This window comes from Synechococcus sp. A15-44 (assembly GCF_014280115.1).
Lineage (GTDB): Bacteria > Cyanobacteriota > Cyanobacteriia > PCC-6307 > Cyanobiaceae > Parasynechococcus.
The window spans coordinates 1,309,589-1,412,488 of record NZ_CP047938.1; the positions used below are offsets into that span (position 1 = coordinate 1,309,589).

A 102,900-nucleotide genomic window follows, 5' to 3' on the forward strand; every position below is an offset into this window, starting at 1 on the left:
GGGGACCCCAGGGGTCGTCGTCCCAGTCATCGGCAAACAGCTCATCCTTGAGGGAGCCCAGGGTGTTGCGGATTCCCTGAAGCGGGCTGCCATCGGCCTGACGTTCCGCCGACAGCCGACGGTTCAACCCAAACAAGGCCTCTTCAAGACCACTCACGCAGAGATCAAGCTCCTGAAGGTCGTCGTTGGCGAGGCAGTCCTGCACGTCACGCATGGCCATTTCAACAGCCCGTTGCTGCCGTTCAGCGCCATAGGGCCCCAGCTCAAGCGAGGCATCCCGCAGCCGCCGTTCCGCCTGAGCGAGCAAGGTCTGAGCCCGGTTGCGGCGCTCGATCTGGTTGCGTTTGCGCCTGTCCTCATCAGCCCTCGCCTCCGCTTCCGCCAGCAGAGCGGTCACATCCTCCTCATTGAGGTTCGAGCCGCCCTGAATCGACACCGACTGCTTGCGGCCGGTGGTGCGGTCGGTGGCACTGACCTGCAGCAGGCCATTGGCATCGATGTCGAAGGCCACCTGCACCTGGGGCACCCCCCGCGGGGCGGGTGGAATCCCGGAGAGCCGGAAACGTCCGAGGGATTTGTTGTCCGTCGCCATCTGGCGCTCCCCTTGCCAGACGTGAATTTCCACGGACGACTGATTGGCTTCCGAGGTGCTGAACACATCGGACTGACGCACGGGGATCGGCGTGTTGCGGGGAATCAGCACCTTCATCAATCCGCCGATGGTCTCCAGTCCCAACGACAGGGGGGTGACGTCGTTGAGCAACAGATCCCTGAGCTCACCGGTGAGGATCCCCGCCTGAACGGCGGCACCGATCGCCACCACCTCGTCGGGGTTCACCGATTGGCAGGGATCGATCGGCACGAGGGTGCGCACCAGTTGCTGAACCATCGGCATCCGCGTGGCACCACCCACCAGCACGACGTCATCGATGTCGTCAGCTGACCAACCGGAGTCGCGCAGTGCTGCCTGGACCGGACTCAGCAGACGATCCAGCAGATCGGGGCAGAGCCCTTCGAAGGTGGCGCGGTCCAGGCGGGTTTCGATGTGCAGCGGACCATCGCTGCCGGTGGCAATGAAGGGAAGCGAAATCGGGGTGCTCAGCACGCCGGAGAGTTCCTGCTTCGCCTTCTCAGCCGCTTCCGTCAACCGCTGCAGGGCCTGGCGATCGCGGCGCAGATCAACCTTGTGCTCCTCTTCAAAGGCATCGGCAAGCCAGTTGACGATGCGTTGATCGAAATCGTTGCCGCCGAGTTGCGTGTCACCGTTCGTCGCCTTGACGTCAAAAACGCCGTTGGCGATGCGCAGCAGCGACACGTCAAAGGTGCCGCCACCAAGGTCGAAGACCAGGACCCGTTTGACGGCGCTGCGGTCAAAGCCATAGGCCAGAGCAGCTGCGGTGGGCTCATTGAGGATGCGCTCCACCGAGATGCCCGCCAGCCGTCCGGCGTCGCGGGTGGCCTGGCGCTGTGCGTCGTTGAAGTAAGCGGGCACGGTCACCACCGCCGCTTCCACCGGTTCACCCAGATAAGTGGATGCGTCATCGACAAGCTTGCGAATGATGCTGGCCACCAGTTCTTCGGGCGCGTATTCCCGCTCGGTCACCGGACAGGGAACCCGAACCTGCCCCTGGTCGTTGGCACGCACCGTGTAGGGAACCGAGAGGCTGCTGTCGTCCAGTTCGTCCCAGTCCCGGCCGACGAACCGCTTCAGGTTCGAGAAGGTGTTGCGGGGGCTGAGCACCAGCTGGCGCCTTGCCAGCTGACCCACCAACAGTTCCTGATCCTTGGTGTATCCGACGACGGATGGGGTGGTTCGGCCGCCCTCGGCATTGGCGATCACGTGGGGGCGACCTGCCTCCAGCACAGCGACAACCGAATTGGTGGTCCCCAGATCGATTCCGACGATCCGCCCCATATCCATGAAAACTTGATCCCCACGCTAACGGCAGGTTCAAACCGGCTCCAGCCCCCCCGCTTAAGCCGTTCTTAATGACCTCAAGCAATTTGGGTCATACGTTGTTAAGGCACGCCTGTGGATGCATGTCCAACGCGGACAGTCGTTACCTGCTCCGGACTCGTCCACCAGCGGAAAAACTGGTGGACATCGGCTTCAAAAATCTCGCCATCGCCATGGCTTCCGTCGTGGCGATTGTTCTGTTCTCAATTCTCGTGGTGGTTTTCCACGGGAGCCTGGATTCCATGGCCCGTTACGGCTGGCAGTTCCTGGTCACCTCAGACTGGAATCCGGTGGACGACCAGTACGGGGCGGGGGCCGCGATCTACGGCACCCTGATTACATCGCTGCTGGCCTTGCTGATCGCGGTGCCCCTCGGGGTTGGCACAGCCATTTTCATCACCGAAAACATCATTCCCAAGCAGATCAGGGACGTGATCGGCCTGATGGTGGAGCTGCTCGCGGCGATTCCATCGGTGGTGCTTGGCCTCTGGGCCATTTTCGTGTTGGAACCGTTCATCAGACCTGGGCTTGAACTTCTCTATCAGCTGTTCAATTGGTTCCCCCTGTTCAGCACTCCACCGATGGGTCCTGGCACCATTCCTGCGGTGTTGATCCTGGTTGTGATGGTCTTGCCGATCATCACAGCCATTTCTCGTGATTGCCTGAATCAGGTTCCGCCGCAACTGCGCCAGGCGGCCTATGGGGTGGGCACAACCCGCTGGGGGGCCATCATCAATGTGATCCTCCCGGCAGCGATTTCAGGGATCATTGGTGGTGTGATGTTGGCCTTGGGCCGCGCCATGGGAGAGACCATGGCCGTGACCATGATCATCGGCAATTCCAACAACTTCAGTATTTCGCTGCTGGCGCCGGGCAACACGATTGCAGCAATGCTGGCCAATCAGTTTGGTGAGGCCGACGGCTCCCAGGTGTCGTCACTGATGTATGCAGCCTTCGTGTTGATCGTTCTGACACTGGCGGTGAACATTTTTGCCCAGTGGATCGTGAAGCGTTTGAGCCTGAAGTACTGACATGACACAGACACTTAGCCAAAATCTCCCCGGCTCGGGCCCTGATCTCAGCTACAGGCCTTTTCTGCGCAGGAACATCGGCAGCGGAGTTCTTTCACTCATCGCCGCGATCTTCGCCGTGATTGCTGTGCTGCCCCTGGTTCTGGTGCTGGGTTACGTGATCGTGCAGGGGGGCAGCAAGATCAGCCTGGCCCTGCTGACGCAACTTCCACCACCGCCAGGCCTCGAAGACGGCGGCATTGCCAATGCGATCGTTGGAACGCTGGTGGTGACGGCCATCGCAGGTTTGATCGCCATACCGGTCGGCGTCGGCGGCGGCGTGTTTTTGGCTGAATACTCCCGCTCGGGGTGGTTCGCTCAGTTCATCCGCTTCGGCACCAATGTGCTGGCCGGGGTTCCTTCGATCATCGCTGGCGTTTTCATCTACGGCACGATCGTCACCAGTCGAATTCTGTTCGGGAACGCCTACAGCGCCGTGGCCGGAGGCATGGCACTGGCGGTGCTGATGCTTCCCACAGTGATCAAAACCACCGACGAAGGCCTGAAGCTGGTGCCCGACGATCTCCGGCGTGGTGCCCTCGGCGTGGGGGCATCCCGGTTCGTCACCGTAGTTCGAATCACCCTCCCCGCCGCATTAACCCCGATAGCCACAGGGGTTGTGCTGGGCATTGCCCGAGCAGCAGGCGAAACAGCTCCCTTGATCTTCACCGCTCTGTTCTCACCGTTCTGGTCGGATCTGCTCACACCGGATGGCATTTTCGCTCCAATCGCGACCCTCTCGGTGATGATCTACAACTTCGCGATCATGCCCTACGAATTTCACAACGAGCTGGCGTGGGCCGCGTCTTTTGTGCTCGTGGTGATGATCCTGGCCCTGAACCTCTTTTCCCGCTGGCTGGCGCGATTTGCTGCCAAATAAACCACTTTCTCTTTAAAACAATGACGACTCTTCAACAGCCCCAAGCCACCCAATCCCACAACGCAGACGTCGCCCTTTCCCTGCAGAACGTCACGATCAGCTACGGCGCTTTCGAAGCCGTCAAAAACGTCTACTGCGAGATACCCCGGGGCAAGGTGACAGCCTTCATTGGCCCATCTGGTTGCGGAAAGTCCACAGTGCTTCGTGCGCTGAATCGGATGAATGATCTGATCGAAGGCTGCTCACTGAAGGGAAGCATCCTGTTTGGAGGAGTTGACCTCTACGGAGCAAAGATTGATCCGGTGGAGGTGCGCCGCCGGATCGGGATGGTGTTCCAACAACCCAACCCATTTCCGAAAAGCATCTACGAAAACATCGCCTTCGGCGCTCGCATCAATGGCTACACAGGAGACATGGATGAGCTGGTTGAGCGTTCCCTCCGCCAGGCGGCGGTTTGGGATGAGTGCAAAGACAAGCTGAATGAGAGCGGCTATTCGCTGTCCGGCGGACAGCAGCAGCGCCTCTGCATCGCGCGCACGATCGCGATCCAGCCAGAGGTCATCCTCATGGATGAGCCCTGCTCAGCCCTTGATCCCATCTCAACGCTGAAGATCGAGGAGACGATGCATGAGCTCAAGAAGAGCTTCACCATCGTGATCGTCACCCACAACATGCAGCAGGCCGTTCGCGTCAGCGACATGACCGCCTTCTACAACGCAGAGGCCGTTGAAGGCGGAACCGGAAAGGTCGGTTACCTCGTGGAATTCAACGAGACCGACAAGATCTTCAACGCCCCCCAACAGCAGGCCACCCAGGACTACGTTTCCGGTCGTTTCGGCTGATCGCCGAGCCAGCCCCAGGCAAGGCCGTGATTGGGCCTTCAGGCCTCGAAAAGGGCAAAAAAAATCCGGTCCTGAAGGACCGGAGAAGCGGAGAGCGAGGGATTCGAACCCTCGATAGAGTTGCCCCTATACAGCATTTCCAGTGCTGCGCCTTCGACCACTCGGCCAGCTCTCCACCGGCTAAATGGGGCAGGTGAGAATGTAGCAGGGCACTGCCAGCAGACCTTCATGCGTCCCAGCCACAGGATCACGATTCACTGGCGCCAAGAGGGTCGCACCATCACCCACGACGTCCCTGAGGGGGACTACATCCTTCACAGCTTCGAAGAGCAGGGTGACCCACTTCCTTTCTCCTGCAGAAACGGATGCTGCACGGAGTGCGCCGTTCGCGTGCAGAGCGGCAACCTCGACCAGCGCGAAGCCATGGGTCTGTCGCGGGAGCTGAGGGACAAGGGCTACGGCCTGCTCTGCGTGGCCCGCGCCATCGGCCCCCTGGAGGCTGAAACCCAGGATGAGGATGAGGTGTACGAGCTCCAGTTCGGTCGCCACTTCGGCAAAGGGCGCGTCACAGCTCGCATTCCCCTCGAGGAGGAGTGAACATGCCGAAATCGATCTGCACCCGTGCCGCCCACGAAGCCGGTCTCACCCCAAGCGATCTGGAGCGTCTTGTCGGCGTGGCCCGATCTGCGGCCGATGCCGGTGGCCAGGAACTGATGCGCCACTACGGGCGCCTGTCGTCCATCGAAAGCAAAGGCCGCATCGGCGACCTGGTCACCAATGCCGACCTTGCTGCCGAACGCATCGTCTTGGAGCTGCTGGCGGAGCAAACCCCTGAGATTGCCGTGCTGGCGGAGGAAAGCGGGGCAGCCGGTCAGCAGGACGGCCTGAGGTGGTGTGTTGACCCCCTCGATGGGACCACAAACTTCGCCCACGGCTACCCCTTTTTTGCCACCTCGATCGGACTTACCCTGGGCCAGCAGCCCATCCTCGGGGCCATCGCTGTGCCCTTTCTGAAGGAGATGTACTGGGGGGCACCGGGGGTCGGAGCGTTCTGCAACGACAGACCACTGCAGGTGAGCAGTTGTGATCGGCTCGAAGACTCCCTGCTGGTCACCGGGTTCGCCTACGACCGGCACACCCGACTCGACAACAACTACGCCGAGTTCTGCTGGTTCACCCATCGCACCCACGGCGTGCGCCGGGGCGGTGCTGCAGCGGTGGACCTGGCCTTCGTGGCCGCTGGCCGCCAGGACGGCTATTGGGAACGGGGCCTGTCTCCCTGGGATCTGGCCGCTGGCGTGGCGTTGGTGGATCTGGCCGGTGGAACCGTCACCGGCTATGGCAATCGACCCTTCGATCTCTCCAGTGGCCGGGTCGTTGCCGCTGGCGCCAGCCTGCATGCGGCGATCACCGAGGGGCTGTCTCTGGTGCAACCACTGCCTGGAGCCGCCTTCGGAGCGCCCGAGGTCACGGCCATGGGATCCTGAGGCGTGGCCGAGAGGACGTGAGATGGCGCTGCAACCTGCAGCTGGCGCAAAGGATCTGAATCCACGTCAGGTGGAGACCAACCGACAGCTGACGGAACGTCTGGCGTCGGTGTACCGCCTCTGGGGCTACGACGAGGTCTCGCCACCCCGGGTGGAACGCCTGGCCACCCTGATGGCCGGCGGTGCCATCGACAGCTCAGACATTGTTCGTCTGGTGGCTGATGACCCCCTCGGGCTGCGCCCGGAGATGACGGCATCCATCGCCAGAGCCGCCTGCACCCGATTTGCAGATCGCCAGAGACCGCTGCGGCTCTGGGCCTCTGGCACGGTGTTTCGCACCCGTTCCGCCGATGAGGGTGGTCAGTGCATTGAGGAAAACCTTCAGAGCGGCGTTGAACTGTTCGGCGTCAGTGGCAGCGAGGCGGAGATGGAGCTGCTCAGCCTGCTGATGGCCTCCGTTCAGACCCTGGGGCTGCAGGCCAGCCAAAAACCAAGGCTGTTGCTGGGTCACACCGCTCTGATGGATCTGGTGCTGCGTCCGTTCAGCGGTGCGTTGCGTGATCAGATCCGCACGGCATTGATCGATTTCGACCGGTTGGCCATCGAGGGCTTCGATCTGGCCGACGCTGAGAAGACCAGGCTGCTCTCCTTGCTGGACTGCCGTGGCACCCCCGACCAGGTGCTGACGCAGCTCGGCAGTCTCTGCGGGGAACAGCCGGTCTTCGATGAGCTGCGGCGCCTCTGTGCGCATCTCGCCTCGGCAGCTCAGGCTCAGGCGGTGACGATCCAGCTGGATCCAACCTTTCAACCCCATTTCGAGCTCTACACCGGCCTGGTGTTCCAGCTGGTCTGTGATGGCCGCAGTTCACCGGTGGTGATTGCCCGCGGCGGCCGCTACGACGATCTGGTGCGCCGTTGCGGCGCAACGGATGACCGGGCTTTTGGCGCAGGGTTCAGCCTCGCGATCGATCCGATCCGCGAACTGATTTCAGACCTGGATGCTGCCGAACAGGAGCAGTCCGATGTTCTCGTTGCCTTTTCAACGGCCTCGAATCTGGAATCCGCCATGGAGCGTCAGCGCGGCTGGCACGAGCAGGGACGCACCGCCGTGATGGCCCTGGAACCCCTGGCGTCCAAGCAGGAGGCTGAGCAGCAGGCGAAGGCCCAGGGTGGTCTGCAGCTGGATTGGGTCGATCCTTAGGATCCCGCTGTGAAGCAGGACCTCCATGGCTCATTCCATCGTCACTGACGTTTGCGAGGGCATCGCTGACTGCGTTGATGCCTGCCCTGTGGCCTGTATCGACCAAGGCAAAGGAAAGAACAAGAAGGGCACTGACTTCTACTGGATCAATTTCGACACCTGCATCGATTGCGGTATCTGCCTGCAGGTGTGTCCCGTTGAGGGAGCCATCGTTGCTGAAGAGCGCCCTGACCTGCAGAAGACGCCCTGAGCTGGACCAAGGGACGTAGGTAAAAGGTACGGAGAACCCCCTGAAACAGCCGTTGAGCCCGGGTAAAACCTGTCTCTAGTGTCTGGTTTTTCACAGCAAAGAAATGGCGGTGCTGGAAGAACAGGGTCAGATTCAGATCCACACCGAAAACATTTTCCCGATCATCAAGAAGGCCGTTTATTCCGGCCATGAGGTGTTTCTGCGGGAGCTGGTGAGCAATGGCGTCGACGCCATCAGCAAGCGCCGCATGGCGGCGATGGCCGGCGACTGCAGTGAAGGGGATGACGGGGCCATTCGGATCAGTGTGGATCGCGAAGCCAAAACGCTCACCATCAGCGACAACGGCATCGGCATGACCGCCGATGAGGTGAAGCGCTACATCAACCAGGTGGCCTTCTCCAGCGCCGAGGATTTCCTGGAGAAGTACAAGCAGGAAAACGACGCCATCATTGGCCACTTCGGCCTTGGCTTCTATTCCAGCTTCATGGTGGCCGAGCGGGTTGAGCTGCTGACCCGTTCAGCCCGGCCCGAGGCTGAGGCCGTGCGCTGGAGCTGTGATGGCTCCCCGAACTTCAGCCTCACTGCCGCCGAGAAAGACCAGCCCGGCACTGACGTGATCCTTCATTTGATGGAGGACGAGCTCGAATATCTCGAACCGGCTCGGATCCGCACCCTGATCAACACCTACTGCGACTTCATGGCAGTACCGGTGCAGCTGGAAGGGGAAACCATCAACAAGATGGATGCCCCCTGGCGCAAAAGCGCCAGAGACCTGAGTGATCAGGACTACATCGACCTGTACCACTACCTCTATCCCTTCCAGGGCGATCCCCTGCTCTGGGTTCACCTCAATACCGACTATCCCTACAACCTCCAGGGCATTCTTTTCTTCCCCAAGCAGACCGGACGTGCCGACTGGGAGAAGGGGGAAATCAAGCTGTACTGCAACCAGGTGTTCGTCAGCGATTCGATCAAGGAGGTCGTTCCGCGCTACCTGTTGCCCCTGCGGGGGGTGATCGATTCACCCGATATCCCCCTGAACGTGAGCCGCAGTGCTCTGCAAACCGACCGACGCGTTCGCTCCATCGGCAACTTCGTCGCCAAGAAAGTCTCCGACCGGCTGCGGAACCTGAAAAAGGAGGATCCCAAGGGTTACGCCGAAGCCTGGGATGCCCTGGCACCCTTCGTGAAGATCGGCGCCATGGAGGACGAGAAGTTCGCCGAACAGGTGTCTGAACTGATCCTGTTCGCCACCACTGCTGCAGCAGGAGAAGGGGACGACGCTGACCCGATCGCCTGCGATGGCCGTGCCTTCACCACCCTGGAGGCGTACCGCAGCCGACTGGCCGCGGATCAGAACAAGCGTGTGCTCTACAGCACCGATGACGTTGCCCAGGCCGGTGCGCTCAACCTCTGGACCTCCCAGGGCGCGGAAGTGCTGAAGCTGGAGACGGTGATCGACACCCAATTCATCCCCTGGCTGGAACATCGCCATGAGGAACTCACCTTCCAGCGCGTCGACTCGGAACTGGACGAAAGCCTGAAGGACAACGATGCCGAACTCACCGATCAGGACGGCACCACCGAGTCAGACCGACTGCGTGATCTGATCAAAGCGGCCCTCGCCAACGACAAGGTGACCGTTCAGGTGCAGGCCCTGAAAGCCGAGGGGGCACCGCCGGCCATGATTCTTCTGCCGGAACAGATGCGCCGGCTGAACGACATGGGCGCCTTGATGGAACAACGCCTGCCGGGCCTTCCGGAGCATCACGTGCTGCTGGTCAACCGGCGCCACCCCCTTGTGGAGGGGATGCTGAAGTTGCGTGCCGGTGGCGTGCTGGTGGGAGCGGCGGAAACATCGCCGACCGCAAGCCTGTCCGAGGATGTGGCCCGCCATCTGTATGACATGGCGCGCCTGGGCGTCGGGGGGCTGGAGCCCAATGAGCTGGCCGGTTTCCAGACCCGCAGCGCTGAATTGATGGGTGCCTTGATGCAGAGAGGACTTTGACCTGAACACCTTTTGCTAAATTGGTTGTTTGGAACTGGTTTTTCAGCTCCAACAACCTCTCAGCAGAAGGACATCGTCATGTCACGGGTGTGTCAGCTCACCGGTACTCGCGCCAACAACGGCATGGCCGTGAGCCATTCCCACATCCGCACCAAGAAGCTGCAGCAGGCCAACCTGCAGCAGCGTCGTCTCTGGTGGGCGGAAGGCAACCGCTGGGTGAAGCTGCGTGTCACCACCCGCGCCCTCAAAACCATCCAGAAGAAAGGTCTGGGCGCCTACGCCAAGTCTCTGGGCATTAACCTGGCCAAGATCTGAGATCTTGAACGGGTGAATCGGCGGGAATTACTAGTCAAGTCCGGCCTTTTCCTCGCAGCTCTGACGCTCACACCCTCGCGGGCCTCGGCCCTCGGGGGTGTTGTTTTGGAAACGGGTACAACCGTGCCTGATTTCGATCTGCCTGGATCCAGCCAGTCCGAACCCGATCGGAAGCAATGGAGCAGCCGTGATCTGCGCGGCCGCTGGGTCGCGGTTTACTTCTATCCAAGGGATTTCACCGGCGGATGCACGATCGAAGCCAGGGGCTTCGAAAGCCTTCACAACGACTTCCTTCAGGCCGGTGCGGACGTGGTCGGCATCAGCGCCGACAGCGTTGACGACCATGAATCCTTCTGTGAGAGCGAAGGATTGAGCTTCCCCCTTTTGTCTGATCCCGACGGGACCGTGAGCAAGGCCTACGGGTCGTGGATGGCGCCGTACTCGCTGCGCCACACCTTTCTGATCGATCCGGACGGGGTCTTGCGTGAACGCTGGGTGGCGGTTCGACCCAACGGTCACGCCCGCGAGGTGCTGGATTCGTTGCTGTCTTTTCAGACCAAAGCCGCCGTTTGACAAAAGAGGGCTTTTGCTGAATGGTGGAACGAACGAAGCGTTGATCGAATAAATGGGTGCGGGTCAGAGTTCATTTGTAATCCTCTATCACCGCACGCCGTTCGACGAATCAAAAGACAAGAACGGGAAAAGAATATGGGTCGATCAGAAAAGCCCTAACGGAATTATTCCAACCCTTCGCAACCTCTTCCGTAGCTGCGAAAAAGGCACGTGGATTGCCTGGAGACGGGTCGACGACCAGTCGAATGAGGGTACTGAAAGGTTTGAGATGGAACACCCTTCACCGTTCACTCTCTGCCGAATCCCCCTGGAAGATGAACAGATCTCCAGTTTTTATCACATCACATCCAAAGAATGCTTCTGGCCAATTCTTCATACGTTTCCAACGTATTTCAATGTCAACAACGCGAACTGGAAGATCTTTGAAGAGGTCAACAAACGTTTCGCCATGGCGGCATGCGCCGAAGCCGCCGAAGGTGCAACGGTGTGGGTGCATGACTACAACCTCTGGCTGGCTCCCGGATACATCCGAGCCGAACGTCCAGACCTGAAGATCGCCTTTTTCCATCACACTCCTTTCCCGGGGAATGATGTTTTCGCCATCCTTCCCTGGCGTGAGCAGATCCTGGAAAGTTTGCTCTGTTGTGATGTCGTCGGCTTCCATATTCCCCGCTACACCGAAAACTTTGCCCGCGCCGCCACAACCCTGGTGGGCGCCAAACGAGGGCCCAAAGTGCCGGTGGACAAGAAATTCATTGAGGTGGGAACCGCCCTTTCGGAAGGCACGGTCACCAGTCACCTCGAGCACAACGGTCGCACCATTCAGCTGCTCAGCTCTCCGGTGGGCACCTCACCGGATCTGATTCAGGAATTGTGCTGGAGCCCGTCGGTTGAAAGTCATGGCGAATTGATCGTTCAAGACACCAAAAAAGGCCGAAAACTGATCCTCTCTGCCAGTCGGGTGGATTACACCAAGGGCAACGAAGAGTTGCTGCTGGCGTTTGAACGGCTGTTGGAACGACGCAAGGATCTGCACGGCCAGGTGGTGCTGATGCTGGCCTGTGTGGCCGCTGCCAGTGGAATGAAGATCTACGAAGACACCCAACGCTCAATCGAGGAGATGGCCGGACGCATCAACGGCCGCTTCAGCCAGATCGATTGGGTGCCCATCCGCTTTTCCACCCGCCGGATCCCCTACGACGAAATGATCGCCTGGTTCTGCCATGCCGATGTCTGCTGGATCACTCCGCTGCGGGATGGCCTGAATCTGGTGGCCAAGGAGTACGCCGCTGCTCGACGCAACCGTGGCGGCGTTCTTGTGCTCTCGGAATTCACCGGAGCCTCGGTTGTGCTTGATGGTGCCGTGCTCACCAATCCCTATTCCAACCGCCGCATGGATGAGGCCATCGAATCGGCACTGGAAATGGATGAAGACGAGCAGCGCGATCGCATGAGCCGCATGACCGATGCCGTGGAGAGCTACACGGTGAGCGACTGGGCCGAGGAGCAGATGTCTGGCCTGTCGCCCTCCACCCCGCAATGAAACTGCGCCGCTGGCTCGCAGGCGGTGCCTTGGCGCTGTTAATGGCCCTTGGTGTTCTGGTTGGATCAGCCTCCTCGCGCGCGGAGGAAGTGAGCATCCTCATGCCCTCCTCCTTCACCGATGCCAGTGCCGATCTGGTGAAAACCTTCAACCGCGAGCACCGCGGCCGGATTCATCTCAGCTTGATTCGCGGTCCGTTGAACACGGAATCGATTTCAGACCTGGCGATCAGCAGTCTTCTGCTCGGTGATGCGCCGTTCGACGCGCTGTTGATGGATGTCACCTGGTTGCCGAAATATGCCGCCGCCGGCTGGCTGGAAGCCCTGGATCCCTGGTTTGGTCAGGGCGACCAGGAGCAGCTGGTGCAAGGTGCACGGCTCGGCAATGACTACGACGGCCATCTCTACCGCTGGCCGCTGGTGGCCGATGTGGGACTGCTCTACTGGCGCACGGATCTGATGGAACAGCCACCAGCAACGCCCGATGCGCTGGTGGAGGTTGCCGGACGCCTCGTTGAAAGCCAGGCCGTTGCCAACGGTTTTGTCTGGCAGGGGCGTCAGTACGAAGGATTGAGCTGCGACTTCCTTGAAGTGCTGCAGGGCTTCGGCGGTGACTGGATGGACACCTCAACCAACGCCATGGAGCTCGATACGCCTGAGGCAACGGCGGCAGCAGCCTGGTTGAACGGTCTGATCAGCGAAGGCGTCAGCCCCTACGCCGTGACCAATTACGCCGAGGCGGAGTCGCTTCAGGCCTTCAAGGCCGGTGATGCCGCTCTGATGCGCAACTGGCCCTACGCCTGGGCTGAACTCCAGAAAGACGACAGCGCGGTGAAGGGCAACGTCGGCATCAGCCTGATGGTGGCGCAACCGGGTGAACGTCCCGGAGCCACCCTCGGCAGCTGGGGGCTGAGTCTGATGCACCAATCGCCGCACAAGGAAGCAGCGGTGGAAGCGATTCGCTACCTCACCAGCGAAGACGCCCAGCGGCAGCGGTTTCTCAACAACGGCTACACCCCCATTCAGGCGGATCTGTTTAACGACCCCGAGATGCTGAAGGCCTCTCCCGTGCTGCCGGATCTGCTGGTGGCCTTGAACCATGCAGTGGGTCGTCCGCCTACCCCGCTGTATGCCCAACTGAGCGATGTGGTGCAGCGGGAACTCAACGGCTTGTTCACCGCGGCCGGGTCCGCCGATGAGGCCATGGCCACCAGTCAGCAGCGGAGCCAGACTCTGCTGCGCGCTGCGGGAGCCACGCCATGACGATGCTCCTGGCTGCACCTGCGCTGCTGTTGATCGCGGTGGTGTTCGGCTGGCCGATGCTTCGCTACGCCTGGCTGAGCTTCCACGCTGATTCCGTTCTCACCGGCCTTGAACCGGTGGCCAACGGCGGTGCCAATTGGTGGCGACTGGCGGCTGATCAGCGCTTCTGGCTGGATGCCGGACAAACCGCGCGATTCGCCCTGATCTCAGTGGGTTTGGAGTTGCTGTTGGCCCTGGCCATTGCGCTGCTGCTGCATCAACGCTGGCGCGGCAGGGGAGCTGTTCGCGCCCTGACCCTGCTGCCCTGGGCACTGCCCACAACAATGATGGCCCTGGGCTGGCGCTGGATCTTCAACACCCCCTACGGCCCGATCGAGGTGCTGGCACGAAGCCTTGGCCTCAACTCCCTGGATCTGCTGTCCACCCCATCGATCACCTGGCTGGTGACCGTGTTTGCAGATGTCTGGAAAACAACGCCCTTCATCACGCTGATTCTTCTGGCGGGACTCCAGAGCATTCCCGACGACCTCTACAGCGCCTTTCGCCTGGAAGGGGGAACGCCCCTTCAGGCGCTTCGCAGGGTCACCCTGCCGCTGCTGCTCCCGTACATCCTGCTGAGCCTCCTGTTCCGCCTGGCCCAGGCCTTCGGGGTGTTTGATCTGGTGCAGGTGCTGACTGGTGGTGGTCCCGCCGGCAGCACCGAAAGCATCGCCCTCTATGCCTACCTCAACGGCATGCGCTTCCTCGATTTCGGCTACAGCGCCACGGTGATGCTCGCGGGATTCCTGCTGCTCACCGCGCTGATTCTTGCGGGCACGTTGCTGCTGAGGAGCTTCGGTCTGTTGAGACCCCTCGACCGATGACCCATGAATCGATGACACGAGGACGGATAACACCTGGATTGATGACACGACGTTCGCTCTGGATTGCTCTGCTGCTGGTCTGGTCCCTCGCTCCGATGCTGTGGCAGCTGCTGAGTTCCTTCACCACCGCCGATGCTCTGGTCAATGACCAATTGAGCTTCTGGAGCCGTTGGACGCTCAACAACTACCGGGATCTGCTCAGCACCGATCCACCCTTCTGGCGTTACCTGCTCAACAGCAGCTTGGTGGCTTCCCTCACCACACTGCTCACCTTGATGCTGGCCATCCCCGCCGCCTACGGACTGGCAAAGCTGCCTCAGCGGTTGAAAGGAATCCTCCGCACTGCCGTGGTGGGCGCCGCTCTTTTCCCTTATGTGCTGCTGTTTCTGGCACTGCTCGAACTGGCCCGCACCTTTTCCCTCGGCAACAACCTGATCGCCATCGCCATTCCCTACAGCGCTTTGTCGATGCCTCTGGCCCTGCTGCTGCTCACCGCGGCCTTTGAAGCCCTGCCCAACGACCTCGAAGACGCAGCAAAGCTTGAGGGACTGTCCTTGTGGCAGCGGCTGCGCTGGGTGCTGCTCCCCTTGATTGCACCGGCCTCCGCCAGCACGGCAATCCTGGTGTTCCTGTTCGCCTGGAACGAATATCCCGTGGCGCTCACCTGGCTGAGCCGCAGCGATCTGCTCACATTGCCGGTGGCGATGGCCCGAATTGCGGGATCATCCACCTATTCCGTCCCCTACGGCACCTACGCGGCAGCCACCGTGCTCGGTGCCATTCCTCTTCTGGTGCTGGTGCTGGTGTTTCAGCGCCAGATCGTCAGTGGACTCACCAACGGAGCCATCAAGGGATGACACTGCAACTTCGAGCCATCAACAAGCGCTTCGGCGAGCGACAGGTTCTCCACCAGCTCGACCTCGATGTGGCCAACGGCGAATGCGTCGCTCTGCTTGGGGCCAGCGGCTGTGGGAAAAGCACGGCCCTGCGTCTGATCGCCGGGCTCGATCACCCCGATCAAGGGTCGATTCGCATCAATGGTGCGGAGATGGTCGACGTGCCCGCTGAGCGTCGCCGGGTGGGGATGGTGTTTCAAAGCTATGCCCTGTTCCCGCATCTGAATGTGTGGGACAACCTCGAACTGGGGCTGCGCATGCGGGGCGGCAGCGCCGCCAACCGCGATGAACGGATCCGCGGAGTTCTGGAGGTGTTGCAGCTCAGCGGGCAAGCCCGGCAACGGCCGTCACAACTGTCCGGCGGCCAGCGCCAGCGCGTCGCCCTGGCCCGAGCGCTGTTGCGGGACCCCCTCGTTTATCTGCTCGATGAGCCGATGAGCAATCTGGATGCCCAGTTGCGTGAGGACCTGCGGCCTCAATTGCGCCGCCTGATGATCGGCGGTGAGCAGCCTGTGGTTTACGTCACCCATGACCAGCAGGAGGCGATGGCGCTGGCGGATCGCATCGCTGTGATGCGCGAGGGAAGGATTGAACAGATCGGAACACCCCGCGAGCTGTACCTGCAACCGGCCAACACCTACGTCGCTCAGTTCATCGGCCGCCCGCAGATGAATCTGCTGCCAGCCAGCGATGGAGTGATCACCGGCATCCGACCGGACGATATTCAATTTGATCCGAACGGTTTAAAGACGGAGGTTCTGACGCGCGAATGGTTTGGATCAAGCCAGATGCTGTCTCTCAACAGCTGCCGAGGGCCATTGCGAGTGGTTTGCGCAGGCGATCATGTGGTGGATGCGCAACCCTGCATCAGCTGGCAACCATCCGCTGAACATCGCTTCAACGCCGAAACCGGGAGACGCATCCTCTGAACGCAGCATCGGTTTCTGGAGCAACGGTCTTAAAGGTTTTGATTGGACCTCATCGAGTGATGGAGTTGGTTAACCGCTGATCAGCACCTACCGCATAACCAGGCATTAACCCTTCCGCTCGGCGATCTCTTCATGATGAGGTTGATGCCACACAACGTGATGGGTTCAAAGCAAGCAGTCCGTCTCGCCATCGGACTCAGCCTTGTTCTGGGAGTTTCTGCGGGACAAGCCGCCAACGAAACGATTCAGATCAGCGGATCCAGCACTGTTTACCCGATCACAAAGGCCGCTATCGAGGATTTTCAATCCAGCGGCAATGAGAGAACCAGCTTTGAGCTTCGAGAAACGGGGTCCAGCGCAGGTTTCCGGGAATTCTGCAGCGGAAACATTCCCCTCGCCAATGCTTCGCGTCCGATTTCATCGAAGGAACTGAAACGCTGCAAGAAGAACGGCATTCGATTCATCGAACTACCGGTCGCTTTTGATGCAATCACCGTTGCGGTCAATCCCGCCAACACCTGGAGCGGTTCCATGACCGTCAAGGAACTGCAGCGCCTGTGGAACAAGAAGGCTCAGGGACGCATCAACCGCTGGAATCAGATCAATCTCGACTACCCAGATTCAAAAATCAAACTGTGCGGACCAGGGAAGGAGTCGGGAACGTTTGATGTCTTCAACAAGACAATAAACGGCTCAAAAAAGAATTCAAGGACGGATTATCTGGCCAGCGAAGATGACAATAAACTCGTCAAATGCGTGTCAGAGAACAAACAGGCTTTAGCTTATTTTGGTTTTTCTTATTACAAAAATAATGCCAATAAATTGCGGGCAGTAAAAATTGTTAATCCCAAGGGAAATCCTGTTGCGCCTGGGATACAAAATGTGCAGAACGAGAAGTACCGACCATTGTCTCGACCTTTATTTCTCTATGTCAATGATCAGCAGTTAAGAGCCAACAAAACATTCCGGCGATTCGTGAGTCATTACCTGCGGAACATGGGGTCTCTGGTGAAACGAACCAACTACATTCCACTCCCCGAATCCACCTACCGGCTGGTGGATTCAAAGCTCTATCGGCATGTCTTGGGCACCAGTTTCGGGGGAGATTTACCGGTTGGCCTCACCATTGGCCAGGCAATCGACAGAAGCTTTGATCAACACAAAAAGCCTCGTCACCGTTGAACTGTCGCTTCCAGCACCGAAGCATGGCCTGAAGCAAGGCATCGCAACCTTTCAACGCTTTGCACATCAGCTGGCTGATCCAGGGCTGAACGCCACAGGCCAAGGAGTTCATCAACACCTGGAAGCTCCGACAGCCGCACAAACGGAACATCTGCCTCCACTGCAGCAGCCTCAACCTTCGGGTCATAACTCAGGGCCACCATCGGGGAGCCGCCCAGACGAGCAAGGATCAGAGCATGCAACCGCATCGGCAGCACCAGTCGGGCCTGATCAACGGTGGTGAATACAGCGTCCAATGACTTAGCAGCCTGCGTCGTGCTCCGCTCACGGAGCCTGGTAGGCATCAAGCCACGATTCCAGAGCTGGTCGAGCAGTGGACCATCCTGGTGCTCGTGAAAGGCGAGCCAGATCACCGGTGCTTTCAGCTCCGCACTAAGCAGATCCAGGGCCTTGAGCAGCACCTCCCATTCCTGGTCATTGAGCAAAGGTGTGGGACGCCAGCTGAGCACGATGGCGTCGCCACCAAGCCAAGGGCGGGCCGGCATCTGCCAGACCGGATCGGCGGCCAGCACCATCGGCAGCTTGGGGGCCCAACGCTGGGCCCAATCAAAGGAGCGTTGATCTCTCCAACTTGCTGCTTTGCAGAAGGGCAACACCATGCGAACCAACAGGCGACTGATCCGACGCCGCAAGGGTCCAAGGCCCTGCCCCCAGAGAACCACCTCGGCGCCACCGAGGCGGGCAACCGTCATCAGCAGCAGGTAATAAACGAGGCTGCTGAAACTGGTGCTGTCCTGCAGCAGGCTCCCGCCACCAAGCACCAGAACATCAGCCCTCAGGGCCGCACGAAGACAGCACCGCAGGGAACGGCGGTTCACCGTCTGCGCCGATGGAGCCAAGGCCAGAACGGGGGCTGGATCACGGGCTGTGATCAACAGCTGCTGCGGCTGGGGAAGAGACGACACCAGCACCTGAAGCAGGGCATCGTCGCCGAGGTTGTGCTCTCCGTAGTAGCCGCAAAGCAGCAATACAGGCGCAGCGGGGCGGACCACGGGCAGCAGCCTGTTCACTCCGGGCATTATCAACCGATTCCTAGGATTCAGGGCATGCACGCGTTGTCGCTCGGAACCTGGTGGATCCATGTCGCCTCCGTGGTGGAGTGGTGCGTGGCGATCGTGTTGATGCATCGGCGTGGGCTGCAGGGCCTGGCCTGGGCCATGCTTCCGGCCCTGGTCAGTGCCATGGCTGCCTGCACCTGGCATCTGTTTGACAACAGCGAAGCGCTGCGAGGTCTTGTCACCCTTCAGGCCCTGTTCACCGTGATCGGCAACTGCACCCTTGCCATGGCGGCCTGGCAGCTCCAACGTCGCCGGCAGGTGGACGGAGCCAGTGCTCCATGAACTTCGATCCCGCACCGCTGTTCGCCGCCTCGCTGATCCCCTATCTCCTGTTTCTGCACTGGCTGCGGAAAAGTGAGGCGCTTCCGTTGATGGCGGAGCGGGGCTTTCAGCTCACCTTGCTGTTTGTGGCCGTCACGATTGGTGCTGCCATTGCCGCCCTGCGCTGCTGCTCAGCGGAATTGGTGGAGATTGACTGGTTGCACGGTGGGGCAGAAGCCTTTCTCACCCTCAGCAACACGGTTTTGGTGATCGGTTTGTTGTACCCAACCCCCAAAAAAGGGTGAACAACTCTTAAGAGAGGCAGGCAAGGCGTCGCTAGCGCCGGAAGATGAGGTGTCGCTCATTGGCTCGAATGCTGACCCACCTTTTCGCGATCGCTCCCGCCTCCGTGTCCTGGTCTCCCAAGGTCGCCCTGGTGATGATCCTCTGCAATGTGGTTGCCATCATGGTCGGCAAGGCCACGATCAAGCACCCCAACGTTGGCGCCGCACTCCCCAACGCTTCCTTCTTCGGCGGCATGGGTCACGCAGCCCTGCTCGGCACCACCAGCCTCGGCCACATCATCGGCATCGGCGCCATCCAGGGTCTGGCCGCCCGCGGCGTGCTCTGAAGCACATCTCTTGAGGGAGGAGCCAGTCTCCTCCCTGAAACACCCTTGGCTCAGAGCAGATACGGCAGCAGACGCAGGCCGTAACGCTCGAAGTTGTAGTTGAACAACAGCTCTGAAAGAGCGGGGGCTTCTGCGGTCGCAGACAGCCCATGGATCAGTCGTTCCAGACGTCGGTCCGCCCTTGGATTGTCGAGGCCCCACCAGGTGCGCCGCGCCAGCCGGCCCGACACCAACCAACGCCAACTCCGTTGGGCCTTGATTTGCTCTTGGTAGCGAAGGGCAATAGCCGTGGAGTCCCCAGACATCCCTTCAGCGATCAGCAGTTCGGCCAGTTGATCGGCGCTGTCCATCGCATGGCGGATCCCTTCTCCCCCAAGCAGATTGGCGGAACTGGCCGCATCCCCCACCGCCAGCAGGGCACCGGCCCCCAAAGGTTCGGAGCGGGCGATGCTGCTGGACACTGGCCCCCCATGGCGATCCAGCACCGGGCAGGCGCTCAAGCCACAGCGTTGAATTAAGCGCTGAAGGGGCCCAGCCAGGCTGCCGGGACCCGGACGATCCGCCGGTGGAAGGTGACAGACCCCCACCTTCAGCCGTTGCCCCTGCATGGGAAAGATCCAGCCGTATCCATGGGGGATCCAGTCGGTGCCCAGAAAGAAACTGATCCGATCCCGCCAGGCAGCCGCCTGACGGTCATCGCCCTGCAGCAACCACTCAACGCCGATGCCCCGCAGCAGAGGATCCTCGGGATTGGGACTGAGGCCGGCCTGCTGCAGCAGATCTCGGCGTGCACCGGTGGCATCAATCAGCCAGCGCGCTGAGCGCAATGACGAACGCCCATCACGAGTTTGCAACCACACGCTGGCTTGATCGGCCGTGAGCGTGCTCAGCGCAGCCCGGCAGCCCTGGATCAACTCCACCCCATGGCGGCGCGCCTCCTCCCAGAGCCAGGACCGAAGCCGGCCGAAGTCGAGCACCACCCCCAGATCGCCGGACGACCACCACTGATGAACCAGACCCGAGGGATCGTGCAGCTGCCAGCCCTGCCAGGTGGCGGCAATGGCGTCATCCGGCAGACCCAAGCGACGAACAGCCTCCAGAGGCAAGGCGCCACTGGAATAGGCATGGCGATGGGGATCAGCCAAGCGATCCACCAGGGTCACCTCAGCGCCCGCCCGCGCCAGTTGAATCGCCAGACGGGCACCGGATGGTCCCGCGCCAACGATCAGAACGGACACCGAGCCCTCAGCTTCAGGCCTGCAGGGCCTTGATCGAAGCGGTGGCTGGCAGATCACCAGAGGTGTTGCTGAAGCGCTCAAGGATGCGTTCAGCCATCTGCGCAGGAGTGAGGCCAAGAGCTTCCTTGCTCTGCTGCGGCGTGGCGTGATCAACCAACTGGTCGGGGATGCCGATGCGCAACATCGACACGTTGATGTCCTGATCGATCAATGACTCCAGAACCGCTGCACCAAAACCACCGGGCAGGGCTCCCTCTTCCATGGTGACCACACGGGGGATGCGACGTGCCAGGGGATGGATCAGCGCCTGATCCAGGGGCCTCAGGAAGCGGGCGTTGATCACAGTGGAGGAGAGACCGGCTTCCTCCAGAAGCGTTGCTGTGGCAAGGGCAGGAGCCACCATCGAGCCGTAGGCCACGATCATCAGGTCGTCACCTTCCCGCAGCAGTTCACCGCGGCCGATCGGCAGCGATTCCCAACCCTCTTCCATCAGCGGCACACCTTCACCGGAGCCCCGGGGAATGCGCAGGGCTGTCGGCCCATCGTGCTGAAGGCAGGTCACCAGCATGCGCTGCAGCTCAGCTTCATCCTTCGGTGCCATCACCGTGAAGTTGGGAATCGCCCGCATGTAGCTGATGTCGTACTGACCTTGGTGGGTCGGTCCGTCGGCACCCACGATGCCGGCACGGTCGAGCACGAAGGTGACGGGAAGCTTCTGAATCCCCACGTCGTGAATCAACTGGTCGTAGGCGCGCTGCAGGAAGGTGCTGTAGATGGCCACCACGGGGCGCAGACCTTCACAGGCCATGCCAGCTGCCAGGGTGACGGCGTGCTGCTCAGCAATCCCGACATCGACGTACTGCTCCGGAACGGCCTTCTGAAGCAGGTCGAGTCCGGTGCCGGTGGCCATGGCTGCGGTGATGCCGATCACCCGACTGTTCTGCTCACAGAGCTTGACGAGGGTCTGCCCGAACACCTTGCTGTAGCTGGGGGGCTTGGGTTTTGACGAAGGAATCGCCTTGCCGGTGCCGAGATCAAAAGCGGATTGGGCGTGGTAACCCACCTGATCGGCCTCGGCGTAGGGATAGCCCTTGCCCTTCTTGGTGACCACATGCACCAGCACAGGGCCACCCTCACGGTGAGCCGCCTGGAAGGTGCGCACCATTTCACCGATGTCGTGGCCGTCGATCGGACCCATGTAGGTGAAGCCCAGCTCCTCGAACACGGCACCCACCTTGGGAACCGCGAGGCGGCGCATGCTCCCCTTCAGACGGTTGAGCTCGGCAGGGAGTTCTCCACCCATGAAGGGAAGGTGACGAACGCTCTCTTCAACACTCCCTGAGAGGAACTGCATCGGTGGACTGAGCCGCGCACGGTTCAGCACGTTCGAGAGCGCACCAACCGGCGGAGAGATCGACATGTCGTTGTCGTTCAGCACCACCAGGAGAGGTGTGTTGGGAAGGTGTCCTGCGTGGTTGATGGCCTCCAGAGCCATGCCGCCTGTCAGGGCTCCATCACCGATGACGGCAACGCATTTGAACGACTCGCCCCGGTTGTCCCGCGCCATGGCCATGCCCAGCGCCGCTGAGATGGAGGTGCTGGCATGACCCGCTCCGAAGTGGTCGAAATCGCTCTCTGTGCGCTTGAGGTAACCCGCCACCCCGTGCTGCTGGCGCAGGGAGTCGAAATCATTGAACCGGCCGGTGATCAATTTGTGGGGGTAGGCCTGATGGCCCACATCCCAGATCACACGGTCATGGTCGAGATCCAGCGTCTGGTACAGCGCCAGGGTCAGCTCCACAACCCCCAGGCCAGGCCCCAGGTGGCCACCGCTGGTGGACACCACCTGCAGATGCCGCTCACGAATCTGCCGAGCCACGTCCTCAAGCTGGGCCGGGCTGAGTCCGTGCAGCTCATTCGGATGCTTCAGATCTCCGAGATGCATGCACTGCCAACTCCAATACGTTCAATCTACGGGAACCAACCCGGATCCTGTCTGGATCGAACCCTTGGAAGAATGGTGCGATGACCGACTACCTGCAGCGGATCCTGCGTGCCCGCGTCTACGACGTGGCGCGGGAAACCCCTTTGGATCCTGCACCCAATCTGAGCAGCCGGCTGAACAACACGGTCTGGCTGAAGCGGGAGGATCTCCAGCCGGTGTTCTCGTTCAAGCTGCGCGGCGCCTACAACCGCATGGCGCAGCTCAGCAAAGACGAGCTTGAGCGCGGTGTGATTGCCTCCAGTGCCGGGAACCATGCCCAGGGCGTCGCCCTGAGTGCCCAGCGGCTTGGCTGTCGGGCCGTGATCGTGATGCCAAGCACCACACCCGAGGTGAAAGTGCGGGCCGTGCGGGCCCTGGGTGGTGACGTGGTTCTCCATGGCGAGACCTACGACGAGTGCTCCGCAGAGGCACAGCGACGCTGCAAGGCCGAGGGGCTCACCTTCATTCACCCCTTCGACGATCCGGAAGTGATCGCAGGCCAGGGAACAATCGGCATGGAGATCATGCGCCAGGCCGAGCAGCCACCCAACGCGATCTATGTGGCCGTGGGTGGTGGTGGCCTGATCGCGGGCATCGCCGCCTACGTGAAACGGCTCTGGCCGGAAACGGAGGTGATCGGTGTGGAACCGGTGGATGCCGATGCCCTGAGCCGCTCCCTCGAGCGAGGGCAGCGGGTGGAACTGGAACAGGTGGGGCTGTTTGCCGATGGCGTCGCCGTGAGAAAGGTTGGGGAGCACACCTTTGCGCTCGCCCAGCAGTTCGTCGATCGGATGGTGCGGGTCGACACCGATGCCATCTGTGCCGCGATCAAGGACGTCTTTGAAGACACCCGTTCAATCCTGGAGCCCGCCGGTGCCCTAGCGGTTGCCGGGCTCAAACAAGACGTGGCCGAGCGCCAGCTGGCGGGGCGCAATCTGGTGGCGGTGGCCTGCGGGGCCAACATGAATTTCGACCGGCTGCGCTTCATCGCCGAACGGGCTGAGCTCGGGGAAGAGCGCGAAGCAATGCTGGCCGTGGAGATTCCCGAATCACCCGGCAGCCTGAGGCGGCTTTGCGAACTACTGCGGGAGCGCAGCCTCACGGAATTCAGTTACCGCATGACCGATGGGGCCTCGGCGCAGATCTTCATCGGTGTGCAGGTGAGCGATGACAACGACCGTGCCTCCCTGCTGGGCCAGCTCGAGCGTGGCGGCTTCCCCTGCCTCGATCTCAGCGACAACGAATTTGCCAAGGTTCACCTGCGCCACATGGTGGGCGGCCGTCTGCCTGCTTCAGCCCGCACGGCCTGTGCCGGCGAATGCAAAGAACTGCTGTATCGCTTCGAATTTCCCGAACGCCCGGGTGCCTTGATGAGCTTCGTGGATGCTCTCCACCCCGGGTGGAGCATCAGCATCTTCCACTACAGAAACCACGGTGCTGACGTGGGGCGCATCGTTGTTGGCGTGCTGGTGCCGGAACAGGACATGCAGGGCTGGACCGAATTTCTCAATGCCCTGGGCTATCGCCACTGGGATGAAACCAACAACCCGGCCTATGGCCTGTTCCTCTGAGTTTCAGGGCGGTAACTTGAGTGCTCTCGAGGGGTTGTGATGACGTCTCCATCCCTGCCCACCCGGCTCGAGGCGATTCTTTATCTCAAGGGTCGGCCCGTCAGCATCGGGGAACTGGCCGAGTTGGCCGACGCCGACCGCCGAAGCGTTGAAGAAGCCCTCGTCGCCCTGACGGCCTCCTACGCCCAGCGGGACAGTGCCCTGGAGGTCGTTGAACAGAGCGGTCGCTACGGGCTGCAGCTGCGGCCGGGCATGGGCGATCTGGTCAAAGATCTGCTTCCGGTGAACCTCTCCACAGCAACCCTGCGAACCCTCGCCACCATTGCCCTGAAGAAACGCATTCTTCAATCGGATCTTGTGGACCTGCGGGGCTCGGGTGCCTACGACCACATCAAGGAACTGCTGGCGCAGGACTTCATCGAACGGCGTCGTCAGAGCGAGGGGCGGTCCTACTGGCTCACCCTCACCGAAAAATTTCACCGCACCTTCTCCGTGCTTCCTGATCTTGGGGCAACCGATCTGACGGAAGCTGCATAAAGTCGGAGCAGAACAGCTCCCGTCATGGAATCTCTACCCGTCACCTTGCTGCAGGTGCTGTCCCAGACCCTGCAGATCTATTCCTTGGTGTTGATCGTGCGGGTTCTGCTGAGCTGGTTCCCGAATCTGGACTGGGGCAATCCAGTGCTCAGCAGCGTGAGTGCGATCACTGACCCCTACCTGAATGCCTTCAGGGGTTTGATCCCACCGCTGGGCGGCATTGACCTCTCCGCCATCCTGGCCTTCCTGGCCCTGAACCTGTTGCAGAGCCTGGTGGGGCAGTCGATCAGCGCCTTCTACATGTCGGGCTCCAGCTGGTGATCACGTCTGGGTGATCACTGCTGGTTGATGCCTCGTTCCAATGGCAGCAGGTCATCCTCGTCAACATCAACGCGGCTGCGGACCGGAGCATTGAATCCACGGGCACGGGGATTTTTGATCACAAACGGCCCTGGGGTTCCGGCCGGCACTGAGATTCGCAGGGCGAACGGGGAGTGACCAGGGTTCACATCCCCGATGGATCCCACCCGGGTTCTGTTGGGAAGAACAGGTTCACCACTGGCATCCAGGATCCGTGCGTACACATCGGTGTCGATGACGCTGTTCTTGCTGCGGTTCTCAACGTCTCCCGTCAACACATAACAGCTGGCACCAACCGGGCGGCTTAATTCAGGTTGATTTCCGGCATCCAGCTCTCCACAGGGATCCAGGCGAACCTCACTGAGCTGGAGTTCAGCGGCGTCACAGGGGAGCGCCAGCCCCAGCAGCAAGGGCAGGCAGCACAACACGGAAACAAGTCGACGGAGCATCAGAAGATCAACGTTGGTCACCACTGCCTCCGATGCGCCCACGGGCAGCCCGGCTCGACAGTTTCTGCAGGTTGGCGTCAGCCACCTCGTTCAGGTCATAACCCAGTTCGCTGGCCAGCTGAGCCACGTACCAGAGCACATCTCCCAGCTCCAACTTGATCGCTTCGCGGGTGTCGGCATCAAACACACCGCCTCGGTCGCGAATCACCTTTTTCACTTTGTCGGCCACCTCGCCGGCTTCACCGGTCAAACCAAGGGTCGGATAGATGGGATTACGGCCCACATCCGGGTAGGCAGCCGTCTTTCGGGCGGCGTCCTGATAGGAATTCATCTCCATGGGCCCGGTTGGGAAACGCCCGGATGGTAGTTTCCGCAAGGATTTTCAGCCGCGATATGGGCCAGTTCGACCTGAACCGACGGACCAAGATCGTGGCCACCATCGGCCCTGCCACGGAGAGTCCGGAGCGGATCAAGGAGCTGGTCAAGGCTGGTGCCACCACCTTCAGACTGAACTTTTCCCACGGGGACCACAGCGAACACGCCGCACGTATCGCCACGATTCGTCAGGTGTCTGAGGAATTGGGGCAGACCATCGGCATTCTCCAGGACCTTCAGGGCCCGAAGATCCGGCTCGGGCGTTTTGCTGAGGGTCCGATCACCCTGGCCAACGGCGATCCGTTCACCCTCACCTCACGGCCGGTGAGCTGCGACAAGACGATCGCAACGGTCACCTACGACAAGCTGGCGGACGAAGTCACCGCAGGTAGCCGGATCCTGCTCGACGACGGCCGCGTTGAGATGAAGGTCGACACCGTCGACAAAGCGCAGCAGACCCTGCATTGCACCGTCACCGTGGGCGGTGTTCTCTCCAACAACAAGGGCGTCAACTTCCCCGACGTTCAATTGTCCGTTCGCGCTCTCACGGACAAGGACAAGACCGACTTGGCCTTCGGACTCAGCCAGGGGGTGGACTGGGTGGCCCTCAGCTTCGTGCGCAATCCCTCCGACATGGAAGAGATTCGCGGACTGATCCGCGAACAGGGCCACGAGACCCCCGTTGTGGCCAAGATCGAAAAGTTTGAGGCCATCGATCAGATCGATTCGATCCTGCCGCTCTGTGACGGCGTGATGGTGGCCCGCGGTGACCTTGGCGTGGAGATGCCGGCCGAGGAAGTGCCGTTGCTGCAGAAGGAACTGATCCGGAAGGCCAACAGCCTGGGCATCCCGATCATCACGGCCACCCAGATGCTGGATTCCATGGCCTCCAGCCCCCGGCCCACCCGAGCCGAAGTCAGCGACGTAGCCAACGCCATCCTGGATGGCACCGACGCCGTGATGCTCTCCAACGAGACCGCGGTGGGGGATTTCCCCGTGGAAGCCGTGCAAACCATGGCCACCATTGCTCGCCGGATCGAGAAGGACTATCCCCAACGCTCGATCGACAGCCACCTGCCCAGCACCATCCCCAATGCCCTGAGCGGTGCGGTCAGCACCATCGCCAGCCAGCTCAATGCCTCGGCGATTCTTCCCCTTACCCGAAGTGGGGCCACAGCTCGCAACGTCAGCAAGTTCCGGCCTGCGGCACCGATCCTTGCCATCACCCCTGATCGCACGGTTGCCTGTCGTCTGCAACTGGTTTGGGGCGTGACACCGCTGGTGATTCCCCAGAGCGAACGCACCACGCAGACCTTCCAAGCGGCGATGGTCAAAGCCAAGGAGCTCGATCTGCTCAAGGAGGGTGATCTCGTGGTGCAGTCCGCAGGCACCCACACCGGCGTTTCCGGATCCACCGATCTGGTCAAGGTGAGCATCGTCGGCAACGAAGCACAGGCGACACTGATCTGAGCGACGCCAAACCATGAACCGGCGCATGCCCGCAACGGAAACGGTGCGGATGGCCCTGTCCACCCTGCGCAGCAACAGGCTGCGCAGCCTGCTCACGATGGTGGGCATCGTGATCGGCAACGCCTCGGTGATCACCCTGGTGGGGATTGGACGCGGAGCGCAATTGCTGGCTGAAGGCCAGTTGAACAACCTCGGCGCCAATGTGTTGTTTGTGGTTCCGGGCAACACAAACGCCAGACGCCAAGGGGTCACGCGACCGAAAACGCTCGTGCTGGAAGATGCCGAAGCCATCGCCACCCAGGTTCCCAGCGTCAAGCGCGTTGCGCCCGTGATCAACACCAATCAGGTGGTGCAGGCCGGAGCCCGCAGCTCCACGGGTGCGGTCTTCGGCGCGACATCGGAGTTCCCCCCCGTGCGCGGATTCGACGTGGCCAAGGGCCGTTTCATCAACGCCAAGGACGTGGCCGGTGCGAAAGCCATCGCCGTGCTCGGTTCGGATCTACGCACCAAGTTGTTTCCCACTGGCTCAGCGATTGGCCAGCAGGTGCGCATCGGCAATCAAAGCTTTGAGGTGGTCGGTGTGATGGCCCCTAAAGGGGCCGTGTTCGGCAGCAACCAGGACGAAAACACGTACATCCCCATCACCACGATGGTGAACCGGATCACCGGTCGGGATCCGATTTATGGCGTCAGCCTCAACTCCATCAGTGTTGAAGCCAGGGATGAAAACAGCATCAACGCAGCCAGCTTTCAGATCAACAACCTGCTGAGGCAGCGGCACCGGATTCTCCGGGACGACGATTTCGTGGTGCGATCCCAGAAGGACGCCCTCACCATCGTGGGCACCATTACCGGAGGACTCACCCTGATGCTCGGGGCCATTGGTGGGATCTCCCTGCTGGTGGGAGGCATCGGGATCATGAACATCATGTTGGTGTCCGTCAGCGAACGCACCGAGGAGATCGGTCTGCGCAAAGCCCTGGGGGCCCGCAGCGGTGATGTTCTGCAGCAGTTTCTGGTGGAATCCCTGGTGCTTGCCAGCCTTGGCGGCGCCATCGGCACGCTGGCGGGTCTTGGAACAGTGAGCCTCGTAGCGGCGGTCACGCCCCTGCCAGCAACGATCGGCGCAACGATGGTGGTGGTCACCGTTGGACTCTCAGGATCCATCGGGCTGTTCTTCGGTGTTGTTCCAGCCCGACGCGCCGCAAAGCTCGACCCGATTGTTGCCCTGAGAAGCCTTTGATCAGGCCTCAGAAATCAGTCCAACTCCTTTACACTAGTTAACGAATTTCTTCAGCTCATGAATCAGCGCTGGCGCCTTCTTGCCCTCTGGCTGTTGCCAATCGGCGTCGTGTTGCTGATCGGCTGGCAGGTGGTGAGCAACGGAGGCATCAACGGCCTCAGCCAGGACAGCAATGGCACCACCGTCGCTCCCCGCAATGCTGCGGTGGCACGGATGAGCTACGGCCGCTTCCTCGATTACGTCGAAGCCGGTCGCGTCACAGCCGTTGATATCTACGACGGTGGCCGCAACGCCGTGATCGAAGCTGTCGATCCCGACCTTGATAACCGGGTCCAGCGCCTGCGCGTTGATCTTCCAGGTCTGGCCCCTGAGCTGATCAACACGCTGAAAACCGAAGGCATCAGCTTTGACATTCATCCGCCCCGCACAGCACCTCCGGCCCTCGGCGTGCTGGGCAATCTGGCCTTCCCGCTGCTCCTGATCGGTGCCCTGATCTTCCTGGCCCGTCGCAACAGCAACATGCCTGGCGGCCCAGGCCAAGCCATGCAGTTCGGCAAGAGCAAAGCCCGCTTCATGATGGAAGCGGAAACCGGCGTCATGTTTGATGACGTGGCCGGCGTCACCGAGGCCAAGCAGGAACTCCAGGAAGTGGTCACCTTCCTGAAGCAGCCCGAACGATTCACCTCCGTGGGTGCTCAGATTCCCCGCGGTCTTCTGTTGGTCGGCCCTCCCGGCACCGGCAAAACCCTTCTGGCCAAGGCCATTGCCGGTGAAGCGGGCGTTCCCTTCTTCTCCCTTTCTGGTTCTGAGTTCGTTGAGATGTTCGTTGGCGTGGGTGCCAGCCGCGTCCGCGATCTGTTCAAGAAGGCCAAGGAAAACAGCCCTTGCTTGATCTTCATCGACGAAATTGATGCCGTTGGCCGCCAGCGCGGTGCCGGCATCGGTGGAGGCAACGACGAACGCGAACAGACGCTCAACCAGCTCCTGACGGAGATGGATGGCTTCGAAGGCAACAGCGGCATCATCATCATTGCCGCCACCAACCGCCCCGACGTTCTGGACTCAGCTCTGATGCGTCCCGGCCGTTTTGACCGTCAGGTCACCGTGGACGCCCCCGACATCAAGGGTCGCCTGGCCATCCTCGATGTGCACTGCCGCAACAAGAAGCTCGAAGAGGAGCTGTCCCTCGAAAGCATCGCCCGCCGCACCCCTGGCTTCACTGGTGCAGACCTGGCCAACCTGATGAACGAGGCGGCCATCCTCACCGCCCGCCGCCGCAAGGAAGCCATCGGCTTGAGCGAGATCGACGACGCTGTGGATCGGATCATCGCCGGCATGGAGGGTCGTCCCCTCACCGACGGTCGCAGCAAGCGTCTGATCGCCTATCACGAAGTCGGTCATGCCCTGATCGGCACATTGGTCAAAGACCACGATCCTGTTCAGAAGGTCACCTTGATTCCCCGTGGCCAGGCCCAAGGTCTGACCTGGTTCTCCCCGGATGAGGAGCAAACCCTGGTCACCCGTGCCCAGCTCAAGGCACGCATCATGGGAGCCCTGGGTGGTCGTGCCGCAGAGGACGTGGTGTTCGGACACCAGGAAGTCACCACCGGAGCCGGTGGCGACATCCAACAGGTGGCGTCGATGGCCCGCAACATGGTGACCCGACTCGGCATGAGTGATCTCGGCCCAGTAGCCCTCGAGGGCGGCAGCCAGGAAGTGTTCCTTGGCCGCGACCTGATGTCACGCAGTGACGTGTCGGAATCGATCTCCCAACAGATCGATGTTCAAGTGCGCAACATGGTGAAGCGCTGTTATGACGAAACCGTGGAGATCGTGGCTGCCAACCGCGAAGCCATGGATCGCCTGGTGGAACTGCTGATCGAGAAGGAAACCATGGATGGTGATGAGTTCAAGGCTGTTCTGGCTGAATTCACCGCAGTCCCTGAAAAGGACCGCACTGTCGTCACCCTCGATTAATCACCGTTCCAGCCTGATCTGGTTGATTGATTCGGCCCCACCATCCCTAGGATGGTGGGGCTTTTTATTGGACTTCAATGGATCAGCGTGATGGGATCCAAAGTCCGATGGAAAGTTTCAGCTCATTCCACGGAGAGGATTGGAGTCCTCAACGGGCAGCTTTTCATCAGAATCTCGAGCAGTTTGCCGACCGAATCGGCCTGATTGTTGGACTGCAGGGCAACGGAAAAGTGAGCCAGGAAGAAGCCTATGAACAAATCAAAGCGTTGTGGTCGCAACTAAAAGAAAGCCGTAAAGATCTTCTCGATTAGCAACAACTATTGGCTTGAATCAAGGACTTTACTTTTGCGTCGTCGACAACGCTCGGAGCAGTACACAACCTCATCCCAGCAATTTCTCCAGGCTTTGCGCCACTCAAAGGGACGCTCGCAGACCGGACAGATCTTGCTGGGACGGTTGTTTTTAGAGCTTCCCTTCTTCAAGCAACGGCCTGAACGGGTCGCTTGTCGATCACCGAATCAATCAAGCCGTAGTTCACCGCTTCGGTGGGTGACATGAAGAAGTCACGGTCGGTGTCCTGCTGGATCCGATCAAGGGGTTGTCCGGTGCGATCGGACAGCTCCTTGTTGAGGCGATCCTTGAGGAAAAGGATTTCGTCCGCCTGAATCCGGATGTCGCTGGCTTGGCCCTGGGCACCACCCAAGGGCTGGTGAATCATGATCCGGGAGTGCTGCAGGCTGCTGCGCTTGCCCTTGGTGCCGGCACAGAGCAGGAAAGCTCCCATGCTTGCGGCGAGGCCGACACACACCGTGTGCACGTCCGGTTTGATGTGCTGCATCGTGTCGAAGATGCCGAGGCCGTCGTAAACCGAACCGCCGGGAGAGTTGATGTAGAGGTAGATATCTTTCTCGGGATCCTCAGCTTCGAGGAACAACATCTGGGCCACGATCCGGTTGGCGGAGTCACTGGTGACAGCCTCACCAAGGAAGATGATTCGCTCGCGCAGAAGCCGGGAATAAATGTCAAAGGCCCTTTCTCCCCGGCCGGACTCCTCAATCACAATGGGGATCATCTGAGCATCAGCAGGGTCGCGCAATCCTAACGGCGATGTCTGCGGCGCTAGGGTTCCGGCCATTCATTCCTGGACTGCACGTTGGCCGCAAGTCAGACCATCGCCGACAGCAAACGCGCGTTTCATCAGGCCTTTCCCCACGTCATTGCGCCGCTGTACCGCCGCCTTGCTGATGAGCTGCTGGTGGAGCTGCATCTGCTGAGCCATCAAAGTCGGTTTGAAGCCAACGGTCTGTTCAGCGTTGGGCTCTGCACAGTGTTCGACACCTTCACCAAGGGCTATCGGCCTGAAGCGCAAACCGAGGCACTGTTCAGTGCCCTGTGCAGCAGCAATGGCTTCGACGCAGCGAAGCTGCGCAAAACCAACGCCTCTCTGGTGGACCAGGCCAAAGGGAAGGATCTCGAAAGCCTCAAAAGCTTGCTGTCATCCCAAAGCCTCAACGAGGGCAGCCACTACTCCCGTTTGATGGCCGTTGGACTGATGAGCCTGCTCAAGGCGGCTGCAGCGGATGCCACCGGTACGGACACCGAGGCCATCGTCAAACAGAGCAAGGAACTTGCTGAGGGACTCGGTTTGCCCACCGATCGCGTTGAGAAGGATCTAACGCTGTTTGGCTCCAACAGTGAACGGATGGATCAGGCCGTTGAACTGGTGGAAGAGACCATCGCTGCCGAGAAGCGCAAGAAGGAACGTCGCTTGAAAGAGCAGGCTCAACGCACGTCCAGTTGAAGCCGAAGCCATCCGGGCTGTTGCTGCTTCGGCAGTGCCGTCATCTCAAGCTCCAGTTGAGGTGCCTTGCCAACCACCCGCGGCCAGCCCGGTCCGAGCCAACCCAACCGAGCCAATTGATCCGGTCGTGCGCGAAGGCGAAGCTGCTGTTGGCCCATCCGTTTCAGCGGATTGCTGCGGAGGTTCGGGGCATCCCCCAGCGCCAGCAGCAACTCCACCTGACCTCGGAGTGCAGGACCCAGTGACCAACCACCTTGCGGATGACCCTGGGGATCCAACCAAACAACGGCCAGATGGTTTGAGGGCCGACCATCGGGAGACAACAGGGGACGTTCAACCCGTTGAACCCCGCGCTTCAACAAGGCGGTGGCAACGGCATCAAGACTGCGCTTGATCATGGCGATTTCACCAGCAGCCAGCATCAACCTGGCTTGAATCGCAGCCTGGAAACGAGCACCCTCCAGCGCATCCAACCGCACAAGGACAGGTGCCTTGAGCAGAACGTTGCGCAACTGCTTCAGCAATCCGTAGCGGCTGTCGAGTTGTTGGGCGAACAGTGAATTGTTGAACAAGGATCCCAGCAGCGGCTGCAGGGAAACGCTGTTGAGCTCCAGGTAAGCCGACGGCGGATCGAAGCGAACGAAATTGGCTTGGCGTTCCGTGTGGTGAACCTGCAGGGCCGCGAAAGGGCTGGAGGCCACAGGCCCTTCAGCCATCAGACGATCGCCCCGGAGCGCAACACGCAGACAGCCATGCGACACGCTCGCCAAGGCGGGAAAAAGGGAACCGCTGATCGAAGCCAAGCCTGAGGGTTGCCACTGAACGGCCGATCCGCTGGTCAGCAGCCGTAAGCAGCGCTGTTCCAGAGCCGAGGGCTCCCGTCGCTTCAGCGACGGAAGTTGATCAAAACTGCTGCGGTGCAGTTCATCAGCGAACAGCAGATCCAGAGCAGACGAATGCGGTGAGGACGGAAGAGCCAGAAGGGGTTCACCGTCGTCCAGCCAGATCAGCCACCAGGTGCCGCGACCATGACGGGCCCAGCGATCAGGAGCTGCCGAAGCACCAAGCCGCTGCTGCCAGAGCTTCGGCACCGGTGCAGCGGGGTCAGCCTCAAAACTCTGAACCAACCGTGCCCGCCGACTGATCTCAAACAGCTCTGCTGTTCCACGGTGATTCAGGGAAGGCGTCTTCAGGCTGGAGGTGCCCAGCAGCAGGGCGGGCAAAAAAAAGCACAACCCCAGGAGAAGGGCTGTGCAGGGATGTAGTCCAATTTGACGTCGGACGGACGGAATCAGGAGGATGACTTGGTTGAACCTTGACGGCGTCGACGGTCCCTCCATTCGATCGTTGAGAGATAGATCACGGCAAGGCTGACGAAGACAAGAAGCACAGCTGCCGTGACCGCCAGGGTCTGGCTGAGAAGGGGTGCGTCTTGAAGCACAGATTCGATCAGAAGTTCAGGGTGCCGTCACCATTGCGTCCCCAGACGACCATGGCGATGGAGAAACTGAACATGGCGGCCAAGGACGCCCAACCCAGAGTGAACAACATGCGCTTGACCACTTGACTGTCGGGATCCTACCTAGGGTTCGGCACCTTTTCGTCCGCCCGAAGGCATCTGTCATGACAAGCTCCAGTCCAGGTTCATCAGCAGTGCTGGAGCGTCAGGGAACAACACAGCGCTACCCCCAGGCTCGCGTGATCGTTCTGGACGACGATGTGAACACCTTCCAGCACGTGGTGGATTGCCTGCGCAAGATCATTCCCGGCATGAGTGAGGACAAGGCATGGAACCTCGCCAACAAGATTGATGGGCAGGGTGCGGCTGAAGTTTGGTGCGGCCCCCTGGAGCAGGCCGAGTTGTACCACCAGCAGCTTCAGGCCGAGGGCTTAACGATGGCCCCTCTGGAACGCTGCTGAGTCAGGCCGCCGGCTCACGGCTGGCTTTGGTGAGGCGCAGCAGATCAGCCACCTGCAAACGCTGCAGCTGCTCGTCCATCACGAAACGCACCACCCGGCCAGGGCACAAGGCCAGGCCCCGAACCTCCGTTCCGTGCACTTCAGCGGTGAGCATGCGGACCTGGGGGCCGCAGGCATCCTGCAGCGGTCCGCTGATCACGTGGCGGAGAGCGTCTACTGATTTCAGCATCACAGCCCCGGAGCGCTCTCTCTGGCATAGCCAAAGTGGCTAACTTTCACCAGTTCTAGGGTTTTCGTTCAGCTTTGGGCCGGGTCGTCATCACCCACAGCACCTATGTGGACGGCTTGATCCCATGGCTGAAGGCCCTGTCCCACGAGACGGAGATCCAGACGATCACCCCTGCCGTCATTAGCCGGGTGCGTGGCCGCAGTCCTGAACTGCAGCTGAGGGTGTCCACCCCGATCACAGGGGGATACAAGCTGGTGGCCCGCAAGGGGACATCCGCCCAGGAAGTCTTTGTGGTGACCTCGATGAGTCGGCCAGACCTGGAACAGGCCGTCCTGCATCACCGCCCCTGAAGGGGTTGGCCTGACTCGAATCCAGCAGCACGACAGGTCTGAGGATGACCATCGGCAACGGCGGGATCTCGCGCACAGAGTTCAGCCCAATCGGATCGGCGGAAACATTGGGGAAGGATGGCCCGGCATGCGACTTCAGCGTCATCCGGCAAAAAGGTGACAGCGTCAGCCGCGGGGCTGCCGAAACAACCCACAAGCAGTGCGCTTGCCACCAGGCCGAAAACAGATGAAAAGAAAGAAACCAGCACGGATGGATGAACAATGAAGCGATGCGGAAAAGTGATTCTCAACAACACCGACAGCCAACCAACTCAATGGGAGAACGAAATGGGTTCCCTCAATCCATGCACAGTTGCATCTAGAAGTGGCATCAACCAACGGCATCAATCATTGGAGTCAGATGCAGGAATCTTGAATTCCATGAACAGCGCCTCCGCATCAGCATAATCTTTCTTTTCACGCAAATAAAAAACCTGAGCTTTCCACCAATCCCAGGTTTCCATTTGGATCAGTTCGTCCAGGCGTGGATCACGCATCTCAGCACTGCAACCAAACAAACACTAAGGACAGGAAAAGCGCTGACAAGCTTTGTTCACACAGCCGTAAGCATCATCGACTACACAACAGCACAGGGGTAGCCTTGAAAGCTGCAGCGATCGATCCATGCCCCTCGAAATTGCCGTCAAACAAGGGCAACAAACGATGGAGAGCATGGGCAGTTTCGACGACCTCGAAGACGCTTTGACCGAATTCAACGAATTGATCAACCGTCGAAACTGGCATCAGAGCGTGACCACCATCTCGCTGACCGACACCGATAAAAACAAATGCCTCGCCCAGTACGCGCTCCAGGAGTTCAACCACTCCGAAAACTAGCTCCACCAAAAATCTCCACTCCAACCCAGACAAACGTATCTAGAGTGCAATAAGAGCAAAAAATTTCAGCATGAATGGCAAACTACTGGTGATCAGCATCGGCTCATTCTTCCTTCTGTTTTTTGTGGTCGAGTCTTGGCTGATGAGGGGCCTGCCCCACTAACAAAGCTGAGACGTTTTAAAGCAGAACCTAGAGAGAAGACAAAAAAGTCATCCGGTAAACCAAGTCCAAAAAACAAAATTTCAGAATATCGACGTAGAAACTTGGAGATATTGATTTTGTGATGGCTTGGCAAAGTCCAAGGCTCCCTCCACATTCATCAAGCGAAGGGGGTGAACCGCCATGCCGTGCGAGCCCCAGTGGTCGACCTGGAAGAACCAGAAGGGGCGACAAAGTGGGGTTTCGTTTCCGGCTGCATGGCCGGTCTACGTCACCGTCACGACAGTCTCCCCAAGTCGAAAGAGAGTCAGATCAGAGCACTAGAAAAAGGCCGTCACCAACACAGCAGTTCGCTACCAACCTTAGTCCTGACTCTCGCTCTCGAGGGGCCAGATCCGGCGAATGGCGGCAAGTGCTAACTCAGCCTCATCGCGCCGCTTGAGGAGCGTGTCACCCGCAAGCAGCAGCGTCACGTGCCCCAACTTGCGGCCCGGTGTTTCCGGCGACTTGCCGTACCAGTGCAGGTGAAGCCCCGGCATGGCCTCCAGGGCCTCAAGCCGCTGATCCAAAGGAGGGTGACGCTCGGGGTCCAGGCCGAGCAGGTTGACCATCAAGGCACCACGGCTTTTGAGCTCGGGATCAGGCACGGGAAGACCAGCCGCGATGCAGAGCTGCTGATCGAACTGACTGCTGGTGCAGGCCTCGATCGAGTAATGCCCGGAATTGTGGGTGCGTGGAGCAATTTCATTCACCTGCAGGCCAGCGGGCCCATAGAAAAACTCCAGAGCCAGCACCCCCACATAGCCGAGCTTCGTCATCAGAGAGGCCGCAACGTTGTAAGCCAGGGCAGCCACCGAAGGATCCACGGGAGCAGGGGCCAGAACCCAGTCGCAGACTTGTTGATGTTGGTGGGTTTGCACCAGCGGAAAATGGCGGATGCGGCCGCGCTGATCGCGGCTGACCACGAGAGCCAACTCCAGCTCGTAGTCCACCCAGGATTCCAACAACCAGTCGTCGGCAGGGACCGCCCGCAACAACTGCGCCAGGCCATCAATGTCGCGCAACACCACCGTGCCCTTGCCGTCGTATCCACCACGGGAGGCCTTGGCCATCACCGGAAAGGTCCAGCCCTGAGGAAGCGCGGGCTGGGCCGGTGAAATCAAACTGAGCGGACACCAGGGCGGGCTCGGGATCGCCAGATCGTCGAGCAGCTGGCGCTGCGACAACTTGTCGACCAGGGGCGAAAGCGCCGCCAGCGAGGGCTGGAAACGAACCCCCTGCTGCTCCAGCGGCAGAAGAGCATCGATATTGACCCACTCGTTCTCGAAGGTGATGCCGTCACAACCCACCACCAGCTCCCGGGTTCCTGCCACATCCCGGGGATCCGCTGCCACGAGGCGCGAGGCCAAACCAGCCGCGGGATCAGCTGCATCGGACGTTTGAACAGCGATGGGAACATCGCGTTGCGCGGCGGCCTGCACAAGCATCCGTGCCAGCTGACCACCTCCAACAACGCCGATCATCGTGTCCGAGCTGATGTCCGCAGCTTGCCAGTTTGCAGGGTCGCTGACAGCGTCAGATCAGGGGGCGATCGCCGGCAAAGGCCAACCGGATCATGGTGAACAGCAGCACCAACAGGAACAGCGCCAGGCCCAGGGTGCAGGCGTAGCTGATCTCCAATTCGGCAAAGGCCTGGTCGTACACGTAATAAACGATGGTTCGCGTGGCATCCGCAGGACCTCCCTGGGTCATCAGGAACACTTCCTCGAACACCTTCGTGGCCGCGATCGACGACACCACAGCGACCAGGGTCACATAGGGACTCATCAAGGGCAGGGTGATGTCGAGATGCTTTCTCCAGCCCTCACTGCCATCCAGCTCCGCTGCCTCGTAGAGCTCCTGGGGGATGCCTTGCAAACCCGCCAGAAAAATCACCATGTAATAACCAAGTCCCTTCCAGAGGGTCACCAACATCACGGCGGGCAGGGCCAGCTGCGGCGTAGTGAGAAAACCAATCGGGCTGAAGGCATCACCGAGCAGGGCACTCAACCATCCATTGATCAGTCCGTTCTCGGCATAGAGCCAGCGAAAGGCGATGGCTGCAACAACGATCGACACCAGCACCGGGGTGTAAAAGGCGCCCCGCAGAAAAGACCGACCGGGCAGCCCCTGGTTGACCAGCACCGCCAGCGCCAGCGCCCCCAGAACGATGGGAGGCACCACACCAACCAGATAAAGGAAGGTGGTGACCAGCACCTGCCGCGCCATTGGATCCGACAGCAGGCGCTCCAGGTTGGCCAAACCAACAAAACGCAGGGGTTCACTGACGTCCAGCCCCGTGGCGGTGAAACTCATCACCAGAGCCATCAGGGCCGGCACCAGCACCGACAAACTGATCAGCACCACCGCCGGCAAAAGGAACGTCCAGGCCGAAAGGGAGTTGCGCACTGATCTTTCGCGCACAGGACCAGCGACACTGTTGCGAGAGTAGGTGGGTTCCAACGGTTTCATGACCACAATCACCCCGTTGCATCACATCCGCGTTGCGCTGGAGCGCAACCCCTACGACGTGGTGATTGGAGACGGCGGCCTGGCCAGGCTTGGTCAGCAGATGCTGGACGCTGGAGTGCAGGCGGGTCGACGTGTGCTGGTGGTCAGCAATCCGGATGTGGCCAGCCCCTATGGCGACGCCTGCCTGAACAGCCTCAGAGCGGCAGGTTTCAGCGTGGAACTGTTGGTGATTGACGCCGGCGAAACCCAGAAGACACCCGCCACGGTTGCGGAGATCCACGATGCGGCTTACAACTCCAAGCTCGAACGCAGCTCCTTGATGGTGGCCCTCGGCGGCGGCGTTGTGGGGGACATGACCGGCTTTGCGGCAGCCACCTGGCTGCGGGGCATCCAGGTGGTGCAGGTGCCCACAACCCTGCTGGCCATGGTGGACGCGTCGATCGGTGGCAAGACCGGGGTCAACCATCCCCGCGGCAAAAACCTGATCGGCGCCTTTCACCAGCCGCGGCTGGTGTTGATCGATCCCTCCACCCTGAACACCCTGCCCGAACGCGAGTTCCGGGCTGGCATGGCTGAGGTGATCAAATACGGAATCCTCGGTGACACGGCGCTGTTCGAGGAACTGGAGGCCTGCCCCGACCCGAGCACGCCCGCTGGGCTTGGATCGGAACGCCTGAGCTCAATCCTGCAGCGATCGGCCGCGGCCAAGGCCCGGGTGGTGGCAGCCGATGAAAAGGAGGGTGGCTTACGCGCGATCCTCAACTACGGGCATACCTTCGGCCATGTGGTGGAGACCCTCTGCGGCTATGGCACCTGGCTGCATGGCGAGGCGGTCGCCATTGGCATGGTGGCCGTGGGTGAACTTGGCGTGCTGCGGGGCAGCTGGAGTCGCGACGACGCCGAGCGCCAACGCCGACTGATCGACAGCGCTGGACTGCCCACCGCCTGGCCCGATCTCGCCGCCGATGCGGTTCTGGACAGCTTGCAGGGGGACAAAAAGGTGCGCGACGGTCGCCTGCGCTTCGTGATGCCCACCAGCATCGGAACCGTTGAGATTCGCGATGACGTCAGTCGGGACGAGATCCTCAGCTGCCTTGAGCGCCTGAAAGGCTGAAGCCGTCTTCAGGCAATCCGCGCCGGTAGGTGAGCCAGCGGAACGCACCGAGCCCCGCGGGGTCAACCAGGCGAAGCAGGGCTTCACGCCGTTGCAGGGCTTCTGCCAGCTGATGGCCCGGTAGCTGCTGTAGCCCATGCAGACGCTCTGCAAGCCCCAAGGCCAGAAGGGCCTCGCCCTGCTTCGCCTGATCACCCACCATCCAACCGTTGCGTTGAGCAGCCTCATCGACAAGCTCGATACAGAGATGGGCCGTGAGGTCCTGCTCGCCGGGCTGATCCAAGGGCGACAGCCTCGCCTGCTGAGCGCAAACAGCCATCAAGGTGCCGTCGGAGCGCCGGGCTGTGAAATAACGCTGGGCCTCCAGGGCGTAATCAATCACCAGCAGCACGCCCGCATCCACAGCAGCAGCAGCAGCAGCGAACCAGTCGGGCAGTGCACTGTTCCACTCCGTGGTCCACCCCTCTTCAGCATCGGGGGGCGGCAACTGAATGCCACCTTGGCTGCACACGCATCTGATCTCCTGGTGCAAACCATCGGGGAGAGGCCGATGCGTCGTTCGCAAACCACCGTTTGGAGCAAGCTCCACCCACTGCTGCCGGAGGGATCCCTCCCGCCAGATCAAGCGCTCCACCGGGAGGGCATCAAGCAACTCATGGGCAATCACCACCCCATGAACCGGAGCGCTGCCCAACGCGTCCAGGGAACACCAGCGCAGCCGCAGATCATCTTCCTCCTGCAGCAGAGCCTGTTGCCGCCGTCGCATGCCGGGATTGGCCTCCACCAACACCAATTCGATCCGAGCCAACAGCTCTGGATCAGCACCACGCAACGCAGCAACGAGATCCCGGGCCAGATGGCCCTCGCCAGGGCCGATTTCCACGATCGACAGACGTTGATCCGGATCACTTCGGGAGATCGACGTCAGCCAAGCCAGGATCTGAGGAGCCAGAAGGGCTGCGAAATCACTGCCCAGCGAGGGGGAGGTGACGAAATCACCCTGGGCTCCGATGCGTGCGCGGCCTGAGCCGTAATACCCGTGCTCCGGCTCATTCAGAGCCAGATCCATGAACCGGGAAAACGGAACGGCACCCCCCGCCTGATGCAGATGCGTTGCCAACCAGTCGGGACAGGACGCAGCCATCGGTTCCATTGGAGAGAATGCCGGTCGCTGCAGCAGTTCCATGGGAACACATCACATCCGACATCTGTGGAGCCTCGTCGTGGTGGCTCTGGTCAGCCTGGGTGTTCTGGTGACCCCGGCTGAGGCCTACGACAACCCGGAGCTGCTGCCGGATCACCCCACCCCGGTGATCGACCTCGCCAAGGTGTTCAGCGACACCCAGCGGGCCCAGCTGGAAGCATCCCTGGCGGATGTGGAGGAACGCACCGGCTGGAAGATGCGGGTGTTGACCCAGTACGAACGCACACCAGGTCTGGCCATTCGCGAGTTCTGGGGGCTGGATGAAAGCAGCCTGCTGCTGGTGGCCGACCCCCGCGGCGGGAACCTGCTGAACTTCAACGTTGGCGATGCCTACTTCGCGATGATGCCGCGCACTTACTGGGTGGAACTGCAGACCCGCTACGGCAACCAGTACTACGTGAAGGATCACGGCGAGGACGGAGCCGTGCTGGATGCCCTCAATGCGGTGGAAATCTGTCTGGACCGTGGTGGTTGTCAGGTGGTGCCTGGCCTTCCCCAGGAACAGTGGCTTTGGACGCTGACCACCTCAATCTTTGGCGGCTTGATTGCTGGCTTTGCGGCCTATCCCCGCAAAGAGGGCGAAACCATCGCCTGGGCCTGGTTGCTGCTGCTCTCACCGCTGTGGGTGATGCTGTTCGGCGTCTTCGGCGTTGCCCCTGTGATCACACGCACGTCTGAAGTGATGCCGCTGCTGCGCAATGGAGTCGGCTTCCTGGCGGGAGGCATCGCCGCGTATCTGATCGCCCAGGCCACCGTTGGCAGGAAACTGCAGAACGACGCCGAAGGCTGAGAAACGTCGAGAAACGTGAATGCCTTCAGAGCCGGGTGGCGCATTCAATGCGCGACCCGGTGCAAAGGGCCGGAGGGGGAGTGACAAGCGCCTGGCGCTTGACGTCACGCAGACGCCGCAACTCCGCGAGGTTCACGTCATAGAAAGAACGCAGTCGTGCGTATTTCTTGACGGGTTGGCCGTAGTAGCTGCGACCGGCGAGGGTTGGAAACGACGCCCATTCCGGAGCCAGCATGGCGGCGAGCAGCGGGCTGAGAACGCCGGTGTCGGTCAGACCCAGGGCTTTGCGCCGCTGAATCAGAAACAACGCGCCCTGGTCCTGCGCCTCAGGGCCGAAACCGCGCACGCCGATGCTGCGCTGAACCAGATTCCAAGTGAAGGGCATGAACTGGTAAGCCCCCGCAGCTGCACTGGCGTAGCGGGAGCTGTAGATCACCCGGTTGGGATGCCGGTCGAGCGAAGGCATCAAGCCACCGCCGAACATCACCCGATAGCCCACATCCAGACCACCTTTCCAGGTGCCTTCCGCAAAACGGATCGTGTTGAGCATCGCCCGACGTTCGGGCGTAATCACGTAGGGAATGGCCCGGCTGGGCTGGAAGTCAGAGGTATGGATCAGCTGCGCCCGAGAGGCGGAGGGGAGCAGGCTCGCCTGGGCAGGAAGAAGGGAACTGACGGCAGGCAGAACTCCGACGATCACGGCCGCATGAAGCGTCTGACGACCGATGAATGCAGAGATAGCCATAAAGAGCGTTCAAGGAGCATGCCCTCGAAAGAGGACGATGAGCAGATCAGAAGCGGATGAAATGCTCGAGCGGAAAAAATTTCCACACGACGTGACTTTCTCGAATTAGAGGCTCAAATCAATAGGTATATATGCCAGTCAAATAATCGGCCAGACCACTATCAAGCAGGCAAATCAGCTCAAAAAGGTGATGAAAAAGACCAAAAATTAAAAACGACTTGCAACCCAACCCACCAGTGCCAGAGCGGCTTCTTCAGCCCCTGATGCAGAAAGAGGGGCTTCGCTTGACGCCAGCAACGGCTGGTCCAGCTGCCATGCGCCGGTGTCCAGCTCCTGACGGCTGAGGCAGCGGTGCTGGCCGTGGCGACGCAAACCATCCATCAGCGCCGAAGCTTCGGCAAATCCGCTGCGCTCCACGACGTGCATCCCAACCCCTTGGGCCATCGCCTCGCAGAAGCTGCTGAAACCCGGCTTGCCCAAAAAACGGGAGCAACGGCCCAGCACATCGACGGGGCGTAGCCCATCCGGCAGAAACGTGAGGTTGGGGAGCACCGCCAACTCAGGCGCTTGCGAGGCATCTGCTGAAGCCGGAAGCAGGAAATGGTGGTTGGGCCAAAGCTGAAACAGTTCCCGCGAAAGGGACAAGCCCAGGCCTCCAAACCCCACCAACACCAGGGGAGCATCCTGGGCATCAAGGCAAGCCTCAAGATCCGCCGGAATGGGCCGCGGGCTGGCGCAAACCAAACCGAGCCTCTGTTCAGGCAACCCCCAGTGCATGGCGAGGTCAAACGGGCAGCGCAGCAACAGATCACCGCAGCGGTAGGCCTCAGCGGCAGCATCGGCCCAGCGTTGGAAGGCAGAGCCCAAGGGGCGATAGATGTCATCCCACCCGAAATTGCTCATCCACACCAGAGGTGCATCGAGGCGCTGGGCCAAGGCGGCTGCGGCCGGGGGAATGTCCCCGATGATCAACACCGGCTGCCCCTGCGACGCAATCCAGAGAGCCTCAGCCTCGATCAGGGCCGGCAGCCGTTGCTCCAGCTCATCCAGGGCCCTGAGGGTGGTGGCGCAATCCACACCGAGCGCGTCGGCCTGCACCATGCCCACATCCCATTGACAGGACCGCTGCTCAATCGCTGCATCCCCCAGCAGCAGGTTGAGGACGGGGGAGGGCAGACCCGAGCTCATCACCAAGGTCCATTCAGGACGCAGGCGGCGCAGTTGCTGGAGCACCGCAGCATCGCGAGCCGCATGGCCGAAGCCATGGCTGCTGCTGCAGAAATAAATCAGCACGGCAACGGAGGATCGATCGGCAACTGCTCCTGATGGATCAACTCAGCATCGGGGGTGTACCAGCGATGGGCGAGCTGCGTGAGGCTAGCCCCCTGGAATTCAGCCCAGGAGAGATGCAGCAACGTTCGACCTTGCCCATCCACACCTGAACGGGGCACACAGGCGGCATTGATCAGCGCGGTTCCATGGCGATGCCGCAACAGGGTCTGGCGGAAACCAGAGCCGCGCTTGAGGGCATGGTGCATGTGCCCAAAGATCACCAGATTGGCAGGTCGGTCTTTGGCCATGCGGTCCAGGGCAAGGGCCAGATCCTGATCCCCCCAGTCCACCGCCGGCGTCTTCCAGTCGCGTCCGCAGGGACTGGCGGCCTCGGATCCCAAGCCTGAGGGACCGCAGTGGGCCATGACGATCAGGGGCTGATCAGCGGGTACATCAGCGGCGGCCTGCACAATCCGCTCGGCTGAAGCCTCAAGCGACACCGGGCCGTACACCGCCTCCACCGCTTTCGACAGGTGAAAACCTCCACCAGCACTGCATGGACGCGCACCCACAACCGTCAACGGGAGCTCCGGCCACTGAATTGAGCGCCAAGCGCAATGGAGATCGCCGAGCACAGCGCGTTGTTGCTCGAGGATGCTGCCACTGCGATCACGCCCGCGGTCGTGGTTCCCCAGGATCACGGCCACGGGGAAGGGAAGCCGCGTGATCCGGCGCGTCAGACGCAGATCCCCATCAGCTAGATCACCAACGAAAAGAACAGCGTCGGGCTTGAGCCGCTGCAGCAGCTGCTCATCCGCGTCGCCCCAGGCGCCATGGAGATCACCGGCAATGGCAAGTCGCAGGTGCTTCAGAGCGAATGCCTAGGCTGTGGCCATCCTGCCCCGAACCGGTCCTGATGAGCGCTGACACCGCCCTTGTTGCGGCGATCAACCGGCTTCGCCAGGACCGCAATGCCGTGATCCTGGCGCACTACTACCAAGAGCCGGAGATTCAGGACATCGCCGATTTCGTTGGTGACTCCCTGGAGCTGTCGCGCAAGGCCGCCAGCACCGATGCAGACGTGATCGTGTTCTGCGGCGTGCACTTCATGGCGGAGACCGCCAAGATTCTCAGCCCGGAAAAGACAGTGGTGTTGCCGGATCTAGAAGCCGGATGCTCCCTGGCGGACGACTGCCCCGCCGATGAGTTCGCCCGCTTTCGGGCAGAACACCCCGACCACTTCGTGGTGAGCTACATCAACTGCACGGCCGCAGTGAAGGCGCAAAGCGATCTGATCTGCACCAGCAGCAATGCCGTTGATCTGGTGAATCAGCTGCCTGCCGACCAGCCCGTGCTGTTCGCCCCCGATCAGAACCTGGGGCGCTGGGTTCAGCAACAGAGCGGTCGCGAGCTGACCCTCTGGCCGGGACGCTGCATTGTTCATGAGACTTTCAGCGAAGAAGCTGTGCTGGCCCTCAAGCACGAACATCCCGGGGCTGAAGTGATCGCCCACCCCGAGTGCCAGCAGAATCTGCTGGACCTGGCGGATTTCATTGGATCCACCAGCAAGCTGTTGAATTACGCCGAACAAAGCTCCTGCAACAGCTTCATCGTTCTGACGGAACCGGGGATCCTGCATCAGATGCAGCAGCGGGTTCCTGAAAAAACCCTGCTCGACGTTCCAGGGATCGATGGATGCAGCTGCAATGCCTGCCCCTACATGCGGCTCAACACCCTTGAAAAACTGAAGGCATGCCTGGAGACCCTCACGCCTGCGATCGAGATGGATGAATCGATGCGTCTGAAGGCCATGAAACCCATGCAGCGCATGCTCGAAATGAGCCGGTGACGCGCCAACCGATCAAAGAACGACGCGGTACGCGAATAAATTTTCGACAATCCAACCCCTGCGATTCATGGCCCCCGTCATCCAGCCCAAGGGCATCAGGGTTCTGACCTTGATGGCAGCGATGGCGGGGACGTTGTGCACCGCAGCGGCTGCACAACCGTGGAACCAACCGATTCCTGAACCCGCAACGGAGTCCACAGAACAAACAATCAAGTTGGCCGAGCAACTCAACACGGTGGGCGCCAGGTTTTTTGGAGCCCATTGGTGCCCTGCCTGCAAAGAGCAGATGAAGCTCTTTGGTAAACAGGCCGGAGCCATCCTGAACTACGTGGAATGCGGTCTGCCCGACAAGTACCCCGACCAGCTCAGGCAGTGCAGGGATGAAAACATTCGATCCATCCCCACCTGGACAAGGCCGGGATCAACGCGACTCCAGGGTGTTCAATCGATCAACACCCTGGAGCGCTGGAGTGGCCTGAGGCCTCAGCCACTGAATTGATTACTTCTTACGGCAATAGCCAGCGCCAACATTCATCCAGCCGGAGGGGCAGGCTTCACCGTTGGTGGGCTTCATCTCGTAATAGATCGGAGACACACAGGTGGTGCCCAGGGTGTTGACATAACCCAGGGGGCATTGGTTGTGGCCTTGGGCCTTGGGAATCTTTTTCTGAGCTAAAGCGGAACTGGGCACAGCCAGGGCTGAAACAAACAGAGCGGCAGCGAGCAGCTTCATGGCAAGCGGGTCGAACGCGCTCAAGGTATGGGCCTTTCAGACTGTTTGCAGCGATCGGTGGCGGAGCTTGATCGAACGCACACCGGAGGGGTTGTATTGCCGTGCCGCGAAGGCCTGGGTCGACCCATGGCGTCCGGTTCCCCGGGCCCTGATCACCCACGCCCATGCCGACCACGCCCGCCCCGGATGCGGGGAGTACTGGGCCGTGGCCTCCAGTGAAGGGGTTCTGCGCCAGAGGCTCGGAAAGGACATCACCCTTCACCCAGTGACCTACGGCGAAGAACACTGGCTGGGGCAATGCAAGGTGTCGTTTCACAGCGCCGGACACGTGCTTGGTTCGGCGCAGATCCGTCTGGAATCAGAGGGTGAGGTGTGGGTGGTCAGTGGGGATTACAAACGGGATGACGACCCCAGCTGTGACCCCTTCGAACCAGTGCGCTGCGATGTGTTGATCACCGAAGCCACCTTCGGAATGCCGATCTATCGCTGGCAAAGCGGTGAGCAGGTGGCCAAGGAGATCCATGCCTGGTGGAGCCGTGATCGCAGCAGACCATCCCTGCTGTTCTGCTACGCCTTCGGCAAAGCCCAACGCTTGCTGGCTGAACTGAAGGCCATCGGCGTGGAGGAGGAGGTGCTGCTGCACGGCGCCGTTGAAACCGTGACCCGCCACTACCGCGAGGCAGGGGTTCCGATGACCCCCAGTCGTCCCGTCAGCGAACTGCCCCGAAAGGATCCGCTCGAAGGGCGGTTGATCCTGGCGCCACCGTCGGCCCATCGCTCCAGCTGGATGCGCCGCTTCAAGTCACCCCAAACCGCCTTTGCCTCCGGCTGGATGGCCGTGCGCGGAGCCCGTCGACGGCGGGGCTACGAGCGGGGATTCGTGCTCAGTGATCATGCCGACTGGCCTGGACTGATCCAGACCGTTCGCGACAGCGGCGCCCGCAAGGTGTACGTCACCCATGGACAAAGTGACGTTCTGGCCCGTTACCTGCGGGAGGTGGAGGGTGTGGATGCGGAACCGCTGGACACCCTGTTCGAAGGGGAGTCGGACTAGAACTTGGCGATGCCGTCCGGCAGCTCAGGGAGGTTGAGGTTTGCTTCGCGACCCTCGATCGCGGCTGTGAGCGATTCGATCATCATGGCGTTGCCGCTGTCTTTCACGGCCTCAAGCGCCTTCTGAAGGCGACGACGACGGTCGGATGGATCATCCGACGTGCCGGAGCCAGCCACGGGGGTGACGACGGCCGTGGCTGAGGCGGTAGCGCGCACGCTGCTGAGTTGTTGCGCGAGGTTGTCCCAGAGGAGTGCCATCCGGCTGTTTCAGGAAGCTGTCGCTCAGATCAACACAGGTCTCCGCCGGATTTCCAGCACTGCTCACAAAATGTCTTGTCAGGATGGCGGGGCTTTCCATCCATCCCGTTCCAGCGCGCATGCGTGCCTTTCAGAACCTGTTCAATCAGTTGGATCAGGTCACGGGCACCAAGGCCAAGGTGCAAGCGCTGGCGGATCACTTTCAGGGGGTCGAAGCAGGGGAGGCGGCCTGGGCGTTGACGCTGCTGCTGGGCAAGCGCCGCAGGCGCCTGATCACCGGTCGCCGACTGCGCGACATCCTGCGGGACCGCGGTGGTCTTCCGGATTGGCTGATCGACGACTGCTACGGCCAGGTGGGCGACTCAGCCGAAACCATCAGCCTGCTCTGGCCCGCCGTGCAGGAACGCGTCAAAGCAAGCGATCCGGATCTGCCCAGCGGTGATGGAGACATGCCCCTGAACTGGTGGATGGACACCCTGCTGCCGGCCATCAGCACCAGAAGCGACGACGATCAGGCCAATGCCGTGATCTGGCTCTGGCACCGAACCCCGCTCGACCAGCACTTCATCGTCAACAAGTTGCTCACGGGGGGATTCCGTGTCGGCGTGTCGAGGGGCCTGATCAGCCGGGCCATCGCCGAAGCGTTTGATCTCGAAGAAAGCCTTGTGGTGCAACGGCTGATGGGCGGCTTTGAGCCCTCCGCCGAGCGCTTCAGGCAACTCACCGCCTGCGCGACGGCGGATGAACACCGTTCCAGCGGCACCCCCTACCCCTTCTATCTCGCCAGTCCCCTGGAACCCGACCGACTGCTGGAGACATCGGCGAGGGATTGGCAACTGGAGTGGAAATGGGATGGAATCCGCGGTCAGCTGATTCATCGCGGCTCCGGCGTCTACCTCTGGAGCCGTGGAGAAGAGCTGGTCAACGAGAGCTTCCCTGAGCTTGTGGAGGTGGCCAAGGCCTTGCCATCTGGCAGCGTTCTGGACGGCGAGCTGATCTGCTGGCAACAGGACGCCGCCGAACCGCTTGGCTTTGATCAGCTGCAACGACGGCTGGGCCGCAAAAGCGTTGGAGCAACGTTGAAACGGGATTGCCCGATGCGGTTCATCGCCTACGACTTGCTGGAACATCAGGGCGTCGACATCCGCCAGCAGGGATTACGGCAGCGCCAGCAGCAGCTGGCGGCACTGCTCGGCAGCATCGAGCATCCCGAGGCATGGCGGCTGAAGCAGAGCCCGTCCTGGTCGATCGACTCCTGGGAGGACCTGGAGACACAGCGCAACAAGGCCCGTGAACACAACGCCGAAGGGCTGATGCTCAAACAGGCGGAATCGCCTTACCTGAGCGGCCGCAAACGCGGCAACTGGTGGAAACACAAGCTGGAGCCGATGACCCTCGATGCGGTGCTCCTCTATGCCCAGGCCGGCAGTGGGCGTCGCGCCAACCTCTTCACCGATTACACCTTCGGCCTCTGGACCAACGCTGAAGAGCCGCAGTTGGTGACCTTCGCCAAGGCCTATTCCGGCCTCAACGATGCCGAAATCCTCGAGCTGGACCGTTGGATCCGACGCAACACCCTGCAGCGCTTCGGGCCGGCACGGTCCCTGAAAACCGAGCTGGTGTTTGAAATCGGCTTTGAGGGCATCCACCCCTCAAAACGCCACAAATCCGGCATCGCCGTGCGTTTTCCGCGGATCCTGCGCTGGCGACGCGACAAACCTGCCGATGAAGCGGATTCACTCCAGACCGCGATGGCATTGATCGAGAAGCGCTGATGGCAGCTTCAGAACAGAAGGCAAAAGCGAAGGCCAAGGCCAAACAATCAACCGACGACCCTCGCTTGGAGCCGATACATGCCTGGTTCGCGCGGAGGAACTGGACGCCGCTGCCGTTCCAGCAGGAGACCTGGAGCGCCTATCTGGCGGGGCGGAATGGCTTGATCCAAGTGCCCACAGGGTCCGGCAAAACCTTCGCCGCCGTGATGGGACCGATCGCGCGGATGTTGGCGGAGGAGCAGCCGTTGAAGGGAATACGACTGCTCTACATCACGCCCTTGCGGGCCCTCAGCCGCGACTTGTCGCTGGCGATCCGCGAACCGATCGAGGCGATGGGCTGGCCGATTCGGGTGGGCATCCGCAATGGCGACAGCAGCAGCAGCGAACGCACCAAACAGCTCAAGGCACCACCACAGATTCTCGTGACGACTCCGGAGTCCCTCGCCCTGCTGCTGAGCAATGCCAAGGCCGAAGAGCTGTTTGGCCAACTCGAAACGGTGATCCTCGATGAATGGCACGAGTTGATGGGCAGCAAACGGGGCAGCCAGACGGAGCTGTGCCTGAGCTGGTTGCGACAGCTGCGCCCCCAGCTCCAGACCTGGGCCATCAGTGCCACCATCGGCAACCTCGAGCAGGCAGCGCGCCATGCCCTGGGAACGGCACGTGAGCCACAGCTGATCGGGGGCGCCCCTGCACGCAGCACGGAGATTCAGAGCATCCTTCCGGAGACGATCGATGGCTTCCCCTGGGCCGGCCACCTCGGGTTGCGGATGTACGAAGAGCTGGTGGCCCGCCTCAATCCCGGCATCAGCACCTTGCTGTTCACCAACACCCGCAATCAGTCGGAGCGGTGGCACCAGTGCCTGCGCTTCGCCTGCCCGGAAATGGAGGAGGGGTTGGCCCTGCACCACAGCGCCATCGACCGCAGCGAGCGGGAAGCGATCGAAGCCTCCGTGAAGGCCGGCGGCATTCGTTGGGTGGTCTGCACCAGCTCCCTGGATCTCGGGGTGGACTTTCAACCCGTGGAACAGGTGGTGCAGATCGGCAGCCCAAAGAATCTGGCGCGGCTGCTGCAGCGGGCGGGGCGATCAGCTCACCTGCCTGGCGGCACATCCCAGGTGCTGTTCATGCCCACCAATGCGCTGGAGCTGCTCGAACTCAGTGCTGTGCGTCGAGGCCTGGCGGAAGGTCTGGTGGAACAACGCAAACCTCCCAACTCTCCTCTGGATGTGCTGCTGCAGCACCTCACGGGCTTGGCCTGCGGCCCTGGCTTCAATCCTGAGCAGACCTTGCATGCGGTGAGGAGCTGTGCGGCCTATGCCGATCTGAGCCAGGACGACTGGGATTGGTGCCTGATGTTCTTGGAGCAGGGAGGGGAATGCCTCGGGGCCTATCCCCGCTACCGCAAGCTCGAGTGGGAGGAAACGAGCCAGCGCTACAGGGTGCGAGACAACGCCATCGCCCGCCTGCATCGGCTCAACGTGGGAACGATCACGGCCGCACCAGCGATCACGGTGCGCTTTGTGCGTGGCGCGGTGCTCGGCCATGTGGAAGAGACCTTCATCAGCCAGCTGAAGCCGAAGGACGTGTTCTTCTTCTCCGGACGTCAGCTGGAATTCGTACGCCTTCGCGACATGACCGCCTACGTGAAGGTGAGCACCAAGAAAACGCGCACGGTGCCTGCCTGGGCTGGGGGGCAGATGGCCCTCTCCGATCTGCTGACTCATCACCTGCGTCTTGAGGTGGACCGCGCCAGCCGTGGTGATCTCGACAACGCTGAACTTCAGGCTCTGAAGCCCCTGTTTGATCGACAACAGGACATCTCGGTGTTGCCATCAGTGGGGCAGCTGCTGATTGAGACCTGCCGCACCCGGGAAGGCACACACCTGTTTGCCTACCCCTTTGAAGGGCGGTTCGTGCATGAGGGCATCGGCTTCCTCTGGGCATCGCGGCTCACCCGTCTGGAGCGGGGCACGATCACGGTGTCGGTGAACGACTACGGCTTTGAGCTGTTGGCACCGAAGAGCTACCCCATGGCGGAGTTACTGGAAGACCACATCGATCTGCTGCTCGATCGCCAAAAGCTGGAGCGGGATCTCAAGAACGCACTGAATCTCTCCGAGCTACAACGGCGACGCTTCCGCGCCATTGCCCAGATCGCAGGCCTGATGAACCGAGGCTTCCCTGGATCGAGCAAAAGCACCGGTCAGCTTCAGATCAGTGCATCGCTGCTGTTCGATGTGTTCAGCCGCCATGAGCCGAACAACCGCTTGCTGCTGCAGGCGCAGCAGGAGGTGCTCGATGACCAGTTGGAGATCTCACGCCTAGAGGCGGCCTTGGAACGCGCCGCAAGCCAGGAATGGCTGCACGTTGAAACCCCTCGGCCCAGCCCATTGGCCTTTCCACTGTTGGTGGAGCGGCTGAACAACAGGATGAGCAATGAATCCGTTTTGGAGCGGGTTCAGCGGATGAAAGAAGAGGCGCTCAGACGCGAGGGGTAGCGATCACTCCAAGCCCCGCCAAGAGCAGATTTCGCTGAGGCCATACAAAACCCAGGCGCTGAGTGTTCTGGCCTCAACCCGGATCAGTTTTGTTCGCGAGATTTCTTCGCTGCGAGCCCGGCTTCAACAGCTGTTCCAGCCGCGAGAGCAACGAGCCCAAGCAAGCCAATCCATTGGTTTTGGATTTCTTCGGCAGCCTCAGCCCCCTGTCCCAGCACTCCACCCAGGACAAACCAGGTCGTCGTCAAAGCAGACGTGATCCAGTACGCCTTCCAGCGGCGCTGGTAGAGGTAGCCGGCACCCAAGCCCGGAACCACGTTCAACGTGACAGCGACCCAGCCTGCCGATGCAGCAAGGATCTCTCTTTTGGTGGGCGCCATAACAACAGGTGTTTCGGTGCATTTTTGTCGATATCGAGAGCCATCGCGCGTGGCGAGCACTCATCCATAGGGCCCAAATCGCGTCGCACAGGCGGCACCACACTCGGCACCCAAAGCGATGGCATCCGCCAGGGGCCAGCGCGCTGCAAGACCCGTGACCACGCCTGCCGCAAAGCTGTCGCCACAGCCATAGCTCTCGACCAAGGGCCCCGGAAGGGGTGATGGGTCATAACGACCGCCTGGATGACTAATTCCGCCTGCAGCACCTTCCGTACGGATCACTGTATGGGGAGCTGGGTTCAACTGCCCCGACTCCACCCGTTCACCCGGATCAAGGCCACTACCGATCAAGGCATCGAGGGGCACCCCAGCCTGCTGAAGCACGGGCAAACGAACGCGCGGGGTCGCCGCCAAAACTGCAGCAGAACGGCAGGCTTTCAACAGAGGAGCATCAGCGGCCGTGACGAACAGGCCGTCGCATTCGCCAAGGGCGTTCCAGGGAAGGTCGTCATCCAGGGATGGGGTCAGCCGCTCGCCGATCACCGTGATCGCCCGATCCCCCTCACCATCAACCATGCTCACGCCACGACGGGTTGGCACCTCCCTCCAGGCGACATGAACCTCAAGGCCCAGATCCTCGAGTCGCTTGACGCAGGCTTCACCGACCGAATCGCGACCTAAAGCCGTAAAGAACTGGACGGGTTGCTGCTGCAACCGTGCCATCTGCACCGCAACGACGGCTCCACCACCAGCAGGTTCCTGCCGAGTTCGCAAGGCGTGACCAATGGCCCCGGGGCGGGGCAACTGATCCACCGCCAGAAATTCCACCCATTCGACGTGACCCACAACGGCCAAGCGCAGGGGCGGCAGGGCTGAGGCGGAAGACAAGGGCCGTTTAAAGCTGCTGAGCCCCATCCTCTCTGCAGGAACGGCTCAACAACAGGCTGGGCGCGGATGGAGAACGAGGCACTCAGATCCGATATTTGTCGTTTGCATGAGTTTTTCTCTTGCTGTATTTGATGAGTTGAACCCCTGTATTCACAGCATCTTGTGCACTTCTGGGATTCACATCTTCCGGTCGATTTATTATTTAGACCGATTGCAGTTCTTCGAAGGCCCGAATGATATGGAGCTCAATCAAGTCACAAAACAGCCCCGCCTGAGCAGCGAGGCTATTCAAACCACATTCTTGGAAGGATTCTTCAATTAACGCGGTGAACCGTTGTAGACAACATCAACAATCGAAGCTCCGTCTCGAGAGACAAGAATTTCAGTTTCAACAGTGGGTTGACCACCAGCCTCTTGCCAGCCTGGAGAGCCACCATCAAACACGAACAGGTATCCATCGCTTGCATTCTTCAAGCAGTTGCCACCTCCCTCACCGGTGGCGTACATGCATTTCGAAGCTCTGTAGTTGTTAAGTCCACCGTTGATGGACTCAGCTTGCATCCTGGCGGTGTTCAGCGCACGGACGTTTTCTTTCGAAACCTTTTGGGCAAAAGCGGGGGACACCAGCAGTGCACTCACCAGGAATCCCGTCGACAGACTGACGACTCTTTTCAAGATGAATCAATTGGAGGGGCTTCCACTGCCTAGCAACGTGTCACCCGATGAACAGCAACCCAAGAAAGGTTTGTTCGTTTCGGACCAACAGGCGCGCCTTATGCTCCAGCAGCACACGCGACCAGCAACGTTGGCCAAGCTCGGGGAGATCAAGCTCAAACAGATTCCGCAACTGAACACGGCCAACAGCTCACCCTTGATTCGGAAACACAAAGAGGTTCTGAATCTGATGATGAGAACGCTTTCCCTCGATACCTACGGACTCACCTGGGCCCAGTTCATCAAGGGGTTTGGTTGCGGTGCTTTGGCCGTTTGGCTGCTCATGCGCTGAGCTCAGCCATGACGCACGGGCCTTCCACCCCGTCGCAGCGACGCCAACATTCCCTTTTCCAAGGCCGTCAGTTTTGGTGCCGGCTCGTTCAATGCAGCTTCCGCCCGTGTCTTGGCTGCGGCAATGAAGCGATCCGTTTTATCTCCAGAATCAAAAGCCACGGTTCCTCGGCAAGAACCACCAAAGGTATGGATCAGCACCTGTTGAGGCTCAGGACTTAAGAAAGATGCCTGAACTCAACAGATGTGGGTGCAAGCTCCCCGCAGCCATTCCCTCGATCGCAGAATTGTTGCTATCGGTTGGAGGTTGCAGCAGCCCGATGAGCCGTTACCCCGTCTTCTATTGCGCTCCAGCGGCCGTTGACGCTGGCTTCAAGCCTGTCGAAGCAGCGGATGCCTACGAGGCTGAGCAAATCGTGCAGCGCGAGCACCCCGGCGCAGTCACGGCATCTCTGAGCGAACGGGTGACCAACGAAGAGGAAATCCGCCGGTTGTTCTTGGCCTGGCTCGAAAAAGTCTGATCACCTAGAGCCACCAAAGGGGTGCATGGAACGCAATCCGTTGTCGGTCACGCCCCCCAGCTGGCTGGACATCGACCCCGACAGCTATAAGCGGCTGCTGAACCGCACGGCGGTAACGATCACCAAGCGCGCCAGGAAGCGAGGGGCGACGTATCAGGTGAGGGAGGCCATCGATGCCATCCATGCAGCCTTTCAGCGTTGTGACGGCACCGATCCCTACGACGGACTGCCGCTGGACAATCGCCTTCATGATGGAAGACGCAGTCCGACCGTCTCCCCGGTGAGCAGCAGCACCACCGCAACCTTTGAGATTCTCAGCCTGCAAACCAAGCAAGCCAAAGGGGAGAGGAACGGCGAGGAGTTCATCGCCCACTGCCGTGCCGTCGTCGCCCATGCCGACGCGTCATCACCGACCCAGCGATGAGCAGCGCCAAGAAGCTGTTCCTGGTGGTGCTGGGGGGCCGTTGCAAGGGCTGCCATGTGGAGCAGCACGATGTGCGTTGGGTCGTGGGCGAGACCATCGACGCAACGCTGCCGGCGCTGCGGCATGAATGGATCGGCCTCCGCCGTGGCTTGCACATCGACAGCTACCGCTGCATCGACCATGTCGATGGCTATCGCGTTGAGGTTGTTGAGCAAGCGCAGGATCCATCCAGTGTTGATGGTCCGCAGCTGTGGTTCGTCAACCTTGGCGCCTATGACCCCACCTCGATGGCGGAACAGCATGCCTTCGGGGTGATCGTGGCCCGTTCTTCAGCCTCCGCCAAGGCGCGGGCACGGCAGCGTTGGCTGGAAGGACAGGAGCAGGTGCACAAGGACGATCTTCACGCTGTCGAAATGGACAGTGCGCTCGATGATCTTCTGCCGATTCACGGCAATGGCCAATGGCACTTGCAGCTGATCGCGGATCCCCAAGTCCACAACCCCCCAGCCCACCCTGATTGGTACGGCTATTGGACCATCTGACCACAAAACAAACACAAGTCAGCTACAACCGACCAGCCCATTGAGGATGTGTCGTGCTGATCCTCCTCCTCTTTGTACTGACAGGCTCTTATGCCGGGCTGTGGGCCCTGCGTTTCGTGCTCGAACAACGAACAGACATCGAACGTTGATCCATCAGCGAGATGCATCCAGTCACATTTGAGCGGGAAGCTGACACGATTTCCCCGCAGACGCAGGATAGGGTCGATTCAGTCAAACGATTGGCTATGTCGCTTGCTCAACGTCTCAGCATTGCTGCGCTTCTGATTGCTGTCACCGGAATCAGTGTTAGTCCCGCTGCCCAGGCCCACAACGATCGCCATCACCACTCCCACAAGAAACAGAAGGCCTACAACAAGGGGTACCGGAAGGGCTACAAAAACGCTGTGAAGCACAGCTATCGCCCCTACTACCGCACCTATGCCCCGGTGTACTACGCACCCAATCGACGACCTGTCGTCGTCGCCCCACCCCCATGGTTTGGACCGGTTCGTCCCTACAACTACGGAACGCGTGTCAACGTTGGTCTCGGGTTCAACCTGTAGATACGGATGAAGCCACCATGTCTGATCGAATCAGCAAAGACGCCAGCGAGGCCTGGCGCGACCATGTGCTGAAGCAGGTGGTGGGTTACCTGGAAACCAATCGCGATGCCATCATCGACGGCTTCGAATCGGAGAACGCTCACAACTTGAAGCGTGAAGACATCGAACAATCCGATCTTCTCGATTTCGATGTTTCAGTGACGCTGCATCGCGATCAATCCTCATCCTTTGGCCTTGGATTCGGTTTTTTCAAGGCCAACATGATTCGCTGAATCAACCTGCAGGCTTCCAGATCACCTCGGGATCCTGGCGTTGCAGGGTTTGTTCAGCAAGCTTGAGGTAATAGAAATAGCTTTGTCTGTCTTCCGATTCAGCAGCTTTGTTCATCAAGTGCAGATAACTGAGACGCTGTTCGCTGTTCATGCATGGGCTGGAAGAGGACTAAACAATCACCTCAGCTGGCCTTCAATTTCGGTATCGAAGCGAACAACCGAAACAATTCTGGGTATCGCTAGAGCACTTTTTTATCTTTTCTTCTGAAACCTTGGCCCAAGAACCCGTCCTCACGATGCAATCAACAGGGCTGGAAATTCGTCGTGACAGGCGGACCACCTCCAGGAGGAACAACACAGCCTGGATCGGATGAGCCTGTGTTCTGCTCGGGCAACGCAGGAGATTGGCCAGGCCCTCCCGGCGATGCCGGGCCCAAGTCAATCTTGCCGGGCCGGATCAGTTGGGACGTGACGTTGAACGCCAACCCGCCGAGCAAGCCAAGCCCCATCGAGGCCGAAAAAGCAACAAGAATTTGACGCTGACGGTTGTTCATCCCACTGCTCGATCCCGATGAAGGTGGATTGGCCGCGAGCTCTGGCCTCAATCTCAGTGAATAACGGAGATTTGACAGATCAAAACAGACCACCGGATGATCCGCTTGCTGCAACCGGAACGATCGAAACACAGTCTCTGCTGACACTGCTCACGCCCTTCCTCGTGTTCGGGGCCTTGTTTGTGGTGATCCTGCTGGTCTGGGACCGATGACAGCCCCGGTGGCGGGACTGTTCTGGACGCCATACGCCGATTGGATCTACACCGTGGTCAGCCTGAGTGGCTTGATGCTGATCACCTGGCTGGTGCTGGGCCGCAGCAGCGGCAGCTGACGGCCTGAGACGCACGTGAGGGCCGTCAGGCAGCAAGCATCTCCATCTCGGGCTCAAGAAGCACATCGCGGGCGGTGTTGAACCGTGTCATCACCTCAGGGTCGCCCCCTTTATCGGGATGATGTTGAACAGCCAGAAGCTTGTGAGCCCGCTTCACCTGGGCAACGGTTAACCGCCCAGTGAGCGGCAGGCCAAGGCACTGCCTGGCCTGAATCGCCTCGAGGCCGGGGTCGCGCCCCATTGGGCATTGATCACGGCGATGGTTTGACGTTCCCGGCTTGCGCTTCTTGCTGGATTTGCGTTTGGCCGACCTTGCCTGACCCCCAAACCCTTTCGTTTCCTGCACGAGCTGATCGCCGAAGCAGGCCACAATGCCTGATCGCCTGGTTCAGTCTCCGAGCTGCGACCACCAGCGCTCGATGCGATCGGTGGAGCCGTACCAGCTTTGGCCGAACAATCCGCCGTGGGCCGTATCAGCAAGCTCAATCCAGCGAGCATCCCGCAGCAGGGCTGATGGAAGGGGAACCAGACCGTCCCCCTGCAGATCCGGGTCGCCCATGATCTGGCGATAGCTGCGGGCAGCGCTGCGGCGCGAAAAATTGGATGCATTCGCTCCCAGCGGATCAAGCCGACCCGCAACCGCGACGTAGTCCACCCGATCGGCTTCAGGGCAACCCGGAAACTCACGATCCACGCGAGCCCGCAATGGTGTGGCACGCAGAGCCTGATGGGGACTGCCGAGCGTGATCAGGCGATTGCATCGGGCTGCACCGTTGAAACGGCGTCCCAGAAAGGTCTGATCCGCCAGATAGGGCCGCAACATCACCCCGCCGGAGCTGTGACCAATCAACGTGACGCGCCCTGTGGGCGACTGGCTTTGAAGCTCACGCACAGCGGCATCAACGCGATCAAGCAGGCGACGCCAACCGAAGCCCCAGCTGGTGGCAAGCCAATCCAATTTGGACGCAGGCACGATGCGCACCGCAGCGCCGGTTGCCTGATCAATCCATTCAGCGAGGGGGCGATAGGCCTCCTGCGTGATCAGAAAACCACCGAAGATGACGACGGGCTGGGTGAGGCGAGACGTGCTGCTCACCGGATCAACGCACATTGCGGAGCCTTGATCAGGTCGTAGCCACGCCGAATGCGACTTCCACCAGGTTCAAGAACCGTGCTCAGCTGTTGATCCTCAGACGAAGCTTCAAGAACCACCTGCTGACCGATCAACACAATCTTGAAGCGCCAGGGGAGAAGACCCGGAAGGGTGAAGCTCATGCAGATCCTGGTTCTCGCCTCACGCTGCCGCAATTCAGAACAACGTCCATCCCTGCAAGGCAAAGGAACGTCGAGGAATCAGTAGAGAGGTTTCTCGGCCACGACGGCAAAGAAAGGATCTCCCTTACCGCCGAACAAGCCCATCACACCCTCGGCGCGGGTGTCTTCGGCAAGGATCTCCGGCTGGGGCCAGCCCTGGGCCATCAACACCTCAGCGACGTAACGCAGGTGATCACCGTCATCACCGTCGGTCCACACCTGGGGAGCCTTGGTGAAGAACATTCGATTGGAAAACGCCACGATCACCTGGCCCCGGGGGCGGGTGATCCGCCACAGCTCAGCGGAGATCGGCTCGGGCTGTTGCAGGTACTGCCAACCGGCCACGATCAAGGTGGCATCGATCGATGCATCCTCAACCGGAAGGATTTGGTCGCGGTTGAGGTTCTGAACCCAGTGCCGATCCAATCGGGGGTTGGCACTTAGCTCGTCAGCATTGAGGCCATGGCCGATGACGTTGTCGTAACTAACGTCCTCCGGCAGGTGGCTCACCCAACTGCTCATCAGATCCAGCACCTGGGCACAGGGAGGAATGCGCTCGCGGTAGAGGGCTGTCAGCCGAGCACGAAAACCCGCATCCAGATGGTGAACGAAACGCGGCTCGCTGTAGAAGATCGCGTCGTCGGTGGCATCCAACTTGAAGCGTTGGGAGTCCTTCAGAACCGGAACAACCGTCATCAATCAACCCAGCTGCAGATACCAGCGCAGAGCTGCACCAAGCTGACCCGCGATTCCCAAGCCCGTGGCCTTTTCAAGCACCACGGCAGCCAAGAAGCCGAGCATGGCCACTCGGCCATTGAGCCGCTCCACATCGGTCAGGGCAGACCGGTTCCAGGGGCGTGCTGTGGTGAGCGACTCGCCGAAGCGTTCCGGTTCCTCGTAACGAAAAGCAGGCCGACTCATCGCAATGCGCAGATCCAGCGGACCTTAACCACGGTTCCATCGCGACCGGGGTACACGGTCCAAGCACCATCGGTCTGGCGTTGCTCCAGCTGCCCCTTGGCGCAGTTGGCACGCATCGGCAGAACCCGTTGGGTCCACCGGTCCTGGCCAGCGCGCTGGATCAGCAGGCCTGCCTCCACCTCAACGGAACCGTCCACGCTCTGAGGGGCCCGGATGTATTCAGCCGCCTTGAGTGAGGGGGTGTCGAGGGCTTCCATGAAGATCCAGCCGTCGCCCGGCAGCAGATCGCCGCGACGGGCTTGCCAAACCGCTGGCTCCTGCATCGGCTGCCATTCCGCCTGAACAGGCCCTGCGATCAGGGACAGGAATGACGCGAGAGCAACGTTGAAGGCCAAAGCAGGGGAGGCCATGGGCAGCGGGGAAGAGAGGTGAGACGGACTGTCGGTCGCTTCAAACAGCTTTACGAAGCGTTGAAACGCAAACATGAATGAATGGTTATGGAATTCCTCAGGGCAGGAGTGCCAGCTTGAAACCACTGCTTCAACAGTCCATGGCCAGCATTGCTCAGGGACGGGCTGCCTACACCGTCCGCCACAAGACATCCAACGGAGAAAAGCTGGAATCCTGCTTCTACGCCACTGACGCCTTTGAGGCGCGTCTACTGGCCATGGAGTTCAACGCCTATATCCGACAGCACCCGAACTGCATCGATTCGATCCTCAGGACGGAGGCTTGAGCGGCGCCCGGCGACGCTCCACCTGAACGAAGACCAGCCAGGCCAAGCTGGCGAGCCCCCCTCCGATCCAATCGCTGCGCAGCAGTTCCACCAGGGCAACGGTGCTGGCCCCGATGCGCAGTCCCCGTAGAATCAGGTCCGTTATGGGAGGTGTCCGGCGCTTGTCGCGCTGCATGGGCCGACTCCGAAAAGATGGGGGTGTTGCAGAGCCCCATGATCTCAGCCTTGCCTGGTTCTCCTGCCGCAGCTCTTCTGGCGAGGGAAGGCCAGAGCCGCCGTGAGGGCAGCGGCATTCAGATCGAGCAGCTGCCGGGCTGCTGGATGTTGCAGCAGACCTGGACGCGCAGCGGGGATCCACCGGCGCCCGGCACCGCAACGCTGCTGCGTTGGCTGCAGGCCAGCCTGACCTTGAGCCGCGGCGACCAGGGCCTGAACATCGTGAATCAGGTCTGCCTGGCCGGTTTCCTCTTGCGGTTCAGCGGCCAGGCCCAGCTGAAGGGTTCCAGACCACTGCTGATGTTCAGCTTCACGTCGTTGGAGCTGAGCTGGTCCGATCAGGTGCTGCTGCAGCGAAGCCTGCCGTCACCGGAACCCCAACGCTTCCCCTTCTTTGCCCTGATTGAACTGAACGAGCAGCAGGGAACACTCACAGCGCGGGGGCGGGGCGGTGGACTGGCCCAGTGGTCCCGCAAGACACCGGAGGCGTCATGAAGCCCGCCGTCGCCCTGGCCATGCTCGAGCGGGAAGGCCGATGGCTGCTCCAACTGCGCGACGACATCGACTCGATCATTTATCCGGGCCACTGGGGGTTGTTTGGCGGCCATCTCGATCCGGGAGAAACAGCCAGCGAAGCCGTGCACCGCGAGCTGCAGGAGGAGATCGCTTGGTCACCCAGCGTGCCGCTCGAACCATGGTTCAGCGACGACAGCGGCAGCCGGGTGGCCCACGTGTTCCGTGGAAGGCTCAGCGTGCCCTTGAGCCAACTGCAGTTGAAGGAGGGCCAGGAGATGAAGTTGGTGCCCCTCAGTGATCTGGTGCGTGACGCCATCTGGAGTGAGCGGCAGCAGGAGCTCCGGCCTGTCGCTCCGCGCCTGTCGATCGTGATCGATCGGTTGCTGCAGGAGGGCCATGACCACTGAAACCTGGCTCGATCTCCGCAATGTGGAGGCATGGCTGGGCGATCGCCCAGTGCTGCACGACCTCAACCTGCAATTGAAACTGCGGCAGTCCACAACGGTGTTGGGGCCCAATGGCGCAGGCAAAAGCAGCCTGGTGAAACTGATCGACCGCAGCCTGTATCCCATCGTTCGCCCTGACGCTCATTTGCGGTTGTTTGGCAGCGAGACGGTGAACCTCTGGGCGCTGCGCAGCCGCCTTGGGGTGGTGTCGAGCGACATGGAACAGCGGCTTCACCCCAAAACAGCTGTTGAAGAGGCGGTGGTGAGCAATTTTTTTGGGGCCACCCGGCTGGGCCGGGATCAGAAGCCCAGCGCGCGGCAATGGGAGCAGGCGCGGGATCTGCTCGATCAACTGCACCTCCACAGCATCCGTGAACGCTGCTGCGGAGAGCTATCGGACGGACAGCGGCGCCGCCTGTTGATCGCTCGCGCCCTGGTTCACCAACCGGAGGTGCTGGTGCTGGATGAGCCGAGCCGTGCCCTCGACCTCCAGGCCTGCCATCAGTTGCTGGCGATCCTGCGGCGCTTGATCCAAGCGGGAACCACCGTGGTGCAGGTCACCCATCGGGTGGACACGATCGTTCCGGAGATGGAACGGGTGCTGTTTCTGGCACAGGGACGTCTTGTTGGGGATGGAAGCCCACGGGAGATGCTGCGGCCCGCCGAACTGAGTGAACTGTTCAACACCCCGCTCAACGTGGTGGAAGCCCATGGCTTTCGCCAGGTTCTTCCGGGATAGGTCGGTAGGCAGCACCCTGCTCTGCTAGGGATGAGGGCCAGACCACGCAATCGCCATGGCAACGGCAGAACAGAAGAAGACCATCACCAAGAAGCGCCTGCAGGAGCTGCGCAACCAATGCCGTGACCACTACAACGTGGTGGCCGATGGTGTTCTGCCCGACGGTGCCGATGTGCGCGTCACCATGGGCAAGCTCCAGGAGCTGATCGAACTGCTGGATGGCAAAGCCAAGTGGGATGACAGCGAAGCCTCCTGAGCCGTTCCAGAACATGCGGGACGATCTTGATTACCGCGAGCCGTGGGGCCAGGACGGTTCCAAGCAAACGGCATCTGATCAGGGCCGTTCCGCCAAGGACTTTCACTTTCGAGAAGCCGGCGTTCAGCGCTTCAACGACACCTACGACTGGGACGAGGACGAGCGCTGATCCACTCATCAACTGATCAGAGACGCCGCAGCACCCCCTGCCCAGGCGCAAGAAGAAAGGCGAGCACGAATTGCGCGGTTTGCGCCAGCACGATGCAACCGGCGGTGGAGCTGTCGGTCCAGTAGCTGATGAACACCCCCAGCACACTGGAGAGCACGCTGCTGGTGACGGCCAGCAGCGTCATCCGGTCGAACCGATCGGTAAGCAGATAGGCCGTGGCACCGGGGGTGACGAGCATCGAAACCACCAGGATGATTCCCACGGTCTGCAGACCGGCAACGGCGGCCAGGGAGAGGAGTCCCAACAGCATGTAGTGCAGGAGTCCGGTGTTGATCCCGATCGATCGGGCGTGGGTGGGATCGAAGCAGAAGAGCATCAGGTCCCGCCGGAACAGCAGCAGCAGCACCAGCACCAGCACCGAAATCACCAGGGTCTGCTGCACATCCCCCGCTGAGATCCCCAGCACATTGCCAAACAGGATGTGGGTGAGATCGATGTTGCTGCGCGTCTTGGAGACGAGCACGAGCCCCAGAGCGAAGAAACCGGTGAAGACAAGCCCGATGACGGTGTCTTCCTTCACCCTCGACTTCTGCTTCACAAAGCCGATGGCGGCAACAGAACCCACACCGAAGACGAACGCCCCCAGGGAGAAGGGCAGGCCCAGGGCATAGGCAACCACCACGCCAGGGAGGACCGCATGGGAGACGGCATCACCCATCAACGCCCATCCCTTCAGGGTCATGAAGCAGGACAACAGCCCGCAAACACCCCCAACCAGGGCACTGATCATCAACGCCTTGACCATGAAGGCGTGACTGAGGGGTTCCAGCAAAAGCTCCATCGGATCAGTATGGACGCGCTGCAGTCGGTTCGATGCCCCGCGCCTCCACCCAGAACGCTCGTCCCGCACTGCGCCGGCTGCCCACCCGTCCCAGCCGGATGGTTCAGGCCGTGGTGAGCCGCCTGCTTCCGCTGCTCTTCCGCAGTCAGGGCCTTGAGCTGAGCCACCGTGATGCAGCAGAAGCCCTGGCCGAGGCCTTTGCAGCCCAGCAGTCGGGGGCCTGCAATCTGCTGATCGCCTTTCGGCACCCCAGCACCCGAGATCCGGTGGTGATGGCGGATCTGTTCTGGAACTGCATTCCCCAAGCCGCACGGCGACTCAAGCTGCAGCTGCCACGACCCATCCAGCTGCGCTTTCTCTACGACCGCGGCATTCCGATCTGGGCTGGCCCGGTGATCGGCTGGCTGTTGCAACGCAGTGGCGGCATCGCCATCCACCGCGGCCGCTTGGATCGCCCAGCGCTGGCCCAGGCCCGCGGGGCTCTGGCCCAGGGGCGCTACCCGCTGGTGGTGGCACCGGAAGGAGCCACCAACAACCTCTCCGGCGAGATGGCGCCCTTGGAGCCGGGAGTGGCCCAGCTGGCGTTCTGGGCAGCAGAGGATCTGGAGAAAGCCAACGACGAGCGGCCGCTGGTGGTGTTGCCCATTGGCATTCACTACAGCTGGAGGCACCCCAACTGGATCGCCCTCGAAGCGCGACTGGCTTGCCTCGAACGCCATCTCGGCATCTCCTCCCCCGACGCTGGCCTGGACAACTCAGAGACCAGCAGTCGCGACCGGCTGATCCAGATCGGCATGAATCTGCTCAAAGCCCTTGAGCAGCTCGAACGGCTGAAGCCCGATCCAGCGCAGACCTTCAGCGAACGGATCGATGCCTACCGCCGGCATGGCCTGGCCAAAGCCGAGACCCATTTCGGCCTGCGTGCCGTCGGCAATCTTCAGGAGCGCTGCCGCCGGATCGAGCAGGCCGCCTGGGATCGGATCTACAGGGAAGGTGTTGATCAGCTCCCGCCGCTGGAGCGGAGCCTGGCGGACTGGGAGGCACGGGAAGCCGACCTCCAACTCACCCGCATGCGACTGGTGGAGCATTTCACCAGCGTGAGTGGTCATTACATCAGTGATCGATCCGACTTTGACCGCTTTGCCGAGATGTTGCTGCTGGTGGAGGAAGCGATCAGCTGGATCGAAGACAAGCCCTGGAAGGGTCAGCCCAGCCTCGGCCCACAACGGGTGGAGGTGCAACTCGGACGAGCCTTGCCCGTGCGGCCTCGCCTGAATCAGTACCGCAGCAACCGTCGCGAGGCGATGCAGGTGTTCATGCAAGACCTGGAGCAGGCTCTCATTGCCCTGATGCCCGACGCCTCTCGGGCCATGACAACGGACGCGGGAGAGCTCTGATTAGAACGTCTCCTCCGGGGAGCTGTTGCCCGTCAGCAGATCGGGCGGCACGCCACCGAAAGTCATGGCGAGGTTCTCGGGGGTGAACACCTCTGAGGTTTCCCCGTAGGCGAGCACGGTCTTGTTGATCAGAACCACCAGATCGCAAAAATCACGAACGTGACCCAGATCGTGGGTGGAGATCAGGATCGTGCGGCCCTCGTCGCGGAACTGAAGAAACAGCTGGGCCATCAGCTGCTCCGTGCGCACATCGACCCCATTGAAGGGCTCATCCAGCAGCAGCACATCAGCGCGCTGGGCGATGGCTCGGGCCAGGAACGTGCGCTTTCGCTGACCACCGGAGAGGGTGCCAAGGGGACGATCGGCCAGCTCCAGCAGATCAACCCGCGTCAAGGCGTCCCGCACAGCCACACGATCGGAGCTGCGGGGAATCCGCAACGCATTCATCGCGCCGTAGCGGCCCATCATCACCACATCCCACACCGAAACAGGGAACTGGGCATCCACGCCATCGCTCTGAGGCACGTAGGCCACCGCCTGATGACGCTGCGCTTCCGCAACGCTGCTGCCGTTGATCCGAATCCGGCCGCGTGAGGGGCGCACAAACCCAGTGAGAGCCTTGAAAAAGGTCGATTTCCCAGCACCGTTCATGCCCACCAGACCGCAGATGCAACCTGCGGGCAGATGCAGGCTGGCGTCATACAAGGCAACGGTGCCGTTGTAATCAACACACAGTTTGTCTGCTTCGATACGCATCAGCGGTTGCTCTCCGACTGGTCCAGGCCCTTGCGGATCAGACCCACATTGTGCCGTTGCAGATCCAACAGGGTGGGTGCGGGCCCGTCCGGGGACGACAGGGAATCCACGTAGAAAGTTCCACCGAATCGCGCCCCGGCCGCCGCCGCCACCTCCCGTTGGGCTTTATCGCTGACGGTGCTTTCACAAAAAACGGCTGGCACCTGACGCTGTCGCACCGTGTCGATCAACCGTGCCATGCGTTTGGGTGTGATCTCACTTTCGGCATTCACCGGCCAGAGATAGGCCTCCTCGAGCCCGTAATCGGTTGCCAGATAGGTGAAGGCCCCCTCGCAACTCACCAGCAGCCGTTGCTGAGCGGGCAGCGCAGCAATCGCCGTGCGCAGCTCGTCATCGAGGGCCTGGAGCTTGGCTTTGTAAGCCGACGCATTAGCGGCAAAGTCCTCGGCACCGGCTGGATCGAGTTGCGTAAAAGCTCGCTCAAGATGATCCACATAAAACATGGCGCGCTGGGGAGACATCCAGGCATGGGGATTGGGTTTGCCGGAATAGGCGTCCTCCGTGATCAGCAGAGGGTCCATCCCCTCCGAAAGGGTGATGGTGGGCACATCTCCCGCTGCAGCGGTGAATCGGCGGGCCCACAACTCCAGCCCCAACCCGTTCTCAACAATCAGATCCGCCTTGCTGGCACGCTCGATGTCACTGGGGGTGGGTTGATAACCATGGATCTCGGCACCGGGCTTGACGATCGAAGCCACCTGGAACCGATCACCCGCCACATTGCGAGCCAGATCGGCCAAAACCGTGAAGGTGGTGAGCACCTGGGGGCGTGAATCCGCGGTGATGTCCTGATCTCGGCTGCGGCAGGAGGCCAGCACCACGGCCAACACAACCAGCAGCACTGCTGCCGAACGGTTCCAGTTCAACCGGGGCAATGCGGGCCGACGCGGCCTGATCGAGGATCGCATTAGTGGTTCCTAAAACACTCTCGGCAATGGCAGGGAAAGGCTGCAACGAAGCGATGCAATCACCGAAGCGCCAAGATCACCTCACCCACTGAACACCCGTGCGCAGGTCTGAGCGGGTGGAGGTGATTTTGCAGCGCCTCCACGAGCATTACCCGGAAACACCGATCCCCCTGGATCACAGTGATCCGTTCACCCTGCTGATCGCTGTTCTGCTGAGTGCCCAGTGCACCGACAAGAAGGTGAATGAGGTGACGCCGGCGCTGTTTGCCGCTGGGCCAACACCCGCAGCCATGGCGGCACTCGAGGAGGAGCAGATCCTGGCGTTCATCCGGCAGCTCGGGCTGGCCAAAACCAAGGCCAGAAACGTGCGCCGCCTTGCCCAGATTCTGGTGACGGCCTACGACGGCGATGTTCCCCAGAGCTTTGAAGAACTCGAGGCGTTACCGGGCGTGGGGCACAAGACAGCCAGCGTGGTGATGGCCCAGGCCTTCGGCGTGCCCGCCTTCCCCGTCGACACCCACATCCACCGGCTGGCCCAACGCTGGGGATTGAGCGACGGCAGCAGTGTGGCGCGCACGGAACAGGACCTCAAGCGCCTCTTCCCCAAGGAGCACTGGAACCGCCTGCACCTTCAGATCATTTTCTGGGGCCGTGAGTTCTGCACAGCACGGGGCTGCGACGGAACCGTCTGCCCCATGTGCCGTGAGCTTTATCCGAAACGGCGCCGTCCTGTGATCACCCGCAAGCCCTGATCTAGACAGCAGCTCTTCAGCATTGGCCTTAATCACGCAATCAGCGGTCGGGTAGCTCACACAAAGGAGGGCAAACCCCTGGCCGATCTGATCATCATCGAGAAAGCTCTGATCGGTCTGATCCACCGAACCACTCACCAAACGGCCGGCGCAGGTGGAACAGGCGCTGCCCGGCAGGAATAGGGCAGATCAACTCCGGCCTCCTCGGCTGCATCAAGGATGAACGCGTCATCAGGGCACGAAAAGCTGGCACCACCCTCGATGCTGATGTTGAAAGAGGCCATGACGCGGAAGATCCTGAAGGGTTGGTAGCTGGATCACCCCATCAGCGCCAAGGCAGATGGATCCGCACCCTGCTCCCATGAACGTTTGGGGGAGGCGCAGGCGAGGGAACCTGCGCTCGTTCAACTCCCCGAAGCCTTGGCAGTGATGCTCGCGCCTCCGGAATCCTCACGCGAATGAGAACAGTTCTTACTAAGCAGTAATACCTAAAAACGTGCGGATCGATACCCGCCAAAGCGCCATCGCCTTGGACAGTGCATCACGAAAGCAGTGGTGCTTTCCATGCGTCACAGAGGAGGGGTGGGCTGAGGGGCCTGCTCCTTTTTTTTGGGCTGGACCTGAACCAGAAGACCACTTGACCAGCCAAACCCACCATTGCTAGTACTAATGTACTTGCAGCATGGTCATGGGAGAGGGCTGGCTGATTGACAGCGACGACCGCTGGATCTGGCGATTCCATCGCGACCAGAAGGGATGGATTCATGAGCCGAAGGTCTTCATCGACAGAGGCCGGCGCCTGCCTGACGGCCCTCCCCTGCTGAAGGAACGCCGACACCTGCGAAAGGCCGAAGCAGAACAACTCTGGGCGTCCTTGCAGACCCAGGGCTGGAAGCGCCTTGCATCTCCGGCCTGGGGCGACGCGGTTGAACTTTGAGACAGGTCGCTGGGGCCAACTGCAAGGCTGTCCATCAGCAATCCCAGCGGACGCATCGGATTGGCATGTTGGTTTTGTGAGGAAAAACGCCTCACAGGGTGGAAACAAGGACACACTCCTGCGAGCCGTTTTGGAACCCCTGCCTTTGGCGGGGGTTTCTTTTTGTCTGCCAGGGAGCCCATGGAATCGGTCATCAACGAAATCGAGTTCAACTTCGAGCAGACCGTCAGCATTCGAACTGACGTGAAGCTGAGCAAGGACGACGTAAAGCAGATCGTCTCAGAAGCTCCCGGAGAAACCCTGGAAGAGATCGTTTACCAAAGCCTGGTGACCGATGAGCTGTATCTGAGGGCGAGGGCCAAGGAGATCGCCGCCAAACTCAAACAAGACGATCTTGAAGTGAACAGAATCGACTACTGGGACGACGAAGGAAACAAGGTCTGAGCCTGTCCCCCTGGGCGGGCACTGTCTGACGCCTGCGATGAACGAGAGACCCCTGCTGGCGGAACAGGACCTGCTTGAGCCATGGTGCACAAAGGTGCCTTTTAAGGCTGTTGCGCACTCAACATCAGCATCGTCAGCAGGTGCTGGCTCAGTTCCCGGCCGGCAAGCCCCGATCCTTGATGGATTTCCGCTGGGCGCTATCAGAGCCTTCAGGCCCAAACCCTGCGTCAGCCAAGCAAAGAGCAGCGGTTGTTTCGACGCAACAAGCTGCACCGGATCGATGGATGACCAAAATCTCGCGCCTGCTCTCTCGCCCTAAAAAGAAGATGTCTGGCCCTAAAAAGCAGACCCGCTGATCGAATCAGCCAGGGCAAACCATCGAAACCATCAATCAATCAGTCTCCAGACGCACAGGCCTACGCAGAAACCAGCACTGTGACTGATCAAGGCTTAAGCAGCTATCCAATTCTGCTGAGAATCGGCTCCAGATCGAAGTTGTAGCCCCGAACAACAAGATCTGCGCGGCGCTTCAAAGGGTGAATGAAGCGACGCTCACCCGGGAGCATTTCGCGCAGCATCTGGCGAATCACATAGGAAGCCGGCCTCTGCCTGTCGCGAACATCACGCCAGAGACGCTTGATCAACCTCTGAAGCAGTGGGGTTTCGACGTACACAACCAGCGAAATGGGCACATCCTCCAACAGGTGCTGTGGCCCGTAGGAGCCTTCCACCAGAACCATGTCATAGGGCTGCTGCAACAACCTGGAGCTCACCCTGCGGCTGCGCATGTCGTAGCTGCGCAGCGCGTTCAACTGGCGGTAGCGAACAGCGCTGAGTTGCAACCTCAGCTGATCCGCATCAATGGCATCCACCGTGTCGAAGCCATAGCGCGAGCTGGGAGACCAACCACAGCGGTAGTAGTCGTCGCAGGCGATCAGCAGGGGATGACGCCCCCTGGACCGCAGCTGCTCGGCCAGACGGGCGGCCAGGGTTGTTTTGCCGGCCGCAGACGGCCCGCAGATGCACACCAGAGGAACTGCCCCAGACAAGCGCTGTCTTCATCCAGAACCATGCTGACAACGCCGCTCCAAAAGAAGCAGAAAAAAACAGTAGCCGTTGATACTAATTGGGGTTAGGGTGTGGACACGTTGAGCCTCATCAACAGGCCGCAGTCAGATCCACGCCAGGCAACGGGGGCGTGGGCACCGCGCAAGAGAGAGATGAACACCCTTCAACTGATCAAGGCACGGACTGTGCGCAATCAGGCCATCGAATCGGCCAGAACACAGATGGCACGGGCCTTCCGCCACCAGGGCCACACCGACCGGGTCCACACCCCGGTTGGAAGCAAAACCAAAGTGCTGCGCTATCGCGGCGTCGCCTACGAATCGATCGACCAACAACAGCACCCAAGCGGCGGACGGGAACTGCGTTACCGCGGCGTCAGCTACGACGTGTACTGAAGCCAGCGTTCCATCCATGATTGAAGCGGGGACAACCCCGCTTTTTTCATGGCCATTGAGGGTGACAAAGCAAGGGTGACAAAGCAGCAGTGGCGCACTGTGGTGATCTCCGTGGCGGCCGTGGCCTTCAGCGCCACAGCAGGCCTGGAGCCTCCGCTGCGGAACCTGATCACATTCGCCAGGGCGGGGGCGAGTTTCAGCGCCAAGCAGCTCTGCAGCAGCGTGCTGATGGCTGGAATGGATCCAGAGCAGGTGCTCAACGAAGATCTGGCCGCCGGCCAGGGGATGATCCACACCCGGATCAAACCAAACGCTGGACGCGTTGAGGCCAGCGCCCTGTTCGGGCTGATTCGTGCTGAAGCGATTCAGAACGGTGAACGGGGCTGCACCTGGCGGATCAATGGGCATCCAAAACCCCGGCTGCCCAAGCCAAACCAGCCTGGCTCCGCGACGTCCCAGCCCATTGGCACCGCCTGGCCCCTGATCGCCACAGCCGCCGCAGAACCGCCGGAGATTGATGAGCAGGCACTGAAGGAGGCTCTCGATCGCGCCTTTGAAGAGAACGAGCCGCTCACACCCAAACGCACCCGCGCCGTTGTGGTGGTGCAGAACGGCTGGGTGATCGCCGAGCGCTACGCCCAAGGCATCCAGCCCGACATGCCACTGATTGGCTGGTCGATGAGCAAAAGCATCACCCATGCCCTGATCGGACGGGCCATCCAAGAAGGGCTTCTGGATCCAGGCAAGCCACCGAAGGTGCCCGAATGGAGTGATCCGCAGGATCCACGCCAAAGGATCAGCCTGGATCAGCTGCTGCGCATGAACAGCGGCCTGGCGTTCGAGGAATCGACGGGAACACTGAACTCGGACCTGGTACGGATGCTGACCCAGGAAGCCGACATGGCCAGGTTCGCCGCCAGCCAACCCCTCAGCAAAAAACCGGGAAAAAAGTGGAGCTATTCATCCGGAACCACCAACATCCTCAGCCGGATCCTGAGACACACCATCGATGACGATCAGCGCTACTGGGGCTTTCCCAAGCAGGCATTGTTCGGGCCTCTCGGGATGGCAACTGCCGTTCTCGAAAGCGACAACAGTGGAACCTTGGTGGGCTCATCCCTGGCGTGGGCCAGCGGCCGCGATTGGGCCCGGTTTGGCCAGTTGTACCTGGATCAGGGCCGCTGGAACGGTAAGCAACTTCTGCCCGCAGCCTGGGTTCGGCAGGCACAGACGGCGTCGCGGGGCTCCAAACAGGCCTATGGCGCGCACTGGTGGCTCAGCCGCCGCAAATCAAGGCCGGATCTGCCCAATGACAGCTATTCAGCAGAGGGCTATCAGGGACAATTTCTTCTGGTAGCTCCATCCCAGCGCGCGGTGATCGTGCGACTGGGACAGACACCCAAAAAGCCGGGATTTGATGCCAATGCTTTCGGGGCTGATGCTCTCTCAGCCCTTCGATAAGGCGAACGGCAGGGCTCAGTTCTTGTCGCCGCCCTTGGGAACGAACGCCTGGGATGCTGCAACGAGAAGTCCGGTGATCAGCAGGGCCGGAAGAATGACAGTCGGACCGCCTGGAGCTGTCTGGGAGGCGAACAACAGCATGGTCTGGCAAGAAAAACCACTGATCACCCTGGCAGAACCGGGGGCAAACAGCGACTCCTGCAAATGTTTGTCGCAGAGACCAAGGCTCAGCAGATCACGACGGGAAAGAGAAAAAGCTCGCCCTGCACGGCATCACAGGCTCGATTAGCAGCGGTGGACCTGGCACGAGGTTTCGCCACTGCCAAGGCTGCCGCCGGAAACGCCTTGCGGGGTCGGATCAAGGAATGCCGCATCCACTCGTCAGCGCGGAAGGTGGCGTAAGGAGAACTCGCAGCCATGGGTTTCGGACCAGTACATCTGTTTTAGTGCGCATGTACTACAGCGTCAACCCAGGCGCACTCCGCAAGAATCACGGAACCCACCGCCCATCCGCAGGTGACGCAACAGGACGACGCCATCGGCAGCCGCTTGAGCCGGATCGAAGCTCGGCTGGCCAGGATTGAAGAGCTTCTGCTCAACGCAGGAGGTGGTGAAGGTCAGAACCCATCAGCAACGCAGGAACAGTGCTACGAGGCATGGATCCACTATCTGAACAACACCCCTGAGGCCGTCGAAGCTCACCTCACCGCCCACGAGATGGCCGCCCTAAAAGCCTCCATCAACGCCCAAGTTCCAAGCGATTCGTAGAGTTATACACAGCTTTTCCACAGGGCCAAAACAACTGATCCTGGCGAGCAAAGTGGTTTTGGCCATCGGCGTGGAAAACAAGCCTCAGATGCTCAGCAGTCCCCGGCAGATCCAGCCGCTCGATGAGAAGAATGCTGTGCTGGCAATTGATTTCAAGCAATAAATGCATCAGTGATTTCGAAGACGCCTCAAGTAGCAACGAACCGCTCCTTGCTGTGACCGAAGCAAGCAATCCTCAGGAGAAGCTTCAGGGCACCGATCCGCCAGAGGAGTCGGTTGAAAAACTGTGGAAAAACAAAAGATTCTGTTGTGATGCCTGCAGACAGCCGGGGGACGTGCATTTCCGGGTGAGCACCGCCCGACTCGCGGACTGGATCCTGGTGTGCGAAACCTGCTGGCCAAACTTTCGCGAACAAGCTGGTTATCGCTATGGAGGTACCCGCAAGGCCAACCGCCGCAAGCGAAAACGGCGGTAGAAGGATGAAGGTTCAGATCAGTTCACATTGGTGACGGATCACCGTGCCGCGGCGCTCCCAGAATTCAGGCGCTGATTCATCAACAACGCGCCACCACCAACGGCCATCGGTGTAACTGGGAGCACCTGCATTGTTGGTGCGCGGAAGTTGCAAGTCAAGATCGCGCCAGTGCAGCAGAACGCCGTCCCCCGGCAGGGTTCCCTCCAACGTGTTCGGAATGCCCTCCGCCAGACCGGTGAGATCAACGGCTCCTCGCGTGATCTCAACACTGAGCCGATCCCCATCACAGAACCACTCCGCCCACGAGGGCTGGGGCGCCACCAACAACCAGCAGAGCAACAACAACGCCAGGCCCAGGCCCTTCGCGACAGAATTCAGCAATGCTGGTAACCCTCATCTACGACGGCGGGTGTCCATTCTGTCGGGAGTTCGCCCTCCGCAGTGAGCTCAAGGCAGGTGTACCCAACCTGCGCATTGTTGACGGACGCGCCGATCACAACCTGCGGCGCAAGCTCAATACCCTCGGACTGCCATTGCGCAATGGCGCCGTTCTGATCGAAGGAGAGCAGACGTGGCATGGCAGTGAAGCCATTGCAGAACTGAGCCGGCGCATGAAGCCCAGTGATCCGCTGCTGAGGCTGCTGGCCAGGGTGTTTGCTGACAACCAACGCTCAGCACTGGCGTATCCCGCTCTGTTGGCAGCCCGGCGTCTGGCCCTCGCCACCCGCGGCCTGAGCGTTGACCCGGATCAAATTCCATCACGCTGAGGCAATAAGCCAAAACACGGGTGGTCGCAACCGATACCCATGAACTACCGTCGAGTCACGCCTAAAGATTTTCTTAAGCATCGATCCTGATCCCTTTGTTCCTGACGCGCTGAGCCATCAGCAACTCAACGCCTTGCTGAAAGCGGCGATGGATCCATCCGCCGCTCCTGAAGGGCAACTCAGCGATGACGAACTGCTGCGCGCTGCACTGAGTGCATGGGCCGACCAAACCCAGGAACTGCTGCGTTGGATTGAAGGCCAGGGTGATGCCGTTAGCGACACGCGATCACCGAAGCAGGTGATGGCGCTGGGAAGTTTTCGCACCCATCTGGTGATGGGCCTCAAAGCCCTGCGCTATTCCGAGGGCTGAGCCCTCTGCTGCTCCCGACGGGCATCACAACATTCCTCGAGAACGGAAAGAAACTGTTCCGGCTCCGGTTGATCATCAAGATCGAAGCGGGTGGCCGTGGTCACTGTGAAGTTGATCCAGGTCTCCACTTCAGGGCCACCGGATGCCATCACCAGGTCGTAGCAGGCTTGAAAATCTGAATCCGGTGCAAGATCACGTGCCGCATTGATGACGTCGTACAGCTGATCCAAACCTTGCGTTTGAGCATCAGCAAAGACGGCACGAATGCGAGCCAACATCAGCAGACACGCTCAAGCTCAACAACAGAAAGCTCGGCTGTGACGTTGGAGGCTTCTTCAGCGAGCTCGAGGAGCTCTGCATTGAGCTCAAGCAGGATCAAGGCCAGGGAGGATGCAAATTCGATGCAGAACGACTCGTCTTTCACAGCACCACCGCGATGAATGAAGAGGGTCTAATCAACACAACAAGTTGACTGTGGATCCCGCAATCCTGCTTTACATGAACAACACAATATCAGAGAAATTCAGGCAATGTGTATCGAAAAATGAATTCAGCCGCAGACGACATCCTGCGCCGCTAGCTGATGCTGATGCAGCGAAGCTCAGGCCACCACAGGTTCAAGCATGGAGCTGACGCTGGGCCGAAATCCGATCTCACGCAACCGGGCGTTGCTGACACGGGCATTGAAGACACGGGCGCCGGGTCGATCATGGTTGTCCCAGATCACGGGAGGCAATCCGAAGTCATCACAGAGGGCATTGGAGAGCTGACGCCGGGTGAACTGGAGATCATCCACAAGGTTGTAAATGCCTTGGAGCCGCCGGCCGAAGGCGAAATCCACGCCGCGGATGATGTCGTGCAGATGAACCCAGGCGTTGATGTGATTGCCGTTCTTGCGAACCGACTGTCCAGCAGCGCTGCGGATGTACGACGGAATGTCCTTACCGGGACCGTAAATACCACCAAGCCGCAGCACACAGGCCTGGATTGAGGCGTCGTTCAAGGAAAGAACAGACGTCTCGGCGCTTGCCAGGAGAGCGTTGGCGTTGTTGGAACAATCAGGGGGCGTCAGCTCATTGCAGATCGCACCGGACTGATCGCCATAGACGCCTGCACTGCTCAGATACGCCACATGCAGCGGCTTGCGCCCCTGCCGTTGACGAATGGCATCCACCAGGGCCGGCACCGCCTGGCCATAAACCGTCTCGTATTGATCCTCTTCAAAGGTGGCGGTGGTGGGGGCCATCGCAATCAGAACGCCATCGAGCCGATCCAGGAAGCTGGTGTCTGCCATCGGGTCGCCCGCGCTGTAAAGACGGGGGTGGTCAACCAGATCACAGAGTTCAGCCAGACGTCCGGGGCTGGTGGTGGTGCCGACAACTTCATGGCCCTGGCGCCTGAGATGGGTTGCAACAGCAGAACCGACATACCCACAACCAACAATCCCGAAATAGCCCGGCATACCTGGTCAAACACCCTTTACAGAATTTAACGAACGAACATCGGGCATGCCGTGACAATGGAGACATGCTTTCGATGCTCCTCAACCTCCTCTGGGTTGTTCTCGGCGGACTGCCCATGGCTCTGGCCTGGTGGCTGGCCGCGTTGATCTGCGCGATCAGCATCGTTGGCCTGCCATGGGCACGGTCGTGCTGGGTGGTCGGTTGTTTCTCGCTCTGGCCCTTCGGCTCCGAGGCCATGAACCGGCGTCAGCTCAGGGGACGCGGTGACCTGGGAACGGGCCCCCTGGGTGCACTCGGCAATGTGATCTGGTTTCTTGTGGCCGGCTGGTGGTTGGCCCTTGGTCACCTCAGCAGCGCCCTGGCGTGTTTTGTCACGATCATCGGCGTTCCCTTCGGCATTCAGCACATCAAGCTGGCGTTGATTGCCCTGGCCCCCGTCGGCATGACGGTGGTGAAATCTCGCAACTGATCTCAGCAGAGCTGATCAGAACAGCACCTGATCAGAACAGCCACTGAATCAGCCAGACCATCGCCAAACCAAGCACGCCGGCCAACAGCAATCCGCCCAACAAGAAAGTGATCGCCGCAGCCAGCCCGATCCTGGCCATGGTGCCTGGATAGAGAACAAACAGGGTCAGCCCCAGGGCCACAGGCCACAACGGAGGAATCAACAGGCAGACTCCGGTGAGGATGATCAGCTTGCGATCACGCTGTTGCTTGGCCTCCACCAGAAGGGCTTCGGCATCCGCTTCACGATCAAGCGCAGCCTGCTCATCGTCACTGAGCCAACGGCCACGAGCCTTGGCACGATCGAGCTCGTCCTCGAGCCGTTCAGCGGGGGTGCCCTTGCTCATCGGCTCACCATAAGAAGCAAGGGATCAACCCAAAAAAAAGACCGACCATCACAATCGATCTGATATAGGTAATTTTATCTAGGTATTTACCCGCCGCAATAATTTCATTGCCCAAAAAAGAAAATCGGCATAGCGTCGCTCTGTGAATTGAGAAAGACGTGCTGAATACAAACCTGGAGCCACCAAATGCTGGCCAAGCTTGCGTCACTGAATCACAAGTAAATGCCTATTTTGAATGCCTGACCCTCTGCAATCTTGATGATGGCAGTTGTTACGAGCAATGCATTCTCGTGCATCTGAAAAACGAGGTTGATGCATGAAAAGCCTGAGCCATCAAACACAAATGGGCTTGGCATCCATTGCCTCAACCGCCGCTGTTGCTCTTCTCGTGATCGGTTTTATGGGCATGGCCCAGCACATGGCCCAGCACATCAGCACCAGCCCGCTCTGAAGCAGCTGCTCACTTCTGACGTTTGAAGGTGTAGCAACCACCGTGGTAGCCCGTGAAGGGTTGGGCGTAGGTCACCAATTCCCAACCCTGCTCTCCTAATTCATTCATCAAGCCCACCAGGGTGATGTCACGCTGCGGATGGCTTCTGGAGATCAGCTGGCGATCATCCAGCCAGAGCTCCTCGATTTCCCCGGTCCACGACTTCCCCCGGGGCACGAAGCGCAACTGGGTGTACTCCCAACGCATCACCAAGCATCAGCTGAACGACGCACCATCTTCACCGCAGACGGCACCAACCGGGGGCGACAATTCAAGAACTCGCTGTTCTGTGATGCGTCGCCTGCTCGCCCAGCTCGTTCTGCTCATCGGCCTGCTCACGCTCACACCGGGCTGGTGCGGAGCCCTGGAGGTGACCATGCAACGCATTGATGCCAACGGCATTGGCGAATCGATCGGCAGCGTCACAGCGCAAGACACCGACCAGGGCCTGGTGATTTATCCCGATCTGGCCGGGCTGAGCCCTGGGGAACACGGCTTCCATCTCCACAGCACGGGAAGCTGTGACGTGGGCGAAACCGCCGAGGGCACTCCTGTTGCCGGCTTGGCCGCCGGAGGTCACTGGGACCCTGACGAAACGGGTCAACATCTCGGCCCCTTCGGAAACGGTCACCGGGGCGATCTCAGCAGGCTGGTGGTGGATGACGACGGCAAGACCAATACCAGCGTGGTGGCGCCACGGCTCAGCACAGCTGACCTGAAGGGGAAAGCCCTGATTGTTCACGCAGGCGGCGACACCTACAGGGACGAGCCCCCCCTGGGTGGAGGTGGAGCACGGGTTGCCTGTGGTGTAGTGCTGGACGAGCGCTGACTCAGCCGTTCACCAGGCGGGCATGTAGGCGACAGACCCTGATGGCCTGAGCGGGTGGCTCCTGACAGAGGGCACCGAGTTCCCTGTTCAGCTGCTGGAACAGGGACAGATCCGCTCCGGGAATTGAGGGAAACACCAGGAACAAGCCTGAGGTGATCAAACCGATCACAACATCGCTCCAACTCTTAAGAAAAGCCTAAGCCCGCGTCGATTCGGGGTCGTGTTCATCCCTGCAGACCACGGCCATCAGCGCCTCGATGTGCAACATCAGACCAATGCGCCAGGCAGCGTCTTCGTCACAGGCCTCGATGGTCTCCACCACGATCGAGCCCCTGCGCTCAATGATCAGGTCATAGGCGGGTGGCATCGGAGCGTTGCAGTGCCTCCCCATTCAGCAGGCAAAGCGCGTCTGGCACATCCCCCAGTTGAGGGAGTTCAACGGCAGGTGAACATGATCAAACGCTTGAGCTCTCACAACGTTGTTCAAATCACCCCTGGTCCGGCGCGTCGGGATCTACCTCGTGCTCAGCACCGCAGCTGTCACCGTCGTCAATCAGCTCGAGATTGAGCAACAGAGTGCCTATCAGATCTACATCCCGATGTTCATTGGGATCTACATCGTTTCGCGTTGGCTCGACAGTCGGTTCAACAAGGCCTCTTCACAGCAGGCCTCTCAACAGCCACAGCCCAACGCAACGCACGACAAAACCTCACCATCCACAACCGACCGCGGTTTTGGACAGTGAGGTGAAGCGAAGCTGTTGTGAAGCTCAGCGGCGGGGTTCGGCCTTGCGGACGGAGATGGCGCGACCCATCCACTCAACGTTCTGCAAGTCGTCGATTGCCGACTGCTCGTCGGCTTCGTTGCTGAGGTCAACAAAAGCGAAACCACGCTTGCGGCCCGTCTCCCGGTCGAGGGGCAAGGAGCACTTGCTTACTTCGCCGTACTGACCGAACAGATGAATGAGATCCTCCCGCTCAGCGTCCCAGGAGAGATTTCCGATAAAGATCGTCAAAAAAAAGAATTGATCAAGACTTCTTACCTTCGCACACAGCGGCCAGATGCCGAGGCTTCAGAAGGGATGGCTCGTCGATGGGATCAAGGGCTACCAAACAATTCCGTTCAAACCTGAATTCGATAGAAAGCCTTTGCTTCGAGCCCAATGAAGCCGCAACGGAACCAGGCTTGATTCAGTTGAGGCATGGAAATGGGTGGACTCAGCGGTACCAAATCGGACGATTTCATCAACGCAGCCAAAGCCCGCGGCGAAGCTGCCCTGCAAGACAAACAACCCAAATTGACCAAGCTGGAAAAAGCATTCCGGCATGCGGCAATCCGGCGGCGGGCTGAAGATGCCCGCAAAAAGGGACACCACGCCTAATTCAAAGCCCTGCCTTTCCAGGTCCAACCGCGTCCCGTGCGGGTGCGCCAGATCGATACGGGGCCAATCGCACCCACCAGCAACCCACCGGCTCCCATCAGCCACCAGTAGCTGAGGGGCACATCAAAGTTGCTGCGCGTCCACAGCCGCAGCAGCAGCTGTTGAAGGATGGCCAAGCTCGCCAGGGCCAACACCCACCACCAAGCCGAAGCCAGCAGGGGTTGGAGCCAGAGCAGCAGCAGCGACGCCGGCAGCAACAGCCAGGGCACGCTAAACATCAACACCACCACCAAGGCGGCGCCGAGGGCTTTGACGGGATCCCTGTCCAATCCGAGATACCAGTTCTTGGTCCAGCCCTCCCAGAGCGCCGCGAGGTCGCTGTACATCCGCAGATCGACCGCATCAAGCCCCAGGAGATAACACAGCCGATGGCCTCCTCCCTTGATGGCGCGGGCGAGGGCCAGATCTTCCACCACCTCGCCAGCCAGGGCTCGGTGACCACCGATCTGGGCATAGGTGGAGGCCTTGAACAACATGAACGGCCCCGCTGCAAACGCCACCGGCGATGCCGGGTCGTTGGTTTCGAGGATGGGAAAGCCGAGGCCCAGCAGGCTGGCCATGATCGGCTGCACCATCCATTCCGCCAGGCATCCGCAACTCAACCGTGGCGCCAGGCTCAGCAGATCGGCCTGCTCATCAAGGGCCTGAGCCAGGGATCGTTTCAGGGCATCGGGCTTGAGCCGAACATCGGCATCGATGAACAACAGCCACTCGCTGGAGACCTGGTCAACGGCCCTGCTGCAGGCCCAGTTCTTGCCCACCCAGCGTTCGTTGTCGGGCCTGGGGCCGGCCTGAATCAGCCGGAAGTGGGGCGCTGCTGAGCCAGCCCGGAGGGCGTTGTCCACCGTTGCATCGCTGGACTCGTCATCCACCACCAGCACCGACCAGTCCCGACAAGGGGGCTGATTGGCCAGAACGCTGGCGACACAGGCCTCGATGTTGTGGGCCTCGTTGAAGGCCGGGATCACCACAGTCAGCGACGTATCCGCAGCAACAACGTCCTGGCCCGGTTTCAAGCGCGGTGCCACGGAAAACACCCGTTGCAGCCCCAACTGAAGGATCAGCAATCCCGCTGCAGCTGAACCAGCCGCAGCAAGAAACAGCAGGGGCTCAAGCAGGGCAAGCGTCAAGGCCAAACAACGGCATGCAGTGCAGCAGTCTTAACTGAATTCAGCAGTCATTCCGCAGACGCCTCAGGCGGTGCTGGCACGGGGCTACAGCTGAATTAAGACCCAGCGCAACCATGACTCTCCACGTCGCCAATGAGATGGATGAAGTCGAAGTGGCCGTCTGGTGGGACCTGTCGCGCATCGTTCGGCACTTCGAACGCCAGGGGCTGGAGCGCCGGGCGGTGAAAGCTGCCGTGATGAATGCAGCGCTGCGCCTGATGAAGGACGAAGGGGAGGAACCCTCAACGTTGTGATTGCTGCGTAAAAACCATTTCCTCCGGTGAACTCACCCGTCCAAGAGCAGCATTGCGGTGGGGATAGCGGCCAAAGCGCTGCAGCTGGAGGAGATGGCGGCGGGCCACATCGGCGGTGGCAGCGTCCACGAAGTGCTCGAGCAAAGGGATGGCCCGGGCCACCACGCTGATGTCTTCGCTGTGCAAAAGAGGCATCAGCCAGAACTGCCGCCGCGCTCGTTGCGATTCCGCTGCGATCCATCCCCGCTCCAGCGCTGCCAGGCTCAGCTTCAGAGTCTGGGGATCTCCGGCAAAAGCCTTGGCCTCACCACGCCAGATCTGACGGGTGAACTGATCCAGCAGCAGCACCAGGGCCAGACCGCTGCTGGGCTCACAGCTCCAGTGGTCCAGCTCTCCGGCGAGGGCACGCTCAACGGCCTCGCCGAATCGCTCTCGCACCAGGGCATCGAAGCTTTCGCGGCGACGAAACCACTGCCAGGGACGGCACTGCTGGAACCAGAACTCCAGAACGTCGTCGGCGCTCAAGACGAACAGCTGTAGTGGGACACCCCACCGGCACTGAAGAACTCCCGCGGTTTCAAGCGGTCGTAGCGGGCCGCCAATTCAGCGGAAGGGGTGTTGTAGGGGGTGCTGAAAAGCTGCTGCAGTTCAGCCATCAAGGAGGTGACCCTTCCGGCGGCCTGCTGGTAGGCCGGAGCGATCAACCATTCGCGCCAGGTGATGGCCGGATTGACCCGCCGCATGCCAGCGGAGATTACCAACGGATCAACACCACTGGGCCACTGGGAACGCCAGCGCAGCAACCAGTCGTTCCATTGGGATTCGAGGGCTGCCGAAAGGGGCAGATAGAAACAGTCCCGCAGCGGATCAATCTGCTCGGGCAGATCCGACAAGCGGCGGAAGACCATCGAGTAATCGGCACTGGACTCCACCAGGAGCTTCAACAGCTCTTGCACCAGGGCATCGTCGGCCCTGGGCAAACCGAGTTTGCTGCTCCACATCCGTTGCATGGCCTCCTGCATGGCAGCGGGGAACTCCTCCAGCAACTGATCCAGTTGGGCCTGAACCTCCGCCTGGCCCTCCATCAGCGTGCGCAGAGATTTCCAGAACATGCGGTAGTTGGCCTCCGCGGCCACCGGCTGGTTGAAGAAGCAGAAGTGGGCGCCGCCCCCGGTCCAGGGCTGAAAGCGCGGATCGAACAGCTCACAGAAGCCAAACGGGCCGTAGTCGAGGGTGAAGCCACCGGCGGCGCAGTTGTCGCTGTTGAAGTTGCCCTGGCAATAGCCCACACGGATCCAGTTGGCCACGAGGGTCGTGAGGCGATCACGGAACAAGCGCGCCAACAGCACAACCTGGTCGCTGAAGGGCAGGCCAGGGTCGATCTCCTGGCGGTAATTGCGTTCGATCAGGTGCACCACGATCTGGTGCAATTCCTGATGCGCCCGAGGGTGAGCCTCACTGCGGGCACGGCGGGCGAACAACTCCAGCTGACCCACCCGCAGAAATGAGGGCGCCACCCGGGTGCTGATGGCGGCAGGGTTGTCGACCATCACGTCCGGGTCCATCGAGCGTGAGTTCTCGGAATACCAGGGGCGACGCACCGTCTCGGCATGGGAGACGTAGAGCGTCAACGAACGGGAGGTGGGCACACCGAGGGCATGCATGAACTCCTGCGCCAGAAATTCACGGACGCTGGAGCGGAGCACAGCGCGACCATCGGCACCGCGGCAGTAGGGGGTCGGACCACCACCTTTGAGCTGCATCTCCCAGCGGCGCCCTTCAAACACCCCCTCAAACACCGACATGGCTCGGCCATCGCCGTAGCCGTTGCCATTTCCAAAGGGGCACTGCTGGGTGTATTCGGTGCCGTAGATCGAGAGGGCGTAGCCGGTGGCCCAGCCCCAGGGCCGCATCGGACCGGTGGCCACACCGAGATCGCCGGAAAACATGCGGCGGAACTGATCGTCCTGGGCGAGGTCATCGCTGAGACCCAGCTCGCTGAACAAGCTGCGGCTGTGCGCCAGGTATTGGGGCTCGGGGATCGGGGTGGGCGTCACCGGCACGTAATGGCCGGAGAGCACCTGGCGGGGACGGTGGTCCTCCCCATCCGCCGTGGACTCCGGATCAGGCGTGAGCGCTTCCAGAAGGGAGTAGTCGGCCCGTTCGGCGAACTCAGCAAACGTGGCGGTGCTCATCGGACCCTGAGGCTGAACCCATCATCGCCAGAGCTGCGGCCGGGTGTTTTGACCGATGGCCAAGGCCGAGCCGAGGCCTTACACCGAGGGAAGCATCCAAGGGGAACCGTGGGCAAAGCCAGGAAACTTCGCTCCAACAACCGGCAGGAGGAGCTGATCACCAGCCTGATCGGCCTCACCGCCATTTTTGTGGCCACGGCCATCTGGTGGAGCGTGGCTCCCCAGTGGCTCACCAGCAGCTGGCAGACCTTTCAGTAATCAGGCATGGACGCTTCAGCCCGCAGCCTGCACCAGGGCTCCAGCAGGGTGGGGCGGCCGCAATGGGGGCAATCCTGCCCCCGCTTCTGCACCTGCACGAAGGGGATCCAACGGGAGTTGGCCTGCCCTTCATAGCCGCAGTGCTTGCAGTGAATTCGGTATTCAGCCATGGCTCAGAGCGCGGGCTTTTCCTGACGTTGCACGGCCTCATGGGCCTGGCGCAGGCCATGCACCATGAAGCAATAGGCCGGATTGCACACCAGGTACTTGCCCTCGCCGATGGCGTCGATGGTGGACCCACGCGAGGTGGCAAAAATGCGGCTTTTGAACTCCATCTCATCCCCTTGGCTGACCTCACTCTTGTGGGGACATGGATGAGCGGCAACCCGTGTAAACGCGCATTGTGCGCAGGGCTGACTCAGTCGACGGGTTCGCAGTGATCTCCATCGCACTGCAGCCCGCATTGGGGCTGCTTGGCGCCGTACTGCCAGGGACGACGCATGGCCCAGTACTCATCCACCAAGCCGAGCAGGTAGGTGCCGATGCGCCGGAGCAGAGAAGCCTGTTTCATGCCTTCAAGCTGGCAACGGCGCCGCAAGCCTGCAACCGAACGCGACCAAATCAAGGTGGCGAAACACAGCCGAGGTGGGTTAGGCCCGATGCAGTGCTGCTGAGCTTGAGCACCGGCCCATGACCACCACGCAACATTCGAACCAGCTGCTGGAAGAGCTGGTTGCCGAAGAAATCGGCTTCCAGATCGATCAGATCGCTGAAGACCTGCAGCGAGAAGGCTGGCCGATCGCCATGGTGAAGCGGTTCATGCATGTGGCCGTGGAGCGCCTGCCGGAATGATGCGAGAGGCCGACTAGGTGCAACGACTCATCTGCATAGAGCTGTTGCGCTTTTAACAACAGGGATCGCGACCATTCGTTGACAGTTGAGCAACGCTTGCGCCATTCCCAATGAATGTCGTCACTGCTTTTGCAGCTGTTGGCCTCACCGCGGTGTCGTGGGACGACACCCTCAGCCGGGCTGGGGCCAGGGCATTCCGGCATGCCCTCGATTACCGCGAGCCCTACTGCCGGATGAGTGAGAACGAAGTGGTGCTGCTGATGGATGCGGTGCTGGCCATGCGCCTGGAGAAGGGCACCAAGGCGCTGATGCTGGAGGCCGCCAAGGCGCTCACGGCCGATCAAGCGCTCACGGCCTACGCCATGGCCTCAGAACTGATGCGCTCGGATGGGCCCTATTCCGCCGAGGAGCGGCGGCGGCTCGATCTGCTGGCCTTGATGCTCTCGATCTCGCAGCTGGAGGCTGAGCGCATCGATTCGGTTTTTGAGTTGCTGCACGCCCCCCTGGAGCCAGCCCTTCTCGTCAACGGCACGCCTTAAGCCGCACGCTTGTCATCACCGAACCAGATACCACGGCGGCTGTCGGGCAGACGGACCACGGCGCGCTCATAGCGCTGGCGGCAGCTGCGGGCACGGAGATGTTCTTCGGCCTCCTGCAGCAACTGTTGCAGCCTGACGTCGTCCATGGCGTTGCTGTGATGCCCACCCATTCAGGCCACGACCTGAGCAGCGTCAATAGGCCACGTTCAACTCGTCTGATCCGTAGCGGAGCAGGAAATCTGCTTCGGATTGATCGGAGAGCAAGAGACAGGTGTGGTCGTTGGCACCGGTTCGGTAGCAGTAGACGTCGAGCTCTTCGGGGTTGCGGTTGGAGTGGACCACCTCCCCCGTCCGAAGCACGTAGCGCGTTGCCATCACCTTCCACCCACGGGTTCCTTCGAGATAGCGCTGATCCAACCCGATCAATCCTTTCTGTGCTGAGCTGCTTACAACAGCTCAATCGTTGTCAACGCGGATAAAAAAGCGACTCTCCACATCCATCTCGCCTTGATCGTCGGTCTCCAGATCGCCCTCCACCAACTCCACAGCGAAGTCCATGTCGTCCAGTTCATGCACAACGCTCTGACCTTGCACCAGGTTGTGAACGAGCAGGAGTCGTTTCATGGGTGGAGGAGACGCCATTCCACCGGTTGATAGCAACAGCTTGAAAGCAACAGGTGCTCAACTCGCCGCTTGATGTTCAGCGAAAGCCGAAACCTTCTCGGATCGGCTGCTTGGCGGAATACTCCCGCGAGAGCGCATCAAGCATGAGGGCGATGTAGCGGTCATCCATGCCGATGTCCTGCTTCAGCTGACGCATCAAGCTGTTGATGCTCTTGAACGCGTCTGGAATCTGATGGTCCAGATGCTCCTTTGTGGGTTGATAGGGCATCGGAGTCAAAAAAAAATCCCCGTGGAACCTAAGGGAACCACGGGGAGAATGGTGTTGCAGCCGAACCGGCGATCAATCCTCTTCTTCGGAGCCGCCAACGGGAACCAGGCGGATCTGCTTGCGTCCAAGCTTGATCTCATATTCATCACCGGGCTGCAGTTCCAGCAGAGCGGTGTAGGCCTTTCCGATCAAAAGATTGCCGTTGCCCTGAACCACAGCTTTGTAGGACAGCTTGCGGCCACCCTTGCCCACACCGGATCCACCCGTGGAGAATGACAGGCCCTTGGCTTCAAGCAGAGCCTCATAGAACGCGGTGAATTTCACCTGTTCAGAACCGTCTTTTTTGGTGACGACGTATCCACAGCCTCTCGCCAGGTCTGTCTTGGCGCAATCGCCAAGTTCCTTAACGCGGTTGAGCAAATCAGCTCCGGTAAGCATGGGTCTGTGAAGTGGTGACTTCTCTATTAGAGCCCATGTTTTGCAAATTTCAAGGGAAACAAGAGCTGAATTCTGGTGATTTGCTGTGAACTCAAAGATTCAGCATGTGTGGATGGTTTGAGACAGCCATCAGCAGCAAACAGTTGCCTCCAGAAATGAGTCGCATGAGTTCGAATTGTTGGTGCGCACGAGCCGACAGCACATCGCACATTTCCAAGCGGATCCAGGCTCTGGAAGCACGGGCTCGGTCTCAATCAGGACCGATCACTCCTAGCCGGCTCAGCCAACTGCCCCCTCCAGCCACCGCCGCGCTCCGGCCCGCTGATCAGTTTCGTTGTGGTTGTTACTGGATCGGCATCCAATGGCATCAATCGCGCAGCAATGTGCTGGTTCGGGCTGTCGAAGCCGGATCACGATCGATAGGTTGCCCCGCAGAAACAGATTTCGTTGTGAGCGTCAGTTCGGTTCAACCCGCCCAAGCCATCACGACCCCCACCGTTCATGGCGCTTGGCAGCTGTTGAGCTACGACGTTGAACAGCAGTCCAATGGCGAGAGCTTCGCGCCGATGGGCGAGCACCCCACGGGCTATGTGATCTTCACGCCGGAGGGTCGTCTCTCCTTCATGCTCTCAGCAGAGGGACGTCAACCGGGGACCAACGCGGAGGAGCGATCGAGCCTGCTGAGCAGCATGATCGCCTACACCGGCACCTACCGGCTCGAGGGTGACCGTTGGATCACCCAGGTGGATGTGGCCTGGAATCCGGAATGGGTGGGCACGGAGCAGACCCGCTTTTTTGCGATCGAGGGCGACGTGCTCACGGTGCACACCCCCTGGCGGGTGATGCCCAACTGGCCCGAGAAAGGGCTCACCCGCAGCATTGTTCGTTTTCAGCGCTGCCGCTGAATTCAGGTCTCGCCCTTCTGGCCACCGCAGGCATGGCGGGGTTGGTAACCCTGCTGCTCGGCCAGGTAGCGCAGATAAACGATCTGATGCCGGTCCGGCATGCCCACGGCGGCGATCAGACCCAACGGCCCAAAGAGAAAACCCGCAACAGCCCAGCGGTTGCTGTTGCGTGCCTTCTGGGCGGCAACGGTTTTTGACAGGCCGGCGCTGACCAGATGAGCGACCAGCACCACGACCAGAGACTTGAGTTCCACAAAGAATGCGCTGCACACCCCTTGGGATAGCCAGCGCCTGCAGCACTGTCAGACCTAGAACGGCAGCTCACACCGAGCCGCGATGGCCACCACCCCCCTCCCCAGCACGGGCGCCGTGAGCGGACTGGGGGAAACCCTGGCCTTCTTCACCCAGTCCGACTTCGCCCAGCGGCGCTTTGAGGCCCACGGCGATGTGTTCGAAACCAAGCTGCTGGCCCAGCGAATGGTGTTCATCCGCGGCGAACGGGCCATCGGTGATCTGCTTGGCCAGGGCGAATCCCTGGAGGGCTGGTGGCCCGAGAGCGTGCGGCAACTGCTGGGCAGCCAATCGCTGGCCAACCGCAACGGCCCCGGCCACAAAGCCCGCCGTCGGGTGGTGGGGCAACTGTTCTCCAGCGCAGCACTGGCGCGCTACACCCCGTCGATCGAGCAGATGGTGGAGGAGCTCTGCCAGGAGCTGATCACCAGCACCACAGCGCTGCCGCTGGCGGCACGGATGCGGCGCTTCGCCTTTGCCGTGATCGCCACCACGGTGCTGGGGCTGGATGGCGCCAGCTGTGATGCCCTGTTCGCCGACTTCGAGATCTGGACCCGGGCCCTGTTCTCAATTCCCCTGGCGATTCCCGGCACCCCCTTCGCCAAGGCGATGGCGGCGCGCCAACGGCTGCTGAAGCGGATCAAGGACGTGCTCCAGGCGGGCACCAACCAAGGCGGCCTGGATCTGCTGAGCGGCGGCTTGGATGAAGCCGGCATTCCCCTGGACGATGACGACCTGGCCGAACAGCTGCTGCTGTTGCTGTTCGCCGGCTACGAGACAACGGCCTCATCGCTGAGCTGCCTGTTCCGTGCGCTGCTGCTCAACCCGGAGGTGGAGCAATGGTTGCGCGATGGGTTAGCGAGCGAGACCGCATCACCACGGTTGGACGCAACGGTTCTTGAGGTGATGCGGCTGACGCCGCCGGTGGGTGGGTTCTTCCGGCGCAGCCTGGCGCCGATCGAGCTGGCGGATGTGGCCGTTCCCGCCGGGAGCGTGATTCAGGTGGTGCTGAGCCCCACGTCGGCCGGTGATGACGAGGATCTGGCGGCATTCAGGCCGCAACGCCACCTGGATGGCTCGTTCAAACAGACGCTGCTGCCCTTCGGTGGTGGCGAGCGGGTCTGCCTGGGCAAGGCACTGGCGGAACTGGAGATCCGCCTGATGGCGGTGGGACTGCTGCAGGCGGTGGAGCTGCAGCTGCAGCCGGATCAAGACCTGGCGCTGCAGCTGATTCCCAGCCCCACACCCAAGGCCGGACTGCTGGTTCAGGCCACTGCGCGCTGACTCTGACGGTGACGGCGACGGCCGAGGGGCTCGATCCAGTCCACCAGCACCTCCTGGTGGCGCAGCATCGGATCGGGCAGGCGGCAGCCGAGGTTGATCTGGCCTTGATCCATCAGGCGGCCAAGACGGATGGCGGCGGCCTCCTCGGGCCGATCAAAGCTGGTCTGGTGGGAGGCCAGCCAGTTCACCTCGTGCTCAGTGATCACCCCGGTGGAGAGGCTCTCCAGGAAGATTTCTCCGACGGTCATGAGAGCGGTGTAACGAATTCGTTACATCCTGGCGCGGCTGGCCGGCAACTGCGATTTCGGGCCGCTCAGGCCAGCCACTGATCGGCATCCATCACCGTCTTGATCAGTAGACCAAGACGCTTGAACTCGGCAAAGTTCACATCCTTCACCGCCTGATCCAGGCCGCAATCCATCCAGGCGCCATCGCGCTGCTCCTCAATGGTGAAGTCCTGCTCGAGGGTGTCGCGGCGGATCCGGTAGGTGATGCCGTCCTCGTGGAGGTAGTCGGCGGAAACCAGCTGCAGACCCATCAATCGCTCGCGTCAATCCAGCGATGGTGGCGTGAAGGTGTCGGCCACCGCAACAATCCAGCGGGCCGCCGCCGCCGTCACCTGCTCCTTGGTGACGTTGAACTCCAGATCGTGCCCTTCCTCGAGCAAATCGGGAATGATCGTCTGCCAGGCCATGCCGGCGGCACTGGCATTGAGATCACCGATCAGCGCGAAGGCCTTGGCAGCGCCGGTGACGGCATCGGTGTACTCAGGGTTGGCACTCACCTTGTTGCGGTACCAGTCGCCCACCTGATCCCGTTGAGCCTTGCTCAGAAACGGCGGGGCGCCAACGAGGTAGGCATCGAGCACCAGCATCGGGCTGGGCACGCTCTTGCCGGGGTGCTTGAGCTCGAACCAGGCCTGGCCGATCGATGCGGCATCGGGCCAGTGGCAGAGGATCGCGGCGTCCTGGCTGTCGAGGGAGCGCTGGCTGGCCAGCTGATCGATGCGCTGCAGCAGAGCCAACCCGGTGAGGGGCGGTTCACTGCGGGCGTGCTCGGCCCGCACTTCGTTGATCGCCTCAGCCACGGCCGCCTCGTTCTCATTGAGCTGCTCGAGGGCCCGCTTGAGGTTGGCGTCGGCGTCAGCAGGGCTGGCCACGAAGCATCAGGCGGGGGGCTGATTCCACGATCTCACCCCCCCTTGATCAGCCGCCGTTGCAGAAGCGAACGGCTTCCGCCTGGGAGCGGCCCTCGGCCACAACGGTTTCCACGCAGCCGTTGAACAAGCGGCTCTCCTGCTTCACGGCGCACAGTCCGAAGGCGATGGCCGCCAACGACACGGCTGAGACGACCGTGGCGGAGATCTGAACCAGGCCATAGGCGAGCATCGCCCGCTTCTTGCCGCCGCAGGACTGCTGGTTGGTGGATTCCTCGGACATCACAAAAAAGCAACTGTGAAACCCTATGGATCCAGCGACGGCGTCCGAAGCGAGATCACGACCGTGATCACCGAACAGCACCCCCCCAGAACTCAGCCGAGGAGATCGATCAGGTCATAGAGCAGCGCCTGGATCGGGATCGAACACCTCGAAGGCCACACCGTTGGTGTTGGTGATCGCAGCGCTGCGATATGGGCACCGGCAAACCTGATGGATTCATCGTCTTAGCCCCCGTCGGGATGACACGGGTGCCGGTGAATGGATCAGACCGAGCGGTTAAACCCACCTATGGTTAACCCACCCACGCCAACAGGCGGCCACTTCTGTGCCGCCACCTCTGCGCCCAAACGGCTTGCGCTTTTGAAGCGCGCAGCAGGCACGGCCTGGCTCATTTGATTCCTCAACTCGTTCAAGATTCCGATCTGACAATCGCCACCAGCGAGGTCATTTCAGACAGAAAAACATCAGCATTTGTCTACTGCGAAGGCCACTTCTCCGGACTCGATGGCAAGACGGCCCACGGTCTTGTTCGTCATTGCGACGGGTACAACATTCGCGCTGTCATTGACAGCCATTGCGCCGGTCTCGACGCCGGATTCGTGCTCGATGGGATTGCCAACGGCATCCCCATCGTGGCGGACTTGGCAGAGGCCTTGGCCTTGCTGGACGGGTCGAAGGGAACCCTCATCTACGGCATGGCACCAGCCAGCGGACTGTTTAGCGACGAGGACCGTCACACGCTGCTGACGGCGATGGCCGCTGGTCTCAATCTGGTGAGCGGCATGCGGGAGTTCCTCGGTGATGAAGCCGCATTTCAGGCCACCGCCCACCAGCATGGCGTGGCGATACGCGACGTGCGTCGCCCCTCAGCCCTCAGAGATCTCAAGCTGTTCAGCGGCAGCATCAGCCGTGTTCCCTGTGCTCGCATCGCCGTGCTCGGCACGGACGGCGCCATCGGTAAACGCACCACGGCGACACTTCTGGTCCAAGCCCTACGGGACGTTGGCATCAGTGCCGTGTTGGTGAACACGGGCCAGACCGGACTGATCCAGGGGGGGCGATACGGGGTGCCTCTCGATGCGATCCCCTCCCAGTTCGGCTCCGGGGAGGTGGAAGCAGCGGTGGTGGCGGCCTACGAGGCCGAACGTCCACAGGTGATCGTGATTGAAGGCCAAGGAGCCCTCAGCCATCCCGCTTACCTGTCCTCGAGCTTCATTCTGCGAGGGAGCCAGCCCCAGGCTGTGATCCTGCAGCATGCGCCAGCACGGCGCCATCTGAGTGATTTTCCCTTTGTGCCGATGCCCACGCCAGCCAGTGAGATTCGGCTGATCGAGTCCTTCGCCCCAACGCGGGTGATCGGTCTGACGATCAACCACGAAGGCATGGATGATGCCCAGCTCACCGCGGCGATCGCCCTCTACGAGTCCGAACTCTCCATCCCGGTGACCGATGCCATTAGCCGACCGGCAGCGAATCTGGTGACCATGGTGGTGCGCGCCTTCCCGGAACTCAGTGGCGTGCAGCAGCCGCTGGCCCTTTGAGTGCCCCTCGCCTCGAGATCAACCTCCCAAAACTGCATCACAACGCCCGAACCCTGGTGAGGCGGCTTGCCGCCCAGGGGATCGCAGTCACCGGCGTGAGCAAGGCCACGCTCGGGATGCTTGAAATCGTTCACACCTGGCTGGGCGCAGGTGTGGGCTCCATCGGCGAATCGCGCATTGAAGCCATCGAAGCCCTGGTGCGCAGCGGCATCACTGTGCCGCTGCTGCTGGTGCGATCGCCGATGCTCAGCCAGGTGGATCGAGTGGTTGCCAGTGCCTCGATCAGTTGCAACACCGACATCGACGTGCTCAACGCCCTGGCCGCAGCGGCGAAGCAGCAGGGTCGATGCCACGGGGTGCTGCTGATGGTGGAACTCGGCGATCTGCGGGAGGGAATCCTGCCGGCCGACCTGGAATCCGTGGTCCAGCAGATCCTCGCCATGTCCAATCTGCAGCTGATGGGCATCGGAACCAACCTCGGCTGCCAGCACGGCATCGCACCAAATGTGGAGAACATGGGCGATCTCTCCCGGCTCACGACGGCCCTGGAGCAACGCTTCCATCTGACCTTCCCCTGGTGCTCCGGCGGCAATTCAGCCAATCTCCCCTGGCTGGCAGATGGCGGTGATCCGGCCAGGATCAATCACTTGCGGCTTGGGGAGGCCCTGCTGCTGGGCCGCGAACCCTTGCATCGCACAGCAATCCCTGGCCTGCACACCGATGCCATCAGCCTTGTGGCCGAGGTGATTGAAGCCAAACACAAGCCCAGCCAACCCTGGGGCGAGCGCGGCCGCACAAGCTTCGATGGATCGCCGACTGCTCCGCGACGCGAGGGATCGTCCCAACGTGTTCAGCGTGCCCTGCTGGCTTTGGGGGAACAGGATGTGGATCCGGCTGGTCTCATTCCCCCGCAGGGCACGGTGATCCGGGGCGCCTCCAGCGACCACCTGGTGGTGGAAAGCCCTGGGCAGCCTTTGGCTGTGGGTGATGAACAGCGCTACCAGCTCAGCTACAGCGCCCTGCTCAGGGCAATGACTTCTCCCTTCGTGGATCGTTGCTTCGTGGACCGTTGCTTCGTGGACCATGACGTCGTGGATGGTTCCTGCATCGCTTCATCCGCTCGTTGGGGATGACGGTGTTGCCAGTGAGCTCCACGGATTGAGATCCATCCTTTTCACGGCGCACAAGCCAAAGGCGATGGCTGCCGCAGACCTGCTGGTTGTGGGTGGCGTCGCTGTGGATCCAGCGGCGGAATCAGCCGAGGGGATCGATCAGGCCATAGATCAACGCCATCACCGCCAGCTGGGTGCGATCCGCAGCACCCAACTTGTCTTTGGCATTCACCACGTGGGTCTTCACCGTTTCGACTGAGATGCCGAGGCTGCTGCCGATGCCCTGGTTGGTGAGGCCGCGGGCCACCCCGGCCACCACCTCAAGCTCCCGCTCGGTGAGTTCTTCAATCAACGGCGGCAGGTTCGGATGCGGCGCCTGGGCCGCACCAAGCTGGCGAATCTCCTCGGGGAAATAGACGCCGCCTTCGGAAAGGGTTTGGAGGGCCTGAACGAAATCGCCCTTGCCGGTGCCGAGGCTTGATTTGAAGATCACCGCGTCGGCATAGGCCTGCATCGCCTCCTGCACCACGGCCTGGGTGTCCCGCACCAGCACGATCAGCAATTGGCAGGTGGGCAGCTCCGCCTTCACCCGCCGCAACAGGTTCATGCCATAGCCGGTCTCCAGATCTGACGTGCAGATCAGCAGGCTCGGCTTGTGGCGCAGCACCAGCTCAACACCCTCTTCCTCAGTGGTTGCAGCTCCCACCACGGCCCGGCGAATCGGCTCCGCCAGGCAGAGGCAGGTAAGAGTGAGGCGATCTCCGCAGCAGGCCACCACCCGCTGTGACTTAAAAAACTCAGCCGTCGCTTCGATGGCTGAGTTCAGCGCACGCGACTCGAGCCGCAGCTCCATCCCAGGCCGATCGGATTCCCCTTTTTTTAGCGGCGTTTGGATGGCTCAGCTGCGGAGCCATCACAAGAGCGATCTTGAGAGCCATCCCGACGCACAACGCCGCGGATGCAGTGCGGATACCGATCACGCCCCAGGCGCCAGGCCTGGGCGGCATCCACCACCTGCACGGTTTCGGTCTGCAGCTCTCCCCTGTGCTGAAGAATCAGGTCATAAAGAGGAGACATGCAAACCAACGGCGCATGGCCTTATTGAGCAACAAGCCAATGCATTCCACATCCCTCAGTTGAGGGAGACAGCAAAACGCGGCATTCCCTCAGATGAGGGATGGTTCGCATCAGGGGGTTATGACGTGACCATCAGCAATTGGGCGCCCCACGGCGCATGGGCACGATGATCAGGATCTGCAGCGGCTGCACTGCTTTGTTTACAGCCACCCTTCTGCTCGGGGCCTGCAGTGAACCCCAGGCCAAAAAGGCGGCACCGGCACCGGAGGCTGAACAACCCGCCGCGAACCCTGAAAAACCCAGGGGTTGGAACAGCGACAATTTTTTTCTGGGACGCTGGCAGGGCAACAGCACTGCCGGGCGCGCTGTACTCGATGTGCTCAGCGTCGAACCGAACCGGGTGCGCTGGGGTAACGCCGTCAATGGGATCTGCGACAGCGATTACAGCGTTGAACAACTCCCCTGGGGACACAACGGCCGCTTTCCCGATCAGCTGATTCCTCCCACGGAGCCGACGGACCTTGTATACGGCGTCGTCCGGCTCACCCTGCAACCACGGCCATGCGACAGCGGCGTTGCCATGGTCCAGCTGGCCAAGCCGTTGGATGGATCCGGGTCCCTCCAGGTGGTGACCTACGACGCCAAGGGCTCCATCCGCGGCAACTTTCCCGATCTCACGGAACTGCCCCCGATTCCAAACAAAGCGACGTGGCCGCTCGCCTGCACGCTCAATGGCATCGACTCCACCTGCAGAACCGAGCCCGCAGCGAAGGACGGCTTCACGCTCTATTTCTCCCACGCCGAAGGCCCGATCTTCAGCTTCACGCCCGTCGGCGTGCCGACCACCGATCGCCGGGAGATGGTGGATGGCTCAGGTCAGCGCTGGGCGATGAGCGGCCATCACTCCTTTGAACTCGAGGAGATCGGCGGCAACGGCAACCGGATCACGGTGAGCAGCCCCCGAGACTGATCGCCGATGCCATCTCCGGTGCAACGACAGCGGCGCCACAGACGTAGGGCGGCCACACTGGTGGCGACCGCGGCGCTCAGCCTGCTCTTTGCAGCCTGGCCACTCTGGTACGGAGCCGTTGCCGATCTGACGGGAGCGCTGCTGGCGCTTTTCGGAATCCAACCAAGCCTGGAGCTTGCCATCGGCGTGGCCATGGCGAGCCTGATGCTGCCCCTGCTGGCCTACGGCATCGCCCTGGCCGTGATCTGGAGTCGCCCGTGACGCAGGGCACCAGGACGAACCAACGGGTTAACGGAACAGGTTTTCAAGCATCGCGCCGACGGCCGCTCCGGCCACCTCCCCTGTTGTGGGTTGAGAACTGCCGTTGTTCTGGGTGGCCACCAGCTTGTAATTGGCAAAGCGGAACACACCCGTGTTGCCGTGATCCACGAAGGTCACCGGCCAGCTGCCCCCAAAGGAATCCTTGATGGTGTAGCTGTGGCCTCCCTTATTGGAAAAGACATAGGTGTTGCCGTTGCTGAGGTGAATGCGAAAACGGCTGGTGTTGCCCTTCACCACCTGCTTGAGATCGCAGGGTCCATCGAACATGGGTCGGCCAGCCTCGCTGAGGCTGCAGAACCCGTTCTGCTTGGCCACCTGCTTGTGGGCATGGGGCTGCGGCTGAGCCGGGGCGGAGGCGAACAACTGCCTGGTGAGCCGTTTGTCTTTGTTCTGCGCATTCCAGCCATCGTTCCAACAGGTGCGCATGGAAATGCTGCAGGCCTGACCTGAGCTGAGCCGGAAGTCGCGGCTGCTGGAGCGGCTGAGGTTCTGTGAGAGGCGATCCGCGGCGAACTGGCCGAAGTAGATCTTGGTGATGCCGATCGAAGGCCCATAGCTGTCGTAACAAACCTGGCCCACCTGATCGCAGACCTCACCCGCACGGGGAAAGGTGATGGCATCACTGTTGGCCTGGGCTGCCAAAGGACTCACCAGCAGGGCAGCGACACCGGCAACTGTGACAAGAGAGTTCATCCCAATCCGCAGAGAACCACGACTGAAAATTAGAAATGAAATGTCGCTGCGTCAGCCATGGCGACCATCATTGAGGCAGCTCCATGGCGGTGCCCGATGCCCTCCCTTGATTTCGACGGCGACTACGGGCGCAGCTATCGCAAGAGCATTCAGGACTCCATCCCCGGCCACGACGTTCTGCACGAGATCGCCAGAGCCGCGATCCGCAGCACATCCAGCGATGCGCAGCAGGTGCTGGTGGTGGGCCCCGGCCCCGGCGATGAACTTCCAGAGCTGCTCAACGCCTGCGGACATGCTGCGCTGACGGTGCTCGAGCCCAGTGAGCTGATGCTGGAGCAATGCCGCAAAACCGTTGCGGATCACCCCGGCAGCAGCCGCTGCCGGTTGCACCTCTCCACCCTGAATGAGGCCCTCAACGACGAACTGAAGGGCGCCCGGTTTGATCTGGTGGTGTGCCACAACGTGCTTCATCTGCTGCCCAGCGAGGAGCAGAACGCGATGTTGCGCGAGCTCACCCAGTGCACGGCTGATGGTGGCGTGCTGTTGCTGAGTGCCTACAGCGAAGCGGAGGACGGCGAAAGCCAACGGGAGGTGTTCCAGGTGGCTTGGCAACGGCTGATCGACCGGGGCGTGCCAGACGACAGGCTGGAAAAGATCAGAGACAGCCGCAACAAGGTGGTGTTTTCCCTGGATGCCAGCCGACTCGCGGCGGCGCTCGAGCAAGCCGGCTGGAGGGCACCGCTGCAGCTGTATCAGGGATTGTTCATCCGCCTCTGGCTGTGCCGCGCTGAGGGTCAGGCCGAAGCCGCTTCAGCGGAGACGTAGGCCTGCAGATGCCCCGCCATGGTCTGCACCAAACGGCTGCGGGCCTGGCGGGAACTCCAGCCCATGTGGGGGCTGATCAACAGATTCGGAGTATCCAGCAAGGCTTGCAGTTCTGAGCCGGGAGGTTCCACTGGCAGCACATCCAAAGCGGCACCAGCGAGTTGCCCGCTGCGCAGGGCCGCACAGAGATCCTCGAGCTGCACCAATGCGCCGCGGGCCATGTTCACCAGCCGGGCGGTCGGCTTCATCCAGCTGAGCCGCTGGGCATTGATCAGGTGCTGGGTCTGCGGCGTCAGCGGGGCATGGAGGCTGAGCACATCGGCCTGGCGCAGGGCCGCTTCCAGATCGGCCGTGCTGCTGCGGCTGGTGAGGCCGATGCAGTGCATGCCAAAGGCCTCGCCAACAGTCAGCACCCCGCGGCCGATGTCTCCGGCACCGAGCACCACCAGGGTCTGGCCCTCCAATTCATCGAACTCCGGTTCGATCACGGAAAACACCGGGCTGCGCTGTCAGCTGCCTGCAGCGAGATCCCTGCGGCGCTGGTCCATGGCGCAGCAGAGTTCAAGGATCAGGGCCCAGGTGATCTGCACCACCGACGCGCGGCTGTAGCGACCGGCGTTGTGGACGCGGATGCCGAGCTCCTGGCAAGCGGCATGGTCGATCTGATCGGTGCCGGTGGCGGCCACGCAGATCAGGCGCAGCTTGGGCAGCTGGCGCAACAGCTCCCCATCCAGAGGAATCTTGTTGGTGATGGCGATCTCGGCATCACACAACCGCTCCAGGCGCTCATCGTTTGCGGTGGAGGGCCAGGCCGTCAGTGCACACCACTGCTCGATCGGCGCCAGTTCCACCGGCCCGAGGCTGAGGGCATCGAGGAAGACGGCGCGGGGGAGCGAAGAATCAACCATGGCCTGATGTTGATCCCCCCTTCACCGGCCGGCCATCGCTTGCTCTGAGTTTCGGGGTTAAACCCCTCCAGCTCAATCCAGCTCCCCGGCCTCCACGCGTCCACGAATGGCTGCCACCAGATCCCACATCAGTGACCAATCGGTGCTCATGCCTCCATCCCAGCGATCAGCGCGCACGTAGAGAAACAGCAGACAGCGCAGCTCGCTCAACGAAAGGTCGGCCCAGTTGGCACGGAACTGTTCTGAGGGATCCGCACCATCGAGAAAGGTGTAGCCGTTGAACGTGTGCGCGAAGCGGATCAAGCCCTGATGATGACCATCATTCGCCGGGATGCGATCAGCAATGAGCTCTTGGTTTGAAATCTCGCGCATGGCCACCATCCAGACAACGAAAGCCGCTAGGGCCTGCCTCAGGCTTGCCGCAGCCAACCCCTTTGCCATCCCTCGGTTGGGGGAGACATCGCAATGCATTCATCCCTCAAATGGGGGATGTGATGCCAGAGCAATCGAAGGAAGGTGAAAGGACGAGCACAGGAGACATGCAGATCAGCGACTTCAATGCCTTCTATCGCTGGAACAGTGGCCATCTGTTGGAGAACAGAACGCGAGGAGCCTTTGCCGAATGGCTCGTGCATCGTGCACTGAACATCAACAGTGAATTCCGAGAGGAATGGGCCCCCGTTGATGCCACCTACAACGGCATCACCATCAAAATCAAATCAGCGGCCTATGAGCAGAGCTGGTCGCAAGAGCGCCCTTCCTCAATCGTGTTCTCCCTGCGGCAGAAGGTGTCTGATCTGTATGTGTTTTGCCTGATGCGAGGGAAGTCTCCAGAAGATCTCGATCACTGGGATTTTTGGGTGGTGCCGACTGAGGCACTGCCAAATCAACACAGCATCAGCCTCAACCCTTTGAAAGAACTGTTTGGAGATCCGGTGCCCTTCACAGAGTTGAAACCATTGATTGAGGCGCAGTGCGCAGGAGCCACACGATGACCACCCCCCGCTACGGCGAGGCCCTGCAATGGGCCGACGAGCTGCATCGGCCGCAGCGCCCTGGTGTGGGAAGACGGCGGCCATGAAGACCAGGCGATTGCAGCTCTTCTGCACGACGCCATCGAAGACGCTGGCCAGAGCCACGCCTCGATTGCCGAGCGCTTCGGGGTGGCGGTGGCCGACATCGTGCGCGACTGCACCGACACCTCTCCTGAGGCCCAGCCGGGCGAAAAAGAACCCTGGCTGCTGCGCAAAACCCGCTATCTCGACTCCCTCGCCGGCAAGCCATTGGCCTCACGATCGCCTTCCAGAAAGCCGCTCAGTCGAGCTCCTGGGGGAAGCCGTGGACGCCATCCTCAGCAGCAACGCCTATCAGCAGCTGATTCCAGCGGGATCCACCACCGAGAGCTGGGCCAACACCTATCCCCAACGCCATGGCAGCACTTTGCGCTGACACTCCCATAGGCATCGGGGTTCCCGTGGCGGTGAGGGGGTGTCGTTATCCCACCCGTTGAACGGTGGTGCCATAGCGGCTCAGCTGCCGATCAACCGTGAGCAGGAGCATCGGTTCCGTTCGGCTCTGGCACACCAGAAGCCGGTCAAACGGATCACGATGCTCGCCATCACAATCAAGTTCTGCCACCGCCAACAGATGAGCCTGGCGAATCGACAACCAGCGAAACCCCTGGAGCGGCACCTGGCGCTCCAGTTCCGCCAGATCCACCTGTAGACGACCAAGCGACACCTTGATCGCCATCTCCCAGAGAGAAGCCTGGCTGACAAAGACTTCCGCCTCGGGCATCTGCACGCGCTCCACCACCGCCTTGGGCAGCCGTGAATCTCCATTCAGCCACCACAACACCAGATGGGTGTCCAGCAACAGCCGTGTCATGGCAACGCCTCGAATAGCGCATCCAGCGGTGCATCAAAGTCGTCCGCCATCTGGATCAGGCCGCGCATCGCGCCTGGCGCTGACACGGCCCGGTCTTGGTCCTGCCAGCTGACCAGACGCGCAATTGGGACGCCGGCCCGGGCGATCACCACCTCCTCCCCCTGCTCCACCACCTGCAGCAACTGGGAGAGCTGGGTCTTGGCCTGATGGATGTTCACTGGTTTCATCAGCGACCGCATTAAACTAAGTCTTAGCTTAGTTCTGAGTCGTCAGATTGGAGCAGAGCTCAAACCTGCCAAAGACAACCGCCACCGCCCTCCTTGGCAGCGTCAGCGACTGACCCCTCAAGTGCGTGGCTGGCTTAGGGCGCATCTCCCTCAACCAAGGGATGCCCAAAACCCTTGGCCAGAACCATCCTGAGAACGAACATGCACGTTCATGCCCTCCCGCCTGATCACACCAAGCCAGCTGTCGCTGTTTTCGATCAGCCCAGTGATCGGGGCGTGGTGGCAGGAGCTGGAAGCACGCAAGCTGTTTGAAGGCAGCAAGCCAGCGGTGAGTGAGCTGGATCAGCAGCTGTTCGCTGATGGCCTCCGGCATGAGCAGGTGCTGCTCAAGAAGCTGGAGAGGGAAGGGCACCGGATTGCCCGCCTTCCAGGCAAACAAAGCGAGGCCGATTACGCCGCCACCCAGGCTGCAATGGCCAACGGTTTTGACTTCATCCACCAGGCCTCGCTCTGCAATGAGGAGATGCGCGGCAGTGCCGACCTGCTCAGGCGCATTGATCGCCCCTCGTTGCTGGGGGAGTGGAGCTACATCCCGATCGAGTGCAAGCTCGCCAGTAAACCGAAAACCACCTTCCTGGTGCAGGCCTCGGCCTACTGCGAGCTGCTCACTCCGCTGCTGGGGCATCGCCCCGATCAGTTCGAGCTCTATCTGGGCGGCGGGAAGTTCCAGCCCTATGGCACCGATCAGTTCTGGGCTTGGTATCACCTGCTGCGTCAACGCTTCGCGGCGTTTCAAGCAAGCTTTGACCCCAGCCAGCCACCGGAGGATGCCCCGGGTGATCACGGCGGCTGGACGGCCTTCATCGACGCACGGCTCGAGCAGCAGCGGGACTTGATGCTGGTGGCGGGCATGCGCCAGAGCCAACGCCAGAAACTGCGCGCCGACGGCATCAACACAATCGAGCAATTGGCGGCGTTGCTGGCTGGCAGCAGCGTGAAAGGGCTGTCGGGCGAGGCCTTGCATGAACTGCGCCAACAAGCCGAACTGCAACTCACCCCTGTGGATGCCAACGGCCGTCCGGCGTTTCGGCTTCGGCCGCTGGTGGCGGGCAAAGGCCTGGCAGCGCTGCCGGCAGCGGATCCCGGCGACATCTGGTTCGACATGGAGGGCATCCAGGATTCCGTGGCGGGAACCAAGCTCGAATACCTCTTCGGTGCCTGCTATCGCGACACTGCTGGCGGCAAGCCCCTGTTCAAGGCGTTCTGGGCCCACAGCGAAGCGGAGGAAAAACGCGCCTTCGAGGGATGGGTGGATTGGGTGGAGGAACGGCGCCGTCAGTGCCCGGGTCTGCGGATTTACCACTACGCGGCCTATGAAAAAACAGCCATGCGACGACTGGCGCAGCAGCACGCCACGCGGGAAGCGGAGATCGACGACTGGCTGCGCAGCGGCCTGCTGGTGGACCTGCTGCCGGTGGTGACCAGCGCAATCGTTCTGGGTGAGCCGAACTACTCGATCAAGAAGGTGGAGCACCTTTATATGGAGCAGCGCCAGGCGGGGGTGACCAACGCCGGCGATTCAGTAGTGGCCTACCTGCACTGGCAGCTCTCCGGCGAGCCGGAGCGACCCGGTGAAGCACCTAAAGCCAGTCCGAAGCTGCAGGCGATTGAGGACTACAACCGCGAAGACTGCGAAAGCACGGTGTTCCTGCACGACTGGCTGCTGAAGCTCAGGCGTGAGCAAGGTCTGCCGGAACAACCCCTGCAGCAGCCCCTGGATGACGCTGATCAAGAGCCACGGGAACCACAACCGTTGGAGTTGCTCAGCCAACAGCTGCTCGAGGAGATTCCTGACCACCTGGCAGATGAGGGTGAACTGGGGCCGCGCGGGATGAGCTGGCGGGCCCACAGGCTGCTGGCTCAGCTGCTGCCGTTCCACCACCGCGAAGCCAAGGTGAGCTGGTGGGGCTATTTCGATCGTCGTTCCAAGGCCGAACTCAGCCCATCGGAGCTGATCGACGACGGCGAAGCGATCGCCGACGCCCAATGGGTGGGGATGGACGAACGCCCCAGTGCCCGCACCGGCGCCGACATCCACCACTTCCGCTTTGACCCCAGCCAACCGCTGAAGCTGCATGCCGGCGATGGCGACGGCCGGCTGACGGTGGAACTGCCCGCCACCGGCCTGAAGCTGCATGTGGATGCGCTGGATGCCGAACGAGGAACGCTGAGCCTGAAGCTGCCTTGGAGCAAGCGGGATCAACGCCTCGCCAACGGCGAGGGCGAGGGCATCCCCAAACACGCCACCTCGGTGATCAAGGTGCCGGCAGACATCAGCAAGAGCCTGCGCGAACGGCTGGAGGAGCAGGCCATGGCGTGGGTGCACGAGCACCAGCCGATCCCGCCGGCAATCCTGCAACTGCTGGAACGGCACCCGCTGCCAGCACTGCAACAGCTCAATGCAGCCATTGCCGGAGATCCCAACGCGGTTGCCGATGCCCTGGCGGGTTTTCTGCAGGAGCATTCCGGCATCAGCCTGGCGCTGCAGGGCCCACCGGGCACGGGCAAAACCACCGTCACCGGCCAGGTGATCGCCCAACTGGTGGCCTCAGGCCAACGGGTGGCGATCAGCTCCAACGGCCATGCCGCCATCAACAACCTGCTCAAAAAAGCCAAGAGCACCTGCAGCGCTGCAGGGGTGCCCGGCGAAGTGGTGAAGTGCAACAACAGCAAAGAAGAAGCGCTGACCGCCGCAGGCATCAGTGTGATGAAGCCCGGCCAACTCACTGAGGCCATGGCAGTGGTGGGCGGCACCACCTGGATGTTTTGCAAAGAGGAACTGGCGGATCAGTTCGATTGGCTGGTGGTGGATGAGGCGGGGCAGATGTCGCTCGCCAATCTGCTGGTGATGGCACGCTGCGCGCGCTCGATCCTGCTGGTGGGCGATCAACAGCAACTGGCCCAGCCCTCCCAGGCCGATCACCCCGGGGAGTCAGGCCAAAGCTGCCTGGAGTACTGGATGGAAGGCGCCTCGGTGGTGCCAGGCGATCGCGGCGTGTTTCTCTCCACCAGCTGGCGAATGGAACCGAGCCTCACGGCGATGGTGAGTGGGCTGTTTTATGAGGACCGGCTTAAGGCCAGCCCAGCCAACAGCGCCAATCGCATCAGTTGGGGCACACCCTGCCAAGGCAGTGATGGGCAGCTATTAAGAGGTGAAGGCCTGGTGTTTGATCCGGTGGCGCACAGCGGCAACAGCGTCTGCAGCGAGGAAGAAATCAACCGCATCGAAGCATTGGTGGATGCCCTGCTGGGGGGCAGCTATCAACACGCCAAAGCCGGAGGCATCGCAGCAGGCACGCTGACGCCAGACACCATCCTGGTGACGGCGCCCTACAACGTGCAGGTGAACCGGCTGCAGCAACGGCTGGCTGGCAAAGCCCGGGTGGGCACGGTGGACAAGTTCCAGGGGCAAGAGGCTCCGGTTGCCATTCACTCCTTAACGGCAAGCAGCGGAGATGAGGCACCCCGAGGGCTGAGCTTTCTGCTGGAGCCCAACCGCTTGAACGTGGCAATCAGCCGAGCGCAATGCCTTTCAATCGTGGTGGGTTCACCACGCCTGGCCAGCGGCATCGCCAACACGGTGGCGGAGGCCGAGCAGATCAATCGGTTGTGTGAGGTGATCGAAAACAACACAGCTGGAGGCAACGAATAACCATGGCGCAGCGCTATTCCGTTACACCACACCCCATCGAAACTTTGCTCACCTGGGTGAAGAGCAAGGAAATTGCAATTCCTGAAATTCAAAGGCCCTTTGTCTGGGAGGCCACCAAAGTTCGAAATCTTCTCGATTCCCTTTATCAGGGTTATCCGGTTGGGTACCTGATCGCCTGGAAAAATCCCACGATCAAGCTGAAAGACGGATCATCTTCAGCGGGAAAG

At 61.0% G+C, this 102,900-nt stretch carries 149 protein-coding genes, 1 tRNA gene, 1 other RNA gene and 1 pseudogene (2 of these 152 only partly in view); 80 read left to right on the forward strand and 72 right to left on the reverse strand.

Annotated elements, in window-relative coordinates; all coding sequences use genetic code 11:
* Window positions 1-1,915 carry the 5' portion of a molecular chaperone DnaK gene (gene dnaK, locus SynA1544_RS07275; RefSeq protein WP_186515377.1) on the reverse strand. Its footprint begins 77 nt before the window's first position, so only the first 1,915 of its 1,992 coding nucleotides appear in the window; the start codon lies at window positions 1,913-1,915; its stop codon lies off the left edge, out of view.
* A gap of 125 nt (window positions 1,916-2,040) precedes the next feature.
* On the opposite strand from dnaK, the gene pstC reads away from it, so the two are divergent.
* The 3 genes from pstC to pstB are packed head-to-tail and all read left to right on the forward strand — an operon-like array spanning window position 2,041 to window position 4,749.
* A complete protein-coding gene (gene pstC / locus SynA1544_RS07280) occupies window positions 2,041-2,988 on the forward strand; it encodes a phosphate ABC transporter permease subunit PstC (RefSeq protein ID WP_186512727.1) in 948 nt (315 codons plus the stop codon).
* Between the two features lies 1 nt (window position 2,989).
* Window positions 2,990-3,907, forward strand: a complete 918-nt coding sequence (gene pstA, locus SynA1544_RS07285; protein ID WP_186512729.1) for a phosphate ABC transporter permease PstA — start codon at window positions 2,990-2,992, stop codon at window positions 3,905-3,907.
* Between the two features lie 20 nt (window positions 3,908-3,927).
* Entirely contained in the window at window positions 3,928-4,749 is an 822-nt protein-coding gene (pstB, locus tag SynA1544_RS07290; RefSeq protein ID WP_186512731.1) for a phosphate ABC transporter ATP-binding protein PstB, read from the forward strand.
* Between the two features lie 88 nt (window positions 4,750-4,837).
* Here the strand turns inward: pstB and SynA1544_RS07295 are convergent.
* Window positions 4,838-4,924, reverse strand: a tRNA-Ser gene (locus SynA1544_RS07295).
* Window positions 4,925-4,977: 53 nt separating this feature from the next.
* On the opposite strand from SynA1544_RS07295, the gene SynA1544_RS07300 reads away from it, so the two are divergent.
* The 13 genes from SynA1544_RS07300 (at window position 4,978) to SynA1544_RS07360 (ending at window position 17,258) form a co-directional block, all read left to right on the forward strand.
* A complete protein-coding gene (locus SynA1544_RS07300) occupies window positions 4,978-5,346 on the forward strand; it encodes a 2Fe-2S iron-sulfur cluster-binding protein (protein WP_114989241.1) in 369 nt (122 codons plus the stop codon).
* 2 nt (window positions 5,347-5,348) lie between these two features.
* A complete protein-coding gene (locus SynA1544_RS07305) occupies window positions 5,349-6,236 on the forward strand; it encodes an inositol monophosphatase family protein (RefSeq protein WP_186512732.1) in 888 nt (295 codons plus the stop codon).
* Between the two features lie 22 nt (window positions 6,237-6,258).
* A complete protein-coding gene (locus tag SynA1544_RS07310; RefSeq protein WP_186497766.1) occupies window positions 6,259-7,437 on the forward strand; it encodes an ATP phosphoribosyltransferase regulatory subunit in 1,179 nt (392 codons plus the stop codon).
* Window positions 7,438-7,462: 25 nt separating this feature from the next.
* On the forward strand, window positions 7,463-7,687 hold the full coding sequence (locus tag SynA1544_RS07315) for a ferredoxin family protein (protein WP_006851587.1): 225 nt from the start codon (window positions 7,463-7,465) through the stop codon (window positions 7,685-7,687).
* 103 nt (window positions 7,688-7,790) lie between these two features.
* A complete protein-coding gene (gene htpG, locus SynA1544_RS07320) occupies window positions 7,791-9,695 on the forward strand; it encodes a molecular chaperone HtpG (protein WP_186512734.1) in 1,905 nt (634 codons plus the stop codon).
* Between the two features lie 78 nt (window positions 9,696-9,773).
* Window positions 9,774-10,010: a 50S ribosomal protein L28 gene (gene rpmB, locus SynA1544_RS07325; protein WP_006850205.1), complete on the forward strand. Its 237-nt coding sequence runs from the start codon at window positions 9,774-9,776 to the stop codon at window positions 10,008-10,010.
* Between the two features lie 12 nt (window positions 10,011-10,022).
* Window positions 10,023-10,583: a peroxiredoxin gene (locus SynA1544_RS07330; RefSeq protein ID WP_186512736.1), complete on the forward strand. Its 561-nt coding sequence runs from the start codon at window positions 10,023-10,025 to the stop codon at window positions 10,581-10,583.
* Between the two features lie 52 nt (window positions 10,584-10,635).
* The gene (gene ggpS, locus SynA1544_RS07335) at window positions 10,636-12,126 is read left to right on the forward strand and encodes a glucosylglycerol-phosphate synthase (RefSeq protein ID WP_186512738.1); all 1,491 of its coding nucleotides are present in this window, start codon (window positions 10,636-10,638) and stop codon (window positions 12,124-12,126) included.
* Window positions 12,123-13,388 (forward strand): ABC transporter substrate-binding protein, encoded by a 1,266-nt coding sequence (locus SynA1544_RS07340; RefSeq protein WP_186512740.1) that lies wholly within the window; start codon window positions 12,123-12,125, stop codon window positions 13,386-13,388. Before ggpS ends, SynA1544_RS07340 begins: the two co-directional genes overlap by 4 nt.
* Complete coding sequence (locus SynA1544_RS07345; RefSeq protein WP_186512741.1) at window positions 13,385-14,251, forward strand: carbohydrate ABC transporter permease; 867 nt, start codon at window positions 13,385-13,387, stop codon at window positions 14,249-14,251. The genes SynA1544_RS07340 and SynA1544_RS07345 overlap by 4 nt, the downstream gene beginning before the upstream one ends.
* A gap of 41 nt (window positions 14,252-14,292) precedes the next feature.
* A complete protein-coding gene (locus SynA1544_RS07350) occupies window positions 14,293-15,108 on the forward strand; it encodes a carbohydrate ABC transporter permease (RefSeq protein WP_186512743.1) in 816 nt (271 codons plus the stop codon).
* Window positions 15,105-16,076, forward strand: a complete 972-nt coding sequence (locus tag SynA1544_RS07355) for an ABC transporter ATP-binding protein (protein ID WP_186512745.1) — start codon at window positions 15,105-15,107, stop codon at window positions 16,074-16,076. The genes SynA1544_RS07350 and SynA1544_RS07355 overlap by 4 nt, the downstream gene beginning before the upstream one ends.
* A 144-nt stretch (window positions 16,077-16,220) precedes the next feature.
* Window positions 16,221-17,258 carry a PstS family phosphate ABC transporter substrate-binding protein gene (locus SynA1544_RS07360; RefSeq protein WP_255477496.1) on the forward strand — a complete coding sequence of 346 codons (1,038 nt, stop codon included), beginning with the start codon at window positions 16,221-16,223 and terminating at the stop codon, window positions 17,256-17,258.
* Here SynA1544_RS07360 and csaB read toward each other — a convergent pair.
* Complete coding sequence (gene csaB / locus SynA1544_RS07365) at window positions 17,249-18,310, reverse strand: polysaccharide pyruvyl transferase CsaB (RefSeq protein WP_186512747.1); 1,062 nt, start codon at window positions 18,308-18,310, stop codon at window positions 17,249-17,251. The genes SynA1544_RS07360 and csaB overlap by 10 nt on opposite strands.
* 54 nt (window positions 18,311-18,364) lie before the next feature.
* Here csaB and SynA1544_RS07370 point away from each other — a divergent pair, with 54 nt between their 5' ends.
* From SynA1544_RS07370 to psaK, 3 genes are all read left to right on the forward strand, one after another.
* Window positions 18,365-18,658, forward strand: a complete 294-nt coding sequence (locus SynA1544_RS07370; protein ID WP_114989249.1) for a DUF2499 domain-containing protein — start codon at window positions 18,365-18,367, stop codon at window positions 18,656-18,658.
* Window positions 18,655-18,942 (forward strand): DUF3593 domain-containing protein, encoded by a 288-nt coding sequence (locus tag SynA1544_RS07375; protein ID WP_115082329.1) that lies wholly within the window; start codon window positions 18,655-18,657, stop codon window positions 18,940-18,942. The genes SynA1544_RS07370 and SynA1544_RS07375 overlap by 4 nt, the downstream gene beginning before the upstream one ends.
* A gap of 68 nt (window positions 18,943-19,010) precedes the next feature.
* Window positions 19,011-19,268 (forward strand): photosystem I reaction center subunit PsaK, encoded by a 258-nt coding sequence (gene psaK, locus SynA1544_RS07380; RefSeq protein WP_041434789.1) that lies wholly within the window; start codon window positions 19,011-19,013, stop codon window positions 19,266-19,268.
* A gap of 50 nt (window positions 19,269-19,318) precedes the next feature.
* Here psaK and SynA1544_RS07385 read toward each other — a convergent pair whose 3' ends face one another.
* Together SynA1544_RS07385 and dxs are read right to left on the reverse strand one after the other, a co-directional pair.
* Window positions 19,319-20,506, reverse strand: a complete 1,188-nt coding sequence (locus tag SynA1544_RS07385; protein WP_186512749.1) for an NAD(P)/FAD-dependent oxidoreductase — start codon at window positions 20,504-20,506, stop codon at window positions 19,319-19,321.
* A gap of 13 nt (window positions 20,507-20,519) precedes the next feature.
* A complete protein-coding gene (gene dxs / locus SynA1544_RS07390; protein ID WP_186512751.1) occupies window positions 20,520-22,451 on the reverse strand; it encodes a 1-deoxy-D-xylulose-5-phosphate synthase in 1,932 nt (643 codons plus the stop codon).
* Window positions 22,452-22,531: 80 nt separating this feature from the next.
* On the opposite strand from dxs, the gene ilvA reads away from it, so the two are divergent.
* From ilvA to SynA1544_RS07405, 3 genes are read left to right on the forward strand one after another with little or no spacing between them, the layout of a single operon-like run.
* Window positions 22,532-24,061 (forward strand): threonine ammonia-lyase, biosynthetic, encoded by a 1,530-nt coding sequence (gene ilvA / locus SynA1544_RS07395; protein WP_186512753.1) that lies wholly within the window; start codon window positions 22,532-22,534, stop codon window positions 24,059-24,061.
* A 39-nt stretch (window positions 24,062-24,100) separates the two neighbouring features.
* On the forward strand, window positions 24,101-24,598 hold the full coding sequence (gene scpB, locus SynA1544_RS07400) for an SMC-Scp complex subunit ScpB (RefSeq protein ID WP_115009114.1): 498 nt from the start codon (window positions 24,101-24,103) through the stop codon (window positions 24,596-24,598).
* Window positions 24,599-24,622: 24 nt separating this feature from the next.
* Complete coding sequence (locus SynA1544_RS07405; protein WP_114989255.1) at window positions 24,623-24,919, forward strand: YggT family protein; 297 nt, start codon at window positions 24,623-24,625, stop codon at window positions 24,917-24,919.
* A gap of 14 nt (window positions 24,920-24,933) precedes the next feature.
* Here SynA1544_RS07405 and SynA1544_RS07410 read toward each other — a convergent pair whose 3' ends face one another.
* A complete protein-coding gene (locus tag SynA1544_RS07410) occupies window positions 24,934-25,407 on the reverse strand; it encodes a hypothetical protein (protein WP_186515495.1) in 474 nt (157 codons plus the stop codon).
* Between the two features lie 7 nt (window positions 25,408-25,414).
* Window positions 25,415-25,744: a nucleoside triphosphate pyrophosphohydrolase family protein gene (locus tag SynA1544_RS07415; RefSeq protein ID WP_006850816.1), complete on the reverse strand. Its 330-nt coding sequence runs from the start codon at window positions 25,742-25,744 to the stop codon at window positions 25,415-25,417.
* A gap of 56 nt (window positions 25,745-25,800) precedes the next feature.
* Here SynA1544_RS07415 and pyk point away from each other — a divergent pair, with 56 nt between their 5' ends.
* The 4 genes from pyk (at window position 25,801) to SynA1544_RS07435 (ending at window position 30,783) form a co-directional block, all read left to right on the forward strand.
* Window positions 25,801-27,252 (forward strand): pyruvate kinase, encoded by a 1,452-nt coding sequence (gene pyk, locus SynA1544_RS07420; RefSeq protein WP_186512755.1) that lies wholly within the window; start codon window positions 25,801-25,803, stop codon window positions 27,250-27,252.
* Window positions 27,253-27,265: 13 nt separating this feature from the next.
* A complete protein-coding gene (locus SynA1544_RS07425; protein ID WP_186512757.1) occupies window positions 27,266-28,495 on the forward strand; it encodes an ABC transporter permease in 1,230 nt (409 codons plus the stop codon).
* A gap of 57 nt (window positions 28,496-28,552) precedes the next feature.
* On the forward strand, window positions 28,553-30,472 hold the full coding sequence (ftsH, locus tag SynA1544_RS07430; RefSeq protein WP_186497740.1) for an ATP-dependent zinc metalloprotease FtsH: 1,920 nt from the start codon (window positions 28,553-28,555) through the stop codon (window positions 30,470-30,472).
* 77 nt (window positions 30,473-30,549) lie between these two features.
* On the forward strand, window positions 30,550-30,783 hold the full coding sequence (locus tag SynA1544_RS07435) for a hypothetical protein (RefSeq protein ID WP_255477497.1): 234 nt from the start codon (window positions 30,550-30,552) through the stop codon (window positions 30,781-30,783).
* A gap of 6 nt (window positions 30,784-30,789) precedes the next feature.
* Here the strand turns inward: SynA1544_RS07435 and SynA1544_RS07440 are convergent, their stop codons facing one another.
* Both SynA1544_RS07440 and clpP read right to left on the reverse strand, forming a co-directional pair.
* Window positions 30,790-30,954 carry a DUF2256 domain-containing protein gene (locus tag SynA1544_RS07440; RefSeq protein WP_186512758.1) on the reverse strand — a complete coding sequence of 55 codons (165 nt, stop codon included), beginning with the start codon at window positions 30,952-30,954 and terminating at the stop codon, window positions 30,790-30,792.
* The gene (clpP, locus tag SynA1544_RS07445; RefSeq protein ID WP_114989260.1) at window positions 30,951-31,544 is read right to left on the reverse strand and encodes an ATP-dependent Clp endopeptidase proteolytic subunit ClpP; all 594 of its coding nucleotides are present in this window, start codon (window positions 31,542-31,544) and stop codon (window positions 30,951-30,953) included. Before clpP ends, SynA1544_RS07440 begins: the two co-directional genes overlap by 4 nt.
* A gap of 81 nt (window positions 31,545-31,625) precedes the next feature.
* On the opposite strand from clpP, the gene psb29 reads away from it, so the two are divergent.
* Window positions 31,626-32,273 carry a photosystem II biogenesis protein Psp29 gene (gene psb29, locus SynA1544_RS07450; protein WP_186512760.1) on the forward strand — a complete coding sequence of 216 codons (648 nt, stop codon included), beginning with the start codon at window positions 31,626-31,628 and terminating at the stop codon, window positions 32,271-32,273.
* On the opposite strand, the gene SynA1544_RS07455 is transcribed toward psb29, so the two are convergent.
* Together SynA1544_RS07455 and petN are read right to left on the reverse strand one after the other, a co-directional pair.
* Complete coding sequence (locus SynA1544_RS07455; protein ID WP_186512762.1) at window positions 32,255-33,496, reverse strand: hypothetical protein; 1,242 nt, start codon at window positions 33,494-33,496, stop codon at window positions 32,255-32,257. The two genes, psb29 and SynA1544_RS07455, sit on opposite strands and share 19 nt — an antisense overlap.
* A gap of 226 nt (window positions 33,497-33,722) precedes the next feature.
* Window positions 33,723-33,824 (reverse strand): cytochrome b6-f complex subunit PetN, encoded by a 102-nt coding sequence (gene petN / locus SynA1544_RS07460; protein WP_011364412.1) that lies wholly within the window; start codon window positions 33,822-33,824, stop codon window positions 33,723-33,725.
* Window positions 33,825-33,896: 72 nt separating this feature from the next.
* On the opposite strand from petN, the gene clpS reads away from it, so the two are divergent.
* Window positions 33,897-34,193, forward strand: coding sequence for an ATP-dependent Clp protease adapter ClpS (gene clpS, locus SynA1544_RS07465; RefSeq protein ID WP_114989263.1), 297 nt, complete (start codon window positions 33,897-33,899; stop codon window positions 34,191-34,193).
* A 1-nt stretch (window position 34,194) separates the two neighbouring features.
* Here clpS and SynA1544_RS07470 read toward each other — a convergent pair whose 3' ends face one another.
* On the reverse strand, window positions 34,195-34,422 hold the full coding sequence (locus SynA1544_RS07470; protein WP_186512763.1) for a hypothetical protein: 228 nt from the start codon (window positions 34,420-34,422) through the stop codon (window positions 34,195-34,197).
* A 74-nt stretch (window positions 34,423-34,496) separates the two neighbouring features.
* On the opposite strand from SynA1544_RS07470, the gene SynA1544_RS07475 reads away from it, so the two are divergent.
* Both SynA1544_RS07475 and SynA1544_RS07480 read left to right on the forward strand, forming a co-directional pair.
* Window positions 34,497-34,772, forward strand: a complete 276-nt coding sequence (locus SynA1544_RS07475) for a DUF2103 domain-containing protein (protein ID WP_006851066.1) — start codon at window positions 34,497-34,499, stop codon at window positions 34,770-34,772.
* Window positions 34,773-34,816: 44 nt separating this feature from the next.
* Window positions 34,817-35,002: a hypothetical protein gene (locus SynA1544_RS07480; RefSeq protein ID WP_186512764.1), complete on the forward strand. Its 186-nt coding sequence runs from the start codon at window positions 34,817-34,819 to the stop codon at window positions 35,000-35,002.
* A 153-nt stretch (window positions 35,003-35,155) separates the two neighbouring features.
* Here SynA1544_RS07480 and SynA1544_RS07485 read toward each other — a convergent pair whose 3' ends face one another.
* Complete coding sequence (locus SynA1544_RS07485; protein WP_170950607.1) at window positions 35,156-35,308, reverse strand: hypothetical protein; 153 nt, start codon at window positions 35,306-35,308, stop codon at window positions 35,156-35,158.
* Window positions 35,309-35,435: 127 nt separating this feature from the next.
* Here SynA1544_RS07485 and SynA1544_RS07490 point away from each other — a divergent pair, with 127 nt between their 5' ends.
* On the forward strand, window positions 35,436-35,648 hold the full coding sequence (locus SynA1544_RS07490; protein WP_115132692.1) for a hypothetical protein: 213 nt from the start codon (window positions 35,436-35,438) through the stop codon (window positions 35,646-35,648).
* A gap of 331 nt (window positions 35,649-35,979) precedes the next feature.
* On the opposite strand, the gene ssrS is transcribed toward SynA1544_RS07490, so the two are convergent.
* The 3 genes from ssrS to SynA1544_RS07505 form a co-directional block, all read right to left on the reverse strand.
* Window positions 35,980-36,163: non-coding RNA, 6S RNA (ssrS, locus tag SynA1544_RS07495), on the reverse strand.
* A gap of 7 nt (window positions 36,164-36,170) precedes the next feature.
* Window positions 36,171-37,331: a 5-(carboxyamino)imidazole ribonucleotide synthase gene (locus SynA1544_RS07500; RefSeq protein ID WP_186512765.1), complete on the reverse strand. Its 1,161-nt coding sequence runs from the start codon at window positions 37,329-37,331 to the stop codon at window positions 36,171-36,173.
* 52 nt (window positions 37,332-37,383) lie between these two features.
* On the reverse strand, window positions 37,384-38,256 hold the full coding sequence (locus tag SynA1544_RS07505; protein WP_186512766.1) for a carbohydrate ABC transporter permease: 873 nt from the start codon (window positions 38,254-38,256) through the stop codon (window positions 37,384-37,386).
* A gap of 61 nt (window positions 38,257-38,317) precedes the next feature.
* Here SynA1544_RS07505 and aroB point away from each other — a divergent pair, with 61 nt between their 5' ends.
* Window positions 38,318-39,433, forward strand: coding sequence for a 3-dehydroquinate synthase (gene aroB / locus SynA1544_RS07510; RefSeq protein ID WP_186512767.1), 1,116 nt, complete (start codon window positions 38,318-38,320; stop codon window positions 39,431-39,433).
* Here the strand turns inward: aroB and SynA1544_RS07515 are convergent.
* Window positions 39,405-40,577 (reverse strand): class I SAM-dependent methyltransferase, encoded by a 1,173-nt coding sequence (locus SynA1544_RS07515; RefSeq protein WP_255477499.1) that lies wholly within the window; start codon window positions 40,575-40,577, stop codon window positions 39,405-39,407. The genes aroB and SynA1544_RS07515 overlap by 29 nt on opposite strands.
* Before the next feature lie 40 nt (window positions 40,578-40,617).
* On the opposite strand from SynA1544_RS07515, the gene SynA1544_RS07520 reads away from it, so the two are divergent.
* Window positions 40,618-41,427: a TPM domain-containing protein gene (locus SynA1544_RS07520; protein WP_115132697.1), complete on the forward strand. Its 810-nt coding sequence runs from the start codon at window positions 40,618-40,620 to the stop codon at window positions 41,425-41,427.
* A gap of 25 nt (window positions 41,428-41,452) precedes the next feature.
* On the opposite strand, the gene SynA1544_RS07525 is transcribed toward SynA1544_RS07520, so the two are convergent.
* The 3 genes from SynA1544_RS07525 to SynA1544_RS07535 form a co-directional block, all read right to left on the reverse strand.
* Entirely contained in the window at window positions 41,453-42,172 is a 720-nt protein-coding gene (locus SynA1544_RS07525; RefSeq protein WP_186512769.1) for a glycoside hydrolase family 104 protein, read from the reverse strand.
* 207 nt (window positions 42,173-42,379) lie between these two features.
* Window positions 42,380-43,465: a hypothetical protein gene (locus SynA1544_RS07530; RefSeq protein WP_186512770.1), complete on the reverse strand. Its 1,086-nt coding sequence runs from the start codon at window positions 43,463-43,465 to the stop codon at window positions 42,380-42,382.
* A complete protein-coding gene (locus tag SynA1544_RS07535) occupies window positions 43,459-44,307 on the reverse strand; it encodes a TIGR04168 family protein (protein ID WP_186515497.1) in 849 nt (282 codons plus the stop codon). Before SynA1544_RS07535 ends, SynA1544_RS07530 begins: the two co-directional genes overlap by 7 nt.
* A 53-nt stretch (window positions 44,308-44,360) precedes the next feature.
* Between SynA1544_RS07535 and nadA the strand changes: the two genes are divergently transcribed.
* Window positions 44,361-45,293 (forward strand): quinolinate synthase NadA, encoded by a 933-nt coding sequence (gene nadA, locus SynA1544_RS07540; protein WP_115132701.1) that lies wholly within the window; start codon window positions 44,361-44,363, stop codon window positions 45,291-45,293.
* A 67-nt stretch (window positions 45,294-45,360) separates the two neighbouring features.
* Window positions 45,361-45,792, forward strand: coding sequence for a hypothetical protein (locus tag SynA1544_RS07545; protein ID WP_186512771.1), 432 nt, complete (start codon window positions 45,361-45,363; stop codon window positions 45,790-45,792).
* Here the strand turns inward: SynA1544_RS07545 and SynA1544_RS07550 are convergent, their stop codons facing one another.
* Window positions 45,793-46,026: a hypothetical protein gene (locus SynA1544_RS07550; RefSeq protein ID WP_186510449.1), complete on the reverse strand. Its 234-nt coding sequence runs from the start codon at window positions 46,024-46,026 to the stop codon at window positions 45,793-45,795. It lies immediately after the preceding gene.
* Between the two features lie 67 nt (window positions 46,027-46,093).
* Between SynA1544_RS07550 and SynA1544_RS07555 the strand changes: the two genes are divergently transcribed.
* Window positions 46,094-47,080 carry a ligase-associated DNA damage response exonuclease gene (locus SynA1544_RS07555; RefSeq protein WP_186512772.1) on the forward strand — a complete coding sequence of 329 codons (987 nt, stop codon included), beginning with the start codon at window positions 46,094-46,096 and terminating at the stop codon, window positions 47,078-47,080.
* Here the strand turns inward: SynA1544_RS07555 and SynA1544_RS07560 are convergent.
* Window positions 47,077-47,337 carry a hypothetical protein gene (locus SynA1544_RS07560; RefSeq protein WP_114989278.1) on the reverse strand — a complete coding sequence of 87 codons (261 nt, stop codon included), beginning with the start codon at window positions 47,335-47,337 and terminating at the stop codon, window positions 47,077-47,079. The two genes, SynA1544_RS07555 and SynA1544_RS07560, sit on opposite strands and share 4 nt — an antisense overlap.
* A gap of 119 nt (window positions 47,338-47,456) precedes the next feature.
* Between SynA1544_RS07560 and SynA1544_RS07565 the strand changes: the two genes are divergently transcribed.
* Window positions 47,457-49,112 (forward strand): ATP-dependent DNA ligase, encoded by a 1,656-nt coding sequence (locus SynA1544_RS07565; RefSeq protein ID WP_186515498.1) that lies wholly within the window; start codon window positions 47,457-47,459, stop codon window positions 49,110-49,112.
* Window positions 49,112-51,613 carry a ligase-associated DNA damage response DEXH box helicase gene (locus tag SynA1544_RS07570; protein ID WP_186512774.1) on the forward strand — a complete coding sequence of 834 codons (2,502 nt, stop codon included), beginning with the start codon at window positions 49,112-49,114 and terminating at the stop codon, window positions 51,611-51,613. Before SynA1544_RS07565 ends, SynA1544_RS07570 begins: the two co-directional genes overlap by 1 nt.
* 83 nt (window positions 51,614-51,696) lie before the next feature.
* Here the strand turns inward: SynA1544_RS07570 and SynA1544_RS07575 are convergent, their stop codons facing one another.
* The 3 genes from SynA1544_RS07575 to SynA1544_RS07585 all read right to left on the reverse strand — a co-directional run bounded on the left by SynA1544_RS07575 (window position 51,697) and on the right by SynA1544_RS07585 (window position 53,520).
* A complete protein-coding gene (locus SynA1544_RS07575; protein ID WP_186515499.1) occupies window positions 51,697-51,993 on the reverse strand; it encodes a hypothetical protein in 297 nt (98 codons plus the stop codon).
* A 60-nt stretch (window positions 51,994-52,053) separates the two neighbouring features.
* Complete coding sequence (locus SynA1544_RS07580; protein ID WP_186512777.1) at window positions 52,054-52,908, reverse strand: PfkB family carbohydrate kinase; 855 nt, start codon at window positions 52,906-52,908, stop codon at window positions 52,054-52,056.
* 291 nt (window positions 52,909-53,199) lie between these two features.
* Window positions 53,200-53,520, reverse strand: coding sequence for a hypothetical protein (locus SynA1544_RS07585; RefSeq protein WP_255477500.1), 321 nt, complete (start codon window positions 53,518-53,520; stop codon window positions 53,200-53,202).
* Between the two features lie 166 nt (window positions 53,521-53,686).
* On the opposite strand from SynA1544_RS07585, the gene SynA1544_RS07590 reads away from it, so the two are divergent.
* The gene (locus SynA1544_RS07590) at window positions 53,687-53,887 is read left to right on the forward strand and encodes a hypothetical protein (protein ID WP_115132708.1); all 201 of its coding nucleotides are present in this window, start codon (window positions 53,687-53,689) and stop codon (window positions 53,885-53,887) included.
* 2 nt (window positions 53,888-53,889) lie between these two features.
* On the opposite strand, the gene SynA1544_RS07595 is transcribed toward SynA1544_RS07590, so the two are convergent.
* Window positions 53,890-54,048 (reverse strand): hypothetical protein, encoded by a 159-nt coding sequence (locus SynA1544_RS07595; RefSeq protein WP_186512779.1) that lies wholly within the window; start codon window positions 54,046-54,048, stop codon window positions 53,890-53,892.
* 158 nt (window positions 54,049-54,206) lie between these two features.
* Between SynA1544_RS07595 and SynA1544_RS07600 the strand changes: the two genes are divergently transcribed.
* The 5 genes from SynA1544_RS07600 (at window position 54,207) to SynA1544_RS07620 (ending at window position 56,208) form a co-directional block, all read left to right on the forward strand.
* Window positions 54,207-54,407, forward strand: a complete 201-nt coding sequence (locus SynA1544_RS07600; protein ID WP_244273128.1) for a hypothetical protein — start codon at window positions 54,207-54,209, stop codon at window positions 54,405-54,407.
* A 25-nt stretch (window positions 54,408-54,432) separates the two neighbouring features.
* The gene (locus SynA1544_RS07605; RefSeq protein ID WP_186512781.1) at window positions 54,433-54,831 is read left to right on the forward strand and encodes a hypothetical protein; all 399 of its coding nucleotides are present in this window, start codon (window positions 54,433-54,435) and stop codon (window positions 54,829-54,831) included.
* Window positions 54,828-55,373 carry a DUF1543 domain-containing protein gene (locus tag SynA1544_RS07610; protein WP_186512783.1) on the forward strand — a complete coding sequence of 182 codons (546 nt, stop codon included), beginning with the start codon at window positions 54,828-54,830 and terminating at the stop codon, window positions 55,371-55,373. The genes SynA1544_RS07605 and SynA1544_RS07610 overlap by 4 nt, the downstream gene beginning before the upstream one ends.
* A 245-nt stretch (window positions 55,374-55,618) precedes the next feature.
* Window positions 55,619-55,936, forward strand: coding sequence for a hypothetical protein (locus SynA1544_RS07615; RefSeq protein WP_186512785.1), 318 nt, complete (start codon window positions 55,619-55,621; stop codon window positions 55,934-55,936).
* A 17-nt stretch (window positions 55,937-55,953) separates the two neighbouring features.
* A complete protein-coding gene (locus SynA1544_RS07620) occupies window positions 55,954-56,208 on the forward strand; it encodes a hypothetical protein (RefSeq protein ID WP_186512787.1) in 255 nt (84 codons plus the stop codon).
* A 1-nt stretch (window position 56,209) separates the two neighbouring features.
* Here the strand turns inward: SynA1544_RS07620 and SynA1544_RS07625 are convergent, their stop codons facing one another.
* Window positions 56,210-56,359 carry a hypothetical protein gene (locus SynA1544_RS07625; protein ID WP_186512789.1) on the reverse strand — a complete coding sequence of 50 codons (150 nt, stop codon included), beginning with the start codon at window positions 56,357-56,359 and terminating at the stop codon, window positions 56,210-56,212.
* A gap of 611 nt (window positions 56,360-56,970) precedes the next feature.
* Between SynA1544_RS07625 and SynA1544_RS07630 the strand changes: the two genes are divergently transcribed.
* Entirely contained in the window at window positions 56,971-57,093 is a 123-nt protein-coding gene (locus tag SynA1544_RS07630) for a hypothetical protein (RefSeq protein WP_006849913.1), read from the forward strand.
* A 25-nt stretch (window positions 57,094-57,118) separates the two neighbouring features.
* Here SynA1544_RS07630 and SynA1544_RS07635 read toward each other — a convergent pair whose 3' ends face one another.
* From SynA1544_RS07635 to SynA1544_RS07660, 6 genes are all read right to left on the reverse strand, one after another.
* On the reverse strand, window positions 57,119-57,463 hold the full coding sequence (locus tag SynA1544_RS07635) for a molecular chaperone DnaJ (protein WP_186512790.1): 345 nt from the start codon (window positions 57,461-57,463) through the stop codon (window positions 57,119-57,121).
* A gap of 18 nt (window positions 57,464-57,481) precedes the next feature.
* Entirely contained in the window at window positions 57,482-58,204 is a 723-nt protein-coding gene (locus tag SynA1544_RS07640) for an esterase (RefSeq protein WP_186512791.1), read from the reverse strand.
* Window positions 58,186-58,368 (reverse strand): hypothetical protein, encoded by a 183-nt coding sequence (locus SynA1544_RS07645; RefSeq protein WP_186512792.1) that lies wholly within the window; start codon window positions 58,366-58,368, stop codon window positions 58,186-58,188. The genes SynA1544_RS07640 and SynA1544_RS07645 overlap by 19 nt, the downstream gene beginning before the upstream one ends.
* A 78-nt stretch (window positions 58,369-58,446) precedes the next feature.
* Window positions 58,447-59,103, reverse strand: a complete 657-nt coding sequence (locus SynA1544_RS07650) for a methyltransferase domain-containing protein (protein WP_186512793.1) — start codon at window positions 59,101-59,103, stop codon at window positions 58,447-58,449.
* Between the two features lie 3 nt (window positions 59,104-59,106).
* On the reverse strand, window positions 59,107-59,328 hold the full coding sequence (locus SynA1544_RS07655; RefSeq protein ID WP_115009146.1) for a chlorophyll a/b-binding protein: 222 nt from the start codon (window positions 59,326-59,328) through the stop codon (window positions 59,107-59,109).
* A complete protein-coding gene (locus SynA1544_RS07660; protein WP_186512794.1) occupies window positions 59,325-59,738 on the reverse strand; it encodes a hypothetical protein in 414 nt (137 codons plus the stop codon). Before SynA1544_RS07660 ends, SynA1544_RS07655 begins: the two co-directional genes overlap by 4 nt.
* A gap of 140 nt (window positions 59,739-59,878) precedes the next feature.
* Here SynA1544_RS07660 and SynA1544_RS07665 point away from each other — a divergent pair, with 140 nt between their 5' ends.
* Window positions 59,879-60,064, forward strand: coding sequence for a hypothetical protein (locus SynA1544_RS07665; RefSeq protein ID WP_114989374.1), 186 nt, complete (start codon window positions 59,879-59,881; stop codon window positions 60,062-60,064).
* Here the strand turns inward: SynA1544_RS07665 and SynA1544_RS07670 are convergent.
* Window positions 60,048-60,239 (reverse strand): hypothetical protein, encoded by a 192-nt coding sequence (locus SynA1544_RS07670; protein ID WP_186512795.1) that lies wholly within the window; start codon window positions 60,237-60,239, stop codon window positions 60,048-60,050. The genes SynA1544_RS07665 and SynA1544_RS07670 overlap by 17 nt on opposite strands.
* A gap of 50 nt (window positions 60,240-60,289) precedes the next feature.
* Here SynA1544_RS07670 and SynA1544_RS07675 point away from each other — a divergent pair, with 50 nt between their 5' ends.
* The 5 genes from SynA1544_RS07675 to SynA1544_RS07695 are packed head-to-tail and all read left to right on the forward strand — an operon-like array spanning window position 60,290 to window position 62,406.
* A complete protein-coding gene (locus SynA1544_RS07675; RefSeq protein ID WP_255477501.1) occupies window positions 60,290-60,775 on the forward strand; it encodes a hypothetical protein in 486 nt (161 codons plus the stop codon).
* The gene (locus SynA1544_RS07680; protein ID WP_186512797.1) at window positions 60,772-61,203 is read left to right on the forward strand and encodes an NUDIX hydrolase; all 432 of its coding nucleotides are present in this window, start codon (window positions 60,772-60,774) and stop codon (window positions 61,201-61,203) included. The genes SynA1544_RS07675 and SynA1544_RS07680 overlap by 4 nt, the downstream gene beginning before the upstream one ends.
* Window positions 61,193-61,981: an ABC transporter ATP-binding protein gene (locus SynA1544_RS07685; protein WP_186512798.1), complete on the forward strand. Its 789-nt coding sequence runs from the start codon at window positions 61,193-61,195 to the stop codon at window positions 61,979-61,981. Before SynA1544_RS07680 ends, SynA1544_RS07685 begins: the two co-directional genes overlap by 11 nt.
* Before the next feature lie 55 nt (window positions 61,982-62,036).
* Window positions 62,037-62,237, forward strand: a complete 201-nt coding sequence (locus SynA1544_RS07690) for a hypothetical protein (protein WP_006851769.1) — start codon at window positions 62,037-62,039, stop codon at window positions 62,235-62,237.
* A gap of 13 nt (window positions 62,238-62,250) precedes the next feature.
* Window positions 62,251-62,406 (forward strand): hypothetical protein, encoded by a 156-nt coding sequence (locus tag SynA1544_RS07695; protein ID WP_186512800.1) that lies wholly within the window; start codon window positions 62,251-62,253, stop codon window positions 62,404-62,406.
* A 16-nt stretch (window positions 62,407-62,422) separates the two neighbouring features.
* Here SynA1544_RS07695 and SynA1544_RS07700 read toward each other — a convergent pair whose 3' ends face one another.
* The gene (locus SynA1544_RS07700; protein WP_011364450.1) at window positions 62,423-63,247 is read right to left on the reverse strand and encodes a metal ABC transporter permease; all 825 of its coding nucleotides are present in this window, start codon (window positions 63,245-63,247) and stop codon (window positions 62,423-62,425) included.
* 32 nt (window positions 63,248-63,279) lie between these two features.
* On the opposite strand from SynA1544_RS07700, the gene SynA1544_RS07705 reads away from it, so the two are divergent.
* Window positions 63,280-64,644, forward strand: coding sequence for a 1-acyl-sn-glycerol-3-phosphate acyltransferase (locus SynA1544_RS07705; RefSeq protein WP_186512802.1), 1,365 nt, complete (start codon window positions 63,280-63,282; stop codon window positions 64,642-64,644).
* On the opposite strand, the gene SynA1544_RS07710 is transcribed toward SynA1544_RS07705, so the two are convergent.
* Window positions 64,645-65,400, reverse strand: coding sequence for a metal ABC transporter ATP-binding protein (locus tag SynA1544_RS07710; RefSeq protein ID WP_186512804.1), 756 nt, complete (start codon window positions 65,398-65,400; stop codon window positions 64,645-64,647).
* Window positions 65,400-66,368: a metal ABC transporter substrate-binding protein gene (locus SynA1544_RS07715; protein WP_255477502.1), complete on the reverse strand. Its 969-nt coding sequence runs from the start codon at window positions 66,366-66,368 to the stop codon at window positions 65,400-65,402. Before SynA1544_RS07715 ends, SynA1544_RS07710 begins: the two co-directional genes overlap by 1 nt.
* A 98-nt stretch (window positions 66,369-66,466) precedes the next feature.
* Here SynA1544_RS07715 and nth point away from each other — a divergent pair, with 98 nt between their 5' ends.
* Window positions 66,467-67,120, forward strand: a complete 654-nt coding sequence (gene nth, locus SynA1544_RS07720) for an endonuclease III (protein WP_186512806.1) — start codon at window positions 66,467-66,469, stop codon at window positions 67,118-67,120.
* A 6-nt stretch (window positions 67,121-67,126) separates the two neighbouring features.
* On the opposite strand, the pseudogene SynA1544_RS07725 reads toward nth, so the two are convergent.
* Window positions 67,127-67,404, reverse strand: a pseudogene (locus SynA1544_RS07725) (2Fe-2S iron-sulfur cluster-binding protein); the annotation flags it as partial.
* A 404-nt stretch (window positions 67,405-67,808) separates the two neighbouring features.
* Between SynA1544_RS07725 and SynA1544_RS07730 the strand changes: the two are divergent.
* Together SynA1544_RS07730 and SynA1544_RS07735 are read left to right on the forward strand one after the other, a co-directional pair.
* Window positions 67,809-68,057, forward strand: a complete 249-nt coding sequence (locus SynA1544_RS07730) for a DUF1651 domain-containing protein (protein WP_114989376.1) — start codon at window positions 67,809-67,811, stop codon at window positions 68,055-68,057.
* A gap of 180 nt (window positions 68,058-68,237) precedes the next feature.
* Window positions 68,238-68,501, forward strand: a complete 264-nt coding sequence (locus SynA1544_RS07735) for a hypothetical protein (protein ID WP_186512807.1) — start codon at window positions 68,238-68,240, stop codon at window positions 68,499-68,501.
* A gap of 458 nt (window positions 68,502-68,959) precedes the next feature.
* Here SynA1544_RS07735 and SynA1544_RS07740 read toward each other — a convergent pair whose 3' ends face one another.
* Entirely contained in the window at window positions 68,960-69,550 is a 591-nt protein-coding gene (locus tag SynA1544_RS07740; protein WP_186512808.1) for a nucleoside kinase, read from the reverse strand.
* A 171-nt stretch (window positions 69,551-69,721) separates the two neighbouring features.
* Here SynA1544_RS07740 and SynA1544_RS07745 point away from each other — a divergent pair, with 171 nt between their 5' ends.
* From SynA1544_RS07745 to SynA1544_RS14710, 4 genes are all read left to right on the forward strand, one after another.
* Window positions 69,722-69,964, forward strand: a complete 243-nt coding sequence (locus SynA1544_RS07745; protein WP_255477504.1) for a hypothetical protein — start codon at window positions 69,722-69,724, stop codon at window positions 69,962-69,964.
* 75 nt (window positions 69,965-70,039) lie between these two features.
* Window positions 70,040-71,425, forward strand: a complete 1,386-nt coding sequence (locus SynA1544_RS07750; protein ID WP_255477505.1) for a serine hydrolase — start codon at window positions 70,040-70,042, stop codon at window positions 71,423-71,425.
* Between the two features lie 516 nt (window positions 71,426-71,941).
* Entirely contained in the window at window positions 71,942-72,193 is a 252-nt protein-coding gene (locus SynA1544_RS07755; RefSeq protein ID WP_186512811.1) for a hypothetical protein, read from the forward strand.
* A 122-nt stretch (window positions 72,194-72,315) separates the two neighbouring features.
* Window positions 72,316-72,669, forward strand: coding sequence for a hypothetical protein (locus tag SynA1544_RS14710; RefSeq protein WP_255477506.1), 354 nt, complete (start codon window positions 72,316-72,318; stop codon window positions 72,667-72,669).
* 12 nt (window positions 72,670-72,681) lie between these two features.
* On the opposite strand, the gene SynA1544_RS07765 is transcribed toward SynA1544_RS14710, so the two are convergent.
* Window positions 72,682-73,050: a hypothetical protein gene (locus tag SynA1544_RS07765; protein ID WP_186512812.1), complete on the reverse strand. Its 369-nt coding sequence runs from the start codon at window positions 73,048-73,050 to the stop codon at window positions 72,682-72,684.
* Between SynA1544_RS07765 and SynA1544_RS07770 the strand changes: the two genes are divergently transcribed.
* Window positions 73,050-73,436, forward strand: coding sequence for a DCC1-like thiol-disulfide oxidoreductase family protein (locus SynA1544_RS07770; protein ID WP_186512813.1), 387 nt, complete (start codon window positions 73,050-73,052; stop codon window positions 73,434-73,436). The two genes, SynA1544_RS07765 and SynA1544_RS07770, sit on opposite strands and share 1 nt — an antisense overlap.
* A gap of 148 nt (window positions 73,437-73,584) precedes the next feature.
* Window positions 73,585-73,806, forward strand: a complete 222-nt coding sequence (locus tag SynA1544_RS07775) for a hypothetical protein (protein WP_255477508.1) — start codon at window positions 73,585-73,587, stop codon at window positions 73,804-73,806.
* Here SynA1544_RS07775 and SynA1544_RS07780 read toward each other — a convergent pair.
* The 3 genes from SynA1544_RS07780 to SynA1544_RS07790 form a co-directional block, all read right to left on the reverse strand.
* Window positions 73,791-74,084 carry a hypothetical protein gene (locus tag SynA1544_RS07780; RefSeq protein WP_186512816.1) on the reverse strand — a complete coding sequence of 98 codons (294 nt, stop codon included), beginning with the start codon at window positions 74,082-74,084 and terminating at the stop codon, window positions 73,791-73,793. The two genes, SynA1544_RS07775 and SynA1544_RS07780, sit on opposite strands and share 16 nt — an antisense overlap.
* The gene (locus tag SynA1544_RS07785) at window positions 74,084-74,230 is read right to left on the reverse strand and encodes a hypothetical protein (RefSeq protein WP_186512818.1); all 147 of its coding nucleotides are present in this window, start codon (window positions 74,228-74,230) and stop codon (window positions 74,084-74,086) included. Before SynA1544_RS07785 ends, SynA1544_RS07780 begins: the two co-directional genes overlap by 1 nt.
* A gap of 177 nt (window positions 74,231-74,407) precedes the next feature.
* The gene (locus SynA1544_RS07790; RefSeq protein WP_186512820.1) at window positions 74,408-75,268 is read right to left on the reverse strand and encodes an SDR family oxidoreductase; all 861 of its coding nucleotides are present in this window, start codon (window positions 75,266-75,268) and stop codon (window positions 74,408-74,410) included.
* A gap of 65 nt (window positions 75,269-75,333) precedes the next feature.
* On the opposite strand from SynA1544_RS07790, the gene SynA1544_RS07795 reads away from it, so the two are divergent.
* Window positions 75,334-75,738 (forward strand): YccF domain-containing protein, encoded by a 405-nt coding sequence (locus SynA1544_RS07795; protein ID WP_186512822.1) that lies wholly within the window; start codon window positions 75,334-75,336, stop codon window positions 75,736-75,738.
* A 31-nt stretch (window positions 75,739-75,769) separates the two neighbouring features.
* On the opposite strand, the gene SynA1544_RS07800 is transcribed toward SynA1544_RS07795, so the two are convergent.
* Together SynA1544_RS07800 and SynA1544_RS07805 are read right to left on the reverse strand one after the other, a co-directional pair.
* Entirely contained in the window at window positions 75,770-76,123 is a 354-nt protein-coding gene (locus tag SynA1544_RS07800; RefSeq protein ID WP_186512824.1) for a hypothetical protein, read from the reverse strand.
* A gap of 460 nt (window positions 76,124-76,583) precedes the next feature.
* Window positions 76,584-76,820 (reverse strand): hypothetical protein, encoded by a 237-nt coding sequence (locus SynA1544_RS07805; RefSeq protein ID WP_186515504.1) that lies wholly within the window; start codon window positions 76,818-76,820, stop codon window positions 76,584-76,586.
* Window positions 76,821-76,905: 85 nt separating this feature from the next.
* Here SynA1544_RS07805 and sodC point away from each other — a divergent pair, with 85 nt between their 5' ends.
* Window positions 76,906-77,442, forward strand: a complete 537-nt coding sequence (gene sodC / locus SynA1544_RS07810) for a superoxide dismutase family protein (RefSeq protein WP_186512826.1) — start codon at window positions 76,906-76,908, stop codon at window positions 77,440-77,442.
* Between the two features lies 1 nt (window position 77,443).
* Here sodC and SynA1544_RS07815 read toward each other — a convergent pair whose 3' ends face one another.
* Both SynA1544_RS07815 and SynA1544_RS07820 read right to left on the reverse strand, forming a co-directional pair.
* Window positions 77,444-77,611 carry a hypothetical protein gene (locus SynA1544_RS07815; RefSeq protein ID WP_186512828.1) on the reverse strand — a complete coding sequence of 56 codons (168 nt, stop codon included), beginning with the start codon at window positions 77,609-77,611 and terminating at the stop codon, window positions 77,444-77,446.
* 27 nt (window positions 77,612-77,638) lie between these two features.
* Entirely contained in the window at window positions 77,639-77,809 is a 171-nt protein-coding gene (locus SynA1544_RS07820; RefSeq protein WP_186512830.1) for a hypothetical protein, read from the reverse strand.
* 112 nt (window positions 77,810-77,921) lie between these two features.
* Here SynA1544_RS07820 and SynA1544_RS07825 point away from each other — a divergent pair, with 112 nt between their 5' ends.
* A complete protein-coding gene (locus SynA1544_RS07825) occupies window positions 77,922-78,188 on the forward strand; it encodes a hypothetical protein (protein ID WP_186512831.1) in 267 nt (88 codons plus the stop codon).
* 24 nt (window positions 78,189-78,212) lie between these two features.
* On the opposite strand, the gene SynA1544_RS07830 is transcribed toward SynA1544_RS07825, so the two are convergent.
* Window positions 78,213-78,458, reverse strand: coding sequence for an RNA-binding protein (locus tag SynA1544_RS07830; RefSeq protein WP_115161927.1), 246 nt, complete (start codon window positions 78,456-78,458; stop codon window positions 78,213-78,215).
* Window positions 78,459-78,650: 192 nt separating this feature from the next.
* Here SynA1544_RS07830 and SynA1544_RS07835 point away from each other — a divergent pair, with 192 nt between their 5' ends.
* Window positions 78,651-78,824, forward strand: coding sequence for a hypothetical protein (locus tag SynA1544_RS07835; protein WP_011364474.1), 174 nt, complete (start codon window positions 78,651-78,653; stop codon window positions 78,822-78,824).
* On the opposite strand, the gene SynA1544_RS07840 is transcribed toward SynA1544_RS07835, so the two are convergent.
* A complete protein-coding gene (locus SynA1544_RS07840) occupies window positions 78,821-80,014 on the reverse strand; it encodes a glycosyltransferase family 2 protein (protein ID WP_186512833.1) in 1,194 nt (397 codons plus the stop codon). The two genes, SynA1544_RS07835 and SynA1544_RS07840, sit on opposite strands and share 4 nt — an antisense overlap.
* 113 nt (window positions 80,015-80,127) lie before the next feature.
* On the opposite strand from SynA1544_RS07840, the gene SynA1544_RS07845 reads away from it, so the two are divergent.
* A complete protein-coding gene (locus SynA1544_RS07845; protein WP_006850301.1) occupies window positions 80,128-80,307 on the forward strand; it encodes a hypothetical protein in 180 nt (59 codons plus the stop codon).
* On the opposite strand, the gene SynA1544_RS07850 is transcribed toward SynA1544_RS07845, so the two are convergent.
* The gene (locus SynA1544_RS07850) at window positions 80,296-80,832 is read right to left on the reverse strand and encodes a DUF924 family protein (RefSeq protein ID WP_186512835.1); all 537 of its coding nucleotides are present in this window, start codon (window positions 80,830-80,832) and stop codon (window positions 80,296-80,298) included. The two genes, SynA1544_RS07845 and SynA1544_RS07850, sit on opposite strands and share 12 nt — an antisense overlap.
* Complete coding sequence (locus tag SynA1544_RS07855) at window positions 80,829-82,502, reverse strand: protein adenylyltransferase SelO family protein (protein ID WP_186512837.1); 1,674 nt, start codon at window positions 82,500-82,502, stop codon at window positions 80,829-80,831. Before SynA1544_RS07855 ends, SynA1544_RS07850 begins: the two co-directional genes overlap by 4 nt.
* A 108-nt stretch (window positions 82,503-82,610) precedes the next feature.
* Between SynA1544_RS07855 and SynA1544_RS07860 the strand changes: the two genes are divergently transcribed.
* Complete coding sequence (locus SynA1544_RS07860) at window positions 82,611-82,760, forward strand: hypothetical protein (RefSeq protein WP_186510401.1); 150 nt, start codon at window positions 82,611-82,613, stop codon at window positions 82,758-82,760.
* On the opposite strand, the gene SynA1544_RS07865 is transcribed toward SynA1544_RS07860, so the two are convergent.
* The 3 genes from SynA1544_RS07865 to SynA1544_RS07875 all read right to left on the reverse strand — a co-directional run bounded on the left by SynA1544_RS07865 (window position 82,754) and on the right by SynA1544_RS07875 (window position 83,331).
* The gene (locus SynA1544_RS07865; RefSeq protein ID WP_170951021.1) at window positions 82,754-82,930 is read right to left on the reverse strand and encodes a hypothetical protein; all 177 of its coding nucleotides are present in this window, start codon (window positions 82,928-82,930) and stop codon (window positions 82,754-82,756) included. The two genes, SynA1544_RS07860 and SynA1544_RS07865, sit on opposite strands and share 7 nt — an antisense overlap.
* A gap of 3 nt (window positions 82,931-82,933) precedes the next feature.
* A complete protein-coding gene (locus SynA1544_RS07870) occupies window positions 82,934-83,095 on the reverse strand; it encodes a hypothetical protein (RefSeq protein ID WP_186512839.1) in 162 nt (53 codons plus the stop codon).
* An 83-nt stretch (window positions 83,096-83,178) separates the two neighbouring features.
* Window positions 83,179-83,331: a hypothetical protein gene (locus SynA1544_RS07875; RefSeq protein ID WP_244272254.1), complete on the reverse strand. Its 153-nt coding sequence runs from the start codon at window positions 83,329-83,331 to the stop codon at window positions 83,179-83,181.
* 119 nt (window positions 83,332-83,450) lie between these two features.
* On the opposite strand from SynA1544_RS07875, the gene SynA1544_RS07880 reads away from it, so the two are divergent.
* Both SynA1544_RS07880 and SynA1544_RS07885 read left to right on the forward strand, forming a co-directional pair.
* A complete protein-coding gene (locus SynA1544_RS07880) occupies window positions 83,451-83,612 on the forward strand; it encodes a hypothetical protein (RefSeq protein WP_170950620.1) in 162 nt (53 codons plus the stop codon).
* A 110-nt stretch (window positions 83,613-83,722) separates the two neighbouring features.
* On the forward strand, window positions 83,723-84,151 hold the full coding sequence (locus SynA1544_RS07885) for a tellurite resistance TerB family protein (RefSeq protein WP_186512841.1): 429 nt from the start codon (window positions 83,723-83,725) through the stop codon (window positions 84,149-84,151).
* Here the strand turns inward: SynA1544_RS07885 and SynA1544_RS07890 are convergent.
* The 5 genes from SynA1544_RS07890 to SynA1544_RS07910 all read right to left on the reverse strand — a co-directional run bounded on the left by SynA1544_RS07890 (window position 84,148) and on the right by SynA1544_RS07910 (window position 85,481).
* The gene (locus SynA1544_RS07890; RefSeq protein WP_186512843.1) at window positions 84,148-84,321 is read right to left on the reverse strand and encodes a hypothetical protein; all 174 of its coding nucleotides are present in this window, start codon (window positions 84,319-84,321) and stop codon (window positions 84,148-84,150) included. The two genes, SynA1544_RS07885 and SynA1544_RS07890, sit on opposite strands and share 4 nt — an antisense overlap.
* A 22-nt stretch (window positions 84,322-84,343) precedes the next feature.
* Window positions 84,344-84,568 carry a hypothetical protein gene (locus tag SynA1544_RS07895; protein ID WP_186512846.1) on the reverse strand — a complete coding sequence of 75 codons (225 nt, stop codon included), beginning with the start codon at window positions 84,566-84,568 and terminating at the stop codon, window positions 84,344-84,346.
* 39 nt (window positions 84,569-84,607) lie between these two features.
* Window positions 84,608-84,775, reverse strand: a complete 168-nt coding sequence (locus tag SynA1544_RS07900) for a hypothetical protein (RefSeq protein ID WP_186512848.1) — start codon at window positions 84,773-84,775, stop codon at window positions 84,608-84,610.
* A gap of 76 nt (window positions 84,776-84,851) precedes the next feature.
* Window positions 84,852-85,043, reverse strand: a complete 192-nt coding sequence (locus SynA1544_RS07905; RefSeq protein ID WP_115132746.1) for a hypothetical protein — start codon at window positions 85,041-85,043, stop codon at window positions 84,852-84,854.
* A gap of 72 nt (window positions 85,044-85,115) precedes the next feature.
* Window positions 85,116-85,481: an AbrB family transcriptional regulator gene (locus SynA1544_RS07910; RefSeq protein WP_186512850.1), complete on the reverse strand. Its 366-nt coding sequence runs from the start codon at window positions 85,479-85,481 to the stop codon at window positions 85,116-85,118.
* A gap of 449 nt (window positions 85,482-85,930) precedes the next feature.
* Between SynA1544_RS07910 and SynA1544_RS07915 the strand changes: the two genes are divergently transcribed.
* Window positions 85,931-86,386 carry a lipocalin-like domain-containing protein gene (locus tag SynA1544_RS07915; protein ID WP_186512852.1) on the forward strand — a complete coding sequence of 152 codons (456 nt, stop codon included), beginning with the start codon at window positions 85,931-85,933 and terminating at the stop codon, window positions 86,384-86,386.
* Between the two features lie 2 nt (window positions 86,387-86,388).
* Here SynA1544_RS07915 and SynA1544_RS07920 read toward each other — a convergent pair whose 3' ends face one another.
* Window positions 86,389-86,658: a hypothetical protein gene (locus tag SynA1544_RS07920; RefSeq protein ID WP_186512854.1), complete on the reverse strand. Its 270-nt coding sequence runs from the start codon at window positions 86,656-86,658 to the stop codon at window positions 86,389-86,391.
* Between the two features lie 64 nt (window positions 86,659-86,722).
* Between SynA1544_RS07920 and SynA1544_RS07925 the strand changes: the two genes are divergently transcribed.
* Complete coding sequence (locus SynA1544_RS07925; protein WP_186512856.1) at window positions 86,723-87,961, forward strand: cytochrome P450; 1,239 nt, start codon at window positions 86,723-86,725, stop codon at window positions 87,959-87,961.
* Here SynA1544_RS07925 and SynA1544_RS07930 read toward each other — a convergent pair.
* From SynA1544_RS07930 to SynA1544_RS07945, 4 genes are all read right to left on the reverse strand, one after another.
* Complete coding sequence (locus SynA1544_RS07930) at window positions 87,943-88,209, reverse strand: hypothetical protein (protein WP_186512858.1); 267 nt, start codon at window positions 88,207-88,209, stop codon at window positions 87,943-87,945. The two genes, SynA1544_RS07925 and SynA1544_RS07930, sit on opposite strands and share 19 nt — an antisense overlap.
* A 65-nt stretch (window positions 88,210-88,274) precedes the next feature.
* Entirely contained in the window at window positions 88,275-88,499 is a 225-nt protein-coding gene (locus SynA1544_RS07935; RefSeq protein WP_186512860.1) for a hypothetical protein, read from the reverse strand.
* Between the two features lie 12 nt (window positions 88,500-88,511).
* Window positions 88,512-89,120: a hypothetical protein gene (locus tag SynA1544_RS07940; RefSeq protein WP_186512861.1), complete on the reverse strand. Its 609-nt coding sequence runs from the start codon at window positions 89,118-89,120 to the stop codon at window positions 88,512-88,514.
* 46 nt (window positions 89,121-89,166) lie between these two features.
* On the reverse strand, window positions 89,167-89,400 hold the full coding sequence (locus tag SynA1544_RS07945) for a hypothetical protein (RefSeq protein WP_186512862.1): 234 nt from the start codon (window positions 89,398-89,400) through the stop codon (window positions 89,167-89,169).
* 392 nt (window positions 89,401-89,792) lie between these two features.
* Here SynA1544_RS07945 and SynA1544_RS07950 point away from each other — a divergent pair, with 392 nt between their 5' ends.
* The gene (locus SynA1544_RS07950) at window positions 89,793-90,941 is read left to right on the forward strand and encodes a DUF1611 domain-containing protein (protein WP_186512863.1); all 1,149 of its coding nucleotides are present in this window, start codon (window positions 89,793-89,795) and stop codon (window positions 90,939-90,941) included.
* On the forward strand, window positions 90,938-92,074 hold the full coding sequence (locus SynA1544_RS07955; RefSeq protein WP_255477509.1) for an alanine/ornithine racemase family PLP-dependent enzyme: 1,137 nt from the start codon (window positions 90,938-90,940) through the stop codon (window positions 92,072-92,074). The genes SynA1544_RS07950 and SynA1544_RS07955 overlap by 4 nt, the downstream gene beginning before the upstream one ends.
* Window positions 92,075-92,195: 121 nt before the next feature.
* Here SynA1544_RS07955 and SynA1544_RS07960 read toward each other — a convergent pair whose 3' ends face one another.
* Together SynA1544_RS07960 and SynA1544_RS07965 are read right to left on the reverse strand one after the other, a co-directional pair.
* Entirely contained in the window at window positions 92,196-92,906 is a 711-nt protein-coding gene (locus SynA1544_RS07960; RefSeq protein ID WP_186512864.1) for a response regulator transcription factor, read from the reverse strand.
* Between the two features lie 26 nt (window positions 92,907-92,932).
* Window positions 92,933-93,130: a hypothetical protein gene (locus SynA1544_RS07965; RefSeq protein ID WP_186512865.1), complete on the reverse strand. Its 198-nt coding sequence runs from the start codon at window positions 93,128-93,130 to the stop codon at window positions 92,933-92,935.
* Between the two features lie 157 nt (window positions 93,131-93,287).
* Between SynA1544_RS07965 and SynA1544_RS07970 the strand changes: the two genes are divergently transcribed.
* The gene (locus tag SynA1544_RS07970; protein WP_186512866.1) at window positions 93,288-94,100 is read left to right on the forward strand and encodes a hypothetical protein; all 813 of its coding nucleotides are present in this window, start codon (window positions 93,288-93,290) and stop codon (window positions 94,098-94,100) included.
* Between the two features lie 6 nt (window positions 94,101-94,106).
* The gene (locus SynA1544_RS07975; protein ID WP_186512867.1) at window positions 94,107-94,361 is read left to right on the forward strand and encodes a hypothetical protein; all 255 of its coding nucleotides are present in this window, start codon (window positions 94,107-94,109) and stop codon (window positions 94,359-94,361) included.
* Between the two features lie 27 nt (window positions 94,362-94,388).
* On the opposite strand, the gene SynA1544_RS07980 is transcribed toward SynA1544_RS07975, so the two are convergent.
* On the reverse strand, window positions 94,389-95,114 hold the full coding sequence (locus SynA1544_RS07980; RefSeq protein WP_186512869.1) for a YcgJ family protein: 726 nt from the start codon (window positions 95,112-95,114) through the stop codon (window positions 94,389-94,391).
* Between the two features lie 57 nt (window positions 95,115-95,171).
* On the opposite strand from SynA1544_RS07980, the gene SynA1544_RS07985 reads away from it, so the two are divergent.
* Window positions 95,172-95,939, forward strand: a complete 768-nt coding sequence (locus tag SynA1544_RS07985) for a class I SAM-dependent methyltransferase (protein WP_186512871.1) — start codon at window positions 95,172-95,174, stop codon at window positions 95,937-95,939.
* On the opposite strand, the gene SynA1544_RS14715 is transcribed toward SynA1544_RS07985, so the two are convergent.
* From SynA1544_RS14715 to SynA1544_RS07995, 3 genes are all read right to left on the reverse strand, one after another.
* A complete protein-coding gene (locus tag SynA1544_RS14715) occupies window positions 95,909-96,436 on the reverse strand; it encodes an NAD(P)-dependent oxidoreductase (RefSeq protein ID WP_255477510.1) in 528 nt (175 codons plus the stop codon). The two genes, SynA1544_RS07985 and SynA1544_RS14715, sit on opposite strands and share 31 nt — an antisense overlap.
* A gap of 12 nt (window positions 96,437-96,448) precedes the next feature.
* Complete coding sequence (locus tag SynA1544_RS14720; protein WP_255477511.1) at window positions 96,449-96,847, reverse strand: hypothetical protein; 399 nt, start codon at window positions 96,845-96,847, stop codon at window positions 96,449-96,451.
* A 72-nt stretch (window positions 96,848-96,919) separates the two neighbouring features.
* The gene (locus tag SynA1544_RS07995) at window positions 96,920-97,288 is read right to left on the reverse strand and encodes a hypothetical protein (protein WP_186512873.1); all 369 of its coding nucleotides are present in this window, start codon (window positions 97,286-97,288) and stop codon (window positions 96,920-96,922) included.
* Between the two features lie 98 nt (window positions 97,289-97,386).
* On the opposite strand from SynA1544_RS07995, the gene SynA1544_RS08000 reads away from it, so the two are divergent.
* Both SynA1544_RS08000 and SynA1544_RS08005 read left to right on the forward strand, forming a co-directional pair.
* Window positions 97,387-97,842, forward strand: coding sequence for a hypothetical protein (locus SynA1544_RS08000; protein ID WP_186512875.1), 456 nt, complete (start codon window positions 97,387-97,389; stop codon window positions 97,840-97,842).
* Window positions 97,843-97,905: 63 nt separating this feature from the next.
* Window positions 97,906-98,307 carry an HD domain-containing protein gene (locus tag SynA1544_RS08005; RefSeq protein ID WP_370594057.1) on the forward strand — a complete coding sequence of 134 codons (402 nt, stop codon included), beginning with the start codon at window positions 97,906-97,908 and terminating at the stop codon, window positions 98,305-98,307.
* Between the two features lie 34 nt (window positions 98,308-98,341).
* Here the strand turns inward: SynA1544_RS08005 and SynA1544_RS08010 are convergent, their stop codons facing one another.
* Window positions 98,342-98,734: a type II toxin-antitoxin system VapC family toxin gene (locus SynA1544_RS08010; protein ID WP_186512877.1), complete on the reverse strand. Its 393-nt coding sequence runs from the start codon at window positions 98,732-98,734 to the stop codon at window positions 98,342-98,344.
* A complete protein-coding gene (locus SynA1544_RS08015) occupies window positions 98,731-98,952 on the reverse strand; it encodes a type II toxin-antitoxin system Phd/YefM family antitoxin (RefSeq protein ID WP_370594058.1) in 222 nt (73 codons plus the stop codon). Before SynA1544_RS08015 ends, SynA1544_RS08010 begins: the two co-directional genes overlap by 4 nt.
* A 220-nt stretch (window positions 98,953-99,172) precedes the next feature.
* On the opposite strand from SynA1544_RS08015, the gene SynA1544_RS08020 reads away from it, so the two are divergent.
* Both SynA1544_RS08020 and SynA1544_RS08025 read left to right on the forward strand, forming a co-directional pair.
* Entirely contained in the window at window positions 99,173-102,673 is a 3,501-nt protein-coding gene (locus SynA1544_RS08020) for a TM0106 family RecB-like putative nuclease (RefSeq protein ID WP_186512881.1), read from the forward strand.
* Between the two features lie 2 nt (window positions 102,674-102,675).
* Window positions 102,676-102,900, forward strand: the 5' end (the start) of a protein-coding gene (locus SynA1544_RS08025) for a DUF262 domain-containing protein (RefSeq protein ID WP_186512883.1). It continues 1,581 nt past the right edge of the window; the window shows 225 of its 1,806 coding nt (coding positions 1-225); its start codon is at window positions 102,676-102,678; its stop codon lies beyond the right edge, outside the window.

Coding starts and splice junctions, on each gene's coding strand:
- SynA1544_RS07435 (WP_255477497.1), top strand. CDS start 30,550: ATGGATCAGCGTGATGGGATCCAAAGTCCGATGGAAAGTTTCAGCTCA.
- SynA1544_RS07685 (WP_186512798.1), top strand. CDS start 61,193: ATGACCACTGAAACCTGGCTCGATCTCCGCAATGTGGAGGCATGGCTG.
- SynA1544_RS07890 (WP_186512843.1), bottom strand. CDS start 84,321: ATGGGTGGGCATCACAGCAACGCCATGGACGACGTCAGGCTGCAACAG.
- SynA1544_RS07965 (WP_186512865.1), bottom strand. CDS start 93,130: ATGTCTCCTCTTTATGACCTGATTCTTCAGCACAGGGGAGAGCTGCAG.
- SynA1544_RS07405 (WP_114989255.1), top strand. CDS start 24,623: ATGGAATCTCTACCCGTCACCTTGCTGCAGGTGCTGTCCCAGACCCTG.
- SynA1544_RS07500 (WP_186512765.1), bottom strand. CDS start 37,331: ATGATCGGCGTTGTTGGAGGTGGTCAGCTGGCACGGATGCTTGTGCAG.
- SynA1544_RS07745 (WP_255477504.1), top strand. CDS start 69,722: ATGAACACCCTTCAACTGATCAAGGCACGGACTGTGCGCAATCAGGCC.
- SynA1544_RS07370 (WP_114989249.1), top strand. CDS start 18,365: ATGCACGCGTTGTCGCTCGGAACCTGGTGGATCCATGTCGCCTCCGTG.
- SynA1544_RS07735 (WP_186512807.1), top strand. CDS start 68,238: ATGGAATCGGTCATCAACGAAATCGAGTTCAACTTCGAGCAGACCGTC.
- SynA1544_RS07700 (WP_011364450.1), bottom strand. CDS start 63,247: ATGGAGCTTTTGCTGGAACCCCTCAGTCACGCCTTCATGGTCAAGGCG.
- SynA1544_RS07600 (WP_244273128.1), top strand. CDS start 54,207: ATGAGCCGTTACCCCGTCTTCTATTGCGCTCCAGCGGCCGTTGACGCT.
- SynA1544_RS07835 (WP_011364474.1), top strand. CDS start 78,651: ATGGGTGGACTCAGCGGTACCAAATCGGACGATTTCATCAACGCAGCC.
- SynA1544_RS07620 (WP_186512787.1), top strand. CDS start 55,954: ATGTCTGATCGAATCAGCAAAGACGCCAGCGAGGCCTGGCGCGACCAT.
- SynA1544_RS07415 (WP_006850816.1), bottom strand. CDS start 25,744: ATGGAGATGAATTCCTATCAGGACGCCGCCCGAAAGACGGCTGCCTAC.
- SynA1544_RS07820 (WP_186512830.1), bottom strand. CDS start 77,809: ATGCCACCCGCCTATGACCTGATCATTGAGCGCAGGGGCTCGATCGTG.
- pstB (WP_186512731.1), top strand. CDS start 3,928: ATGACGACTCTTCAACAGCCCCAAGCCACCCAATCCCACAACGCAGAC.
- scpB (WP_115009114.1), top strand. CDS start 24,101: ATGACGTCTCCATCCCTGCCCACCCGGCTCGAGGCGATTCTTTATCTC.
- SynA1544_RS07690 (WP_006851769.1), top strand. CDS start 62,037: ATGGCAACGGCAGAACAGAAGAAGACCATCACCAAGAAGCGCCTGCAG.
- SynA1544_RS07795 (WP_186512822.1), top strand. CDS start 75,334: ATGCTTTCGATGCTCCTCAACCTCCTCTGGGTTGTTCTCGGCGGACTG.
- ggpS (WP_186512738.1), top strand. CDS start 10,636: ATGGGTGCGGGTCAGAGTTCATTTGTAATCCTCTATCACCGCACGCCG.
- SynA1544_RS07710 (WP_186512804.1), bottom strand. CDS start 65,400: ATGCGTATCGAAGCAGACAAACTGTGTGTTGATTACAACGGCACCGTT.
- SynA1544_RS07775 (WP_255477508.1), top strand. CDS start 73,585: ATGGATCCATCCGCCGCTCCTGAAGGGCAACTCAGCGATGACGAACTG.
- petN (WP_011364412.1), bottom strand. CDS start 33,824: ATGTTGTTCACTCTGGGTTGGGCGTCCTTGGCCGCCATGTTCAGTTTC.
- sodC (WP_186512826.1), top strand. CDS start 76,906: ATGCGTCGCCTGCTCGCCCAGCTCGTTCTGCTCATCGGCCTGCTCACG.
- SynA1544_RS07490 (WP_115132692.1), top strand. CDS start 35,436: ATGCCCCTCGAAATTGCCGTCAAACAAGGGCAACAAACGATGGAGAGC.
- SynA1544_RS07570 (WP_186512774.1), top strand. CDS start 49,112: ATGGCAGCTTCAGAACAGAAGGCAAAAGCGAAGGCCAAGGCCAAACAA.
- SynA1544_RS07375 (WP_115082329.1), top strand. CDS start 18,655: ATGAACTTCGATCCCGCACCGCTGTTCGCCGCCTCGCTGATCCCCTAT.
- SynA1544_RS07770 (WP_186512813.1), top strand. CDS start 73,050: ATGCTGGTAACCCTCATCTACGACGGCGGGTGTCCATTCTGTCGGGAG.
- SynA1544_RS07640 (WP_186512791.1), bottom strand. CDS start 58,204: ATGTGCGTTGATCCGGTGAGCAGCACGTCTCGCCTCACCCAGCCCGTC.
- SynA1544_RS14710 (WP_255477506.1), top strand. CDS start 72,316: ATGAGAAGAATGCTGTGCTGGCAATTGATTTCAAGCAATAAATGCATC.
- SynA1544_RS07780 (WP_186512816.1), bottom strand. CDS start 74,084: ATGTTGGCTCGCATTCGTGCCGTCTTTGCTGATGCTCAAACGCAAGGT.
- ftsH (WP_186497740.1), top strand. CDS start 28,553: ATGAATCAGCGCTGGCGCCTTCTTGCCCTCTGGCTGTTGCCAATCGGC.
- psaK (WP_041434789.1), top strand. CDS start 19,011: ATGCTGACCCACCTTTTCGCGATCGCTCCCGCCTCCGTGTCCTGGTCT.
- SynA1544_RS07925 (WP_186512856.1), top strand. CDS start 86,723: ATGGCCACCACCCCCCTCCCCAGCACGGGCGCCGTGAGCGGACTGGGG.
- SynA1544_RS07670 (WP_186512795.1), bottom strand. CDS start 60,239: ATGCAGCGCGACAAGCGCCGGACACCTCCCATAACGGACCTGATTCTA.
- SynA1544_RS07905 (WP_115132746.1), bottom strand. CDS start 85,043: ATGCCCTATCAACCCACAAAGGAGCATCTGGACCATCAGATTCCAGAC.
- SynA1544_RS07340 (WP_186512740.1), top strand. CDS start 12,123: ATGAAACTGCGCCGCTGGCTCGCAGGCGGTGCCTTGGCGCTGTTAATG.
- pstA (WP_186512729.1), top strand. CDS start 2,990: ATGACACAGACACTTAGCCAAAATCTCCCCGGCTCGGGCCCTGATCTC.
- htpG (WP_186512734.1), top strand. CDS start 7,791: ATGGCGGTGCTGGAAGAACAGGGTCAGATTCAGATCCACACCGAAAAC.
- SynA1544_RS14720 (WP_255477511.1), bottom strand. CDS start 96,847: ATGGTTGATTCTTCGCTCCCCCGCGCCGTCTTCCTCGATGCCCTCAGC.
- SynA1544_RS07865 (WP_170951021.1), bottom strand. CDS start 82,930: ATGGCTGAATACCGAATTCACTGCAAGCACTGCGGCTATGAAGGGCAG.
- SynA1544_RS07655 (WP_115009146.1), bottom strand. CDS start 59,328: ATGAGTCGGCCTGCTTTTCGTTACGAGGAACCGGAACGCTTCGGCGAG.
- SynA1544_RS07425 (WP_186512757.1), top strand. CDS start 27,266: ATGAACCGGCGCATGCCCGCAACGGAAACGGTGCGGATGGCCCTGTCC.
- SynA1544_RS08020 (WP_186512881.1), top strand. CDS start 99,173: ATGCCCTCCCGCCTGATCACACCAAGCCAGCTGTCGCTGTTTTCGATC.
- SynA1544_RS07730 (WP_114989376.1), top strand. CDS start 67,809: ATGGGAGAGGGCTGGCTGATTGACAGCGACGACCGCTGGATCTGGCGA.
- dxs (WP_186512751.1), bottom strand. CDS start 22,451: ATGCATCTCGGAGATCTGAAGCATCCGAATGAGCTGCACGGACTCAGC.
- SynA1544_RS07960 (WP_186512864.1), bottom strand. CDS start 92,906: ATGGAGCTGCGGCTCGAGTCGCGTGCGCTGAACTCAGCCATCGAAGCG.
- SynA1544_RS07470 (WP_186512763.1), bottom strand. CDS start 34,422: ATGCTGAAATCAGTAGACGCTCTCCGCCACGTGATCAGCGGACCGCTG.
- SynA1544_RS07315 (WP_006851587.1), top strand. CDS start 7,463: ATGGCTCATTCCATCGTCACTGACGTTTGCGAGGGCATCGCTGACTGC.
- SynA1544_RS07480 (WP_186512764.1), top strand. CDS start 34,817: ATGACCATCGGCAACGGCGGGATCTCGCGCACAGAGTTCAGCCCAATC.
- SynA1544_RS07930 (WP_186512858.1), bottom strand. CDS start 88,209: ATGACCGTCGGAGAAATCTTCCTGGAGAGCCTCTCCACCGGGGTGATC.
- SynA1544_RS07790 (WP_186512820.1), bottom strand. CDS start 75,268: ATGCCGGGCTATTTCGGGATTGTTGGTTGTGGGTATGTCGGTTCTGCT.
- SynA1544_RS08010 (WP_186512877.1), bottom strand. CDS start 98,734: ATGACACGGCTGTTGCTGGACACCCATCTGGTGTTGTGGTGGCTGAAT.
- SynA1544_RS07300 (WP_114989241.1), top strand. CDS start 4,978: ATGCGTCCCAGCCACAGGATCACGATTCACTGGCGCCAAGAGGGTCGC.
- SynA1544_RS07610 (WP_186512783.1), top strand. CDS start 54,828: ATGAGCAGCGCCAAGAAGCTGTTCCTGGTGGTGCTGGGGGGCCGTTGC.
- aroB (WP_186512767.1), top strand. CDS start 38,318: ATGACCACAATCACCCCGTTGCATCACATCCGCGTTGCGCTGGAGCGC.
- SynA1544_RS07935 (WP_186512860.1), bottom strand. CDS start 88,499: ATGGGTCTGCAGCTGGTTTCCGCCGACTACCTCCACGAGGACGGCATC.
- rpmB (WP_006850205.1), top strand. CDS start 9,774: ATGTCACGGGTGTGTCAGCTCACCGGTACTCGCGCCAACAACGGCATG.
- SynA1544_RS07350 (WP_186512743.1), top strand. CDS start 14,293: ATGACACGACGTTCGCTCTGGATTGCTCTGCTGCTGGTCTGGTCCCTC.
- SynA1544_RS07625 (WP_186512789.1), bottom strand. CDS start 56,359: ATGAACAGCGAACAGCGTCTCAGTTATCTGCACTTGATGAACAAAGCT.
- SynA1544_RS07910 (WP_186512850.1), bottom strand. CDS start 85,481: ATGCTTACCGGAGCTGATTTGCTCAACCGCGTTAAGGAACTTGGCGAT.
- SynA1544_RS07355 (WP_186512745.1), top strand. CDS start 15,105: ATGACACTGCAACTTCGAGCCATCAACAAGCGCTTCGGCGAGCGACAG.
- SynA1544_RS07360 (WP_255477496.1), top strand. CDS start 16,221: ATGCCACACAACGTGATGGGTTCAAAGCAAGCAGTCCGTCTCGCCATC.
- SynA1544_RS07310 (WP_186497766.1), top strand. CDS start 6,259: ATGGCGCTGCAACCTGCAGCTGGCGCAAAGGATCTGAATCCACGTCAG.
- SynA1544_RS07660 (WP_186512794.1), bottom strand. CDS start 59,738: ATGGCCTCCCCTGCTTTGGCCTTCAACGTTGCTCTCGCGTCATTCCTG.
- SynA1544_RS07970 (WP_186512866.1), top strand. CDS start 93,288: ATGGGCACGATGATCAGGATCTGCAGCGGCTGCACTGCTTTGTTTACA.
- SynA1544_RS07630 (WP_006849913.1), top strand. CDS start 56,971: ATGACAGCCCCGGTGGCGGGACTGTTCTGGACGCCATACGCCGATTGG.
- SynA1544_RS07945 (WP_186512862.1), bottom strand. CDS start 89,400: ATGTCCGAGGAATCCACCAACCAGCAGTCCTGCGGCGGCAAGAAGCGG.
- SynA1544_RS07520 (WP_115132697.1), top strand. CDS start 40,618: ATGGGAACACATCACATCCGACATCTGTGGAGCCTCGTCGTGGTGGCT.
- SynA1544_RS07875 (WP_244272254.1), bottom strand. CDS start 83,331: ATGAAACAGGCTTCTCTGCTCCGGCGCATCGGCACCTACCTGCTCGGC.
- SynA1544_RS07680 (WP_186512797.1), top strand. CDS start 60,772: ATGAAGCCCGCCGTCGCCCTGGCCATGCTCGAGCGGGAAGGCCGATGG.
- SynA1544_RS07545 (WP_186512771.1), top strand. CDS start 45,361: ATGGCCCCCGTCATCCAGCCCAAGGGCATCAGGGTTCTGACCTTGATG.
- SynA1544_RS07485 (WP_170950607.1), bottom strand. CDS start 35,308: ATGCGTGATCCACGCCTGGACGAACTGATCCAAATGGAAACCTGGGAT.
- SynA1544_RS07885 (WP_186512841.1), top strand. CDS start 83,723: ATGAATGTCGTCACTGCTTTTGCAGCTGTTGGCCTCACCGCGGTGTCG.
- SynA1544_RS07560 (WP_114989278.1), bottom strand. CDS start 47,337: ATGGCACTCCTCTGGGACAACCTCGCGCAACAACTCAGCAGCGTGCGC.
- SynA1544_RS07805 (WP_186515504.1), bottom strand. CDS start 76,820: ATGCGTTGGGAGTACACCCAGTTGCGCTTCGTGCCCCGGGGGAAGTCG.
- SynA1544_RS07995 (WP_186512873.1), bottom strand. CDS start 97,288: ATGGCAAAGGGGTTGGCTGCGGCAAGCCTGAGGCAGGCCCTAGCGGCT.
- pstC (WP_186512727.1), top strand. CDS start 2,041: ATGTCCAACGCGGACAGTCGTTACCTGCTCCGGACTCGTCCACCAGCG.
- SynA1544_RS07645 (WP_186512792.1), bottom strand. CDS start 58,368: ATGAGCTTCACCCTTCCGGGTCTTCTCCCCTGGCGCTTCAAGATTGTG.
- SynA1544_RS07575 (WP_186515499.1), bottom strand. CDS start 51,993: ATGGCGCCCACCAAAAGAGAGATCCTTGCTGCATCGGCAGGCTGGGTC.
- SynA1544_RS07975 (WP_186512867.1), top strand. CDS start 94,107: ATGCCATCTCCGGTGCAACGACAGCGGCGCCACAGACGTAGGGCGGCC.
- SynA1544_RS07705 (WP_186512802.1), top strand. CDS start 63,280: ATGCCCCGCGCCTCCACCCAGAACGCTCGTCCCGCACTGCGCCGGCTG.
- SynA1544_RS07985 (WP_186512871.1), top strand. CDS start 95,172: ATGGCGACCATCATTGAGGCAGCTCCATGGCGGTGCCCGATGCCCTCC.
- clpS (WP_114989263.1), top strand. CDS start 33,897: ATGACAAGCTCCAGTCCAGGTTCATCAGCAGTGCTGGAGCGTCAGGGA.
- clpP (WP_114989260.1), bottom strand. CDS start 31,544: ATGATCCCCATTGTGATTGAGGAGTCCGGCCGGGGAGAAAGGGCCTTT.
- SynA1544_RS07410 (WP_186515495.1), bottom strand. CDS start 25,407: ATGCTCCGTCGACTTGTTTCCGTGTTGTGCTGCCTGCCCTTGCTGCTG.
- SynA1544_RS07605 (WP_186512781.1), top strand. CDS start 54,433: ATGGAACGCAATCCGTTGTCGGTCACGCCCCCCAGCTGGCTGGACATC.
- SynA1544_RS07515 (WP_255477499.1), bottom strand. CDS start 40,577: ATGGCTGCGTCCTGTCCCGACTGGTTGGCAACGCATCTGCATCAGGCG.
- SynA1544_RS07855 (WP_186512837.1), bottom strand. CDS start 82,502: ATGAGCACCGCCACGTTTGCTGAGTTCGCCGAACGGGCCGACTACTCC.
- SynA1544_RS07665 (WP_114989374.1), top strand. CDS start 59,879: ATGGCCAGCATTGCTCAGGGACGGGCTGCCTACACCGTCCGCCACAAG.
- SynA1544_RS07565 (WP_186515498.1), top strand. CDS start 47,457: ATGCGTGCCTTTCAGAACCTGTTCAATCAGTTGGATCAGGTCACGGGC.
- SynA1544_RS07800 (WP_186512824.1), bottom strand. CDS start 76,123: ATGAGCAAGGGCACCCCCGCTGAACGGCTCGAGGACGAGCTCGATCGT.
- pyk (WP_186512755.1), top strand. CDS start 25,801: ATGGGCCAGTTCGACCTGAACCGACGGACCAAGATCGTGGCCACCATC.
- SynA1544_RS07305 (WP_186512732.1), top strand. CDS start 5,349: ATGCCGAAATCGATCTGCACCCGTGCCGCCCACGAAGCCGGTCTCACC.
- SynA1544_RS07695 (WP_186512800.1), top strand. CDS start 62,251: ATGCGGGACGATCTTGATTACCGCGAGCCGTGGGGCCAGGACGGTTCC.
- SynA1544_RS07880 (WP_170950620.1), top strand. CDS start 83,451: ATGACCACCACGCAACATTCGAACCAGCTGCTGGAAGAGCTGGTTGCC.
- SynA1544_RS07980 (WP_186512869.1), bottom strand. CDS start 95,114: ATGAACTCTCTTGTCACAGTTGCCGGTGTCGCTGCCCTGCTGGTGAGT.
- nadA (WP_115132701.1), top strand. CDS start 44,361: ATGAGCGCTGACACCGCCCTTGTTGCGGCGATCAACCGGCTTCGCCAG.
- SynA1544_RS07345 (WP_186512741.1), top strand. CDS start 13,385: ATGACGATGCTCCTGGCTGCACCTGCGCTGCTGTTGATCGCGGTGGTG.
- SynA1544_RS07550 (WP_186510449.1), bottom strand. CDS start 46,026: ATGAAGCTGCTCGCTGCCGCTCTGTTTGTTTCAGCCCTGGCTGTGCCC.
- SynA1544_RS07715 (WP_255477502.1), bottom strand. CDS start 66,368: ATGCGATCCTCGATCAGGCCGCGTCGGCCCGCATTGCCCCGGTTGAAC.
- ilvA (WP_186512753.1), top strand. CDS start 22,532: ATGACCGACTACCTGCAGCGGATCCTGCGTGCCCGCGTCTACGACGTG.
- SynA1544_RS07845 (WP_006850301.1), top strand. CDS start 80,128: ATGACTCTCCACGTCGCCAATGAGATGGATGAAGTCGAAGTGGCCGTC.
- SynA1544_RS08000 (WP_186512875.1), top strand. CDS start 97,387: ATGCAGATCAGCGACTTCAATGCCTTCTATCGCTGGAACAGTGGCCAT.
- SynA1544_RS07650 (WP_186512793.1), bottom strand. CDS start 59,103: ATGACGGTTGTTCCGGTTCTGAAGGACTCCCAACGCTTCAAGTTGGAT.
- SynA1544_RS07900 (WP_186512848.1), bottom strand. CDS start 84,775: ATGAAACGACTCCTGCTCGTTCACAACCTGGTGCAAGGTCAGAGCGTT.
- SynA1544_RS07580 (WP_186512777.1), bottom strand. CDS start 52,908: ATGGGGCTCAGCAGCTTTAAACGGCCCTTGTCTTCCGCCTCAGCCCTG.
- SynA1544_RS07525 (WP_186512769.1), bottom strand. CDS start 42,172: ATGGCTATCTCTGCATTCATCGGTCGTCAGACGCTTCATGCGGCCGTG.
- SynA1544_RS07615 (WP_186512785.1), top strand. CDS start 55,619: ATGTCGCTTGCTCAACGTCTCAGCATTGCTGCGCTTCTGATTGCTGTC.
- SynA1544_RS07870 (WP_186512839.1), bottom strand. CDS start 83,095: ATGGAGTTCAAAAGCCGCATTTTTGCCACCTCGCGTGGGTCCACCATC.